General features: G+C 51.1%; 110 protein-coding genes, 1 tRNA gene and 1 other RNA gene (2 of these 112 cut by a window edge). 62 read left to right on the top strand and 50 right to left on the bottom strand.

Features of this window, described 5'->3' with window-relative positions; translation table 11 throughout:
• Positions 1-496: the 3' portion of a DUF5677 domain-containing protein gene (locus tag AC07N2_RS00805; RefSeq protein WP_494776582.1), read on the top strand. It extends 698 nt beyond the left edge of the window; the window shows 496 of its 1194 coding nt (coding positions 699-1194); its start codon lies beyond the left edge, outside the window; it ends in the stop codon at positions 494-496.
• 19 nt (positions 497-515) lie between these two features.
• On the opposite strand, the gene AC07N2_RS00800 is transcribed toward AC07N2_RS00805, so the two are convergent.
• Positions 516-1769 (bottom strand): conjugal transfer protein TraW family protein, encoded by a 1254-nt coding sequence (locus AC07N2_RS00800; protein WP_494776581.1) that lies wholly within the window; start codon positions 1767-1769, stop codon positions 516-518.
• The gene (locus AC07N2_RS00795; RefSeq protein WP_494776580.1) at positions 1766-2077 is read right to left on the bottom strand and encodes a mobilization protein; all 312 of its coding nucleotides are present in this window, start codon (positions 2075-2077) and stop codon (positions 1766-1768) included. Before AC07N2_RS00795 ends, AC07N2_RS00800 begins: the two co-directional genes overlap by 4 nt.
• Before the next feature lie 227 nt (positions 2078-2304).
• On the opposite strand from AC07N2_RS00795, the gene mobQ reads away from it, so the two are divergent.
• The 6 genes from mobQ (at position 2305) to AC07N2_RS00765 (ending at position 6735) form a co-directional block, all read left to right on the top strand.
• Entirely contained in the window at positions 2305-3258 is a 954-nt protein-coding gene (mobQ, locus tag AC07N2_RS00790) for a MobQ family relaxase (RefSeq protein ID WP_494776579.1), read from the top strand.
• Positions 3259-3272: 14 nt separating this feature from the next.
• The gene (locus AC07N2_RS00785; RefSeq protein ID WP_494776578.1) at positions 3273-3533 is read left to right on the top strand and encodes a hypothetical protein; all 261 of its coding nucleotides are present in this window, start codon (positions 3273-3275) and stop codon (positions 3531-3533) included.
• The gene (locus tag AC07N2_RS00780) at positions 3530-5767 is read left to right on the top strand and encodes a DotA/TraY family protein (RefSeq protein ID WP_494776577.1); all 2238 of its coding nucleotides are present in this window, start codon (positions 3530-3532) and stop codon (positions 5765-5767) included. Before AC07N2_RS00785 ends, AC07N2_RS00780 begins: the two co-directional genes overlap by 4 nt.
• A gap of 3 nt (positions 5768-5770) precedes the next feature.
• Positions 5771-6073 (top strand): hypothetical protein, encoded by a 303-nt coding sequence (locus AC07N2_RS00775; protein ID WP_494776576.1) that lies wholly within the window; start codon positions 5771-5773, stop codon positions 6071-6073.
• A 64-nt stretch (positions 6074-6137) separates the two neighbouring features.
• Entirely contained in the window at positions 6138-6365 is a 228-nt protein-coding gene (locus AC07N2_RS00770; protein ID WP_494776575.1) for a hypothetical protein, read from the top strand.
• Between the two features lie 79 nt (positions 6366-6444).
• Complete coding sequence (locus tag AC07N2_RS00765) at positions 6445-6735, top strand: hypothetical protein (protein ID WP_494776574.1); 291 nt, start codon at positions 6445-6447, stop codon at positions 6733-6735.
• Positions 6736-6743: 8 nt separating this feature from the next.
• Here the strand turns inward: AC07N2_RS00765 and AC07N2_RS00760 are convergent, their stop codons facing one another.
• Entirely contained in the window at positions 6744-7364 is a 621-nt protein-coding gene (locus tag AC07N2_RS00760; RefSeq protein ID WP_494776573.1) for a hypothetical protein, read from the bottom strand.
• Between the two features lie 124 nt (positions 7365-7488).
• Here AC07N2_RS00760 and AC07N2_RS00755 point away from each other — a divergent pair, with 124 nt between their 5' ends.
• Positions 7489-7983, top strand: coding sequence for a 3'-5' exonuclease (locus AC07N2_RS00755; protein ID WP_494776572.1), 495 nt, complete (start codon positions 7489-7491; stop codon positions 7981-7983).
• Positions 7984-8189: 206 nt separating this feature from the next.
• Here the strand turns inward: AC07N2_RS00755 and AC07N2_RS00750 are convergent, their stop codons facing one another.
• The 10 genes from AC07N2_RS00750 to AC07N2_RS00705 all read right to left on the bottom strand — a co-directional run bounded on the left by AC07N2_RS00750 (position 8190) and on the right by AC07N2_RS00705 (position 21411).
• Positions 8190-9407, bottom strand: coding sequence for an RES family NAD+ phosphorylase (locus AC07N2_RS00750; protein ID WP_494776571.1), 1218 nt, complete (start codon positions 9405-9407; stop codon positions 8190-8192).
• Positions 9408-9497: 90 nt separating this feature from the next.
• Entirely contained in the window at positions 9498-11075 is a 1578-nt protein-coding gene (locus tag AC07N2_RS00745) for a hypothetical protein (protein WP_494776570.1), read from the bottom strand.
• 455 nt (positions 11076-11530) lie between these two features.
• On the bottom strand, positions 11531-12349 hold the full coding sequence (locus AC07N2_RS00740) for a hypothetical protein (RefSeq protein WP_494776569.1): 819 nt from the start codon (positions 12347-12349) through the stop codon (positions 11531-11533).
• 332 nt (positions 12350-12681) lie between these two features.
• Positions 12682-14622 (bottom strand): UvrD-helicase domain-containing protein, encoded by a 1941-nt coding sequence (locus AC07N2_RS00735; RefSeq protein WP_494776568.1) that lies wholly within the window; start codon positions 14620-14622, stop codon positions 12682-12684.
• Positions 14619-16574 carry an ATP-dependent nuclease gene (locus tag AC07N2_RS00730; protein WP_494776567.1) on the bottom strand — a complete coding sequence of 652 codons (1956 nt, stop codon included), beginning with the start codon at positions 16572-16574 and terminating at the stop codon, positions 14619-14621. The genes AC07N2_RS00735 and AC07N2_RS00730 overlap by 4 nt, the downstream gene beginning before the upstream one ends.
• 621 nt (positions 16575-17195) lie before the next feature.
• On the bottom strand, positions 17196-18083 hold the full coding sequence (gene trfA / locus AC07N2_RS00725) for a plasmid replication initiator TrfA (RefSeq protein ID WP_494776566.1): 888 nt from the start codon (positions 18081-18083) through the stop codon (positions 17196-17198).
• Between the two features lie 6 nt (positions 18084-18089).
• Positions 18090-18470, bottom strand: coding sequence for a hypothetical protein (locus AC07N2_RS00720; RefSeq protein WP_494776565.1), 381 nt, complete (start codon positions 18468-18470; stop codon positions 18090-18092).
• Between the two features lie 528 nt (positions 18471-18998).
• Positions 18999-19083: transfer RNA gene (locus AC07N2_RS00715), tRNA-Leu, on the bottom strand.
• Between the two features lie 142 nt (positions 19084-19225).
• Positions 19226-20959, bottom strand: coding sequence for an ArnT family glycosyltransferase (locus AC07N2_RS00710; RefSeq protein WP_494776564.1), 1734 nt, complete (start codon positions 20957-20959; stop codon positions 19226-19228).
• A gap of 185 nt (positions 20960-21144) precedes the next feature.
• Positions 21145-21411 (bottom strand): type B 50S ribosomal protein L31, encoded by a 267-nt coding sequence (locus AC07N2_RS00705; protein WP_076592245.1) that lies wholly within the window; start codon positions 21409-21411, stop codon positions 21145-21147.
• A 218-nt stretch (positions 21412-21629) separates the two neighbouring features.
• Here AC07N2_RS00705 and AC07N2_RS00700 point away from each other — a divergent pair, with 218 nt between their 5' ends.
• Positions 21630-22238: a trimeric intracellular cation channel family protein gene (locus AC07N2_RS00700; RefSeq protein ID WP_494776563.1), complete on the top strand. Its 609-nt coding sequence runs from the start codon at positions 21630-21632 to the stop codon at positions 22236-22238.
• Positions 22239-22340: 102 nt separating this feature from the next.
• On the opposite strand, the gene rho is transcribed toward AC07N2_RS00700, so the two are convergent.
• Complete coding sequence (rho, locus tag AC07N2_RS00695; protein ID WP_076592243.1) at positions 22341-23606, bottom strand: transcription termination factor Rho; 1266 nt, start codon at positions 23604-23606, stop codon at positions 22341-22343.
• A 108-nt stretch (positions 23607-23714) separates the two neighbouring features.
• Positions 23715-24041, bottom strand: coding sequence for a thioredoxin TrxA (gene trxA / locus AC07N2_RS00690; protein ID WP_076592242.1), 327 nt, complete (start codon positions 24039-24041; stop codon positions 23715-23717).
• Between the two features lie 295 nt (positions 24042-24336).
• Here trxA and AC07N2_RS00685 point away from each other — a divergent pair, with 295 nt between their 5' ends.
• From AC07N2_RS00685 to AC07N2_RS00565, 25 genes are all read left to right on the top strand, one after another.
• Positions 24337-27018 (top strand): PD-(D/E)XK nuclease family protein, encoded by a 2682-nt coding sequence (locus AC07N2_RS00685; protein ID WP_494778088.1) that lies wholly within the window; start codon positions 24337-24339, stop codon positions 27016-27018.
• Positions 27018-30296, top strand: a complete 3279-nt coding sequence (locus tag AC07N2_RS00680; RefSeq protein WP_494776562.1) for a UvrD-helicase domain-containing protein — start codon at positions 27018-27020, stop codon at positions 30294-30296. Before AC07N2_RS00685 ends, AC07N2_RS00680 begins: the two co-directional genes overlap by 1 nt.
• Positions 30297-30452: 156 nt before the next feature.
• Positions 30453-30668, top strand: a complete 216-nt coding sequence (locus AC07N2_RS00675; protein WP_494776561.1) for a DUF904 domain-containing protein — start codon at positions 30453-30455, stop codon at positions 30666-30668.
• Positions 30665-30976 (top strand): cell division protein ZapA, encoded by a 312-nt coding sequence (locus tag AC07N2_RS00670; protein ID WP_494776560.1) that lies wholly within the window; start codon positions 30665-30667, stop codon positions 30974-30976. The genes AC07N2_RS00675 and AC07N2_RS00670 overlap by 4 nt, the downstream gene beginning before the upstream one ends.
• Positions 30977-31013: 37 nt before the next feature.
• Positions 31014-31192, top strand: a non-coding RNA gene (gene ssrS, locus AC07N2_RS00665) — 6S RNA.
• A gap of 137 nt (positions 31193-31329) precedes the next feature.
• Positions 31330-31788 carry an EVE domain-containing protein gene (locus AC07N2_RS00660; protein WP_494776559.1) on the top strand — a complete coding sequence of 153 codons (459 nt, stop codon included), beginning with the start codon at positions 31330-31332 and terminating at the stop codon, positions 31786-31788.
• Between the two features lie 722 nt (positions 31789-32510).
• Complete coding sequence (gene epsL / locus AC07N2_RS00655) at positions 32511-33734, top strand: XrtB/PEP-CTERM-associated polysaccharide biosynthesis outer membrane protein EpsL (RefSeq protein WP_494776558.1); 1224 nt, start codon at positions 32511-32513, stop codon at positions 33732-33734.
• Positions 33724-35127, top strand: coding sequence for an undecaprenyl-phosphate glucose phosphotransferase (locus tag AC07N2_RS00650; RefSeq protein WP_494776557.1), 1404 nt, complete (start codon positions 33724-33726; stop codon positions 35125-35127). Before epsL ends, AC07N2_RS00650 begins: the two co-directional genes overlap by 11 nt.
• Before the next feature lie 68 nt (positions 35128-35195).
• Entirely contained in the window at positions 35196-35984 is a 789-nt protein-coding gene (gene epsE / locus AC07N2_RS00645; protein WP_494776556.1) for a polysaccharide export protein EpsE, read from the top strand.
• A gap of 13 nt (positions 35985-35997) precedes the next feature.
• The gene (epsF, locus tag AC07N2_RS00640; RefSeq protein ID WP_494776555.1) at positions 35998-37395 is read left to right on the top strand and encodes a chain length determinant protein EpsF; all 1398 of its coding nucleotides are present in this window, start codon (positions 35998-36000) and stop codon (positions 37393-37395) included.
• Between the two features lie 54 nt (positions 37396-37449).
• On the top strand, positions 37450-38349 hold the full coding sequence (epsG, locus tag AC07N2_RS00635; RefSeq protein ID WP_494776554.1) for a chain length determinant protein tyrosine kinase EpsG: 900 nt from the start codon (positions 37450-37452) through the stop codon (positions 38347-38349).
• Positions 38350-38396: 47 nt separating this feature from the next.
• On the top strand, positions 38397-39365 hold the full coding sequence (locus AC07N2_RS00630; protein WP_494776553.1) for a polysaccharide pyruvyl transferase family protein: 969 nt from the start codon (positions 38397-38399) through the stop codon (positions 39363-39365).
• Positions 39366-39377: 12 nt separating this feature from the next.
• Positions 39378-40454, top strand: a complete 1077-nt coding sequence (locus tag AC07N2_RS00625) for a glycosyltransferase family A protein (protein ID WP_494776552.1) — start codon at positions 39378-39380, stop codon at positions 40452-40454.
• A 93-nt stretch (positions 40455-40547) separates the two neighbouring features.
• Complete coding sequence (locus tag AC07N2_RS00620) at positions 40548-41990, top strand: O-antigen ligase family protein (RefSeq protein ID WP_494776551.1); 1443 nt, start codon at positions 40548-40550, stop codon at positions 41988-41990.
• Positions 41987-42970 carry an acyltransferase family protein gene (locus AC07N2_RS00615; RefSeq protein WP_494776550.1) on the top strand — a complete coding sequence of 328 codons (984 nt, stop codon included), beginning with the start codon at positions 41987-41989 and terminating at the stop codon, positions 42968-42970. The genes AC07N2_RS00620 and AC07N2_RS00615 overlap by 4 nt, the downstream gene beginning before the upstream one ends.
• A gap of 28 nt (positions 42971-42998) precedes the next feature.
• Entirely contained in the window at positions 42999-44408 is a 1410-nt protein-coding gene (locus AC07N2_RS00610; protein WP_494776549.1) for an Atrophin-1 multi-domain protein, read from the top strand.
• Positions 44408-44977: a serine O-acetyltransferase gene (locus AC07N2_RS00605; protein ID WP_494776548.1), complete on the top strand. Its 570-nt coding sequence runs from the start codon at positions 44408-44410 to the stop codon at positions 44975-44977. Before AC07N2_RS00610 ends, AC07N2_RS00605 begins: the two co-directional genes overlap by 1 nt.
• Entirely contained in the window at positions 44974-46218 is a 1245-nt protein-coding gene (locus tag AC07N2_RS00600) for a glycosyltransferase family 4 protein (RefSeq protein ID WP_494776547.1), read from the top strand. The genes AC07N2_RS00605 and AC07N2_RS00600 overlap by 4 nt, the downstream gene beginning before the upstream one ends.
• Entirely contained in the window at positions 46215-47402 is a 1188-nt protein-coding gene (locus AC07N2_RS00595) for a glycosyltransferase family 2 protein (RefSeq protein WP_494776546.1), read from the top strand. Before AC07N2_RS00600 ends, AC07N2_RS00595 begins: the two co-directional genes overlap by 4 nt.
• Positions 47392-48576: a WecB/TagA/CpsF family glycosyltransferase gene (locus AC07N2_RS00590; protein WP_494776545.1), complete on the top strand. Its 1185-nt coding sequence runs from the start codon at positions 47392-47394 to the stop codon at positions 48574-48576. The genes AC07N2_RS00595 and AC07N2_RS00590 overlap by 11 nt, the downstream gene beginning before the upstream one ends.
• 227 nt (positions 48577-48803) lie before the next feature.
• On the top strand, positions 48804-49823 hold the full coding sequence (gene galE / locus AC07N2_RS00585) for a UDP-glucose 4-epimerase GalE (RefSeq protein WP_494776544.1): 1020 nt from the start codon (positions 48804-48806) through the stop codon (positions 49821-49823).
• Between the two features lie 56 nt (positions 49824-49879).
• On the top strand, positions 49880-51037 hold the full coding sequence (locus AC07N2_RS00580; RefSeq protein ID WP_494776543.1) for a nucleotidyltransferase family protein: 1158 nt from the start codon (positions 49880-49882) through the stop codon (positions 51035-51037).
• Positions 51034-52452: a mannose-1-phosphate guanylyltransferase/mannose-6-phosphate isomerase gene (locus tag AC07N2_RS00575; RefSeq protein ID WP_494776542.1), complete on the top strand. Its 1419-nt coding sequence runs from the start codon at positions 51034-51036 to the stop codon at positions 52450-52452. The genes AC07N2_RS00580 and AC07N2_RS00575 overlap by 4 nt, the downstream gene beginning before the upstream one ends.
• Positions 52453-52475: 23 nt before the next feature.
• Positions 52476-53663, top strand: coding sequence for a hypothetical protein (locus AC07N2_RS00570; RefSeq protein ID WP_494776541.1), 1188 nt, complete (start codon positions 52476-52478; stop codon positions 53661-53663).
• Positions 53660-55114: a lipopolysaccharide biosynthesis protein gene (locus AC07N2_RS00565; RefSeq protein WP_494776540.1), complete on the top strand. Its 1455-nt coding sequence runs from the start codon at positions 53660-53662 to the stop codon at positions 55112-55114. Before AC07N2_RS00570 ends, AC07N2_RS00565 begins: the two co-directional genes overlap by 4 nt.
• Before the next feature lie 32 nt (positions 55115-55146).
• On the opposite strand, the gene AC07N2_RS00560 is transcribed toward AC07N2_RS00565, so the two are convergent.
• The 3 genes from AC07N2_RS00560 to AC07N2_RS00550 are packed head-to-tail and all read right to left on the bottom strand — an operon-like array spanning position 55147 to position 57487.
• Positions 55147-55761 (bottom strand): phosphatase PAP2 family protein, encoded by a 615-nt coding sequence (locus AC07N2_RS00560; protein WP_494776539.1) that lies wholly within the window; start codon positions 55759-55761, stop codon positions 55147-55149.
• Between the two features lie 31 nt (positions 55762-55792).
• Complete coding sequence (lgt, locus tag AC07N2_RS00555) at positions 55793-56590, bottom strand: prolipoprotein diacylglyceryl transferase (RefSeq protein WP_076592226.1); 798 nt, start codon at positions 56588-56590, stop codon at positions 55793-55795.
• 3 nt (positions 56591-56593) lie between these two features.
• The gene (locus AC07N2_RS00550; protein WP_494776538.1) at positions 56594-57487 is read right to left on the bottom strand and encodes a LysR family transcriptional regulator; all 894 of its coding nucleotides are present in this window, start codon (positions 57485-57487) and stop codon (positions 56594-56596) included.
• Positions 57488-57669: 182 nt separating this feature from the next.
• On the opposite strand from AC07N2_RS00550, the gene ilvD reads away from it, so the two are divergent.
• Entirely contained in the window at positions 57670-59343 is a 1674-nt protein-coding gene (ilvD, locus tag AC07N2_RS00545) for a dihydroxy-acid dehydratase (RefSeq protein ID WP_494776537.1), read from the top strand.
• Between the two features lie 123 nt (positions 59344-59466).
• Here ilvD and AC07N2_RS00540 read toward each other — a convergent pair whose 3' ends face one another.
• The 7 genes from AC07N2_RS00540 to phnD form a co-directional block, all read right to left on the bottom strand.
• On the bottom strand, positions 59467-60618 hold the full coding sequence (locus AC07N2_RS00540; RefSeq protein WP_494776536.1) for an FAD-dependent oxidoreductase: 1152 nt from the start codon (positions 60616-60618) through the stop codon (positions 59467-59469).
• Positions 60619-60989: 371 nt separating this feature from the next.
• Positions 60990-62057 carry a porin gene (locus AC07N2_RS00535; RefSeq protein ID WP_494776535.1) on the bottom strand — a complete coding sequence of 356 codons (1068 nt, stop codon included), beginning with the start codon at positions 62055-62057 and terminating at the stop codon, positions 60990-60992.
• A gap of 219 nt (positions 62058-62276) precedes the next feature.
• Positions 62277-63104 (bottom strand): phosphonoacetaldehyde hydrolase, encoded by an 828-nt coding sequence (gene phnX, locus AC07N2_RS00530; protein ID WP_494776534.1) that lies wholly within the window; start codon positions 63102-63104, stop codon positions 62277-62279.
• Positions 63105-63141: 37 nt separating this feature from the next.
• A complete protein-coding gene (gene psrA, locus AC07N2_RS00525; protein ID WP_494776533.1) occupies positions 63142-64230 on the bottom strand; it encodes an iron-containing alcohol dehydrogenase PsrA in 1089 nt (362 codons plus the stop codon).
• 59 nt (positions 64231-64289) lie between these two features.
• Positions 64290-65141 (bottom strand): phosphonate ABC transporter, permease protein PhnE, encoded by an 852-nt coding sequence (gene phnE, locus AC07N2_RS00520; RefSeq protein WP_494776532.1) that lies wholly within the window; start codon positions 65139-65141, stop codon positions 64290-64292.
• Entirely contained in the window at positions 65138-65968 is an 831-nt protein-coding gene (phnC, locus tag AC07N2_RS00515) for a phosphonate ABC transporter ATP-binding protein (RefSeq protein WP_494776531.1), read from the bottom strand. The genes phnE and phnC overlap by 4 nt, the downstream gene beginning before the upstream one ends.
• Positions 65965-66831 (bottom strand): phosphonate ABC transporter substrate-binding protein, encoded by an 867-nt coding sequence (gene phnD, locus AC07N2_RS00510; protein ID WP_494776530.1) that lies wholly within the window; start codon positions 66829-66831, stop codon positions 65965-65967. Before phnD ends, phnC begins: the two co-directional genes overlap by 4 nt.
• A 167-nt stretch (positions 66832-66998) precedes the next feature.
• Between phnD and AC07N2_RS00505 the strand changes: the two genes are divergently transcribed.
• The 4 genes from AC07N2_RS00505 to AC07N2_RS00490 all read left to right on the top strand — a co-directional run bounded on the left by AC07N2_RS00505 (position 66999) and on the right by AC07N2_RS00490 (position 70385).
• On the top strand, positions 66999-67865 hold the full coding sequence (locus tag AC07N2_RS00505) for a LysR substrate-binding domain-containing protein (protein WP_494776529.1): 867 nt from the start codon (positions 66999-67001) through the stop codon (positions 67863-67865).
• 107 nt (positions 67866-67972) lie between these two features.
• A complete protein-coding gene (locus AC07N2_RS00500; protein WP_494776528.1) occupies positions 67973-68596 on the top strand; it encodes an FMN-binding negative transcriptional regulator in 624 nt (207 codons plus the stop codon).
• 227 nt (positions 68597-68823) lie between these two features.
• Positions 68824-69606, top strand: a complete 783-nt coding sequence (locus AC07N2_RS00495) for a TetR/AcrR family transcriptional regulator (RefSeq protein ID WP_494778087.1) — start codon at positions 68824-68826, stop codon at positions 69604-69606.
• An 80-nt stretch (positions 69607-69686) separates the two neighbouring features.
• The gene (locus AC07N2_RS00490) at positions 69687-70385 is read left to right on the top strand and encodes an alpha/beta hydrolase (RefSeq protein ID WP_494776527.1); all 699 of its coding nucleotides are present in this window, start codon (positions 69687-69689) and stop codon (positions 70383-70385) included.
• Positions 70386-70415: 30 nt separating this feature from the next.
• Here the strand turns inward: AC07N2_RS00490 and AC07N2_RS00485 are convergent, their stop codons facing one another.
• Together AC07N2_RS00485 and AC07N2_RS00480 are read right to left on the bottom strand one after the other, a co-directional pair.
• Positions 70416-71339: a DUF2145 domain-containing protein gene (locus AC07N2_RS00485; RefSeq protein ID WP_494776526.1), complete on the bottom strand. Its 924-nt coding sequence runs from the start codon at positions 71337-71339 to the stop codon at positions 70416-70418.
• On the bottom strand, positions 71336-71791 hold the full coding sequence (locus AC07N2_RS00480) for a hypothetical protein (RefSeq protein ID WP_494776525.1): 456 nt from the start codon (positions 71789-71791) through the stop codon (positions 71336-71338). The genes AC07N2_RS00485 and AC07N2_RS00480 overlap by 4 nt, the downstream gene beginning before the upstream one ends.
• A gap of 248 nt (positions 71792-72039) precedes the next feature.
• Here AC07N2_RS00480 and AC07N2_RS00475 point away from each other — a divergent pair, with 248 nt between their 5' ends.
• From AC07N2_RS00475 to AC07N2_RS00460, 4 genes are all read left to right on the top strand, one after another.
• On the top strand, positions 72040-72702 hold the full coding sequence (locus tag AC07N2_RS00475; protein WP_494778086.1) for a DUF3313 domain-containing protein: 663 nt from the start codon (positions 72040-72042) through the stop codon (positions 72700-72702).
• Between the two features lie 222 nt (positions 72703-72924).
• On the top strand, positions 72925-73152 hold the full coding sequence (locus tag AC07N2_RS00470) for a ParD-like family protein (RefSeq protein ID WP_494776524.1): 228 nt from the start codon (positions 72925-72927) through the stop codon (positions 73150-73152).
• On the top strand, positions 73152-73946 hold the full coding sequence (gene map, locus AC07N2_RS00465; RefSeq protein ID WP_494778085.1) for a type I methionyl aminopeptidase: 795 nt from the start codon (positions 73152-73154) through the stop codon (positions 73944-73946). The genes AC07N2_RS00470 and map overlap by 1 nt, the downstream gene beginning before the upstream one ends.
• A 164-nt stretch (positions 73947-74110) precedes the next feature.
• On the top strand, positions 74111-76315 hold the full coding sequence (locus AC07N2_RS00460; protein ID WP_494776523.1) for an OsmC domain/YcaO domain-containing protein: 2205 nt from the start codon (positions 74111-74113) through the stop codon (positions 76313-76315).
• An 86-nt stretch (positions 76316-76401) separates the two neighbouring features.
• Here the strand turns inward: AC07N2_RS00460 and AC07N2_RS00455 are convergent, their stop codons facing one another.
• From AC07N2_RS00455 to AC07N2_RS00445, 3 genes are read right to left on the bottom strand one after another with little or no spacing between them, the layout of a single operon-like run.
• Complete coding sequence (locus AC07N2_RS00455; RefSeq protein ID WP_494776522.1) at positions 76402-77766, bottom strand: sensor histidine kinase; 1365 nt, start codon at positions 77764-77766, stop codon at positions 76402-76404.
• Positions 77763-78428 carry a response regulator transcription factor gene (locus AC07N2_RS00450; RefSeq protein WP_076592217.1) on the bottom strand — a complete coding sequence of 222 codons (666 nt, stop codon included), beginning with the start codon at positions 78426-78428 and terminating at the stop codon, positions 77763-77765. Before AC07N2_RS00450 ends, AC07N2_RS00455 begins: the two co-directional genes overlap by 4 nt.
• Before the next feature lie 12 nt (positions 78429-78440).
• Positions 78441-78743: a PepSY domain-containing protein gene (locus AC07N2_RS00445; RefSeq protein ID WP_494776521.1), complete on the bottom strand. Its 303-nt coding sequence runs from the start codon at positions 78741-78743 to the stop codon at positions 78441-78443.
• Positions 78744-78865: 122 nt separating this feature from the next.
• Between AC07N2_RS00445 and AC07N2_RS00440 the strand changes: the two genes are divergently transcribed.
• The 3 genes from AC07N2_RS00440 to AC07N2_RS00430 all read left to right on the top strand — a co-directional run bounded on the left by AC07N2_RS00440 (position 78866) and on the right by AC07N2_RS00430 (position 80301).
• Complete coding sequence (locus AC07N2_RS00440; protein WP_494776520.1) at positions 78866-79195, top strand: PepSY domain-containing protein; 330 nt, start codon at positions 78866-78868, stop codon at positions 79193-79195.
• A 102-nt stretch (positions 79196-79297) separates the two neighbouring features.
• Positions 79298-79546 (top strand): DUF3297 family protein, encoded by a 249-nt coding sequence (locus tag AC07N2_RS00435; protein WP_076592214.1) that lies wholly within the window; start codon positions 79298-79300, stop codon positions 79544-79546.
• 206 nt (positions 79547-79752) lie between these two features.
• Entirely contained in the window at positions 79753-80301 is a 549-nt protein-coding gene (locus AC07N2_RS00430) for a phospholipase D family nuclease (protein WP_494776519.1), read from the top strand.
• Positions 80302-80371: 70 nt separating this feature from the next.
• Here the strand turns inward: AC07N2_RS00430 and AC07N2_RS00425 are convergent, their stop codons facing one another.
• Positions 80372-80740 carry a winged helix-turn-helix transcriptional regulator gene (locus AC07N2_RS00425; protein WP_494776518.1) on the bottom strand — a complete coding sequence of 123 codons (369 nt, stop codon included), beginning with the start codon at positions 80738-80740 and terminating at the stop codon, positions 80372-80374.
• 102 nt (positions 80741-80842) lie between these two features.
• Here AC07N2_RS00425 and AC07N2_RS00420 point away from each other — a divergent pair, with 102 nt between their 5' ends.
• The gene (locus AC07N2_RS00420) at positions 80843-81400 is read left to right on the top strand and encodes an NAD(P)H-dependent oxidoreductase (RefSeq protein WP_494776517.1); all 558 of its coding nucleotides are present in this window, start codon (positions 80843-80845) and stop codon (positions 81398-81400) included.
• Between the two features lie 135 nt (positions 81401-81535).
• Here AC07N2_RS00420 and AC07N2_RS00415 read toward each other — a convergent pair whose 3' ends face one another.
• On the bottom strand, positions 81536-82612 hold the full coding sequence (locus AC07N2_RS00415) for a tartrate dehydrogenase (RefSeq protein ID WP_494776516.1): 1077 nt from the start codon (positions 82610-82612) through the stop codon (positions 81536-81538).
• Positions 82613-82734: 122 nt separating this feature from the next.
• On the opposite strand from AC07N2_RS00415, the gene AC07N2_RS00410 reads away from it, so the two are divergent.
• A complete protein-coding gene (locus tag AC07N2_RS00410; protein WP_494778084.1) occupies positions 82735-83664 on the top strand; it encodes a LysR family transcriptional regulator in 930 nt (309 codons plus the stop codon).
• 69 nt (positions 83665-83733) lie between these two features.
• Here AC07N2_RS00410 and AC07N2_RS00405 read toward each other — a convergent pair whose 3' ends face one another.
• Positions 83734-84537, bottom strand: a complete 804-nt coding sequence (locus tag AC07N2_RS00405; RefSeq protein ID WP_494776515.1) for a ParB N-terminal domain-containing protein — start codon at positions 84535-84537, stop codon at positions 83734-83736.
• Between the two features lie 151 nt (positions 84538-84688).
• The gene (locus tag AC07N2_RS00400) at positions 84689-85180 is read right to left on the bottom strand and encodes a GNAT family N-acetyltransferase (RefSeq protein ID WP_494776514.1); all 492 of its coding nucleotides are present in this window, start codon (positions 85178-85180) and stop codon (positions 84689-84691) included.
• Positions 85181-85425: 245 nt separating this feature from the next.
• On the opposite strand from AC07N2_RS00400, the gene AC07N2_RS00395 reads away from it, so the two are divergent.
• The 3 genes from AC07N2_RS00395 (at position 85426) to AC07N2_RS00385 (ending at position 90228) form a co-directional block, all read left to right on the top strand.
• On the top strand, positions 85426-86706 hold the full coding sequence (locus tag AC07N2_RS00395; RefSeq protein WP_494776513.1) for an OmpP1/FadL family transporter: 1281 nt from the start codon (positions 85426-85428) through the stop codon (positions 86704-86706).
• 1026 nt (positions 86707-87732) lie between these two features.
• Positions 87733-88908 carry a formyltransferase family protein gene (locus AC07N2_RS00390; protein ID WP_494776512.1) on the top strand — a complete coding sequence of 392 codons (1176 nt, stop codon included), beginning with the start codon at positions 87733-87735 and terminating at the stop codon, positions 88906-88908.
• A gap of 192 nt (positions 88909-89100) precedes the next feature.
• The gene (locus tag AC07N2_RS00385) at positions 89101-90228 is read left to right on the top strand and encodes an aminotransferase class V-fold PLP-dependent enzyme (RefSeq protein ID WP_076592203.1); all 1128 of its coding nucleotides are present in this window, start codon (positions 89101-89103) and stop codon (positions 90226-90228) included.
• 147 nt (positions 90229-90375) lie between these two features.
• Here AC07N2_RS00385 and AC07N2_RS00380 read toward each other — a convergent pair whose 3' ends face one another.
• The 9 genes from AC07N2_RS00380 to AC07N2_RS00340 form a co-directional block, all read right to left on the bottom strand.
• A complete protein-coding gene (locus AC07N2_RS00380; protein ID WP_494776511.1) occupies positions 90376-90879 on the bottom strand; it encodes an AAA family ATPase in 504 nt (167 codons plus the stop codon).
• 81 nt (positions 90880-90960) lie between these two features.
• Positions 90961-91416, bottom strand: coding sequence for a GFA family protein (locus tag AC07N2_RS00375; protein ID WP_494776510.1), 456 nt, complete (start codon positions 91414-91416; stop codon positions 90961-90963).
• Between the two features lie 68 nt (positions 91417-91484).
• Positions 91485-91751 (bottom strand): hypothetical protein, encoded by a 267-nt coding sequence (locus tag AC07N2_RS00370; protein WP_494776509.1) that lies wholly within the window; start codon positions 91749-91751, stop codon positions 91485-91487.
• A gap of 224 nt (positions 91752-91975) precedes the next feature.
• Entirely contained in the window at positions 91976-92674 is a 699-nt protein-coding gene (locus AC07N2_RS00365) for an anti-sigma factor (protein WP_494776508.1), read from the bottom strand.
• The gene (locus AC07N2_RS00360; RefSeq protein WP_494776507.1) at positions 92671-93219 is read right to left on the bottom strand and encodes a sigma-70 family RNA polymerase sigma factor; all 549 of its coding nucleotides are present in this window, start codon (positions 93217-93219) and stop codon (positions 92671-92673) included. The genes AC07N2_RS00365 and AC07N2_RS00360 overlap by 4 nt, the downstream gene beginning before the upstream one ends.
• Before the next feature lie 106 nt (positions 93220-93325).
• On the bottom strand, positions 93326-93865 hold the full coding sequence (locus AC07N2_RS00355; RefSeq protein WP_494776506.1) for a DUF3455 domain-containing protein: 540 nt from the start codon (positions 93863-93865) through the stop codon (positions 93326-93328).
• A 182-nt stretch (positions 93866-94047) separates the two neighbouring features.
• On the bottom strand, positions 94048-94575 hold the full coding sequence (locus tag AC07N2_RS00350; RefSeq protein ID WP_494776505.1) for a hypothetical protein: 528 nt from the start codon (positions 94573-94575) through the stop codon (positions 94048-94050).
• A gap of 55 nt (positions 94576-94630) precedes the next feature.
• A complete protein-coding gene (locus AC07N2_RS00345; protein ID WP_494776504.1) occupies positions 94631-96301 on the bottom strand; it encodes a diguanylate cyclase domain-containing protein in 1671 nt (556 codons plus the stop codon).
• Positions 96302-96456: 155 nt separating this feature from the next.
• Positions 96457-96672 (bottom strand): TIGR04438 family Trp-rich protein, encoded by a 216-nt coding sequence (locus AC07N2_RS00340; protein WP_076592196.1) that lies wholly within the window; start codon positions 96670-96672, stop codon positions 96457-96459.
• A gap of 156 nt (positions 96673-96828) precedes the next feature.
• Here AC07N2_RS00340 and AC07N2_RS00335 point away from each other — a divergent pair, with 156 nt between their 5' ends.
• From AC07N2_RS00335 to AC07N2_RS00295, 9 genes are all read left to right on the top strand, one after another.
• Entirely contained in the window at positions 96829-97137 is a 309-nt protein-coding gene (locus AC07N2_RS00335) for a c-type cytochrome (RefSeq protein ID WP_076592195.1), read from the top strand.
• A gap of 401 nt (positions 97138-97538) precedes the next feature.
• Entirely contained in the window at positions 97539-98714 is a 1176-nt protein-coding gene (locus tag AC07N2_RS00330; RefSeq protein ID WP_494776503.1) for a branched-chain amino acid ABC transporter substrate-binding protein, read from the top strand.
• 94 nt (positions 98715-98808) lie between these two features.
• Positions 98809-99738 (top strand): branched-chain amino acid ABC transporter permease, encoded by a 930-nt coding sequence (locus AC07N2_RS00325; protein WP_076592194.1) that lies wholly within the window; start codon positions 98809-98811, stop codon positions 99736-99738.
• Position 99739: 1 nt separating this feature from the next.
• Positions 99740-100906, top strand: coding sequence for a branched-chain amino acid ABC transporter permease (locus AC07N2_RS00320; RefSeq protein WP_494776502.1), 1167 nt, complete (start codon positions 99740-99742; stop codon positions 100904-100906).
• Positions 100903-101730: an ABC transporter ATP-binding protein gene (locus AC07N2_RS00315; RefSeq protein WP_494776501.1), complete on the top strand. Its 828-nt coding sequence runs from the start codon at positions 100903-100905 to the stop codon at positions 101728-101730. Before AC07N2_RS00320 ends, AC07N2_RS00315 begins: the two co-directional genes overlap by 4 nt.
• Positions 101727-102434, top strand: a complete 708-nt coding sequence (locus AC07N2_RS00310; RefSeq protein ID WP_494776500.1) for an ABC transporter ATP-binding protein — start codon at positions 101727-101729, stop codon at positions 102432-102434. The genes AC07N2_RS00315 and AC07N2_RS00310 overlap by 4 nt, the downstream gene beginning before the upstream one ends.
• 14 nt (positions 102435-102448) lie before the next feature.
• Positions 102449-103747 carry an amidase gene (locus AC07N2_RS00305; RefSeq protein WP_494776499.1) on the top strand — a complete coding sequence of 433 codons (1299 nt, stop codon included), beginning with the start codon at positions 102449-102451 and terminating at the stop codon, positions 103745-103747.
• Between the two features lie 14 nt (positions 103748-103761).
• Positions 103762-105054, top strand: coding sequence for a M20 family metallo-hydrolase (locus AC07N2_RS00300; protein ID WP_494776498.1), 1293 nt, complete (start codon positions 103762-103764; stop codon positions 105052-105054).
• 57 nt (positions 105055-105111) lie between these two features.
• Positions 105112-105702, top strand: coding sequence for a helix-turn-helix domain-containing protein (locus tag AC07N2_RS00295; RefSeq protein ID WP_494776497.1), 591 nt, complete (start codon positions 105112-105114; stop codon positions 105700-105702).
• Positions 105703-105843: 141 nt separating this feature from the next.
• Here the strand turns inward: AC07N2_RS00295 and AC07N2_RS00290 are convergent, their stop codons facing one another.
• Positions 105844-106989: a branched-chain amino acid ABC transporter substrate-binding protein gene (locus tag AC07N2_RS00290; protein WP_494776496.1), complete on the bottom strand. Its 1146-nt coding sequence runs from the start codon at positions 106987-106989 to the stop codon at positions 105844-105846.
• Between the two features lie 140 nt (positions 106990-107129).
• Here AC07N2_RS00290 and AC07N2_RS00285 point away from each other — a divergent pair, with 140 nt between their 5' ends.
• Entirely contained in the window at positions 107130-107639 is a 510-nt protein-coding gene (locus AC07N2_RS00285) for an Lrp/AsnC family transcriptional regulator (RefSeq protein ID WP_076592187.1), read from the top strand.
• A gap of 72 nt (positions 107640-107711) precedes the next feature.
• Here the strand turns inward: AC07N2_RS00285 and AC07N2_RS00280 are convergent, their stop codons facing one another.
• The 6 genes from AC07N2_RS00280 to folD form a co-directional block, all read right to left on the bottom strand.
• Positions 107712-109025: a D-amino acid dehydrogenase gene (locus AC07N2_RS00280; RefSeq protein WP_076592186.1), complete on the bottom strand. Its 1314-nt coding sequence runs from the start codon at positions 109023-109025 to the stop codon at positions 107712-107714.
• A gap of 147 nt (positions 109026-109172) precedes the next feature.
• Positions 109173-109574 carry a DUF2486 family protein gene (locus AC07N2_RS00275; protein ID WP_494776495.1) on the bottom strand — a complete coding sequence of 134 codons (402 nt, stop codon included), beginning with the start codon at positions 109572-109574 and terminating at the stop codon, positions 109173-109175.
• On the bottom strand, positions 109571-109996 hold the full coding sequence (locus AC07N2_RS00270; protein ID WP_494776494.1) for a DNA polymerase III subunit chi: 426 nt from the start codon (positions 109994-109996) through the stop codon (positions 109571-109573). The genes AC07N2_RS00275 and AC07N2_RS00270 overlap by 4 nt, the downstream gene beginning before the upstream one ends.
• Positions 109997-110067: 71 nt before the next feature.
• Entirely contained in the window at positions 110068-110676 is a 609-nt protein-coding gene (locus AC07N2_RS00265) for a DUF4124 domain-containing protein (protein ID WP_494776493.1), read from the bottom strand.
• 45 nt (positions 110677-110721) lie between these two features.
• Positions 110722-112797 (bottom strand): M3 family metallopeptidase, encoded by a 2076-nt coding sequence (locus AC07N2_RS00260; protein WP_494776492.1) that lies wholly within the window; start codon positions 112795-112797, stop codon positions 110722-110724.
• Complete coding sequence (gene folD / locus AC07N2_RS00255; RefSeq protein WP_494776491.1) at positions 112797-113648, bottom strand: bifunctional methylenetetrahydrofolate dehydrogenase/methenyltetrahydrofolate cyclohydrolase FolD; 852 nt, start codon at positions 113646-113648, stop codon at positions 112797-112799. Before folD ends, AC07N2_RS00260 begins: the two co-directional genes overlap by 1 nt.
• Before the next feature lie 294 nt (positions 113649-113942).
• On the opposite strand from folD, the gene aceE reads away from it, so the two are divergent.
• Positions 113943-115343: the 5' portion of a pyruvate dehydrogenase (acetyl-transferring), homodimeric type gene (aceE, locus tag AC07N2_RS00250; protein WP_494776490.1), read on the top strand. Its footprint extends 1296 nt past the window's final position; the window shows 1401 of its 2697 coding nt (coding positions 1-1401); it begins with the start codon at positions 113943-113945; the stop codon falls past the right edge of the window.

Genomic DNA, 115343 nt, shown 5'->3' with positions numbered 1-115343 from the left:
ATTGATCGAAAAGAATCTGTGGTACCAGGCTTTGGCACTCCTGAGAGTTCTTTACGAAATTCATTTGAATTTTTATTTTGATTGGCTGCAGCCAGAAATAAATTATCGATATCTTGCCGCTGCGACTGTTTTCAACGCGAAAGAAATCGCACGGCAAAAGCTATCAATGAGCCGCGATCTAATATCCCAAGGAATTGCGCCGAAAGTTGCTGAAGCAAGATCTGCACGCGCGTGGCAGCCAGTATTTTTCGCTTCCAATGTGGCAGAGAAAGCGAAACTCCCAAAAATTGGTGTCCTTTATCACAAGGATATTTATGACTTTCTCTCTCAAATTTCACATCAAAATTTTGAGGTTGCGTCTCTTCATGCGAACCGCTTTGAGGATGAAAAATTTTTGGCAATTGATGATGATGTAAAAACTACATATTTACATTTTATGGATTTTATCGTTAGCGAGTTCGCGGTGTGTATAGATGAGGATATAGGCACTAGTTAATATAAATGGCGCTCTACAACTATCTTCCTATCATCGCCTTCCGATATTGAGCTAAAACTCCTGGCATAAGGTCCTGATTTAATGTTGCTTGATAGAGTGCGCCGCGTACGATATTCGACTGCTCTATTTCTCGTAACCTCCGAATCGTAAGGTCAATGTTTTGCGCAGTCATGATCAATCTTTCGCGTTGTAATGTCATGAGGTCATTCGCTATGGCGATTTCTTTGACCCAGTAGGAATTTTGATAACGTCTCGCCGTCTCGATCGACGTGAGCTGCTGCCGAGAGATGCCTTCTGTTTTCCAGTCCGGCGCCACGATCGGTAGCTGCGTAGTCAAGTACATTGAAGCCGCACCATTTCCATCAATCATCGCTTGAAGGATCGGGATGGTGGCTTTGTATTTGACCTTGTCACTCAACCATTGATTAGCGGGACGTATTGCAAGATCGAGACGTGCGGCATAGGCATCTCGCAAGGCAAAATATTTTCTGCCTGTTTCTGTTTTTGCCTCAGCGGGCATGAGCTCGCGCAATGTGATCGGATTCGAAATATTACGCAGATAGGCCTGTGCAGCCGCCATTTGCGCGGGGCCAAATGCATCGGAGATCTTGCCCGCGTCGGCAGAAGTTTGTGCGCCGACAAACAATGAATCGGCCTGTATATCAGCATTGGGGAGCACAACTGAACCGACCGGTGTGCCGGCCGCCTTGCATGACACGACGCGCTGGCCAGCCGCGTACGCATTGCAGGCACCCTCTTGGGCCAATAACGCCTGCGTTTCCGGTGATGGCGCATTCACCAAACCATTGGAAATTTTGATGGACTTATCCATGCTTGCAGATCCGGTCGACGGAATGTTTGCGGAAGAGTCACCTCCGAAGCGACGTTGCATGCCGCCGCCGGCATAGCCAGGTTGGACGCGATCAAAATTAGGATCCGAAATTCCGCGCGCGCCGTTCGCGCAAGGATCGATCGGCATCCTGACATTCCTACCGCTCTCCAAAGAACTGTTTTCCTTCTTTGCATCGATACGACGCTGAATGGCATTGTCGGATGCTTGTGAGATCGTTTTCGAAATTTTAGTGGCCGATGTTGATTGCTCACCAGTCAGTGTCCGCAGTTGCTTAAAGACTGAAGTCAGAATCACGTTCATTTGAATGGTTAATTGGCCCAATGTCTTCTGCAGTTGGTCATCAGTAACCGGATATGCCTGTGACGTTGCTGGTAAAACAAGCAGACCGCATAGCAGCCAGATTTTTTTTGACTTTCTCATCGGCTCACATTCTGCGCATCAGATTCTGACGGAAAGTCGAAAAGAAGCCGCTCGTCAGGCCGTGTAAGCCATTTATCAAGTCGTTTACGAACATCAATATTCAGTGATTCATCACGTTGAATCTGTTCAAGAAAGTAGGCACCCAACAAAATCTTTCGACGCGTATCAGCAACTCTTTTTTCCTTGTTTACCTTCGCTTTACTAGCATTTTCTATTCTTAATTTTTGAGCTTTCAATTGCGCCAACTTGTTCTGCTGAGCGGCAATTTTTTCTTCAATAGTCACGATGGCTTTGTCGGGAGCTTTCATAGCTTAGTAGGTTGGTTTCGATCTGCCGAACAGTAGCTTGGTTTTTTCGGAAACGGAATAGCACAGCTGAATTAGGTTACTGCGAATGACTTCTGATTTCTTGCAACCGTGGTTATTGTCGAGACCATAGATTCTTAACAAGCCAACACCGAAGGGCGCACTTAGGAGTTACTTCGTAACTCGTGCGGTCGCTACGCGACGAAAAGCGACAGCAGAAGCAAAAAGACATGGCAATTTTTCACCTAGCTATTAAGCCTATCACTCGTAGTGTTGGTCGCAGTGCGACAGCCGCTGCAGCTTATCGATCCGGTGAAAGAATTGTCGATCGCCGAACGGGCGAGGTGTATGACTACCGACGTAAGCACGGTGTTATTTCAGCTGACATTGTTTTGCCAAATAACTCGGCCAAGTGGGCTTTTGATCGGACAAAACTTTGGAATGCGGCCGAACTAGCGGAGCGGCGTAAGGATGCCTGCGTTGCGCGTGAATACGAAGTTGCATTACCTACTGAATTATCCGAGGAAGAGCGGCGACACCTTGTACTGAGGTTTGCTCAGGACATGGCAGATGTGGAGGGATGTGCGGTTGATGTGGCAATTCACGCACCAGGACGAGGAGGTGATAACCGTAATCATCACGCGCACATTCTCAGAACGACTAGGAAAATCGAGTTCGCTGCCTTAGGAGAAAAATTGGATACAGAAAAGGCGGGAAGAAAACGCAAAGAGGATTTGGAGGCGGTACGAAAACGTTGGGCCACCTTTACAAATGACGCACTCGCTCATGCCGGCCACACAGCCAGAATTGATCATCGCAGTTTAGTTGCTCAAGGTATCGACCGCGAGCCAAGTAAGCATTTGGGGCCCGTTCTGACTGCGATTTACCGACGTGGTGGCCAGTCTTATATTCAACAGAGACGTGCAACGGAAAGTCTTGCTATCGCTGCTTTATTTGGGCAATTAGAACGGACGGTAGCAGCTGTTGAAAAAGAAATTATTACTCTGGAAACGGATATTTCGGCCGCCCTTAAGCGACGCGACGCACAACAACGTGTTCCTCCTTCTTTGGAGGAACTACGGACACGATCACGTGCAGTCCAAAGAAAACCCTTCGAGTTCTCGCAGCCAGACAATTGGCAACATCAATTTTTGTATAACAGTTCAGAAATTTTTAAGCCATAACTGTCGAGGAAGAAATGACGAAAGATATTCGTTCAGATTGGCCACAAGTAGCAACCGATGCGCTCGAAAACGCGATGCAAAGAACTCCGCACGGGTGTGGTGGTTGCTGTCATAGCGATTGGATCTTCTTCGAAAAAAAATGGATGGTTGGAGTATGTCGTCAAGGAATGAAGTTGGAATTTACGCAGTTGATTGGGGAGGGAGAAAGCTTGGCCTTGGCAGGCTATGAACCGGTCTTGTTTTGCACAGCCAAAAATGCAGGGGTCGATTCATGAGAAATTTTCAAAGGATTACAGTTCTAAACCTACTCTTATTGCTTCTGCCGTTAACAGCATATGCTGAAGGAGGTCTGCTGAGCCAAGTAGCTCAAATTCTATCCGAGAATATTTCACAGACAGATGAATCGATGGCTATGTTGCGGTCTGTCCTAGGAGATTTCGTATTGAATCCCTTTAGCCAGACAGGGGCGAATAGCAGCGTGCTCATGGGTGAGATGTTCAAAACATTCAATATGTTTATTTTCATTGTTGCCATGCTCTGGTTTGCCTACACCGCATTTGCCGGCTTAGCGCAGACCATGCACGAAGGGGTAATTCTTGGTCGACGAATGTCGACGGTGTGGTTGCCGATCCGTATATCTTTTGGTGCAGCTAGCTTGATGCCAGTGTTTGGAGGATGGGCATTCTGCCAGGCGCTGATGGTTATTTCGGCCACACTTGGAATCGCCGGTGCCAACGCTGTTTCCAAAGCTGCCATCGATAGCGGCGCTGGATTCAAAGTAACGGTCAATCCGATGGGTTCGGTTAAACAGGCGAGTCAGTTACACGATCTTGAAACACATATTTTGCTCTATACGGCCTGCACTAGAGCCGCCAATGCCGCGAGTGCGGAATCAATCGAGTATGACGTTCCCTCTACAGATAGGGTGACTAACTACGCTCCTTCTCTCAAAACAACAAAAGACAGTATCTCCATGCAGTTCCCGAGTGCGAGAGGTTCTACCGGATGCGGGAAGATTCAAATGCAGTTTAGCCCTAGGATGAATAATTCTTTATCGAGCGGCAGTTTTTCGCTGGGTGCGACATTTGGATTCCGCATTAATGGTGTCAACTACGAAGGCATTAGATCTATTGCAATCGCGAGCCACGAACAAACACTGAAAGCTGTTTACAGCCAAGCAAATCAGATTGTCGACGGCGGACTTAGTAAGGTTGCAGAATCTGCAGAAATAAAAAATGCGCTTCAGATACTGAATAATGGGTATTTCGGTTCCTATTCAAAACTGTTCCAAGAACAGCTTGAGAAAATGACGACGGCTGCTAATGGAGCATCGAATGTATCTGCGATTAGTGACCAGTTGATCAATCACATGAAAGAAGGTGGTTGGGCAACGTTAGGTCTCTGGTACGGTGTTTTTGCAGAGGTGAACGAAGCAATGAATGAGATGCTGGATCCCATCGTGAAATTCGAGGATTCAAAAGTAGGGATGTCTTCTTTGGAAGATAGCCTTGTATCGGCACTAACTGGATTGATGTCCGCTGCGCAGTCAAACACAAATACTGGTGGAGTCACCACGGTCACGGGTGATGCTTCGGTTGGGCAATACATTCTTGGCAAAGTTCTTAGTGGGCTCGCCGGCTCAAGCTCTACTGGGGCAAGCAACACAATCAATCCGATTCTTGCATTTAAAAATGTTGGCGATAACGCGCTGGCATTGGCGCAAACCATTCTTGCTGCGGTTAAGGGATTGTCGCTTGTGGCTGAAGCATCGCCTACGGGGATCGTTGCAAATGCGGTTTCCACCGTGGGTTCCGCCGGCAAGTCCGGTGGAATTATTGGAACGGTAATGGGCCTGGTAAGTGAAGGAGGCGCATTGTTGAGCACGGTGGCCTGGATCATGTTTGCAGCTGCAGCAGCTATGGCTTTTTATCTGCCAATGCTGCCGTTCATTCAATGGTTTGCGGCGCTGATTCAATGGTTTACATCAATTTTGGAGTCATTGATCGGTTCTTCGCTATGGGCTTTGGCCCATTTCGATTCAGATGGAGAAGGAATGGGGCAGCGAACTAGTTATGGGTATCTGTACCTGTTCAATAATTTCGCACGTCCAATCGTCTTGACGTTCGCTTTCTTCTTTGCATCAGGAACTGTCATAGTGCTTGGTACGTTTCTCTTTAAATATTTTGGTTCTACCGTTGCGGCAAGTCAGGGCAATAGTCTGACCGGCCTTATGTCGATCGTTGCGTACCTGGTCATCTTTGCGATTATCGGCATGACCTTGGTGAATAGTTCGTTTTCAATTCTATTGAGCATGGCAGATCGCCTTATTGGCTGGATCGGTCAAAACACGAGTTCGCATATTGGTTCCGACATTGAGAACAAGATCAACGGAATCTTCATCCAGGCGGCGCGCTCAGGAGGGCAAGTCATATCACCCAACACAATCTCATCGTCGAACAGCGGTACCTTGCTGAACTCCGTAACAAACAAATCAAATAAGGGGAATTAATCTATGGCGCCTCACCCACAACATCTCGAGCCGGAAACGCAGAAAAGTATTTTTTATCTCATTATTTTGAACATGCTAGGCATTGTCATTGCCGGCGCGCTCTGGCTTAGTGCAACGAAACCAATCTATCAACTACTGGCTTTCGCAACGTGTCCGTCAAACCAGGAAGTATCGCAAGCTGCCTGGACGAGTTCCGCTGGCGAATTAGGAGGTATGACCATACTCGTAATCACATTCCTGATGCTCGGCTGTATTGCATTTATGATTCGCCCAAAATTGTCATTTTTCATTGAAAAACGGCGTTGAAACCTTGCGAGTATCTATCTCAGCTTGTTATTTTGTTTGTATGGGGCGATGACTAGGAGACGATATGAATTTTTACATACAACTTTTCAAGGTGATTTTTGTAAATCCCGTGGGATGGCTGTGGTTGGTTTTTGGACCTTATCTGTTCGCAGATGCAATCTTTGGTTTCTCCACTCACGGAAAGTCAGGTGATTTGCAGGCGTATTTAATTTTTGGTGGGATTACTTTTTTCGGTGGAATACTGGCGATTGCAATCAGTCGACATGCAGCAAAAACTGGTCAGTCCGTCTGATACGGTAATTTACGGTAAATGACGGTTTTTTACCGTGTGGACGGTAATTTTTAAATTCAATTAAAGATTGGACAAAAATATGAATGCTCTTTCCCTTGTAAAAATCAGTCAGTCAGCTTCGGCTTTTCCAATAGAAGAAACTTCTTTGCTACAGTTCTGCGAAGCAGAACTTGAAGCTGAAATGGAACGCTTGCCAGATGCTTTTATTGAATATCTTGAAGATAAAGATGAATACGTATGTAGTCGTGCAGAATTAATCGAGGCCATCCGGATGGCACCGAATACATTGGCGAGACAAGTTCTCTATAGCGAATATCGCTTTCGTGAGTATCTATCAATGGTTCACGGAGGCAAAGTATTTGTCGTTTAATAGAGTAATTAATTGAAGTGAACGATCACGCCCTTTTTGCGAAGGCTAATTAGGTAACGAAACTTTTCTCTCAGTCCCTTCAAACCTTGCCAGCGCGAATCGTAAGATAGTCCAGTAAACGGATACAAAAGGGCATCGAGCCAAGCAGGATCGTTGACATGACGAATGTCCGCTGGCGTTTGTAAGGAAATTTGAATTCTTTTGATCAACTTCGCAAGTCGGTCAGCCCCATTTTTGTTGTTAAGCAAAATGAGGTTTGGCGTAATCAGTCTGATTGACTTTAGTCCTTTTTTCTCTGCGAGCTGGCACCAAACAATAATTTGATTAACAATATCTCGATAATTTTCGGTGTTATCAATGCGGCGAGTAAGATGGATTCCTGCTATGCCTGGACGGCCGAGTGACCAAGTGAGATGAGTTCCAGGTATCCCTCCAATTCTCCAATTTAAAAAGCAAAACGCGGTTGCGGCATAGAAAATTATCAGACTGGTAAATGAATGTACCCAGTATTTTGGGACTATAAAAGCTAACGCCAAGAGTATGTATTGGCTCTTGCAGAAAAGTACGAAGGCAGGCCAACGGATATTCTCGGTAAAGAATGATTGCAAGGTTTGTATATTGAGATTCATTGCGAAAGATAGGAATTAGTTTTTAGTGTCATTCTAATAGGTTGAGGTTTTCATTACATATCCCATTTTAGTCATCGATCTGGAAGCAACATGCTCCGATGATGGAGCGATTTCACCAGAAAATATGGAGACAATTGAAGTCGGAGCATGTTGGATTAGCTCTGATGGAGCCATTATTGATCGCTTTCAATCGTTTGTACGACCGGTTGAAAATCCTCGATTAACAGCGTTTTGCATTACCTTAACTGGTATTCAGCAACAAGACGTTGACAGTGCTCCCTTGTTCCCAATTGTTAGTGAATCACTTCGGCAGTTCATTGCATTACATGTAACGACCGAATCAATCTGGACTAGTTGGGGAGCCTATGATCTCAAGCAACTTTCACGAGATAGCGCACGGCATGGCATCGCAGAACCAATCACGCTGGAGCATCAAAATGCGAAACGTTTATTCGCGAAAGTGCAGCGCATTGGTAAGGAAGTCGGAATGGCCAAAGCATGTGAGCTTACCCAGTTAGGCCTTGTAGGCGCTCATCATCGCGCGCTAGATGACGCCCTTAATGTTGCGCATTTGCTGCCTTGGGTGTTTGGTGAAAAATCACTGAAGACGCTTTACTGAGTATTCGCATCAAAGTAACCATTCAGCCGCACACCAAAGTAGCCATCAATTTTCTCTCCAAAGCCGCCGCCCATTCGCATAGTCAATGCACTACAACGTTCCATATATAAACGCGGTTATCAAATGTCCGCAATCGGCCAAAAACGGACATTCATAAATTTCGATGGAGTTGGCAATACATTGGGAAATGGCTTCATCTTGAGCATTCATAAATATGACTGCGAATCAAAATCAAAATCGTCTTCGTACGATTTGAAAGGATGGTCTCGGCTCACGTCGCTCATTGAATAAGTGACGCCTTCAACCCGATAGGCGCGAACTGTTCCGACCTTGAATCGAACTTTGAAGTGCTTGTCAAACTCATCTGCAAGGACTCCCTTAATAGGGAAAATTACGACGTTCACACCGTGGCTTCTTTGAGCTGACTGGAAGACTATCCCATCAAAGTGGGACTCATGAACATGGGCCAGATACTCCGCCATTGTTTGTGTAATCAAATAATCTGCTTCATGCCCTGGAACTACCGGCATTGAAATCAGATGGTGCAACTGTCGCAGTAGGACACGTCGTCCTTGAAGTTTGGGATAGTCAGGATGAAATACACCGTGGTCTTTTGTGAATGACGCAGTTTCCAATCTTCTGAAGTCTAGCAGCCTAAGTGTGCGAACGGTCTCGAACCCAGCGACCATAACCTGTTCACCGATGGCTGGACGCAGCTCTGCTCTACAAGTATCGCTATCGAGTGACGTGTACAGATAAGAGACATTCTCGGGACTCATCCTATTATTTCGAGCGAACTGAGGGGGCGCGGGGCCTATATGCTTCTCTGGATCCTCCTCAAATTCTTTGCCCTGCCAGCGCGTTTCAAATTTTCTCGCCCGATAGACGACTGTGCCAGCAGTCAAGTCTAGAACGACAGATTGATTGTTCTCATCAACCATCTGCTCAATATTATCGAAAAGTCCTGAAAATAGCTCACGGGCACGAGGGCTAAAAAATCGGGCTTCATATTTCAGTTCACGTAATACCTCATCCCACATCCAGATCTGTTCGCTAGCCCTAACCAGACCAATTCGTTCGTAGTTTGTGAACGATTCATAGAAAGCATCGCCGCCATCCTTGATATGGACAAACTCTGTTTCGCTTAGAGCGTTGATTATTTCCTCTTCAAACGGTAGATCTTTGCCAAATAATTCATGGAGACATGACAAAAGATCATCGCCTATGCAGGCGCGACTTGGATAGCCGCTGTATGGCGCGAACGTCTTTCTGAAAACAGGATCAATCAGTTCCGCTATCGTGTCCGTGTTAAAACCTTGGACATCAACGGCGTTGCAGATGTCGCATTCGCTGTTCAATAGGTTGTCCTGGGCGTAAGCGCAAAATTCCTCATGGTCGACACACTGCGTACAGACAAATGACATTGGCTTGTTCCCACTTAGATGGTTGAATATTTTAATCTTTTAGACTTCATCGTAGAGAAAACCAATCTGATAGAACTCATGCGCTCTAACTTAGTTGTTCTTTGACTGCTTTGCTAACGCTGGTTGTGTTTCTGTAGCTGATTGCACAGCTGTCAGATTGAGCATTGTCGAAACTTGTTTTTCGATCGGTTCTGGTGTCACTACCGCATCAAATAGTGTGGCAGTACTTGTTGCGACTGAGCTAGTTAGAACTTCGATAGAGTCTTCAGGCAGCGACTGCATTTCTGATTTTTGTTGGGGGGGGAAGTCTTTCTCAGGCCATCCTCTTTCTGAGTGATCGTTATATTTACCTACGTACCCTAACGATAGCAAGGCTAGTTTATTAAGAAGTGTCGCAGCCGAATACACTTTATCGAGAAGTTTTTGAAATCCGTTCGGATCCACATGAAGGCTTCCGTGAGCAGATGCGTTGCGCAGACCTTTCCACGCCTTGATCTCATCATCAGAAAGGAGTCCAGAAATTTTCAGATCATTCAATTTGTCATCGGCACGGCTGTTTTTCATGCCGCCAAGAGAACCCTTTGCGCGAGCTTTCGTTCTGTCCGAGACAGGCAACTTGCTAATCGATTCATTGATTAAATCAACTTCTTGAAGCACTTGATCTTCTGGCTGGCCTTTTTCCGAAAAATGCTCCTTCACCACGGCCTCCACCGTCACACTGATCAATAGAGCAATACTGTCGAGTGATACATTGCCAAGGCCATACAATGGATGAAACTTCGTCATTAGAGGAGAAAACCCTTCATCGTTTGATGATTTAACAGCTTGCTCCAAAAATACGTCGAAAAGCCTGTAGAAGTCTAGAACATGATCTGCCCGACTATATAAAGGTGGTGGAAAAAGGCCTTTTGTTGCACCTGGTGCTTTTGCCAGTTCCAGTGTGCAAACTTCGTTACGCACGGTTTCAGAAGCGCAAAAAGCAACTTTAGATGCAGAGAGAAAACGTACCGTTTCCATAAGTTTCGAATCGAAATTTTGAGGAAGTTGAGTATTTTCTTTTGCGAAAGCACAGAGTGTAAAAAAATCATCTTTTGCGTTCGCATTTTTATAGCGAATTGAAGCTCGCGTAGTATCGCCATTAGAACCAAAGAGTTCAGTTTTACTTGAGACTAATAAGTTGGCACTTGTTATGTTTATGTGGCGAAATTCGTTTAAAGGAAAATCGAGTGGCTCCAAAAACAGCATGTGAACAAAATCTTTACTCCCTGCCGCTGTGCTAGTTGTACGAATCCAATCGCAATGTATTTTAATAACAGTACAAGTTGAACAAGGTGTTTCTGTGACTTTGACACTTGGATTTGTCCACTCATGACCAGAAACATCAATGGCTGTTAAGCTAAAATAGTGACTATCTGGGATCAGTTCTCCTGATTGCACACTACTAGCCAGGGCTAGTTGGTGTAACGATGAAAGTACAGGGCGATTCTCGCCGGATGAAACCAGCCTTGCGGATATCCCTTCGTTGAAGTCAACAACCAGTGAGCCTGGAAGTCGCCAGCAACGATGATCCCCACCATTCTGCTCAAGACGAATTTCTGTGCAGTCAATTAAACATCCTTCAATTGTTAGTATTTTACTTTGGAGGAAGTGCGAGAGAAGTGTTGCCATTATTGTTTTCAAATGATTTAGGTTGAACTGCCAAGTAGTGTCCTCTTTGGGGCGAAAGCGGACACTGTGCCTTCTGCTTGTGTAATACAACTACACACACAGGCTTCTCAATTACTCATCAGGCGTTCGACACATTAATTTGATGTGTTAATAGGCCCGGGATTTCTAGGCTTGGTAAACACATTCGTGTGCAACGACGGTTAATCTGTCTTACACTCAATTTAATGTTGTGGTCAGTAACACCTGAATTTTTATGTTCAAGTGACTACAGTTGCAAATGGTAGCGATCGGCCAAGAACTGCCTGTCCACCTACAGATATTACCAACCGAGGCAGATTGGTCAAGCTGTGCAGGCCGACTGCCTGCTTGGGCTGATACGGTCGCCGAGCAGCCGCTATCGGGGGCGATAACACCACTAGCGTGGATCCAAGCCATGGGGCTGTGGTTGAATCTCGCTAGTTCTTGTCCTTGCTATCTCTCCGCCTCCGCACTGACTCAATGGTGAGTTTTTCCAAATTCATAAACTCCATATCCGTCTCCGTATTTATCACTTGGAACTCACCGGTGGCTCGTGGCGGGGCTCCCGTGTAGCGAATAGCGACGAATCGATCCCCATATCTTTTGATGACCGCAATGTCCGGTGTCGATTTGACGACGATAAAACCCTCTTGAAATCGTGCGTGCATCGTGCCGATTATCCAGGCGCTTAGCATTGCTAAATAAACGATCAGCACTGAACCAACAGCCGTCGCGCCGAAAATTCTCTTCGGGCCATCCCATCCGGATTTGGAGGTTTCGGTGTCCTTCTCTCCCTGCGAAATACGTTCGGAAAATGGCCCAGATCTCAAAATCAGCGCATAGATATAGTCAGACAGTAAGAGCAGCGTCCATACGCTCGTAAAGAGCCCCCTAGGCCAGTCGAATGGCATGCCCATTAACGCGGGTGTGCTCCACATGAGAGCAATTAATATTAAGCGTGTTCGTAGTCTTGGCCAAGGTATTGCTGCCAGCAATTCACGAGGCAAGAAGCTTACGTCGATGAGAAAGACACCGACTACCAAAATGAACATTGCAGCGAAGAGAATTGTTCCTGTCGAGGGTTCGATCAGGAAACCCGGTATTCCGAAATATGCGCAGTAGCCGTACTCGTAGGCGAACGTCAGAAGGTAGGCCGCAGCAGTGGCACCCGCAACGACCAAGCCGTCGCTAACTATCGATCTCGACTTTGGAGCCTCAGAAGCTCTTTGCATTTTTAGCCGATGGGAACGTGGCAAGACTCTCTCCTCTATGACATATCAACTTGGGATTGGATCATAGTTTCGCGGTTGGGGCGATTCACTATTCATCCTAGAAAAATGCGGTTACTTTCTGTGAAATTGGGTGGTTATTTTGATGGGCGAATAAGTGGCTAAATTGATGCGAATACTCACTTTACCGAATCTTATGACCTTTGAGCCTAATATTACGTCACGCCCTAGCTATGTTTTAGGGGCAGCAGCAAGCACGTTTGAAAACAACCGTACCGAACTCTATGACCTTTCGAAGAGTTGGAGTCGGTACTCAGTTATGTCTTAGGTAAAATTTTGGACGGGCCTCGTCTGCGGTACTAGAACGGAGCAATAATTCCCTCCTGCTCTTCAAGTTCGACAACCCGCCACCCCCTGTCTCGCAGAGCTTGTATATGTGGAGCTGGAGCACGTTCTCGATTCATTGCCATGCAAAACAAATGAGAAGGGCGTGATGCGGCCACATACAAATTTCGGTAGATACTGCGCATCGATGCGTTGGCTCTAGTACTTAGGGGTTCTCCACCTGCGATACTTGCAAGTGCTGCCTGTAAATCATGACTTCTTGCGGGGAAGCCGTGCGCTTCCATTACAAGAGTAGCAAGATGGGTCTCACCTTTTACGGACGCGATGGTTCCAATTTTCACTGGAACTGAACGATTTTCATGAGTGACGACGTACGTGTTAGCCACTTTGGATGTTGGCGTAGTGCCGATCATTTCAAAGGCTCTCAAGGCAACGAACGCTTCCCTTGTGAGTGTGGTTGGTAGCAAGGCGCGCAAAGCTCCATACATTAAGTTAAGAGTTGCGTCCCACTTTTCAGCCGAAGTGTTACCGGTGCTTGTCGCAAGCTGATGACATAGCATGCGGACTGGCCCCACATCGCATCCTACAATTTCTAGTCGCCGCAGAAGATGTGTCGCATCTCTTAAATCCTGTACAGATGGAGCTTCGGCCGCTCTCAATGCGAGCAAGATAGCTCGCTTAATATCTCGCACACGTTGGTCGAGGCCGAGCGGAATAATTCCTAACGTTTCTGGATCGGTCAGCAGACAATATATGCTCTCAGATCCACTTGGCGACACGTTTGATGGTGTGTAGTCTGACCAATAGTCCCCAATGTGTCGGCCGGCGGCGCTTGCTGAATCGCTTCGCTTTCTGGCGCAAATCGCCTTTACGGCGCCTTCGCCAAGTTCTGCATCTGAAAACGAAGATAGTACATGTTTGCCGAATGCTTCAATAACAGCCGTGACTCTGCTTGTGGCATACAGAAACAGCACTGGTGGCCGCGCACCGACTATGATCGGTGCTGCTACAGCTTCACCATGCTCTTGTACTGTGCGTACTATGGCAGCTATGGTTTCGGGAAAGCGCTTCGTAGAGGTCACACTTAGAGATTCAGGTCGAGGGAACGTTAACCTTTCTGTATTAGTACCGGACGATAGGATGCGCTGATTCCTGTCTCCGTATCGCTGAATCATCACGGTGTCATCAAAGAGTCTCGCTAATAAATCTTCTTGTTCCCAACTTGTATCCTGCATCTCATCGATAAGAACTATTGGGAATCGGTGTGATATTCGTTTCGGCATATCGGGAAACCTGACAAGCAACTTTTCCGCAAATGCGAACATGTCATCAAATCGAAAGACGCCTTTGCTACGCAGGCGCTGCTTTAGTTGGTTTGCTTCGGCCCATGAGGCGCTACCAGGTGCAGGAAGCCCACCCTCCGCATAACCCAAGGTCAGATTGGCACCTTGATACCGAAGCGTAGCAATTGCTGCAGGTCCTCGTTGTGGATTTTTCTGAACCCATGCGTGCAGCGTCCGTTTGGTACGTAATAAAGAAAGCGCCTGCGATGCAAAGATGTCGTTATCTACAACGTCTATCGTTTCACCATCACTTCGTAATAGAGGAAGTGCTAGGAATTGATTCACGAAAGCGTGAATCGTTCCTACATAGTGCGGGTATCCCAGAAGCTGTGCTCCGTTAGTGGATGTACCTAGGCGCTTGGAAATTTCATCCCTTGCTACATTCGTGTGGCTAAGAACACAGATTCCGCGATTGGAGTGCGTCCATTTATCGGCGAGAAGTTGTAGTTTGGCAGCAAGGAGCGTGGTTTTACCGCTTCCAGGTGCTGCTTGTATATCCCGTATTCCGGCCTCAAGAAGGACAGCTCTTCGTTCTGCATCGCTGAAATCGAGCGACGGAAAATCAACGATTAGTTTTTCAAGATCAAGGTCCGTAATAATGGGGAGACTCATGCTGCCGCCGTTGCTGTTGTCGCAGCAGGTATAGGATCTGATGTTCCCGTTACATGGCGTAGCGCCGCCTTCAAGTAGGGTGGTAGCGCATCAAGTAGGACTTGGTCAATGCCGAAGTCCTTTGACCGGAGTAACTTGGCAGCGTATTGCGCCGCAACGGCCTTGGAAGCATCTTTTTCATACAACGGTTGGTAGACCGCTATAGCGAGCGCTTCCGATGTTTTGTAGGTGGCTCTCTCTGTTGGCCAGGCAGCCCTCGCATCTGCAAGTGCGGTGGCTTCATCGGCATCGGTCAGCCGTTCGCCCTTGCTCTTTTCCTTTTTCGCCATCGCGATCGCGAGAAACATCAATTCTGCCAATCCAGCTGCTGCGAGGTCGTATTCAAGCGTCCAATAGTCCGAGACGAAGACTTTCACGGCAGGATCTTCTGAAGACTCCACTCTAGCAATCTTCCTAGCCACAGCGGAAGCAGCTTCACCTGCTGCGTAGTCTTTTTCAAACCTTTTGCCTGTCTTCGGTGGCGTTACGTAGCTTGCCGCATCGGGTACGATGTCTCGATCGGTAACACAAACCACTGGAATAGGGATTGCCTCGTCGGCAGCTGACCGCTGGAAGATCCTGGCGTAGTGATACAAACCAATATCACCTACGTTCACAACTGAAATTCCATACTTGGAAAATGAAAGACCTGCCACTTCAGCGATTGCCGGAAGTAGCAATGCTTCTGCGGGGCCTTCAACAATTGCGACTCCACGAGCAAAGAATAAGTTTGACTTTGTCGCATCTATGAATCGGTGGAGATACTCATAATCTGCCCGGGCGAGTTTGGTCTCTTCTGGCCGTAGTGGAAAGGTTTTACCCTTATGTACCAAAGTCATTGATTGAAGGCTTGCTCCTGCAGCCAGTGACGGACTGTGGGTAGTCATGATGACTTGAATAGGATGTTGGTCTGTCTTTGGCTGTTGTTGAATTAGATCCATAACCCGTTCTTGCAACTGCGGATGCAAATGGGCTTCCGGTTCTTCGACCAACAACAATCCTAACTCGTCGGTGCTGCGTAGTAGAACAAGTTCTGTAGCCATGAACAAAGCGTTGTTATATCCCAGGCCTCGCGGACAACGTTCGCCTGGGTGGATCGTGCCGGGGGGAAGAAGGCTGAGTTCAAATCGCTCAAGAATTTGGGTGAGACTTGCATCTCCGACGATACGAATTTGCGAAGCTAATGGCTCTCCAGAAAACGACATCGGATTCAAATAGTTATCGTTGATGTCCTTTTGAACAGAGCCTACGGCTGCATGGCCACCGATCTGATGCTGTGCCTGATTCATCATACCTACGAGCGTCGTTGCTGCCACTGTTGGATTCGCCGGGTCGAAGTCGCTCTCTGCTTGTTCGCCCATATCGACATGTGCACTTAGGATCTGAGATAAGCGAGATTGACGTCCCGGTCGCAACTCAGCTTCAGCATCACGCAAAGGACGTAGGTATGTGGCTCGTACCAGTTCACGGACCGCAGAACCAATCTCTGGGCCAGTCCCATTTCGACCCGCACGGGTGACAAGCTCAATGCGAGCGCGTCGGCCTGCCTGCGGGGGGCGTCTACGAGCTTGGAGATTAAGAATCAAGCTACGCGAACCATCGACTTCATATGTAAGCCATTCCAATACGCTGGCTTCTTGGGTCGCCGAAAGATCGCGGAGCGTACCCTCGATAATGAGAGAGTCAGTTCGATTGGCTGTGCGAACAAAGAAATCCTGTTCTTGCAGTCGAACTGTCTCAAAGCTTGTCGTCCAAAGTAGAAAACGAATCGCATCAATGATGCTGCTCTTGCCCGCGTCGTTTTCGCCTATAAGTATGTTCAGATCTGGATTTAGTTTCCAGTCTAGAGTCGGCGCGGTCGTGCCGTCGCCGAACGCTCGAAAATTTTGAGCGTGAATATGCTGCAAATACATGAGCCCTCCCGGCAGATACTTTGCGCTTGTTTAGTTGTGTGTCGCAGTATCTCAGTACCACTGAGAGTTGATTATAAGGGGTGGCTAGCATAAGTGGACGGCATTGTCGCTGGCCGGGACAGCCGGCCAAAACACTCCTACATGCCCGCCATGATGCTCTGGGGTCGGCCCTGCGGCCGATCCGACCATGCGGCAGTGTCTACGCGCTTCGCGCTCGCACTGTCCAGCACTATGTGCTGGATCGGACTCAAATCGCCCCAGCGTGATGATTTATAGGTCGTTGAGTGTCTATATTGAAGACATAGTGACGTTGCTCTTGCTCTGTACAATTTCCGCGCCATATTGTGCCGTAGCCGCCGTAGGCGGTGCAGTGGTAGGAGCCGGCCCGGTAGGGCTGCCGCGTAGCGGCACTCCGTATCCCGCTGCAGCACATGGCGTGGCCCTCATGCGTGTTTGTATGTGCTGATTAGATAAAGATTAAAAACAGATTAGCTAATTTTAGGGACTTAGGTTAAGCCTTATCAGTATTGGCTTTCCAGACTGTTTTGTTGGCTCGAGTTGGGGCGCTACGACGACTTTTAAGGGGCGCTGCGACATTATTTCAGGAGTGTCGCGACGTGCTTAAGGGGTGCTGCGACGCCTTTTTGTTTTAGCTAAATGGCGTCGTTGTGATTCACTTGCTTGTTTCATCACATGAACCAAATCTCCCCGGATTTCGTAATCGAATGGCTGGTCGTTTGCGTTGCTGGCATCGGCTAATGCGCTTAATGCGCGTAGCAAATCCTTTCTGAAATCATTAAGTGAAGCTGCTTCGCTGCCGCAATTTTTATGTAGGGTCGCAATCTTCATTGGAAATGGTTGCGCATGACTTGAATAGAAAGCGTGCAACCACTGCGATATAGGTTTTCCGTCAAGCGCCTGACGAACGCTCCAATTCACTTGCGTAAATTGATCATAAAAAAATAGATCTCTTAATTTAGCATTGAGAACAATAACGTATTCACGCGTTTTGTCATCCTTATATGCTTCGTCAATAAATCCACCAACATAAGTATAGCGGCCATGCTTGAGTTCGAAGGCGTTGGCGCGAAGTCGTAAAATTCGTTTGTGTAAGACGTTACGATTGCCTCCTGTATTTGTTTTATGCAAGCTGCTGAGAAGCTTGTGTATCTTGATGCGACATTCTGTTCCGAGTCCGAAGGAACGAGCTATGTGAAATAGAGTTACAACTAAACTGAGGTCGCCTTGGTCCAACTGCTGGCCCGTCTGATAAATCTCATAACCCTCAAGTGCTGATATCAATTCGCGCTCAAGAAATTTACGTGGCCCTTTTTTGATTGCTGCGAATATGGCAGATCGAAGCGCGATGTTTGGCACGCCTCGAGCTGATTCTGGCCACAGTGGAAGTTGAACTACATTGGCAAGGGCAGGGGGGCGAGAAGATACTCTTCTTTCAATCTGCTGAAGCCTAGCGACGGTCTCGTCGCCCCAGTTCTCGAGTTTCCGCATGATCGCTTACGCGGCAGTTGGATTTTCTGTTTTTACTGTTGTAAGAGCAGTTTTTTGACGCTCACGATTTGATTTTCGGCCAACACGTTTACGCGGATTTACTTCGCCACGTTCGTATGCTTCCAAGTAGGGGGCAAGAATAGACCTGAGCACATAACTTCGGTTTGAGACTTTAACTACGGGTAAAACGAACCGCCCCTTGGATATAGCATTTTTTATTGATTCGTAGCTAAAAGGCAAAACCTTGGGTAACAATACGACGGGGAAAAATTCATTCTCGCCGTTGATGGCGATAAGACGTTCGTCGATTGTTAAGCGAACATAAATTGATTGACTAGTGACGCCGTAAACTGAGGCGATGTAATTTGGTGTGTGCAATTGAGACATGACTTCCCCCTTGAAGCCAGGTACCACCTGGCCTTGCGCGCCACGGCACTCAAGGTGGAAAAGGAGGGGATTTTGTGGGCAGAAGGACTGGGTATTTGATGCGAATATCTGTGGGCCTCGACCGTGGTCTCGTGTCAGATATCCTGCTCTGTGGACAGAGCAGCAAACAAATACATTTACCCCAAATTGGATTGTTATATCTCGAAAACAGGGAGCCGACCCTCACCGGCTTTATTTTCTTGAACACCGTGGGTAAATCTGCGTTCCCCAACGATGCGGCCCTATACAGAGCGCAACAATGATTTAATTCTAGCTCGGCCATAATGAAACTGGCAACAGTAATTTTCAGCTTTGCTAGAATCGAATACTCGTCAGGACAAATCAGGACAAAACTTTTCTTGATTTGAGCCGCGAGGACAATATAGGACAAATGGGAGGGATACTAAGAGTGACTGCTGAAGGTAATTTTCAGTAACCTAAGAGCTTGATTTGAAATGAAAAACGCACCCGAAGGTGCGTATTCAATAATGGTGCCGAGAGCCGGAATCGAACCGGCACGCCTTGCGGCGCGGGATTTTGAGTCCCGTGCGTCTACCTATTCCGCCATCTCGGCAACGCAAGCTGAGCATTATGCTCGATTTGGGCGATTTGAGCAAGACTGATTGTGCTTGTTTGTAGAAGATAAATGCATATTTTTTGCATTTTTTACTACTAAAGCAGTATCCCCTTTGCGTGAGAGCGGTCGTGGATCGTTATTACTTCTGTTCGGTTTGCGTATTGTAGATACGTTGATAAAGACGGAAGCGTTCGTCGCGATCAGCTGGGCGGCGGCCGTGCCAGATCAATTGCCATTGCTGGTTGGAGCGTGTTATGAACTGTGGCGCATCGTTTCCGCGATGGCTATCTTGTAGCAACAAATAATCACAATTTTTCTCGCCACCTTGCGCAAACTCGACTTCTCCAAAGTAGGCAAACGATGCGCGTTGCGCAGGGCCGACGTTCGTTGCGACGCAACGTTTGACGGTTGGTAATGCGATCTCGATTTGTTTGGCAACGCTGACGTAGCTCTTGATGTAATTACCCCATGGCAGCCACAGCGTCATGAGCAGCAACCAGCACAAGATAATCCCACCCGAAGACAGTACGACTGCGCGCCACAAAACGGAAGGGCGGCGCGAGATACGCCAGTACACAATCCAGATCCAGGCTGCTGTTGCGGCAGCGGCAACGAGGAATGCGAATAGGCCGAATTCAGGTTTGAAGCCTGGAGCGATCTTGAATGCGTTCTTGGCAAGTTGTGCCGGCCAGCCGGTTTGCTTGGCGATCCAGCCCAGCCAGATGAAAGCGGCGCAAGTGGTCAGCATCATGACCGAGAACCAGTCGACTGCGTTGATGGCGCCACGCTTCATTGTTGGCAAACCGAATGCAGCGAGAATCGCCAGCATAGGCAGCAACGGCAACAGGCTGGCTTCTTCTGCGTGAGAGTTCAAGAAGGCGAGGACCAACAGCGCAGCAAAAAAGGTCAGTGGCAGAGTAATGTGCAGTGCTGCATGCTGTCTGCGCCATGCATACACGGCCCAGATAGCGAAGGGCCATGCCGGCCATGCAAACCAGACAGCGTTCTTAAAGAAGTATTGTGCGGTGGACCATGATGGTGCGCTGATCTGGCGGTAATTCCACGCCATCCATGCATCAGTTGATGCGCTACTGGCCTGCACCAATTGATTTGCCCATATCCATGAACCTGTAATGACAGTGGCCAATGGCAGCACGATGAGTATCAAGCGCAGCAACAATGCACGATCACGTACGGATGCGAGGGTAATGATGCCTAGCCACAATGCGAGTGGGACAACCCAGCCGCGCGTCAGCGCCAATGCAGCTAAGGCAAGAGCTAAAACGATGGTGCGACGTAAGGTGTTTTTTTCAAATAAACGTGTCGTGGCGTATAAAGCACAGGCAACCAGCGATACCTGTAATGCCTCAGAAGTCGTGCCGTGACTGTGCACCAGTAAACCAAGACAGCCCAGATAAATCAGCAAGGCACCATCGGCCAATGTGCGGCCGAAGTCTTTTGGTTCAGGTTGTCCGCCGAATGCGAGTTTGTGCGGTTGTGCCTCAGTACGACGGCCTAGCAGGTAAGTGGTGTACCAGACCGCAAGCGAGCCAAGCAGGAAGAAGCAGATCGGTGCAATGCGTGCGGCCATCGGATCGCCTAGCAGCCAGCCGAATAATTTGATGCAGATCGCACCCAACCAGAATGCCAGCGGGCCTTCTTCGAACATCGGCAAGCCGACGATATTGGGCGCCAGCCAATCAGCCAGCGAGCCGTGCGCCATCGTCCACATGATGCCGAAGCCGGTAGCGTCGTCCGGTTTCCACGGATCACGACCAAGCAGGCCGGGCAGGATATATAACAAACACAGTGCGAACAACGCCCCGCGCGGGAGTGCAAGCGTAGCGGAGGCGGGGAGGCGGACTGGCTTCATGAAAGGAGAAAGTTGTTTTTATTTGATCCGGCGTTATTGTGCCGTAAAAATTCTGCGTCAGTGCAGCGATTCTCTATTGATGGTGTGAAAAGACTGATTTTCAAGTCGCAACAGGAATAGACGTACAGTGAGCTTGCAACAAAAAAGGCAGCCGTGGCTGCCTTTTTTGAAACGCGGTGACGAAATTATTCTGCCACGGATGTTTTTGAACCGACGGTACCGAACTTCTTGCGGAATTTATCCACGCGACCTGCGGTATCAACGATTTTGTGTTTGCCGGTGTAGAACGGATGCGATTCCGAGGAAACCTCGATCTTTACCAGTGGGTATGTTGCGCCTTCAAATTCGATGGTTTCACGAGTTTGAATGGTCGAACGGGTAATGAATTTGAAATCGTTAGACATGTCTTGGAACACGACGTTACGATAATCTGGGTGGATGCCTTCTTTCATTTTTCTGCCTTAGATAGTTTGGTAGCCAATCGTCACTTCGTCGGTCGCACAGCTTCTTGACCCGATTGTCGATCACTTTCCTAGGTTGGAACGAGTCGCGAATTATACATGGAAAATTCAATAAAATCATGGATTTGCGACAAGCTTGCCGAGATGAATGCTACAGTCGCAACAGTTCATTTAAAGGAGTCTTTGTGACAATTGGTTTGCAGAATGGCATGAGTACGCTGCTGCAGGTAGTTGAGGCATGCGGCATAGTCGCATTTGCCTGCTCCGGCTTTGTCGAGGCACGGCGCAAAGAAATGGACTTGGTTGGTGTCTTTATTGTTGCTTTTATTACAGCATTTGGCGGTGGTACCTTGCGCGATATGTTGCTGGATCGACGCCCCTTGTTTTGGGTAGAGCATCAGGAATATGCCATTCTTGTCTTTATTCTGGCGCTGATTGCCGGGCCATTCCTGCCGCATTTGCGTTCGGCTGTGGCGGAAAAAACGATTGTTGTCGCTGATGCCTTCGGTTTGGGTTTGTTCAGTGCAGTCGGTACTTCCTTGGCGCTGGAAGCGCAGATGCCGGTTTTTATCTGCGTGATGATGGGCGTGACGACCGGGATTTTTGGAGGCATTTTGCGCGATGTATTGTGCAATCAAATCCCCATGGTGTTCCGGCGTGGGCAGCTTTATGCGACCTGTTCATTCATTGGGTGCTGGGTTTATATGGGGCTGGAGTGGCTGAATGTATCGTCAGCAGTGGCCTTGATTTCAAGCATTATCGTGACTTCGGCATTGCGCCTGTTGGCAGTTAGATGGGATTGGAAGTTGCCGGGTTGAGTGTTGCGCCTGCATAGTAAAAAAGCCCGTTTTCATTTGCAGCGTATGCAAGGAAAACGGGCTTTTTGCTTTCAGCCATATGCATGGCTGAATATTCAATGATCAGGAGTTGCCGCGGCGCATCATGTCGAAGAATTCTGCGTTGTTCTTGGTCGACTTCATCTTGTCGAGGATGAATTCCATCGCTTCGATTTCGTCCATGCCGTACAGCAATTTGCGCAGTACCCAGATTTTTTGCAGCTGATCTGGTTTGATCAGCAATTCTTCACGACGTGTGCCGGATTTGTTCAGATTGATCGCAGGGTAGACGCGCTTCTCGGCCAGACGGCGTTCGAGATGCACTTCCATATTGCCGGTACCTTTGAATTCTTCAAAGATCACGTCATCCATACGGCTGCCGGTTTCGATCAGTGCGGTAGCGATGATGGTCAGTGAGCCACCTTCTTCGACGTTACGCGCAGCACCGAAGAAACGTTTCGGGCGTTGCAATGCGTTGGCATCGACACCACCAGTCAATACTTTGCCGGATGCCGGGATCACGGTGTTGTAGGCGCGTGCCAGACGGGTGATCGAGTCGAGCAGAATCACGACGTCTTTTTTCATTTCGACCAGGCGCTTTGCTTTTTCCAGCACCATTTCGGCAACTTGCACGTGGCGTGTAGCTGGTTCGTCAAACGTGGAAGCAACGACTTCGCCGCGTACCGAACGCTGCATCTCGGTCACTTCTTCAGGACGTTCGTCGATCAGCAACACGATCATGACGACATCAGGATGATTGGTGGTAATCGCATGTGCGATGTGTTGCAGGATGACGGACTTACCTGACTTCGGCGAAGCGACCAGCAAGCCGCGCTGGCCTTTACCGATAGGCGCGATCAAATCGATGACGCGGCCGGTGATGTTTTCTTCGCCACGCATGTCACGTTCAAGCAGCAAAGGCTTGTTCGGATGCAGCGGTGTCAGATTTTCAAACAGAATGCGGTGTTTCGATGCTTCCGGCGGTTCGCCGTTGACCTTGTCGACCTTGACCAATGCAAAGTAACGTTCGCCATCTTTAGGCGTGCGGACTTCACCTTCGATCGAGTCACCTGTGTGCAGATTGAAGCGGCGGATCTGCGATGGGGAAATATAGATGTCGTCGGTGGACGCCATGTAGCTGGCGTCGGGCGAGCGCAGGAAGCCAAAGCCGTCAGGCAATACTTCGAGGGCGCCATCGCCAAAAATTTGTTCTCCTGATTTCGCGCGTTTCTTGAGAATCGCGAACATCAGTTCTTGTTTGCGCAAGCGCGCTGCGTTGTCGATGTCCAGGCCAATTGCCATTTCTAGCAGGGCGGAGACGTGTAACGCCTTTAATTCGGATAAATGCATATGTTTGAGTTTCCCAGGAAGGGAGATAAAAAGGTGGGGGAGGGAACGACGTGATGAAGTTGGTAATCAAGCAGCGATGCGGGCGCATCGCTGCAATTTTTATTTATATTAAATGTTGCTGTCGATGAAGGCGGTCAATTGACCTTTTGCCAGTGCGCCTACTTTTTGCGCTGCTGGTACGCCATTCTTGAACAAAATCAAGGTTGGAATGCCGCGAATACCGAATTTGGCCGGAATTGCTTGATTGGCATCGACGTCCATTTTTGTGATCTGGATCTTGCCTGCGTATTCCTTGGCAACATCTTCCAGAATCGGTGCAATCATTTTGCACGGACCGCACCACTCTGCCCAGAAGTCGACCAGAACTGGTTTGTCGGATTTCAGTACGTCTGTATCAAAAGACGCATCGGTAATATGTTTGATGTTTTCGCTCATGTTTGCCTCAATGTGAGGAGAAAAGGATAAATCAGCGCCTTGGCAATAACCACTCTTTATCGGTGCTTACCTGCAGCGTCTCCGCTTACTGGATAAAGATGGAGACATTGCGATGTAATTCAAGTTTTTTTGAAGGTGCAACCAGAGGTAATCAGGCGGGGTCTGGACAAATCATAACCTATTTTATAAAAAGTGGGGCATTGCTCATAAAATTTCACAAAGCCTCGCATAAAATGCAAAACTGACCAGCCCATCGCTGCACTTTTCCCGTTTCCATCTTTCACCTGAGCCCTTGATGCTGCATAGCGCCGTACTGATTCCACCTTCCGCTGCCTTTTGGGATGATGCCGCACGCGCATTGTTGCAAAGTGATTTGCTGGCGCGCGCCGAACATGCGTCGGTCAAGGATCTGTCGTCGGTGCGCGTGGTGGTGTCGACTTTCGCACATATACAGTTGTTGAAGACGGCATTGGGCAAGCAACTCGACGGCGCGTTCATTCCGCCAGTCATCACTTCGCTGTCTGAATATATACGGCTATTGCCACCGCAAACTGGTGCGACAGTCACCGCGCCTAGTGAACGCTTGATGTCTCTGTATGCCACTTTGCGTCAACATGCCTGGCTGAAAAAATTATTCAGCGCGCGACGCAATACGGATTTGCTGCCGCTGGCCGAGATATTGTTAACACTATCGGATGAATTGACGCAAGCTATGCTGCCGGAGCTGAAGGTCTCGCCGGATGTGGCCGATGCCCGCTGGCAGGCGGCGTTGGAGCAATTGTCGCCAGTGGCGCGTAATTTGTTGTCGGATGAAACGCAACTGGTGTGGACTATCTGGAAGAGTCAGCTCGATGCCAGCGATGCAATCGTGACGCGTTTCGCGCAGATGATGCGTATCGCCGCGCAGGCGCAATTGCCGCTGTTCTGGATTAGCCCGGTCGAGCCGGATGCGATGGAGCAAGCCTTCCTCGATGCATACAGCGAACAACATGCGGTCGTATCGATGACACTGGATTGGCAGGCTCATCATATAAATAGTACTTACGCTGCTGCATGGTCGGAGATGTTGACGGATGAAGCGGTAGCCGCTGCCTTGCCTACGGCGACGCCGGCAGGTTTGTATTTATATGCAGCACAGAATCTGGAAGCAGAAGCCAAGGCTGGTGCACAAACGATTATCGATTGGCTGCAGCAAGGCAAAGCCAATATCGCCATCGTTGCGCAGGATCGCGTAGTCGCACGTCGCATACGCGCCTTGCTCGAACGTGCACAAGTAATCGTTGCCGATGAAACCGGTTGGAAATTATCGACCACGCGCGCGGCAGCGGCGCTGGCATCCTGGCTTGAGCTGGTTGCGGCACGGGCCGAGACAGTAGGCTTGCTGGATTTTTTGAAATCGCCATTTGTATTTGCTAATGTAGAAGACAAAGCCGATCTGGTGATGGCGAGCGAAATCGCTTTGCGACGTGGAAATGTGCTCGGTGGTTGGGATGCAGTCAGTGATGCCTTGACCGCAATTCCTGCCGCGCAAAAGATGATGCGCTTGTTGGCACAACAATCCTCCGCATTTAGCAAAGCCAAAACTCTGCACGAATGGATAGTCGCAATTCAGCAGACTCTGGATGTACTGGGTATGCGTGCAGCCTTGCAAGCGGATGGCGCTGGCGCACAGGTGATTCAATTACTGCAGGATATCGCGCAGGATTGCGAGCAGGTTGGTCATACGTTTTCATTTGCGGAATGGCGTGCATTCATTAACCTGCAATTGGAAGCGACTGCCTTCGTACAGCTTAATCGCGACAAACGTGTCGTGATGTTGCCGCTGAACGGCGCACGTTTGCGCAACTTCGATGCAGTGTTGATGGTCGGTGCAGATGCTGAACATCTACCGTCGCAGCCAGCAGAAACCTTATTCTTCGCCAATGTCGTGCGTCGCGAGCTGGGGCTGGCGACGCGTGAAAGTCGTCAGCGCCAGCAATTGCGTGATGTGACAGAACTGTTGTCTGCCAACGATTGCGTTGTGTTGTCGTGGCAGGCGCACAAGAATGGCGAGCCGAATCCAGTCAGTCCATGGATAGAACGTTTGCAACTCAGCTTGGCGCGCGCTGGTTTGCCAGCATTGGCTGAGCATGACGTGCAGATTGCGCCGCGTCATTTGTTGCCGTCGCCAGCGTCGATGCCTGCACCAAGTGCATCTGCGTTGTCGCCAAAAAAACTTTCCGCTAGCGGTTACAACAGTCTGGTTGCTTGTCCTTATCAATTCTTCGCTACGCGTATGTTGGGTTTGTCAGGCATCGACGAGTTATCTGATATGCCGGAGAAACGCGACTACGGCGATTGGCTGCATCAAATTCTGGCCATGTTCCATACGCAATTGCATGAGCATGCTGTTGTAGATCGAGCGGCACTGCTGCGCGAGATTTCTGATCAGGTATTCGGGCAAGCGCTCGATAAAAGCGCTGCAGCACTCGGCTATTACGCGCGTTGGCAAAAAGCGATGCCAGCCTATCTGGAATGGCTGACCGAACGCGAAACGCAGGGATGGCATTTTGTCCTCGGTGAGGAAAAGTTCGAGAAGGTATTGCGCTGGGAAGATGGCGAAATCATCTTGCACGGTCGTGTCGATCGTATGGATGAAAACGCATCTGGCGAGCGTATCGTGCTGGATTACAAAAGCACGAATCAAACTGCATTGCGCGACAAGCTCAAGCAAGGCGAAGATCATCAATTGCCATTCTACGGTTTGCTCTCCGATATGCCGTTGGCCGCTGCCTTGTACATTCCACTGGAAGCAACGAAGGACAAGATCAAGGAAGTGGAATCCACCGAATATGAAACCTGGCAGCAGACCTTGAGCGCACAGATTGCAAACACGATGAGTGCGATAGCGCACGATGCTCCGTTGCCAGCTACCGGGCCGGAATCGGTTTGCCAATACTGCGATGTGCGTGGACTCTGCCGCAAGGGAGCTTGGTGATGGACGATCCTCGCATGACGCCACGCGCTTATGAAATCAATGGCACACATGCCGATGCCGCACACTTTGTTGCGCGCGCTTGCGATCCGTCGCGCTCGGTTGTGGTGGAAGCTTGCGCTGGTAGTGGCAAGACCTGGTTGCTTGTGGCGCGCGTATTGCGTCTGCTCTTGTCCGGTACTGAACCGGCAGCGATATTGGCGATTACGTTTACCCGCAAGGCCGCGCAGGAAATGCGCGAGCGCTTGATGCAACTGCTGCATGAGTTGACGTTGAAGTCGGATGCAGAAGTATTGGCCTTGTTAAGAGAACGTGGCGTTGCCGAGCATGAATTGCCGGCAATGTTGCCACTTGCACGTGGATTGTATGAGCGCGTCTTGCGCAGTCCGCAATCGCTGTCTATTGATACTTTTCATAGCTGGTTTGCGCGCTTGATTCAGATTGCGCCGCTGGCATCCGGTGTGCCGCATGGTTATACCTTGACGGAAGCAACCGGCGAATTATTGTCGGATGCGTACAGTCGTTTCATGCAAGCGGTTAACGAAAAAGACAATCAACACGTCAAGGAAGCACTGATAGATTTGTACTCGCAGGTCGGTGATTTCAGTACGCGTAATTTAATCAATTCCTTTGTTGCGAAGCGTGCGGAATGGTGGGCTTCGGTGCAGAGCGGTGATCCGATAGCGTGGTTGCAGAAATTGTGCGGTGCTGATGGTGAAGCCGATGCGCGCTTGTCCTTGTGGTCGGATGAAAAATTGGCCGCACGTATAGGACAAATTGCATGGCTGCTGGGACAAGGCACTGCCGTCAATCAGGAGCGTGCAACGTCTATAGAAAAGGCGATGTCCGATGGCGCGACGCTGGAAAATTTTGAGACACTAACGAATGAGTTTTTCGATGGCGGTGGAAAATTCCGCAAGAACCGCGCAACCAAGAATCTGACCAAGGCTTTGCTGGACAATCTGGGCGAAGATGGCGTCTATGCATTTGAAGTAGAGTTCGAAAGTGTGGGCGAAGCGCTGAAGAAAATTTTGCGCCGCAGTATGGAACCCAAGGTCATAGAACTCAATCGCGCCTTGTTTACTGTCGGTGCTGCTTATCTGGAAATTTATCAGGCAGTCAAAGCCGAGCAACGCGTCTTTGATTTTGCCGATCTGGAATGGCAAGCTTATCGTCTGCTGACGAATGAAGAACACGCAGCCTATTTGCAAAGCCGCCTTGATGCACGCTACAAACATGTATTGCTGGATGAGTTTCAGGATACCAATCCGCTGCAGTGGAGCATCGTGCAGGCGTGGCTGAATGCGTATGGCGACGATAGCGACAAGCCCAGCATGTTTGTCGTCGGCGATCCAAAACAATCCATCTATCGTTTCCGTCGAGCCGAGCCGCGCGTATTTTCTGCTGCGCGAGCGGTATTGGTGGCGCAAGGCGCAGATTTTCTGCGCACCAATCAGACGCGTCGCAATGCCATAGGCATAGTTGAAGTATTGAACGCTAGTTTTGTTGCCAATCCGATTTATACCGCGCAAACCACCTTGGCCAACGAGCAGGGTGCAGTGTGGCGTTTGCCGCTGGTACAACAGGAAAAGACCGAGAAAGTCGTTTGGTCGCCGTCGCATTTGCGTGATCCGCTCACTATGCCGCGCGAAGAAGAAGAGGATGCGCGTCGTCTGGAAGAAGGGCGCGCAGTCGCGCAAGCCATCTTGCATGCGCGCGCAAAATCCAAAGATGCGCGCTGGTCGGATGTGATGTTGCTAGTGAAGAAACGTACGCATCTGGGCGCTTATGAACGTGCTTTGCGTGAAGCCGGCATTCCGTTCGCATCTGACCGACGTGGTGGCTTGCTGGAATCGTTGGAAGTAGCGGACCTGATTGCCTTGCTGACTTTTCTCATCACGCCGCACGACAATCTCGCGCTGGCGCATGTACTTAAGTCGCCGATCATAGCCGCGACAGATGAAGACTTGATCGCGCTCGCGTTGCGCACAGAAAAAACATGGTGGAGCAGATTGCATCAAGCTGTGGAATCATCATCTCCCGTTTTGCAACGCGCTGTGACGCTGCTGGAAAAATGGCTGGAACTAGCCGCGCATTTGCCGGTACATGATTTACTCGACCGGATACTGCACGATGGCGATGTGGTGGCGCGCTATGCGCAATCTGCATCGCCACTGGTACGCGGACAAGTGCTGGGCAATATCGAAGCCTTTACTGAACTGGCCTTGAATCTGGATGCCGGTCGTTACCCGAGCTTGCCAAAATTTATCGATGCTTTACGTCGCCTGCAGAAATCAGCAGAAAGCGATGCGCCGGATGAAGCCGATATCGATGCCGCCATGGATGCGGTGCGTATCTTGACGATACACGGCGCAAAAGGTTTGGAAGCGGATATCGTGGTTTTACTGGATGCCAATCACAGCGATCCGGCACGCGACGATTACGGCGTGTTGTGCGAATGGAAGCAGGAAGCGGATGCTCCGAATCATTTCTCCGTCTTTGGCCGTCAAGCCGAGCGGGGTGCCGCACGTGATTATTTGTTCGCCGAAGAAGAGCAATTGAAAACGCAGGAAGACTGGAATCTCTTGTATGTAGCGACCACGCGTGCGAAGAAGCTATTGATCGTTAGTGGCGTAGCGGATGCGCGGAGTGCTTCTGTGAGTGGTGTGGCAGACGGTTGCTGGTATTCACGCTTCCAGGGCGCTTTGGACGTGGAATTAGGCGAGAGCTTGCTGGTATCTGATATAGAGCAAGAAGCTGAATTCTCTTTACCTATATTCAGTCCGCCAGCCTTGCCTGCACCGCAGATTGAAGTCGAAGCAACTTATTCCAACGCAGAGATCGAAGAGGGTATTGCGTTACACGCATTGATGGAGCGTCTGACGCAAACATCGACGTGGCCGCTGGAAATGTATGATCCGGCACAAATCGCTAAATGGCTGCCATGCTCACGCGAGATGGCGACGGTAGTGTGGGAGCAGGCCCATGCAATTCTGGCGCAGCCGGAACTTGAGCGTTTCTTCGATCCTGCGCAGCATCGCTTTGCACGCAATGAAATGGAAGTCATCACCAGTGCAGGCGTCGCACGCTTCGATCGTATCGTGATGTTTGACGATGAATTGTGGATACTTGATTACAAGCGTAATTTGTTTGATAGCGAACGCGCTGCCTATGCATTGCAATTGCAGCGATATCGCATCGCAGCACAGACGGTTTTTCCCGATGCGACGATACGGACCGGCTTGATTACGGCGGATGGGAAATTGACGGAAATGATGTAACACACAAGATTTGCGTATGATTTTGGCAATCTGCCAGGACTAATTGTCGCTATCAGTGTGCGGTGCACGATAAATTTGTACGCATGCGCTGGAAAAGCGGCGCTCTGTTCATGCAATCTATTGACGGTCATTCCTTTGCACATCTATAGTGGCGAGATGATTACAGACTTTCACAATCTTTCCGAAAAAATCGGCCAATTGGCTGATTTGACCCAATCGCTACGCAGCGAAAATGCAGATTTGCGTCTTAAAGCGGTTGCTTTGGCCGCTGAAAATGCTGAACTGACACGTCGTATGCAAGAAGCACATGACCGCGTTGCAGCATTGCTGGAACAAATCCCCGCACAAGAAAAAGATGAGGAGACAGCATGATTCAGCTCGACGTATCGATCATGGGCCAGCCTTACAAGCTGGCATGCAAGGAAGGCGAAGAGGGTGCTTTGCAGGAAGCGGTTGCCTATCTTGACGAGAAAATGTGTGCCATCCGCGACGCCGGCAAATTGAAGGGTAATGATCGTATTGCGGTCATGGCTGCGCTTGGTGTTACTGCAGAGTTGCTGGCAACCAAGTCGCCGGATGGCCCGCTGTCCGAGATGTCCATGTCCGAGGTCAAGCAGAAAATCACGTCTATGCACGAGACGCTCGATGCTGCACTTGCACCACAAGAAAATCTTTTCTGAGATTTCTTTTCCTTCCCGACTGATTGGAGTAAACTAAGCGCTCCTGCCGTGTTCGCCATTGCCATAATTCCTTGAACCATTTATGCGCAGCGGCTGCGGAATTTTGTTCGACGGGAGTGCGCGTCGCTAGTCCGATGAACCCGAAGTTGAACTAACTGTGGCCAACTTGAACCTCTTGGTTCAGGATGCCGGCAAAGCGGCACAGGCGGGGCTTAATGCTGAAACGGTTGCATGAAAATGCAACCGTTTTTTTATTTCCGCATCTTGTTTTGGACAATAGCGGGCGAGTGCTTCAAAATAAGCCTGTACTTGCTGTTTCCCCAAAAACCATCTTCCTGGCTTCTTCAAAAATTATGCGCTATTGGCTCATGAAATCCGAACCGGGTGAAGTCAGCATCGACGATGCACTGGCCGCACCGAATAAGACTGTTCCATGGACTGGTGTGCGTAATTATCAGGCGCGCAATTTCATGCGTGATGCGATGCAGGTCGGTGATGGCGTATTTTTCTATCACTCCAGTTGTGCGGAGCCGGGGATTGTCGGCCTGGCCGAGGTTGCGAGCACCGCCTACCCTGACGATACGCAATTTGATCCCAAGAGCCATTACTACGATCCCAAAGCGACGCTAGAAACGCCGCGTTGGATGATGGTCGATGTGCGCATACGTAAAAAAACGCGACTCATCCCTTTATCGGAATTGCGCACGATACCTGAACTGAGCAGTATGGTGCTTCTGCAGCGCGGTAGTCGTTTATCGATTACGCCGGTTACGCCGGACGAGTGGAAGTTCATCTGCGAGCGTCTGCTTTAATTTCTATTCCCTGATTTCTCCTTCTAGTCTTTCCTGTTTCTCTCACTTCATTTATTGCGTCAGCGGAATATCTGTTGCGCTATCTGCTGTTCATCTCGCCTTGATGTGTTGAAAATATTTTCTTCGCTGAAAAATTGTTACGCATTTATTTGATTCAATCCGAAAAATATTCAAAATATTTTTATGACTGTTTGATGAAATATGCGCGTGAATTTTTGCATGTCTTTATACGGTAAATAATTCAAATATAAGTAACTGCCTAATATTTGAGCAGTTATCTTCACCTCACACGCAATATATACACGCATTGCCGGTAACTTTTACAAAGCTGCACGTCTTATTTTCCTCTCGAAAACAAATCAATTTCCTTTCATTATTTTTCCTAAATCAAGAATGGAAATGACTCATATTTTTTATCGCGACCGGACTTTTTTGTCGCGGAACTAATTCATGTTGTCCTTCTCTTAACGTGCACTTCGCATCGACAAGCTTGTGAAGATGCGATGTTGCAAGGCAGATTGTTTTGTCTTGTCGCAATTTAAAAGTTTCTCAGAATTTTTTGCATGGGCGTATTACTACGATTGCCTTGTTCGTTGAAACAGCACGTTGGGGATGGTGAAAATAATGATGTCGTTGATTTCGAATGATTGCAAAACGCAAGGTATTGCACAGCATGTGGCGCTGAAATTTTTCCGCGACATGTATAGCGTCGCCACAGGTTGATGATGACTAAATTTTTCGTAATGAATTTGCGTCGTGAAATGTCAGGCGCAGGCGAATGTGCATTGGTGCCGCTTTTGTTTGTTGCTGGAGCGTTGGTTTGCGTTCCTGCGAGAGCAGTGGAGGGTGACACGTTTACACCTTACGCCACGTATGGCGTGAACTACGACGCCAATCTTTTGCGCCAGCCGGATTATGTGCGCGATAGCGGCACAGCGGTTTCCGATAGATGGACGCGTGCAGCAGTGGGCGTGCGCATGGATAAGGAAATTGGTCGACAGAAATTGACGGCCGATCTGTCTGCCAATCATTCCGAGTATGAGCGCTTCAATCAATTCAATAACGATGGACAAGAGCTGAAGGCGAATTGGAACTGGGTACTCGGTAATCAGTTTTCCGGAAATGTGGGTACCAGTTACTCGAAGGCGCTGACGCCGTTTGAAGACTTCCGCAGTCTTGAACCGAATATGCGGGTTCAACAGAAGAACTATGTGGATGCATCGTGGCGTCTTCATCCGAGCTGGCAAATCAATACCGGATTCAGCCGTTACGATTTGCGCTATGAATTAGAGTCGCAACAGCCGGCTGAACGTACGCTCAATGTTACCGATATCGGACTCGATTATCTGGCGAGCAGTGGCAACAAGGTCGGTATCGTCTTTCGCCATACTGAAGGCGAATATGCGTACGCACCTATCAATGAATACAGCCAGAATGAAGTCAAGGCCAAGGTCGATTGGCAAGTCACAGGCAAGACCTTTATTCAGTTCCTTGGCGGCGTGGCCAAACGCGAATACGTAACGAACCCGCAGCGCGATTCCAGTGTGCCGAGTGCACGATTGACTGCCTATTGGCAGGCAACAGCCAAAACTGCTGTCTCATTGGGTTTGTGGCGTGAGATTGGTGCGACCGATGATCTTTCCGCCAACTACGCCAGCAATCGAGGCGTCAGTCTGGCCTCGACCTGGGATGCCACCAGCAAGATACGTGTTGATGCCTTGTTGACTTCAGAGAAGCGTGATTACAACGGTGTGTCGGTGATCCAGGGATTGGCGCCGTTGGATAGATCGGATGATTATCGCAACGCCGTGCTCGGTGTCACTTACAAACCTACGCGGCATTTAGGTATTCGTGCTTCCGTTTATCGGACGCAACTGGATTCGAATATTACGTCGGCAACTTATCGTACCGACGGCGTCAAGTTGAGTACGCGCTATGAATTCTGACATTAGCCATATCAAATATCCGGCGGACATTCCTGCACGTCGATTTTATCGGCGCTTGTTCGATCCCTTGCTTGTGATCTGTCTGCTTTACCTGATTACGATACTCGCGGGTAAGGAATTCAGTGCCAATCATGTGGTGCTGGCTGTGCTCGCTTTCTTTATCAGTTCCACCGTGTTCGGTTGGGCTGATCCCTGGTGCGATGCGTCGCAGTCTAATTTCTGGGCTTTGGGTAAATCGATTTTTCTGGCGTGGTCGTTTGCTGTTGCCTTGCTGGTGTTCTTCGCTTACGTGGCGGGCTTGTTCTTGTTATTCACGCATACAGAAATATTGATCTGGCTGGTGGCAACGCCATTGACCTTGTTGAGTGGTCAGCTTCTATTGCAAAAGGCCGGTGCCAGTATGCGCAAGACAGGCGTGCGCTCGGTAGTGCTGGTGGGCGTGAACGAGTTGAGTGTGCAATTGGCGGGGCGCATCAATGAGAGTCCTGATCTACGCATGGAGGTCAGTGGCTTTTTCGATGACAGGGATGAGTCACGCCAACCCGATGACAAGAAGATGCCATTGCTGGGTGGCATGGCGGATATCCCGGCTTATGTACGTATGCACAACATCAATACGATATTCATCAGCCAGCCGATTTCTGCACAACCGCGCATACGCAAACTGTTGAATGAGCTGCAGGACACGACGGCATCGATTTATTTTCTGCCGGATATTTATGTTTTCGACTTGATACAGGCGCGCTTCGATAGCGTTGCTGGTTTGCCGGTGGTAGCTATTTGCGAATCGCCGTTTACCGGTATCAACAGCATGGTCAAACGCGCCAGCGATATTGTGCTGGCATCGATTATCCAGATCATGTTGCTGCCGGTGATGCTGGGCATTGCGATTGCGATCAAGATGAATTCACCCGGCCCGGTCATTTTCAAGCAGCGCCGTTACGGCCTGGATGGTGAAGAAATCATCGTCTACAAATTTCGCTCGATGACGGTATGCGAAGACGGCGCACGTGTAGTGCAGGCGACCAAGGGTGATCAGCGGATTACCAAAATAGGTGCTTTCCTGCGCAAGACTTCTCTCGATGAATTGCCGCAATTCTTCAACGTGCTGCAAGGGCGTATGAGCATCGTTGGTCCACGTCCGCATGCAGTCGCGCACAACGAGCTGTATCGCAAGCAGATCAAAGGCTACATGTTGCGCCACAAGGTCAGGCCCGGCATTACCGGTTGGGCGCAGGTGAATGGCTTCCGTGGCGAGACCAATACGCTGGACAAGATGGAGGCGCGTATTGCCTACGATCTGGACTATCTGAAGCGTTGGTCACTGGCGCTCGATCTATGGATTATTTTGCGCACCTTCAAGGTCGTTTTGATGCGTGACAACGCTTATTGATGACTAATCACGAACGAATTTCGAATGAATCGCGCAGCACCGAACAATTGATGCAAATGGAGTGAAGAATGAAAAAAATAAGACAGGCAATGTTAATGATCCTGATGGTCACGCTGGGTAGCTGGGCATCTGCTTCTGACGTACCGTTAGGGCCGGGCGATGTGCTGAAGATCACCGTCTTTGGTAATAACGATTTGACGCTGGAAACCAGAGTGAGCGAAGCCGGCAGTATTTCCTTTCCCTTGGTGGGGGAAGTGAAAGTTGGCGGCTTGTCGTCAGGTCAGGCCGAGAAGAAGATTGCCGATCTCTTGGATAAAGGCGGCTTCATACGCAACCCGCAAGTCAATCTGATGGTGACTGATATGCAGAGCCAGCAAGTTTCGGTGCTGGGACAAGTCAACAAACCGGGACGTTATCCGGTTGATGGCAAGCGCAGTTTGACCGACATCCTGGCGATGGCCGGTGGTGCCAATGAAGAAGCGGCCGATACCGTCATCCTCACTCATACACGCGACGGTAAAACCATCAAGGAAACGATAGACATGCTGGAACTCGTGCGATCCGGCGACCCGGCCAAGAATCGTGAACTGGTGGCAGGCGATTCAGTGTTTGTCGAACGCGCACCACGCTTTTATATCTACGGTGAAGTGCAGAAGCCAGGTTCCTACAAACTGGAACGCGACATGATGGTTCTGCAGGCGCTCTCGACCGGCGGTGGTTTGAGCCCACGCGGTACGGAACGCGGTGTACGTATCAAGCGGCGCGATGCCAATGGTGTACTGCAGATCATGAACGTCAAGCATGACGATCTGCTGAAGCCGGACGACATTGTCTATGTAAAAGAAAGCCTGTTCTGAGCGAGATCCAAAAATGACTTTGACCCAAATCCTGCGCACCTTGCGCGCGCGCTACAAGATTATTTTTCTATTGCTGGTGGTGACCTTGGCTGTCACCTTCGTCGTCAGTCTGGTCATGCCCAAGACATACAGGGCAACGACGGCAGTGGTATTGAACAACAAAGGTATCGATCCGGTAACCGGTATGAATGTGCCGGTGCAACTGACGCCAGGCTATATGCCGACGCAGGTTGATATCGTCAACAGCAAGGTCGTTGCATTAAAGGTGATCGCTGATCTGAAGCTGGCTGACGATCCCGCCGTCAAGGAACGTTTTGCAAAATTGGACCCGGGGCAGGGAACAATACAAGATTGGCTGGCAGATGGCTTGCGCAGCAATCTGACGGTGGAACCGGCGCGCGAAAGTAGCGTGTTGAATATCAGCTTCAAAGGCGACGATGCAGATTATGTCGCGAAGGTAGCGAATGCTTTTGCATTGGCATATCAGCAGGTGAGTGTGGATCTGAAGGTCGCACCGGCGCAAAAGGCGAGCGGCTACATCAACGATCAAATCAAGATCTTGCGTGAAAAATTTGAAAATGCGCAAAACAAGATGTCGGCCTATCAGAAGGAAAACAATATTTTCAGCAACGATAACAAGCTGGATGTCGAGACTGCGCGCCTGAATGAATTGTCCAGCCAGTTGGTGGTGGCACAAGGTCAATCGATAGAAGCTTCATCACGTCAACGACAAGTGCAAAGCAATGCAGGTGGATCGCCCGATGTGTTGGCCAATCCATTGATACAGACGCTCAAGTCCAGATTGTCGGAAGCAGAAGCTAAATTTGCCGACACCGCGCAAAAGCTCAACGTCAATCACCCGCAATACATCGCTGCCAAATCCGAAGTGGATCAGCTACGTACCAATCTTAATCAACAAATCGGTCTGGCATCAACCGGCATAGTGAGCAATGCACGCATTCTGCAGCAACGCGAGGCAGAAGTACGCGCCGCATTGAATGCGCAAAAAACAAAAGTTCTCGGACTTAATAGTGCACGCGATGAATTGAGTGTGCTGTCCAACGAAATGGAAAACGCCAAGCGTGCGTATGAAACGGCATCGCAACGACTGACGCAGACGAACCTGGAAGGCAAGTCCATGCAGTCGGATATTTCAGTATTGACGGCAGCGACAGCGCCGCGCAATCCTGCCAGCCCTCGTCTTTTCCTGAATCTATTGGTCGCATTAGTGGTTGGCACCATGCTCGGCATAGGCGCTGCGATTGCGATGGAATTGCTTGATCACCGTGTTCGCTCGGCGGAAGACCTGACGCAATTGTTTGGCTTGCCGCTGATAGGTGTGATCGAGAAAACCAAAAAGATCAGCAGCAGACATGCGCCTCCTCGTTTGGGGCGTGGTGTACCGGCATGACGAAACGGGCTTGAGATTGGAAGTCACTGTAGCAACAAGCAGATTGGAAAAATCATGATCAGAACAGCAACGCAGATTCAAGATGCTGCAACCCTGCAGTTTCGCGAAGAACCAAGCATTACGCACAGTCAGATCGGCAGCATTCTGGAAAAAAGCGGCCGTCTGAGCGTAGACGGTACGGAACGCATTTTGCAGGAGCAGCGTGTGCGCCGGCAGCGCTTCGGCGATGCCGGGATTGCGCTCGGTTTGTTGACAGAAGCTGATATCGAATTTGCCTTGTCGAGCCAGTTTGCTTATCCGTATCTGCTTAAAGGGCAGAGCACAGTCAGCGAAGAGTTGATTGCTGCTTACGATCCTTTCAGCAAGCAGGTCGAGGCCTTGCGCGCCTTGCGCAGTCAGCTGGTGATGCGTTGGTTCGGCACTGGTGCACAACGTTCGGCACTGGCGATTACCAGCGCTGAGCAAGGCGATGGTCGCAGCTATATTGCGGCGAATCTGGCCATTCTGTTTTCGCAGCTGGGGCAACGTACTTTGCTGATCGATGCCGATATGCGCAATCCGCGTCAGCATCAGCTATTCGGCATCGAGAATCGCAGCGGGCTCTCCGCAATTTTGGCCGGCCGCAAGGGTGTTGCCGATGTGCAGCGTATTCCTTCTCTGATGGATCTATCTGTGTTGCCAACGGGTGTGTTGCCACCGAATCCGCAAGAGTTACTGGGACGTGCTGCATTCCCGCAACTATTGCGTGATTTCGGCAATGAGTTCGATGTAGTCCTGATCGATACGCCGCCTGATTACGATTATGCCGATGGTCAGATGGCCGCTGCGCGTGCTGGTGCTGCATTGGTGGTCGCACGCAAAGACATCAGTCATACCGGTGCAATCGGCAATCTGGTTGATTCCATGAAGCAGAGTGGTGTGCTGGTGGTGGGCGCAGTGCTCAATGAATATTAATGTGACGAGACCGCATGCAGCCTGACAAGAGACACGAAGAACTGTGCATGGATCTGATGACCAAACACGATGTGCTGGTCGATCTGATAGGCGATGCACCATTTCATTACGTGGATATCCCGACGCACGGTAATGTCGGTGATCTGTTGATCATGCATGGCACTCTGGCTTTCTTCCACAAGAAAGGTTTGGTGCCCAAGCTGATCGCACCTTACTTTGCATACGACACGCGATGGATAGCGCGTGATGATGTGATCGTGTTTCACGGTGGCGGCAACTTCGGCGACCTCTATCCTTATTTTCAAAACCTGCGCGAAGACATCGTGCAGACACAAAAGCGCAACCGCATCATTGTTTTACCGCAGTCGCTACATTTCTCTTCGGAAGAAAAGATGGCGGCGTCGGCAAAACTGTTCCGCACGCATGGTGATGTGCATATCTGCGTACGTGACCATGTTTCCTTCAAGATGGCGCAGGAATTTACCGATCACGTTTATCTGTTGCCGGATATGGCGCATCAGCTTTATCCGATGAGCGCAGCCGTGAACCATCCATCTCAACAAACATTACGTATCAGTCGTGTCGATGATGAAGGTGGTGCTCAGGACGCATTGCCGGATATCGATGTGGCGACAGTAACTGACTGGCCTGAATTCGTTGGTGAACGCGAAGAGAACATTAATCTGTTCCGGCGTGCGATCGGTGCTTTCTTCCGCAGAGGCATGGGGCGTTACGCCAACAAGATGCTGGTGCGACTATGGATAGCGTATTCCGCACGTCTGGTGGCAGATGCTGCGCAGCTATTTGCACGTCACGATCTGATCGTCACTGACCGCTTGCATGGCCACATTCTGGCTTGCCTGCTGCGCCGGAAAAATATCGTGCTCGACAACAGCTATGGAAAAAATTCCCGTTACGTCGAGGCGTGGACGAGTGGCAGCGAGCAGGTCACTTTGCAGAAACCCGATAGAGAAATACACATTGCACGATCCGACGCGATGTCGGCAGTCATTTAAGGGAGCATTATTTTGGCGACGATAGACGTTTTACTGCCAGTCAAGAATGGCATCGATTATCTGGCGGCATCGCTGGATAGCATTTGCATGCAGACGTTCAAGGATTGGCGCGTGCTGGTGCTGGATCACGGTTCGACCGATGGCAGCCTGGAATTGGCCGAAGATTATCATCAGCGCGATCCGCGCATAGAGGTGTACAGCTTCCCCGACGCGGAAGGGCTGGCCGGCTTGCTTAACCGTGGTCTGGATATCAGCGATTGCAAATACGTGATGCGCCACGATGCCGACGATGTGTGTTTCCCGGACAGGATGGATGTTGTGCTGGCTGCATTCAAGCGGCAGCCGGAATGTATCGCCATCAGCGGGCAATCTGCCGTAATCGACGGCGCAGGTCTTGTGACCGGCAATATCAAGATGCCTATCGGTCGGTATCGCGTTGCTGCTGCCAGCTTCTTCCGTAATCCGATTACGCATCCGGCAGCGATGATGGATTTTTCTGCCGTCAAAAATCTGGGCGTGCGTTACGGCGTTGATTTCTTGAATGTGATGCCGGCTGATAAACGTCTTGAGGTCAATAGCCTGGCCGAGGATTACTTCATGTTCGGCCAACTGGCAATCCTGGGGAAATGCAGCAATGTACCGTCGCAACTGATTCAATACCGCTGGCACGGCAGCAACGTCAGTGCGACCCGCTTCCGCGAACAGGTTGAGGTGTCGCTGACGATCTCGCGTTATCTGACGCGTTCCTTTTGCACTATGCATGACTTGCCTTACTTCGATCCTGCGCCTTTCTGCAATCACGGCGGCATTCTGTTTGATGTTGCCGGACAAACTGATTTCTCCGATGAATTTGAGCAGATGGCTTATACGCTGCGACGCGGTCTGGGTGCATCCGAGGAATTGGAGCGTGAGCTGATATTCCGCAAGGCGGCATCGACGCGTCAGGATGCACGCTTGCTGTGGCGCTACTTTCAGTTCCAGTCGCGTAATGCACCGGAAACCGGCGAATGGAACGCGATCCGCTCGTGGTTGATCCGTCGCTTCCCTGGCAAAACCAGCATGAGCGTCGCGCAAGAGTTGGCGGCGTAACAAGCATGGATGCCACCATCTATCGCGATGCGCCCTGTATGCATGTACTGCTGATCCAGCGTCAGGAGTCGTCGCATGCTGAGTGAGCCGACCATGAATACAGACACTGTGCATACGCGCTGGCTTCCGGGAAGCAGTGATAAATATGCTGTGCTGGCAGTTGTGCTGCTTGCCTTGGTGGCCGGTATCGTCGTGCCTTTCTATGCGGATGTGATGGATTACAAGCTGGCGCGCTTGATGGCGCTGCCCGCGTTTCTGTTGTTCGGTTTTCTCCTGTTGTTCAATCGCATGCTGTTGCTGACGCTGATTATTGTTTTAAGATCCGCCGGCGATGTGATCCTCGATTCGACACGCTTTTCCATCGGTTCTTATACAACTGGTCTGGGCGGGGTCATCAATCTGTGCGTGATTCTGCTGGCTTGCATACTGGTCATAGAGAAGCCGTCTTACTTGCCGAAAAAAACGGCAATGGCATGGTTGCCATTCTTGCTGGTCGCATTCTTTGGCGTGGTGATCTCACCGGAAAAAGGCGATGCGATCCGTACTTATCTGACCTTGCTTTCTTATTTCGCTGTATTCGTCAGTGCCTTCTATTTCGTGCGATCGGCGAAAGACTTCAGACATTGCGTCAAGCTGGTGCTGTGGTCATCCGTCTTGCCGGCACTGTATGCCCTGGTCGATATTGCGTTGAATGGCAGAGCAGGCGGGCCAGAAGGATTCCGTCTGCAATCAACTTTTACACATCCGAATATCTTTGCGTTCTATCTGATGCTGGTCATTCCTTTGACCTTGTTCACGCTCAAGGATAAGTTGACACAACTTAGTAGTGGCGCGCGTGTTGTGCTGACGCTTTATTTTGTATATCTGTTGGCACTGCTGGTGTTGACGCAAACGCGTAGCGCGTGGATCGCCTGCCTGTTCGTATTTATCGGATATGCGCTGTTCTTCGAAAGACGCTATCTGCTGTATCTGATGCTGTTACCGGTCGTGGCCTTGCTGGTTCCGGAAATCCGCGACCGCTTGCTTGATCTTGGTAGTGGCACGGAAGCGGTGGGCTATGCCAAATTGAATTCGTTTGCGTGGCGACTTTCAATCTGGGAAAGCGGCTTGCAATGGATGCGACCTAGTCATTATCTGTTTGGCTATGGCCTGGAAGGATTCCGTCATTTCTCGCAAACCTTCTTCCCGGCTGCCAACAAGATTAGCTGGGGTGCGCACAATGTGTATGTGCAATGGTTCTTCGATGCGGGTGTGATCGGCCTGTGCGCTTATCTCTTCCTATATGCACGCATGGTGGTGATACTCAAATCACTGGCGCGTATCGACAAGCTGGCTGCATTCATCACGATTTCAATCGTGATCGTTTATCTGGTCGTCTCGTCTTCGGACAATATGTTCGGCTATCTGGTCTTCAACTGGTATTTCTGGTTTGTCGTAGGTGCTGGCTGCGCATTGGTTGCAATGACAGTGCCGTCTATCGCTAGCAAGCATGCGCGCAGTAATGAACGTCCTGTACAAGCGCCGAGGCCGATATGAGTAGCACTCAACGTCTGGAAGTATTGGATGGATGGCGCGGTATCAGCATTCTATGCGTGCTGGCGGCACACTTGCTGCCTATGGGGCCCAAGGTGTTGCAGCTGAATTCGATGTTCGGATTATTGGGGATGGCATTGTTTTTTACGCTGTCCGGCTTTCTGATTACATCCTTTTTATTGAAGGATCCACCGGTATCTGATTTTGTGGTGCGACGTTTCTTTCGCATCATTCCGCTCGCCTGGTTGTATCTGGCGATTGCATTGACGATAGCTGGTGCATCTTCAGGAACGTGGTTCGCCCATTACTTCTTCTACGCCAATCTGCCACCCAAGCATCTGGTCACGCTGACGGATCACATCTGGAGCTTGTGCATGGAGATGCAGTTCTATGTGGGCATCGCCTTGATGTTTGCCTTGTTCGGCGTACGTAGTCTGCTCGCTCTTCCTGTCATGGCCTTGATGTTCACCATGCTGCGTGTGGCAGACGGCGTGTATGCATCCAGCGTCAGCTATTACCGCATGGATGAAATTCTGGCGGGCTGCACGCTGGCACTGATAGTTCATCAACGCGTTGATTTGCGCCTGCTGGCATTTCTTAAAAAGATTCCGCAATGGCCACTGTTGCTGTTGTTGCTGGTTTCTTGCCATGAACAAGGCGCTGCGCTGAATTATCTGCGCCCTTATCTCGCGGCCTTGCTGGTCGGTACCACCATCGTGAATCAGGAAAGCACGATCGCCACTCTGCTGAATCATCGCGTGCTGGTTTATCTGGCGACCATTTCATACGCGCTGTATGTGATACATCCCTTGCTGGCTGGTACCTGGCTGGGCAGTGGTGATGTGGTGATCAAGTATTTGAAGCGTCCTTTGCTGTTCATTGTTTTGTTCATTCTTGCGCATATTTCCACCTTCTATTACGAGCATTGGTGGATCGCGAGTGGCAAGACGCTGGCAAAGAAACTGAGATTTAAAACAGCCTAGTGCTTGTTAACAAATAAGGAAATCAAACATGCATAGTCGTTACCCGAAAACCGCCATGGTCTCTGCCTTCGGTTTGTTCGCAACGATACTGGTTGCCAGCGCACCAGCGCAGGCGGCAGATGGCTGGGGTACTTATCGCAAACCATTTGCAGCAACGTCGCCATGGAATAGTCGTCCGGTTGCGCCGGTATTGGGCGATTTCGTGATTCCAAAATCGACTTACTTTCCAGGTGTGGCCGGTGGTGAGTGGTCGACGGGTGTTTTTCTCGCCAGCGCCAATGACAGCGCGGTTACGGTCAGTGGTTTGCCGAACACCAAAGGCTTGTGGGACCCGGATGCATCCACTTTTCATGACGTGACGATTCCGCGCTGGCCGGCAGATGTTGCTGCAGCGACAGCCAGCGATGGTCATGCCGATATCGTTGATCCGGTGACCGGCATCATGCATTCGTTCTGGCAACTCAAGAAGAAGGATGGCAAGTGGATAGCCGCGCAGTATGCGTGGACCAAATTGAACGGTCGTGGTTGGGGCAAGCCTGCGCATTATTTTCAGGGTTCGCGCGCGGCCGGTGTGCCGACTGCTGGCGGTTTGATACGCAAGCATGAAGTCAATGATGGCGACGTCATGTATCGCCATGCACTTGCCTTGTCGCTGACGTATAACGCGCTGTCGCCCAATCCTACTTATGTATTTCCGGCGACATCGGCGGATACCAATGCTGCGACGACCAATACCGGCAAGATTCCGGAAGGTGCTTTGTTGATGTTGCCGGCTTCTTACGATACGCAAAAAATCGTCAATCCGGATTTGCGCAAGGTGGCAGAAACCTTGAAGACCTATGGTGCTTACGTAGTGGATCGTAACTTCGGTACACCGTTCTTTATCTACGTTGAAAACGGTGCCGGCTTCGATTTGCACAAAGGTGGCTGGGATAAATCGGTGGCCGACGATCTGGAGCGCATGCGGGCTGCATTGCGGCCTGTGGTGTCTGCACAAGGTTGGCTGGACGGTAACGGCAAGCCTGTTGTATTGCAGAAAAAAATGAATTTGCTCTCCATGCGTGGTCCGTGGCAGCTGCAATCGGGCAGCCCACTCGCCAACTTCGATACCTGGAAGCAGGCAGTGATTTTCCCGGCCAGTGATACACCGGTGGTGCAAGTGAATTATTCATCGCGTGGTTTGCATCCGGTTTCCTGGGCCTTGCCGCAAGAAGGAAAGACATATCGAGTGAAGGCGATAACGACTGGCGGCGCCAAACTGCGTCTGCAAGTACGTGATCCATCCGGTACGCCTATGTATTTCGATAGTGGCGAACTGACGAATGGCGAAACAAAAAGTTTTGCATGGCCGAACAAGAACGCGATTGTGACGGTGTATGCGATCAGTGCTGTCGGTGTGCCTTCGACCGTGAGCGGTGAATTGCTGGTGCAGGACTAATGGGTAGCGCGTCACACGATGCTGATTGGACTGCGGATTTGCAACGTTATGGTTTGTCGCGTCCTTTTTTAAAGGAGCAGTCGATCTGGGCCGTGTGGACGTATCGCTTCGGGCGGCGCATCGATAAACGTCCTGCCGGCATCGTGCGACGTTTGCTGACATCGATTTACTGGCTGTGGTTTCGACTGGTGGAAACGGTAGTTGGTATCAGCCTGCCGAAATCGGCAGTGATAGGACCGGGTTTGCGGATATGGCACTTCGGTGGAATTTTTGTCCATCCGGCGGCGCAGATAGGTGCGAACTGCACGCTGCGACAAGGCGTGACGATAGGCAATCGCGTCGCTGATGGTGCCGTGCCCGTCATTGGTGACGATGTCGATTTTGGTGCTTATGCGCAGGTGTTGGGCGGTGTGCGTATCGGTAACGGTTGTCGAATAGGTGCGATGTCAGTGGTCTTGTGCGATGTGCCGGATGGCGCGACTGCGGTCGGTGTGCCGGCCAAAATCATCCGATTACAAGAAGTGAACGATGTGCAATTCGAGATGGATAGTCGAAAGGAAGTAGTTTGAATTCAATACGTGTTGCCTACCTGATCAATCAGTATCCCAAGGTGAGTCACAGCTTTATTCGCCGGGAAATTCTGGCGCTGGAACGTCAGGGCATGAATGTGCAAAGAATTGCCTTGCGCGGCTGGCATGGCGATCTGGTGGATGCAGAAGACTTCACCGAGCGTGCGCGTACTCGTTATGTTTTGCAAAAAGGCATGACGGGCTTGTTGCGTTCGACTCTGGAAATCGTGATGTCTACGCCTAGCCGTTTCTTCAAAGGTTTGTATCTGGCATGCAGGATGAGTCGACGTGCTGATCGTTCCTTGCCATATCACTTGATTTATCTGGCGGAAGCATGTCGCGTCGCATTGTGGCTCAAGCGCGAGGGAGCGACGCATTTGCATGCGCACTTCGGTACCAATTCAGCAGAAGTAGCAATGCTGGCGAGCGAACTGAGTGATGTGCCTTACAGCCTCACGATTCACGGCTCAGAAGAATTCGATAAGGCAGAGGCAATCGGCTTATCAGAAAAACTCAAGCGCGCCACCTTTGTGGCGGCAGTCAGTTCCTTTTGTCGCAGCCAGTTATATCGCAGCGTTGCGTATGTGCACTGGGCCAAGATGCACATCGTGCATTGCGGCGTCGATCCTGATTTTTACAGCATCGAGACAACAACAGCATCGGAGCGGCCGCGCTTTGTTTGCGTAGGTCGTTTATGCGAACAAAAGGGACAACAAATCCTGATCGAAGCAGCAGCACAGTTGGCACGCAAAGACATAGATTTTGAACTGGTACTGGCTGGCGATGGCGAGATGCGTCCCGAGGTGGAAGCATTGATAGCCAAGCATGAACTGGGCTCGCGTGTGCGTATTACTGGATGGATCAGTGGCGAACAGGTCAAGCAAGAACTGCTGGCAGCGCGTGCTCTGGTGATGGCAAGTTTTGCCGAAGGCTTGCCGGTCGTGATTATGGAAGCGATGTCTGTGCAGCGTCCGGTGCTGACGACCTGGATAGCTGGCATACCTGAATTGGTGATTGAGGGCGAGAACGGCTGGTTGTATCCGCCGGGTTCGGTGGATGAGCTGGCATCGGCAATGGAACGTTGCCTGAATACGCCCGCGGATGAACTTGCCCGTATGGGAGCGCGTGCGCGCGTACGCGTATTGGCGCGTCACGATATAGACCGCGAAGCTGCGAAGCTGATCGCATTGTTTTATCAAGTTGCGGACGGCGATCGCTGGCTGCTGGGAGTAAATCGATGATGACGCTATTACAGATGGTTTTGTTGTTATTGCTGGTCATGATGTTGATCCCGGTTGCCGTCTTGCTGGTACAGGCTATATACGCATACCAAGGCGTGCAGACTACGGCTATCGACATTGGTCGACGTCCCAGCGTGGCGGTTCTGGTACCTGCACATAACGAAGCGCAAGGTATTGCCGACACGATTGCATCCATCCGCGAGCAGTTGCGTGAAGACGACAGGATATTGGTCGTTGCCGATAACTGTTCCGACGAGACGGCAGCGCTGGCACTGGCGGCCGGTGCGCCGGTGCTGGAACGGCACAATATGGAAGAGCGTGGCAAAGGCTATGCACTGGATTTCGGTGTGCGTCAGTTGGCGCTCAGTCCACCGGAAGTAGTGATTGTCATCGATGCAGATTGCAAAATGACGCCGGGATCAATCACGCGTCTGGCATGCCTGGCTGTGTCTGCACAACGTCCGGTACAAGCGCTGGATCTGATGCGTGCACCGCAGCGTGCAGGATTGAAAACACGCATCGCCGAGTTTGCCTGGATCGTCAAGAACAAGGTGAGGCCGCTGGGCTTTCATCATCTGGGTTTGCCTTGTCAGTTGATGGGAACCGGCATGGCTTTCCCGTGGGCTTTGATTGCCAATGCCTCGCTGGCAAACGGCCATCTGGCGGAAGACATGAAGCTGGGTATAGAGATGGCGAGAGCCGGTGCCGCCCCCTTGTTTTGCCCCGAAGCATGTGTGATCAGTTATTTCCCTATAGGTGATGAAGCGACGCGCATGCAGCGTACGCGTTGGGAACATGGCCACATGGGCATGATCATCAGCGATGGATGGCGCATGTTGGTGCAAGGTATCGTCCAGCGTAATCGTGTACTACTCGCGATGGCACTGGATATGTGCGTGCCACCGCTGGCCTTGTTGACACTGCTTGCTCTCGCCGCATTTGTCATCACCTTGTTGAATTACGCTGTCTTCACATTCATGGCTCCGCTGTTGTTGAGTGCTGTGACTCTAGGTGCCTTGTCGTTGGCGATACTGTTGTCCTGGCAACGCTTTGGTCAGGATGTTTTGAGTTTGAGAGATTTGTTTTCTGCACTCGGCTATGCCTTCTGGAAAGTACCTTTGTACATGAAGTTCTTTGTGAATCGGCAGCTTGAGTGGGTGAGGGCGAAGCGCGATGCAGAGTAATCATTCCGCACAGATATCGTCGTTCGATGCAGATGCAATGACTGGCTACCCGATCAAGACTGATTTCCAGCGCAAGGTAGTGTGCATACTTGGCCTGCCGTTTGATGTAGTCAGCATGCAGCAGGCGGTAGATAAAGTTGTAGACGCTGCACAAAACGGTGAACGCTGCTTTCTATCGACACCAAATTTGAATTTCGCCGTTGCCAGTCTGGATGGCGGAAATTTTCGTGACTCGGTAATACGCAGCGATTTGTCTGTGGTAGATGGCATGCCGCTGGTATGGATTGCAAGACTGCTCGGCTTGCCGGTACGTGAACGTGTTGCCGGCTCCAGTCTGTTTGAAAAATTGCGCGAGCAAACCAGGGCGAAGCTGCGCGTGTATTTTTTCGGTGGACCGGATGGCGTGGCAGAAACAGCCGAAGAGAAATTGAATATGGTTCCATCCGGTCTGATCTGTGTAGGTCATGATGCGCCAGGATTCGGCAGCGTAGAGCAGATGAGTAGTAGTGTAATCATTAATCGTATCAATGCCAGCCAACCTGATTTTCTCGTGGTGGCACTGGGTGCAAAAAAAGGACAGGCGTGGATAGAACACAATCTGTCTGCTCTGCATGTACCTGTCATCAGCCATCTTGGTGCAGTGGTGAACTTCGTTGCAGGAACCGTCGTTCGCGCACCGATCTGGGTTAGACGTCTGGGATGCGAATGGTTGTGGCGTATCAAGGAAGAGCCTGCATTGTGGCGGCGTTATTTTCATGATGGCTTGACGCTGTTAAAACTGATGGCGCTGCACGTCATACCGTGTGCGATTACATTGCGTCTGCGCAAGTCAGACATGCTTGCAACATCAGGGGCGAAGATAGCGCTCATCAAACATGGCAGTCATTGCACGATCACTGCAAGTGGTGCATGGAGAGATGAAAATCTTTCTCCTATGCGACTAGCATTCTCTGAAGCAACAGCATCACGATGCGATATCCGTATCGATTTCTCTGAAGTGACACAGATAGATAGTGCATGCATTGCGCTATTGATGCTGCTGTATGGACATCAATCAAAAATAAATCGTGATTTTATTTTGAGTAATGTGCAGCCTGATGTCAGACGCTTGTTGCGCATGGTTTGTGCTGATTATCTTGTCGCTGTCGATCAAACAGTGTTGGCAACGTGTTGATCGTGTAAAAAATGCGCGCGCAGCTTGTATAAACCGTGCATATTTTTCAATATCAGCATGATATAAATTTCCGAGAAAAAATATTTCATTTGTGTGAATTTTCCCTATGAAAATGACGCGCAAAAAAATTTATCTTTATCGTTAAATCTTCGAAAGTAAAAGTGAACTTTGTAGTCATTCAACTATCTTTGTAAGAGTGCAAACTTGCCGCTTCCTGGATAAATGAAATGCAAATACTGGTAACAGGAGGAGCTGGTTACATCGGCTCACATACTTGTGTAGAACTGATCAAGGCAGGTTATCAAGTGGTCGTTGTCGATAACCTGTGCAACAGCAAAATATCGGTGCTGGATCGCGTCGCCACAATTACAGGTACATCACTGCCTTTCATACAAATTGATTTGCGTGACAGAGAATCTCTTGAGAAAGTATTTTCTGAATATCAATTTGATGCGGTGATACATTTTGCCGGACTGAAAGCTGTGGGTGAATCGGTGGCAGAGCCACTGCGCTATTACGACAACAATGTCGAAGGCAGCCTTGTCCTGTTTCAAGTGATGGCTGCGCATGGTGTGAAGAATCTGGTGTTCAGTTCTTCCGCGACTGTCTATGGCGACCCAGCGACGGTACCTATCCTCGAAGACTTCCCGTTAGCGGCCACGAATCCTTACGGTCGCAGCAAATTGATGATCGAAGAAATGTTGCGCGATGTAGCGACATCCGATCCTGCATGGCGCATTGCCCTGTTGCGTTACTTCAATCCGGCAGGTGCGCATGAGAGCGGCTTGATCGGTGAAGATCCGAACGACATCCCGAATAATTTATTTCCTTATGTAGCGCAGGTTGCCTCAGGCAGACGTGAGTTGCTGTCAGTGTATGGCGACGATTATCCGACGGTCGATGGTACCGGTGTGCGCGACTACATACATGTCGTCGATCTGGCGATAGGACATGTCAAGACGCTGGTCAGGTTATTGAGCAAGGATGCCGGCGTCATGGCTTACAACCTCGGTACCGGTTGCGGCAGCAGCGTGTTGCAAATGATCCAGGCGTTTGAACAGGCAAGCGGGCGACGTATTCCATATCGCATCGTTGCGCGTCGTCCCGGCGATATCGCTGTGTGTTACGCCGATGCTTCGCTTGCACAGCGTGAATTGAACTGGCGTGCGGAACGAAGCATAGAACAGATGTGTACGGATTCATGGCGCTGGCAGGCGATGTCGGAAGATCGTTTTGCCTACGCTTGAATTTTTAAGATTCTCATCAAGCCCATCAACATTCAATCAGTGAGTTCAAGGAAAACATGAAAGCAATGATTCTTGCCGCAGGCAAAGGGACACGCGTCCAACCTCTTACTTATGAATTACCCAAACCGATGATCCCGATACTGGGCAAGCCGGTGATGGAGTATCTGGTCGAGCATTTGGTCAAGTACGGCATACACGAGATCATGGTCAACGTCAGTTACTTGCATCAGAAGATAGAAGACTATTTCGGCGAAGGCCAGCGCTTTGGTGCGCAGATCGGTTATTCGTTTGAAGGTTATATGACCGATGATGGTGAAGTGATGCCCAAACCTATCGGCTCTGCCGGCGGTTTGAAGAAGATACAGGAGTTCGGCGGCTTCTTCGATGAAACGACCTTGGTCATTTGCGGCGATGCGCTCATCGATCTGGATATCAAATCCGCGCTGTTCGAGCATAGACAAAAAGGCGCGATGGTCAGCATTATCACCAAGGAAGTAGAGCGCTCCAAGGTATCTGATTACGGCATGGTGGTGACCGACGATGAAGGCCGTGTGCTTTCATTTCAGGAAAAACCGAAGCCGGAAGACGCACTGTCGAATCTAGCCAGCACTGGCATTTATATTTTCGAGCCGGAAGTGCTGGATCTGATTCCATCCGGTGTGGAGTTCGATATCGGCTCACAACTGTTTCCTTTGCTGGTGGAAAAAGGCGTGCCTTTCTTTGCGCAAAAGCGTTTCTTCAACTGGATAGATATCGGCAATGTAAAAGATTACTGGTCGGTATCGCAAAACGTGTTGAAGGGCGAACTGGCGCACATGACGATGCCGGGTACGCAGATCGCGGATGGTTTGTGGGTCGGTCTCAACACCAATATTGATTGGGAAGGAACGACAATAGAAGGGCCGGTTTATCTCGGCTCCGGCAGCACGATAGAAGCCGGCAGCACCATCATCGGCCCGACCTGGATAGGACACGGTAGTCAGATATGCAGCGGTTCGGAAGTGGTACGCAGCGTGCTGTTCGAGTACACACGCGTGTCGCCGCATTCCAAGATGTCGGAGCTGGTCGTTTGCAAGGATTACTGCGTCAGTCGTGAAGGCAAGATGCAGCATGTTTCTGAATGCGTGGAAGACTACTGGCGCGATGCACGCGATAGACGCGGTAAAACGCGCACGCCGGAAGTGAAGACACGCAAGCTCGCCGGTGTCGCGTGAAGATTTATCCAGTCATTCTTTCTGGTGGTTCCGGTAGTCGATTATGGCCGCTATCACGTGCGGCATTGCCCAAGCAATTACTGCCGCTGGTGTCGGAGCGCACGATGTTGCAGGACACCGTGTTACGCGTCGCCACTTGGAAAGGCATCGCGCCACCGTTGATCGTATGCGGCGATGATCATCGCTTCCTGGTGGCTGAGCAATTGCGCCAGATAGGTGTGACGCCGACGGCAATTTTGCTGGAAGCGCAAGGGCGTAATACGGCACCTGCGGTTGCAGCTGCGGCCAATTATTTGAAAGCTGTCGATCCTGAAGCCGTGATGCTGGTGCTGCCGGCCGATCACATGATCAGCGATCCAGATGCCTTCCATCTTGCAGTGATGCTGGCGGCAGACGCGATCGGCACTACCGCGCTGGCGACTTTCGGCATCGTGCCGACTTCAGCAGAAACCGGTTATGGCTATATACGTCGCGGTGCGGCGCTGGATGCGTCCGACACTTGTTTTGCGGTAGAGCGCTTCGTCGAGAAGCCTGATCGTGGCACTGCAGAGCAATTCGTCGCCGATAAAAGTTATTCATGGAATAGCGGTATGTTCATGTTCCGTGCTTCCGCTTATCTGGCCGAGCTGCAGCGCTTGCAGCCAGAGATGGCACAATGCTGCGCGCTGGCGGTACACGATGCGTATAGCGATTTATCCTTTTGCCGTCTGGATGAAACGGCTTATGCGGCTTGCCCGGCAGAGTCTATTGATTTCGCAGTGATGGAGCACACTACACATGCGTTGGTAATTCCGGTCGATATAGGCTGGAGTGATGTCGGCTCATGGTCAGCTTTGGCAGAAATACAGCCCGGTGATAAAAACGGAAATATTTTGCAAGGCGATGTGTATACGGATGGCGTGACAGATACGCTGATACGCTCCGAGAGCCGCTTCGTCGCAGCCATAGGCGTAGACAACCTGATCGTGGTCGAAACCAAGGATGCAGTCCTTATCGTGGCTAAGGATCAGGTGCAGCGCGTCAAGCATGTGGTCGATCATCTGAAGCTGGAACAACGCAGCGAACATCTGAACCATACCCGCGTATACCGACCGTGGGGTTCCTATGAAGGAATTGATGCCGGTGAACGCTTCCAGGTCAAACGCATCACGGTTGATCCGGGCGAAAAGTTGTCACTGCAGATGCATCATCACAGAGCAGAACATTGGGTCGTCGTGACCGGAACCGCGCGCATTACTTGCGGCGAGACGGTCAGGCTGCTGACCGAAAATGAATCCATCTATATTCCCATCGGCACGACACACAGACTTGAGAATCCGGGCAAGATGCCGCTCCACCTGATCGAAGTGCAATCAGGGGCTTATCTGGGAGAAGATGACATTGTGCGTTTCGACGATGTTTATCAACGCGCGTAATGAATCTGCAAGACCATCCCTTTATGCAAAATGCGACCCGTACCATGGTCGTATGTCTCACTGAAAAACGCAGCGAAGGCAGAGTAGTGCGTAGCGCCAGCTTCGGTAATCAGCAAGTCTGGTGGGATCTGGCCGGACCCGAGCATAGCTTGCCGGCGCCGCTGGTGACCCACGATATGGCAGCGACTGCATTAGTCTTCGTTGCCATGCATAGAGGCCAGGATTTGTATATCGATGGCCCTGTCACTTATTCGCTATTGAAGAATATGGAAGATCTGGTCGCATGCTGGGTTGCATGGCGACCTGACTTGTATCGATCTATACGCGTAGGCGCCTCGCAGGAATTACCGGATAGTGCCATTCCTGCGCCGTATGCACCACGCGCAGTGGCAGCATTTTCTGGTGGTCTCGATGCATCGTTTACTGCATGGCGTCATGTCACCGGTCGTGCTGGACGACGCAGCTATCCCTTGCATGCCGGCGTCTTGATCCAGGGTTTCGATATTGCACTGGATGCGAAGGCTGCTTTCGATACGACGATTGCATCAGTCGCCGATACTCTGCATTCGATCAGCGTGCCGCTGGTGACGCTGAAGACTAATTGGCGCACGGTTGCATGTGTGAATTGGGAAATGGAATTCGGCAATGGTGTCGCAACTTGCCTGCGCAATTGGCAGGGCAGTGCCAGCGCTGGCCTGGTTGGTTCCGATGAAGACTATGCACGCCTGGTGTTGCCATGGGGCGGCAATCCGATTACTTACACTATGTTGTCCAGTCGCGATTTCCAGATTGTGTATGACGGTGGTGAATTCGCTCGTACTGAAAAAGCTGAAGGCATACTCGATTGGGCGGTCGGTCTGCACAATCTGCGCGTATGTTGGGAAGGCCCAACCACAGGTCGTAATTGCGGTCGCTGCGAAAAATGTCTGCGTACCAAACTCAACTTCATGGCGGTAGGCGCAGTCTTGCCGGAATCTTTGGCAGGCCGTCCTAGCGATGCACAGATATTGCACCTGCGTGCGGCTAATCACGCACAACTGGTATTGCTGGAAGAGATCGTACAGATTGCGGAAAAGAATCAAATCAATGAAACGTGGTTACGCATGTTGAAGTTATCGATAGCGAAGAACCGCTTCCTGAATACCTTCTCCATTTTCGGCAAGTTCAGACGCATGCTGGGTGCTATTAAGCGCAGGCTGGTGGCAAGATGAAAAATATGCGCAAGGTGGTGCCATGGGCTATCGTCGATAGTCTGGGTGTAGGCCTGCTTGGTTTCCTGACACTGGCGATCATGACGCGCGTGCTGACGCCAGCCGATTTTGGTAGCGTTGCCTTTGCTCAGGCTATCGTCCTGATGACGCAACTGGTGATTGCACTTGGTATCAACGAGGCATTGATACAGCGGCGACCGATTAACATGCTGCATATAGACAGTGCATTCTGGGTCTCTGTTTTTCTCGGCATAGTTGGTTTTGTTTTTTGCCTCGGTGTTGGTCTGTACTTCATTTACTTCATGCAGCAATCTTTGGTCGGTACCATTTTGATCATCGAAGGTACTGCCTGCATGTTTACCGGCTTGAACTTGTTGCCGTCAGCAATGCTGGATCGCAAGCTGCGTACCAAGGCGATTGCGCGACGCACAGTGGTTGGACGCTTGAGTTATTGCCTGGTTGCGATCGGTTTGGCAGTGGCGCATTTCGGTGTGTGGAGCATAGTGATTGCCGGTGTTGTGCAGAATCTGATTTTGACCGCGATCTTTTGGCGCGGACAGAAACGCTGGCCGCAGCGAAGGTTTTCTATGCCGCATGCAAAACAGTTGGTTGCGTTTGGTTTTCCGGTCATGCTCGAAGGAGCGTTGTGGGCTTTCCTGACGCGCGGCTTTAATCTGCTGATCGGTGCCATTCATGGTTTGAATGTGCTGGGTCTGGTGAGTGTGGCTTTCAAGGCAAGCGATGCCTTGTCGAATGTCGTTGGTAGCGTAGCGGGGCGCATAGGCTTGCCGCTGTTCTCATCGATGCAGCAGGATAGAGCTCGCTTGCAAAGTGCCTTCATGCAGGTGACGCAGATCATGGCGTTTGTGGCTACCCCGATTTTTGTCGGACTGGCGCTGACGGCGCAGCAATGGGTGCCGCTGCTGTTAGGTGAAAAATGGTCGGAAGCGATTCCGATGATCGTCGTCTTGTGTCTGATTTGGGTGACGAGTTTCACGCGTATTTTTGTCAGTCCGTATCTGCGTGCGCTCGGTCATCCGCGTGCCTTGTTGATGCCGGGTGTGTTTGCGAGTATCTGTACGATAGCTGTAGTTTTTCTGACCGCGAATCATGCGCCTATCTACATCATCCTCGCATGGTCTTGCCGCGTTGCTGTGACGTATCCGCTGGGTCTTTATCTGCTGCGTAAATATGCGGACATACCAGTGCTGCAGCAATTGAAGCCGCTGGCTACACCGTTTTTCTGTACAGCGACGATGGCAGTGTGCGTAGTCGCGGTACAGCTTGCGCTTGCCGATCGCGGTTTGTCACTGTTGTCGGTATTGCTGGTGTCTATGCTGGTGGGAGCTGTCAGTTATGCGGCGATAGTACTTTTTATCTACCGCAGGATGTTGCCTGGCATGTTGGCGAACTGGCGCAGTGGTGAACTGCGCGGTGCCAGAAGTAGATAGCTTTAATCGTGTGCGGAATAGATCGGACTAAATCAATGTCCGCGCATGCGTTCAATGATGTCATTTGTATGCTCACTACCGGCGAGAGCAACTGCAACACGCTGTATCCAGCTTTCCGTCGGTGCTGGTTCCATACTCACGAGTGGTAACAGCAAGATCAAACCTGCGATCAGCAGGCGACGATCGAAGGTGCTCGCTGAACGCTGCGAACAAGTCCAAATAAAACAAAAACTGATGAGCAGGCCGAGCAGCAATCCGCTGACAGCCTCGGAGACTGAATGCGCGCCGAGCACCAAGCGTGAGATGCAGATGGCAATAGAGAATCCGATTGCGCATAACAGGCCAGCCACACGTATCTGTTGCGTCTGTCTTTGCAGAAGGATGTAGATCAGTGGTGGTGCAATCGTGGCAGCACGCATCGCATGCCCGCTAAAGCCTTTGAAATCGACAGATGCGATGCCTATACCCCAACCGACATAGGCAATCTTGGTTGCCGCCACGATCACTAGACCGAATCCAAACAGCAGGCACCACCAGAAGGCCGATTTCCATTCGCGTGCACAAGCCAGCCAGATGGCTAGCAGTGCAGCGAGAGGGAGAGTGAAGTTGGTATCAGCGAGTTTGGTAAATGCGAGCCAGGAAATCATAAGCCAGTCTGTAATCGATAAGAGAAGGTCATTAGGCAGCTTTCTTGCGATAAGCAATCAGCAGCATGACGATACCCAACACGATCAACGGTACTGATAACATCTGTCCGGCAGAGATAGTGATATTGGCGAAGTGCACTTCGTAATCCGGTATGCGGAAGTATTCGGTGAAGAAGCGTGCCGAGCCATACAACAAGCAGAACATGCCGCCGACTGCCATGCGTGGACGTTCCTTGCGGGCGAACAGCCAGAGCAGGATAAACATCAGTACGCCATCAACCAAAGCTTGGTACAGAGGCGATGGATGACGTGGCAAGTTATCGACATTCGGCCAGATCATTGCCCATGGTAACGATGCGTCGGCAACGCGGCCCGGCAATTCTGCATTGATGAAGTTACCGAGACGACCAAAGGCATAACCGAGCGGCACCATAGGCGCGATGAAATCCCACACGTCGAGTACATTGCGTTTTTGTTTGTGGGCCCAAATACTCATCGCAAACAGTACGCCGAGGAAGCCGCCGTGGAAGGACATGCCGCCTTTCCATACCTTGAAGATTTCCAGCGGATTCGAGAAGTAATAGCTAGGATCGTAAAACAGAACTTCGCCCAACCTGCCGCCTATCACCACGCCGAGTACACCGTAGAACAACATGTCCTCGATGTCTTCCTTGCGCCAGCCAGCGCGAGCAATATGCGGCTGCTTGATGCGTATGCGTGCCAGCCAGATGAACTGCGCAAAGGCAGCCAAATACATCAAACCGTACCAGCGGATGGCGAGTGGTCCGATTGAAATGGCAATCGGATCGGGCATAGGATGAATCCACATGTTCTATTTCTTTCGCAATAATTCAAGAAAAGCGTTCAGCACCGGCGACGTATTATCGCGTCGCCATGCCAAACCGGTTTCGACTAAAGGCGTTTTATTTGCCAGCGCTTTATAGTCGACACCAGGACGTTTTAGGTTTGAGACGGATTGTGGCACAAGCGCGATACCCATGCCGGCAGACACCAAACCGATGATGGTTTGCATCTGTATTGCTTCCTGCCCGATATGCGGCGTCAAACCGGCGTCGCGATAACAAGCCAGAATCGCGTCGTGAAAGGCAGGAGCAATCCGTCGGGGGAAAATAATCAGCGGCATCTCGGCTACAGCCTGCAATGCCACGGTCTGTTTTCCACGCAAAGCCTTCAATCCCTTAGGTGCGGCCAGAATCAAAGGTTCAGATAAAACAGGTAAATAATCCAGTTGCAGCTTGGCTTTGTCCGGCAAAGGCGGGATCAGCAGGCCGACATCAATGCGCCCTTGGGCCAGATCGTCCAGTTGAATGTCAGTGGTCGCTTCGCGCAGATCGATTTCCACATCGGGATACGCTTCGCGGAATTCGCGCAGGAAGGGTGGCAGCACGCTGTAATCGGCAGTCGAGACAAATGCCAGCGACAAGCGGCCGGATGCGCCGGATGCCGCGCGTCGCATCAAATCAGGCAAGGCTGCGGTTTGTTGCAGGATGCGGCGTGCTTCTGGCAGCAGAGCGATGCCAGCCGGCGTCAGTGCCACGCTGCGACTGGTGCGGCGGAATAGTTGCACACCCAGCATGGCTTCCAGCGCTTGTATCGACTGCGACAAAGGCGGCTGCGTCATGTGCAGACGTAGCGCAGCACGGCCAAAGTGCATTTCCTCGGCGACGGTGACGAAGTAGCGTAGTTGTCTTAATTCGATATTCATGGCGATAATTTACCTCATATCAATATATTTTACATATTGATCATGATGGAATCATATATTTGACACATGGCTCGACGCAAGGCAATCTAGGCGCTCTTTTCAAGGATTTGCCCTGTTACCGGGCAGGCAATCGTTGCAGCCTTTATTGCAACGTACCGATTTGCATTCTTTCTGGAGTCATCATGGCATTCAATCGCCGCTCGAAAAATATTACGCAGGGTATCTCCCGCAGCCCGAATCGCTCTATGTATTACGCAATGGGCTACGAAAAGGAAGATTTCGACAAACCTATGGTCGGTATCGCCAACGGTCATTCGACGATCACGCCATGTAACTCTGGTCTGCAAAAGCTGGCAGATATCGCTATCAAGACCATCAAGGATGAAGGCGGCAATCCACAAGTATTCGGCACACCGACGATCTCCGACGGTATGTCCATGGGTACGGAAGGCATGAAGTATTCGCTGATTTCGCGCGAAGTCATCGCCGACTGTATCGAAACTGCAGTCAACGGCCAATGGATGGACGGCGTGTTGGTCATTGGTGGTTGCGACAAAAATATGCCAGGCGGCATGATCGCGATGTTGCGCACCAACGTGCCTAGTATTTATGTCTACGGCGGCACCATCAAACCAGGTAACTGGAAAGGTAAAGACCTGACCATCGTTTCCGCATTTGAAGCGGTCGGTGAATTTACCGCTGGCCGTATGTCGCAAGAAGATTTCGACGGTATCGAACGCAATGCTTGCCCATCGGCTGGTTCCTGTGGCGGTATGTACACCGCGAACACCATGTCGTCTTCGTTTGAAGCGTTGGGTCTGGCATTGCCTTACTCATCGACCATGGCTAATCCTGACGATGAAAAAGTCGGCTCCGCAGCGGAATCCGCACGCGTACTGATCCAAGCGATCAAGAACGACTTGAAGCCACGCGATATCGTGACACGCAAAGCAATCGAAAACGCAGTTGCCGTCATCATGGCAACCGGCGGTTCGACCAATGCGGTCTTGCACTTCCTGGCAATTGCACACGCAGCAGAAATCGATTGGACCATCGACGACTTCGAACGCATGCGTAAAAAAGTCCCAGTCATCTGCGATCTGAAACCATCCGGTAAATACGTGGCAACCGATTTGCATAAAGCTGGCGGCATTCCACAAGTCATGAAAGTATTGCTCGACGCAGGTTTGCTGCATGGTGATTGCATGACGATTACCGGTCAAACCGTTGCTGAAGCGCTGACTAATATTCCGTCGGTTCCACGTGCTGATCAAGACGTGATCCACACCATCGACAAGGCTTTGTACGCGCAAGGTCACTTGGCGATTTTGAAAGGCAATCTGTCACCTGAAGGTTGTGTTGCCAAAATTACCGGTTTGAAAAATCCAGTCATCACTGGTCCTGCACGTGTGTTCGACGACGAATACACGGCAATGGACGCGATCATGGCGAAGAAGATTGTCGCTGGCGACGTACTCGTCATGCGCTATCTGGGACCTAAAGGCGGTCCAGGTATGCCTGAGATGTTGGCGCCAACTTCAGCACTGGTCGGCCAAGGTTTGGGTGAATCGGTAGGCTTGATTACCGATGGTCGTTTCTCTGGCGGTACCTGGGGCATGGTCGTTGGTCACGTATCGCCAGAAGCATTCGTTGGTGGTCTGATTGGCTTGGTCGAAGAGGGCGACTCTGTCACTATCGATGCACATCAATTGCTGATTCAATTGAATGTATCGGAAGAAGAAATCGCACGTCGTCGCGCCAACTGGAAACAACCTGCACCACGTTATACACGTGGTGTATTGGCAAAATATGCAGCCTTGGCATCGACTGCAAGTAAAGGCGCTGTTACAGGCTGATGCTTGTTTGATGCATGAAAAAAAGCCGGATTGTTATCCGGCTTTTTTTATTGGTGTGATCGTTTAATATCGCGTGGCGAACGTCTACTTTCGACCCAAAGCGGACATTGGAGGAAACTAGTGCTAAGAAAAGATTTCTACGACGCTTTGAGGCGCATCCGCTCCGAAAAAGCGCTGATGGTTCCTAAACGTCTGGTCTGCGGCAGCTTCGCTACGGGGAAACAATGCCCGTTCGTACTCTACTAATGCGGCCTCAATATCACTAGGATTTGCACAAATAGCCTTTCCCAATTCGGCTCCATCATATATTGCAAGGTTGGCTCCTTCGCCCGCAAACGGCGACATCAAGTGAGCGGCATCACCCAGTAAGGTCACGCCCGGTATTCGTTCCCATCTATGATTGATTGGAAGAGCATATATCGGCCTTACAACCGGCTTCGTCTCACCATCGGTAATTAGTGCCCTCAACTGAGGAGCCCAGTCATCGAATTCAGCAGCAATGCGTTTTAGTGCCGTTATTGGATTGTTGAAATCAATCTCACTAATCCATGCCTCTGACTTATTCAACGCAATGTAGGTGTGCAAAGTTCCACTCGCGTAACGGTGCGCCAAAATACCTTTCCCTGGTTCCACTGCCATCAGCGTGCCAGTGCCAATTGCGTCTGCGCTTGGCTTATGTCGAGTGTCGCCATTGAAAAGGTTGGTTTCTATGAAGGTGGTGCCTATGTACGTCGGATTTATAGAAGAAAGAAGCGGACGAACTCTTGACCATGCGCCGTCGGCGCCAACCAGCAGGTCGGCAGTTACGGAAGAGCCATCGGAGAATGTCAGTCGATGCCGACCATCATTCAAACGATTGGTTTTTGCGACTTTGTGGCCCCACTTGATGGCATCCACAGGCAATGATTCGATGAGAAGCTGGCGAAGCTCTCCTCTATCTACTTCCGGTTTGGCGAGACTACCCAAACCGGGCTTATCTAATAGAACATTCCCGTGCCTATCGACCACTCGTTTGGCATCCTCACTCGGAAGAATGAGACTAAGGAATTTTTCGTAGAGACCTGCGGCTTTTAATCCCAACTGACCGTTGTATTCGTGAATATCAAGCAACCCACCTTGGTCACGTGCACGCGACGATGTCTCTGCTTCATAAATGGTCGCCTGGATTCCATTGATGTACAGAACACGTGCGAGCGTCAATCCACCCAAGCCAGCACCTACAATTGCAATTTGAGAATTTAATGATGACTTCGACAAGCTGAGAGATTTTTTCATGGCGCGTTCCTATAAATACGGCGCGTCGCGCTAAAGCACAACCGTTCGTAATAAATCCGACAGATGTCGGGGGAAACGCTGGTCAACCCATAAGTGCCGGTTGACGTGTATGCGGTCGTCAGAACTGTGGCTCAGGAGCCAAATGCCGAAACCGTTTTTCGCGGAGTTTTGGAAGTATTACACATTCCTACATTTTGGCAAGCGCACATCGCTGTCACGCTGATGTCCGCTATTGGCCGAAAGCTGACGTATGCTTTCGACTCAAAGCAGACATTGCAAAATTGAGCGCAATGCCTACTTTGAAAGATGTTCACAAAGATTATTTAAAAGGAAGTGAAATTGATATTTCACTTCCTTAAAAATTCTGATTGCTAAAACCGATGCTGGATGCCGGCCATCATACCGGTCTGGTTGTTGGCGTAACCTTTGTCATCACGTGATACACCAATCAGTTGTCCGTTCTTTGCCTTGGCGTAAGCAGCAGTCAAGTACAGATCCGTACGCTTCGACAATGCATACTTCGCGCGTAGTGTGAGCATGTATGGATCTGCATCGGTGTTGGCCGCAACATTCTTGATGTCCTGATAGGAGAGCAGGGCGATCAGGGTCAGCGCCGGAGTAGTTCTGTATGTAAGGCCGCCCCAGTAAAAATTGCTGCGCAAGTCGGTCGCATTATTTGCAAAGGTCTTTTTGTAATTGCGATAGCCAAGATCCAATCCCCAAGTATCGTTGAATTGATAGTCGCCAGCCAGATGCATGATCGTAGCTTTATCGTATGCACCAAAGCCGTTGGCTGCGCCATTCGCGCGTTGCACGGTCGCGGCGAGGTGCAAAGGACCGCGGTCATAACCTGCACCCAGGTCGAATTGGGAGCCAGCTTGCGTGTTGCCGGCAACCTCACCAAAACCATAGTTTGCGCCGACTTTGAAGTCGCCGAATTTGCCCAAGTACTTAACCATATTTGGTGAGTTGGTCACCATGCCATCTTTGCGATCGCCGGTTGCACTGCCTGCAGTCACCCATGAATAAGCGGCCGAATAGCCGGTAGGATCAAATTGCCCGATGAAATCATAGGTGGTGGTGAAAGAACGACCGGCAATGATACGGCCCCAGCTACCTTCCAGTCCGACATTGGCCTGACGGCCGAAAAAATCAGGAGCATCTTGCGCGCCGGTGTCTACCTTGAGGCCACTTTCCAATTGGAATACTGCTTTCAAACCGCCACCCAGATCTTCAACGCCACGGAAGCCCAGACGCGAAGTATTCATCGTGCCGGAGTTCAGCCGGGCTAAACCATCTTTATTCGCATTGGCGTTGTTCACATACTCGACGCCGGTATCCATGATGCCGTAGATGGTGACGTTGGATTGCGCGTAAGCGCCGGTAGCCATCAGGCCGAATGCGGCGAACATTGCTGTCGCCAGTTTTTTCATTTTCATTTTTTAAATCCCTCAAGAATCGGATGTTTTCGTGTGTTGATGCTTGCTTGTGCTGGTTGATGCAATACGACTACGCGGTACAAATTTATTGCCTGCTGCGGATGCGCCCCCTTTCTGTGTTCCATGACTACAGTCTGTAAGGCCCATGACGCGTGTTGCGGCAAAGCTATCCATGCGCACCCATTGCTATAGCAGGTGGGCAGAACGATGCCGGTCGCGTCAGGGCCGCTCCCCCGCTTGCAAGCGAGCCGAGATTTGCTGCACCACGAGAGGCAGGTCGGCGACGCTATCAATCACATAGTGCGCACCAGCCTCACGCAGGCGCTGTTCCGCATTCGCTTTCAGAGTTGCGACCTGTTCCGGCGGCAGTTGCGCCAACTGTTCCTGCGTATGGCCGACTTCATTACCGGACAGGGAAACACCGACGCTCCACATGCCGGCGCGCAAACCTTCATGGATGCCAGGTACGGTGTCATCCACCTTGATGCAGCCGGCCACGTCGCCGATCTTGAGTGCCAGTACATTCGCGAGCGCCATATATGGACCAGGGCGACCACCGGCAGCCAGTTCATCACCGGCAATCACATGATCCGGCGCGATACCTTCTTGCGCCGCCAGTGGCAGCAACACGTCTAGTACCACGCGTGGATAACCGGAACAGGAGCCGACCTTTAAACCTTGCGCACGTAAAGTTTCCAAAGTAGCAGCAGCGCCGGTGATGGCTTGCGAGTATTCGCCGACCTTGGCGATTTGCATCGGCATGAAGCGCGCATAGAGCGCATCGACATCCTGGTCGGTCGGCGGCTTGCCCGTGCATTGCTGCCACTGTGCTGCGATAACGGCGTCATTCAGCAAGGTGCGGATGTGCTGCCATTTGGATAAGCCCATAGGACCGCGCGCCTGTTCCAGGCTGATGTCTATGCCAAAGCTTTTGAATGCATCGACAAAGATTTGGGTCGGTGCCAGTGAACCGTAGTCGACCAGCGTGCCGGCCCAATCGAAGATCACGGCTTCCAGTGGAATGGCCGGTTTGGCGGAGTTGAGCATGATGAATCCTTTGTATTCGTTGTATGAGGGAAGCGTTTTAATTTGCGATGTTGGAAATGAAGTTGCGCCCGCGCGGCCCTTGCAAGGCGAGCTGCACCAGGCCATCCATGCTGTCGACGATGCCGTAGCTGGCAGGATCGGTGCTGACGCCCAGGCCTTCGAGGAAAGCGATCAGGCGCGCGACTGCCGCCTCGGTATGCGTGGCGTCGAAGATACGCAGCAGCAAGGCATCGACTTGCGCATCCTTGCCGAAGGCAAGGCGCATGACGTGCGGTAACGAGAACGAACAGGCGATGCCGTGTACCACGCCGTGCGTCAAAGTAATGTCATATGAAAGTGAATGGGCGAGTGCGGTCTTGGTATTCGAAAAAGCCAAACCCGCCTGCAGCGCGGCACCAGCCATGCGTTCACGCAGGGACAAATTGCCAAGGTCCTGCATCAGCAAGGGCAGGCTTGCCAGGATCTCGCGCGCCGCGCCGAAAGCCAGGCTGGAAGAAACCGGATTGCGATTGACGTTCCAGATAGCTTCCAGGGAATGTGACAGTGCATCGAGTCCACTTGCCAGCGTCGTCGATGCCGGCACACTCAACATTAGCGTCGCATCTATCATTGCAGTCTGCGGCCAGGTCCATGCGCAATGCAGTGAATACTTATTGCCGGCTGCCGCATCCCATACCGTGGCCCATGGCGTCACTTCACTGCCGGTGCCAGCCGTGCTCGGGATGGCAATCAAGGCCTTGGCACCGACGCCGGACAACTGAGCGCCACCACGCAAATGTTCCAGCAGTTCGTCGAAGCGACCCGATGGTGTCGGCGTCAGCATGACCTTGGCACAGTCGATGACACTGCCACCGCCAAGCGCGATGATGCATTCCACATCTGCGTAGCGCTGCCAGATCCGTTCATACATCGCCGCCAGCCAGCTAATGTCAGGATTCGGTTGCACTGCGTTTTCAATGCCGACCAACTGCTTGCCCAGCAAGCTTGCGATCTGTCCTTCGATGCCGAGGGCGGCTGCTTCCGGAAAGGTAATCAGTAGTGCACGCCTGTCACCAAGCAAAGTTGCAAGGCGTGACAAGCCCTTGGTGTCGGTATGAACCGACACCGGATTGTGATAATTCCACATGGTTTGTTTTTTCTAGAGTGAAAGTTCAGATGAACTCCCAGGACTTACACCGCGCAATATCAGTGCGTGTGACCGTCCTGGATCATTTGCCGCAGGCGGCTCGATAGTGTGTCTGCGACCACTACCATCAGGGTCACCACGACGATGCAGGTCGCAGTTTCCTGGTACTTGAATAGCTTGAGGCTGTTGACCAGTTCAAAGCCGAGACCACCGGCGCCGACCATGCCCAATACAGTGGCTTGGCGCAGATTGACTTCGAAGCGATACAGCACGGTTGCAATCCACGCGGTGATGACTTGCGGCAGCACGCCGAAGGCAATGACTTGCAGCGGACCTGCGCCGGTAGCACGCAATGCTTCGAGTGGACCTTCGTCGATTTCTTCTATGCTTTCAGCAAAGAATTTGCCGACCATGCCGATGCCGTGCAATGCCAATGCCAGCACACCAGGGAAGGGACCAAGGCCGACAGCCGAAACGAAGATCAAGGCCAGGATCAATTCATTGATGCTGCGTGTGATGTTGAGGAACTGGCGCACGGTCTGGTAGACGAGGCGATTTTTATTCAGGTTACGTGCCGCGAGGAAGGACACCGGAATCGCGCCAAGTACGCCTAGCAATGTGCCCCACAATGCGATCTGCAAGGTCTCGATCGCAGGACCGACCAGCGAGCCGAGTATGCTCCAGTTCGGCGGAAAGGAACGACTGAGGAAGTCACCGATTTGCGGCAAGCCATTCGCCAGTTCCGTCCAGCTCAGTTGCGTGCCGCGCGCGCTCCATGCCAGCACGAAAGCAGTCAATACGACAGCGGCGATGCACAGCAACCAGGAACGTATGGTCAGTGGGCGTGGACCAGTCCAGATGTAGTTGTGATAGCTCGCGTCGTCGCGCGTTGCTCGTAGTGATGCACTCATGATAAAGCTCCTTGCAAAGACAGCTCTGCGGGATGCTGGATTTCACTATGTGTGGCGCCGTTGGTAGCTATTTGCGTTTCTTGCGCCTTATCGAAGCCGCCATAAATCAGGTTGATATGCGATTCCCTCAGCTCACTGCTGCGACCATCGAACACCAGCTTGCCGCCGGCGAGGCCGACTATGCGATCACCGAATTCCCGTGCGTATTCAACCTGATGCAAATTGCAGATCACGGTGATGCCCAGTTCGCGGCAAGCATCGCGCAAGTATTGCAATACCAGGTGCGCGGTTTTTGGATCAAGGCTGGCGATAGGTTCATCGGCCAATATGACTTTCGGCTGCTGTGCCAGTGCACGTGCAATACCGACGCGCTGACGCTGGCCGCCGGACAACGCATCGGTACGTTCGCCGGCCTTGTGTTCCAGTTCGACCCGGCGCAGGCAATCCATCGCCAGCGCCACATCCTGTTTCGAAAACAATTGCAGCAGGGAAGACAGTGTCGACACCTGACCGAGACGACCGGTCAATACATTCTTCAGCACTGATAAGCGCGGCACTACATTGTGATGCTGGAAGATCATTGCCACTTGCTGACGCAATCCGCGCAGATTGCGACGGCTGCCGGTGTTCGTCGCATCAAAGCCGGCGACGGACAATTCACCACCGCTCGGTGTAATCAAGCCATTGATACAACGCAGCAGAGTAGATTTGCCGGCACCCGACGGGCCGAGGATTACCAGGAATTCACCGGGTACGACATCAAGGTCGATACCGCGCAGCACGACATTCTTGCCGTATTGCTTGGTGAGGGAACGGATCTTGATCATTTCATCCCCTTGAGATCAAGGTTGAGTATCTTGGCCGCATCACGCACGACGTTGTAAGCGCTGTCATCGGTCGCGACAAAACCATTCAAGACACCCTGGTCGCCCCATTTGACGTCCTTGATATTGGCGAAAGCTGCGGCGATCTTTTTCTTCAGTGCCGGATCCAGATCCTTGCGCCAGACCATAGGCGACTCCGGGATATCAGGTGAAGCCCAGATAATATTGAAATCGGATTCCTTGACCACGCCCTTGGCAATCGCGGAAGCCAGGATACGATCCGCCACTGCGGCAGCGTCTACCTTCTTATTCGCCACTGCCAAAATACTGGCGTCATGTGAACCTGAGAAAATCACGCGGGAAAAGTATTTGTTTGGATCGATATTGTTTTTACGCAGGCCGGCGCTCGGGAAAAGATGGCCGGAAGCAGAAGTCGGATCAACGAAAGCCATGGTCTGGCCTTTCAGTTGTTCGATGTTTTGTATACCGCTGTCCTTGCGCACGATGATCAAGCTCTTGTAGAAGCTCTTGCCGTTCTTCTTGGTTTCGGCGACGGAGAAAGCTTCAACGTTAGCGACCGAGCTGGCGAGTACATAAGAGAAAGGGCCGAGATAGGCGACGTCCAGTTTCTTCGCACGCAAAGCTTCGATGATGCCGTTGTAGTCGGTTGCGATGAACGGCTTGACCGGCATGCCCAGTTGGTCCTGCAGGCTGCTGATGACTTGCTTGCTGTTTTCCAGCATGGCTTGCGCATCTTCTGCCGGAATCAGGCCGATGGTCAGTGTCGGTGCTGCCAATGCAGGTTGGGTCAAGAGCGAGACACTGAGAACGCTCATGCAGAGTGCTAAAAGAAAACGTCGTTTCATGATTGATCCTTAATCGTTGCCGTGTTGGTCGGTGTAAGCCGGAGTAACTGAAAACAAATACGGAATTGGATTTGTTTTGAACACGTGCAAGGTTAAGGACGTTTTATGACAGTCTTATTATCGAAATAATATAAAATGTGGCATCAAAGTATAGATAAAAGCTATAGATGACTTCTGCCCAACTCCGCGCCTTCCTTGCCGTCGCTCGCCACCGTGGCTTTTCCGCTGCTGCGCGTGCGCTCGGCTTGAGTCAGCCGACCTTAACTACTCAAGTGCAAGCGCTGGAGCGTGAGTACAACGTGGAATTATTTTTTCGGCGTGGACGCAGGATAGATCTCAGTGAAACCGCACAACGTTTGTTACCGATCGCACAAAATATTGCCGAGCTGGAAGTCGATGCGCTCAACCTATTGGTCAATTCGGGGACGCTGCATGCAGGAAGTTTGCGTATAGGTGCGGTGGGCCCATTCCATGTCATCGAAATGGTGGATGTTTATCGCGCGCGCTATCCCAAGGTGGAGTTGTCTATCAAGCTGGGCAACTCGGCACAATCGCTCAATGACCTGGAAAACTATGTCACCGACGTCGCGATACTGGCCAATTTTTCGAATGACGCACGCTTTATAAGCGTGCCTTATGCCAAACATCCGGTAGTACTGTTTGCGCACATCGATCACCCGTTCGCCAAACGCGACTCCGTGACGCTGAAGGAACTGGAGCACCAGCCGCTGCTCATGCGCGAACGAGGGTCTACCACGCGCCTGGCCTTGGAAGCGGCGCTAGAAAAAGTCGGTGTACAGCCGCAAGTGGTGATGGAAATCGGTAGTCGCGAAGCGCTGCGTGAAGCAGTAGCGCGTGGACTGGGTTTGGGTACTGTCTCGGATGCGGAATTCATTCCGGACCCGCGTTTTCGCAAAGTGTACATACAGGGAGATCCTGTCAGCACGCATACCTATGTGTATTGCCTGGCCGAACGGCGTGCAGGTCGCTTGGTCGGATCTTTTATGGATATCGCCGAACAGCGTGCTCTGTGATTCCTGCCTTCAGAACTGAACGCTTGTAAGCAGCGGTGCTGGATCCCGCTCGCAATATAAAGTCGCATCAGCAGTATAAAATCATGAATCCGACGATAGGAGGTTCCATGTACGTACCCAGCCATTTTGAAGAATCGCGCCAAGAAGTTTTGCATGACTTTATCGCGACTCATCCATTCGGTGCGCTTATTACGCATGGCGCCGACGGCTTGGATGCAAACCATATTCCTTTCGAGCTGGATGCCAAAGTAGGTGAACGAGGTTTGTTGCGTGCGCATGTGGCGCGTAACAACCCTGTCTGGCAGTCCATACAGAACGGGGATGATGTGCTGATTATCTTTCGCTCGGAAGATGCCTATGTCTCTCCCAATTGGTATCCCAGTAAACATGAAGCACACAAACAAGTTCCGACATGGAATTACCGTGTGGTTCATGCTCATGGTCGCATCACCGTTCATGACGATGAGAAATATGTACGTGGTGTCGTCGCGCGATTGACCAGAAATTTTGAGGCGAGCGAAGCCATACCTTGGAAGATGGGTGATGCACCTCAAGACTACATAGACATGATGCTAAAAGCCATCGTGGGTATTGAAATCGACATTACTCGATTGGTAGGAAAATTCAAACTAAGCCAGAATCGGGAAGACCGTGATCGACTGAATGCAGGCAAAGTATTAGTCGATAAGGGAAGCAGCATCTTGGGTAACGCAATGCTGAATGCCAAGTAATCATTGGAATGGTCGGCAACTTTTAGTCGTTCACTGAATATCCGCTTCTGGCCGATAACGGACATTTCAGTATTGAATGATATCCAAGTGATATCACATCAATCATTGCAAGTATCCTATTCACTTTGACAGACAGGATTGTCGCCTCAGCATAGGTTCGTTTCCTATGCAAATCATTGTCTATGCTGACGAGCAGCGGATGACTGCTGCCTGAATTCTATTGATTGATGATTACACGATGGTCTAAACTAATGACCAGTCGTTCATTTAAGTGTCGCTGTCGTTATCAGCGCAGCCGTGTCGATCTAGAAAAACAAATCACGAACAGAGCAATCAGCAATACAAAAACAGCTATGACATCAATTTCAAAAAAACAAGCCAGCGCAGAAAAATCCAGTGTGACAAAAACGCGCGTGCGTTTGTTGCCGGAAGTGCGCCGTCGGCAGATTCTGGATGCAGCACTGATCGAATTTGGTTCGCTGGGCTTTACTGCAGCGAGTATTTCAAAGATCGCCCAACGCGCGGGTACATCCAAGGCCAACCTCTACGTGCACTTTGCCAACAAGGATGAAATTTTCGAAACCTTGCTCAAAGATTTGCTCGCTCCATCACAAGGATTTTGGCAGCACGTGCAAGGAGATCTAAACCTCGATGAGCAGATTGATGCATTTATCGATAATACGTATGCGGGTCTCACACCTCAGACGATTGAAGTCATCCGACTTGTGATCTCAGAGAGTCACCGTGTGCCGGCATTGATCCAGCGATGGCACGAAGAAACCGTGATGCCGGCGCGGGCCGAACAGCAACGTCAGATTGATCAGTATGTGGCGAAGGGTGAGATGTTTGCGAATCCGCTCACTGACAACTTTAGTTTCGTCATGGCACCGGTGTTCTATGCGGCTGTCGCAAAAATGATCTTTGATCCGACTATGGCCGAGAGCGAGTATCAGAAGATCAAGGAAACACATCGCAAGGTGTTGCATATGCTGTTGAAGCCGCAAACGTAATGCTCATGGCATTGAGTATGTGAATACGTTGGGTCGCGGCAGTTGGTGAAATTTCTTTCATTGCAGATTGGAGATCGATCATGAACAACAAGCCTACGATTATTTTGGTACATGGTTTTTGGGGTGGTGCTGCACATTGGAGCAAGGTCATTCTTGAGCTGTCACGCAAGGGCTACACATCTATTTACGCGGTTGAATTACCACTCACATCGCTGGCAGATGATGCCGAACGCACGCGAAAAATGATCGCCCAACAACAAGGTCCAGTCTTGCTGGTCGGTCACTCGTATGGTGGTGCCGTCATTACGGAAGCGGGGGATCAGCCGAACGTCATTGGTCTGGTGTATATCGCAGCATTTGCTCCTGACGCTGGAGAAAGCGCCGGTGGCATTACCCAAGAACATCCGCCTGTTGCTGTACAAAATCTTGCGCCTGATAGCGATGGTTATTTATGGGCCAAGCAGAATAAATTCCACGAAAGCTTTTGTCAGGATCTGACGCCGGACGAAGGGCTGGTGATGGCGGTCACGCAAAAAGCTCCTCTTGCCAGCACCTTCGGCGACACGATCACTGCGCCTGCATGGAAAAAGAAACCATCGTGGTATCAAATTTCAAGTGAAGACAGAATGATCGCGCCAGTGAATCAGGAGCGGATGTCAGCACGGCTAGGTGCTAGAAAAATCATCACGTTGAAAGCAAGTCATGCTTCGCTGGCGTCGAAGCCGGTAGAAGTCACTGCATTGATCGATGAGGCTGCGACGGAAGCATTGAAAGGCTAACAGGCTCGCATCTATTTGCCTGGAAGCCAATCATCCATCTAGATCAACGATTCGGTCGCCTTCGCCGGGTATGCAGCCATCGGCGATAGGTGACCAGCCATGATGTACGACGACGCGCTTGCCATCGTGGCAAATTTCGACGCGTTCACTAGCGGGAAATTTTTCTTGGACGAATGTTTCGACGGTAGCCGGTAAACTGATCTTCAGTTTCATCGCGTAGCGGTCATCCTCGGGATGATCATCAAGATGCAATAGCGGCACAAAGCTTGATGCAAACATCAGCCAGTGCGAATTGACAGCGACCGGTTCCGGCGCATAACCAGCCTGACGCAGCCAAAGCTGCGCGCGCTCGCGCAGATCGTCACCATCGGATAAATTACCCCATGCTGCTGCAAGTATTTCCATCACCCACTGATTGCAATTCTGATAGCTCAAGCCGTATGCATAAGCGTTGGCACTATAGCTCGCTGCCAGCAATCGCAGTGCGCGCGTTTTATCGAGCGATGTGACTTTAAGCATCTGCGCTGGATCGGATGGCAGCTTCACGATCGAGATGTAGCCCAGCGCTGGATTGTCGATGCCCATCGCGAATCCGGCGACGCCCTGATCATAGATGCGTGGACGTTCTTCATCGCAAGCATAGTAGAGCTGGCGCGCAGTCCATGTCGCGTCATCATCGCGCCATGCGATGGCGGTATGTGAGTAACGGATATTAAAGCGCGACAAGTCCAGGCCGGAGCGACTGATTAATGCTGCGCCGCTATTCGTCGCAGCCAACTCATCACGGACGACAGCTGCAAAGCGCAGCACGCGATCTTGCTGACTCGCGGTGAGTTGTTGGGTTCGATCACAAAAGTTCGATAGGGCCGAGGAACCTGATGCAGCATTTGCTGTGCCGACCACCGCAACAGTCGCGGCGATCAGCAAGGATGCAAGTAGACGACGTACTCTCACAGACCAACTAAGCGCGGAGCAAGTTCGTCATGCCAATTGTCGGCGAGGACAAGGTAGAACGCTTCTCGCGTATCACCACGGGCGAACTCCAAACCGTATACGCGGTTTTGCGCATAGACGAGATCACCGCGACCTAGAGCTTGCTTGTCCATCACGGCTGCTGGCAGATCCAGCACGATGCGTTGCTGTGTATCGTCAGCCTGCATCGTGACCCGGCGGAAATCAGCTTTGCCAGGTGCCTCAGCCACGTCGGTGATGCGGTAATCACCATCGGCTCTCTTCTCATCTCTACTCGAACTGTTGCTTGAATCATGCAACGAGCCTGACACGCTGCCGCTGGAGGCAGAACCAGCACTCGAGGCTGACGATGCAAAACTCTCTGCCTGTGCGTGGAACGCGGAGCCTGTCATTACAAGAAAGCAGGCGAGGCGAAGGCTAGGTGGGAAGTTCATGGTGATGCTCCTTTTCTTATTACATAAAACCAATGTGAGTTGTCTGACTGTCAACGTGACTGCAGAGTTCTGACGCGGCATAGCGCCAGCATCTCACATTGCTGAGAAAAATACTAATGACCAATCGGTCATTAGTGATGATACACTATTTAATGATCGATCGGTCAGTAATGTATCTGGTGATGTCTTCCATCGCTTTTACGTCTTCAGCGCCGGTCTATCTCCCCTTTGACCCTATAGGAAATATCATGAATAAGTTCTCAACAATCGCTTTGCCCTTGGCCTGTATTTCGTTCATTACACTGGCTGGTTGCGCTAGTACAGCACCTGTTCCGTACGTCAAACTCAACTCCGCACCTCAACTGCAACCGAACTCGCAAAAGGACGCCGACAAAACGCCTTATGTCTATTCTTCGAATGTGAATTGGACGGACTATTCCACCATCGTCATGGAGCCGGTCACTATCTACAACGGACCTGATCATCAGTTTGGAGATTTGTCGGAAGCCGACAAACAGGAACTTGCCAACTATATGGACGCAAGGTTCAAAAAAGTATTGAGCGAACGGTTTCGGATCGCCACCAACACAGGACCCAATACTCTCAAGTTGCGATTGACCTTGACCGGTGCAGGCACCAACACCGCGGTGGCATCGACGGTTACGCGTTTTGACTTGGCCGGTATGCCTTACAACGTTGTTCAATCAGCGCGCGGGAAAGAAGGAATCTTTATGGGATCAGTCAGCTATTCGGTGGAAATTTATGATGCGACAAGCAACCAACTCTTGAAAGCATACGTGACGAAGCAGTATCCCAATGCGATGAATATTGCGGCGACTTTCGGCTCACTGAGCGCTGCCAAAACCGGTATAGAAAAAGGGGCGGATGCCTTGGTCGCTCAGTTGAAATAGTCATCTGGCCGTACAGACAATTCACATTCCTTATGCGCAAGGATGTATGTCATGTGAAGCTGAAGGAGGGGTGCGCCTTAGTGGAAATGGCGCACCTTTTTCATTTGATTCCTGCAAATGTTGCAATGTAGTCCACGAGCGTAGCTCTCTCGTCAAAAACGTAAGTCATGTTAATATACGTTTTATATACGGTTAACTACATTTCATATAAATAGGCATTACATGGGTATCGTCAAAATCACGGAGCAGATGCATACGAATCTGCGACTCACTAGCGGAGCAATGAGCCGCTCTATCAACTCGCAAGCCGAGCACTGGCTGCGCGTCGGGATGATGGCAGAGTTAAATCCCGGTCTTTGTTATAACGAGATCTGCCAAAAATTAAGAGAAGCCGAACCGCAAGCTGCGGAGTCGCCGCAAGAAATAACACTATCGCTTGAGAAGGCATGATGGCCGCTCAAGTCGAAATCAAAACGCCTTCCGATATTGCGATGCTAAGGAAGTCTGGGGCATTGGCGGCACAAGTCCTCAGCATGCTTGTTGAACACGTCAGACCCGGCGTCACGACCAATGAGTTGGACCAACTATGTCACGATTACATCGTTGATGTGCTTGATGCAGTGCCCATCAATATCGGCTATCACGGCTACCCTAAAACGATATGTGCATCGGTCAATCACGTCATCTGTCACGGCATACCTTCCGACAAGCCATTGAAGAACGGCGATATCGTCAACATCGACGTGGCATTGACGAAGGACGGATGGCATGGCGATACCAGTCGCATGTATTTTGTGGGGCAGCCCAGCATCCTGGCCAAACGTTTGGTAAATACAACCTACGAAGCGATGCGTGCGGGAATCCTCGCAGTAAAGCCGGGCGCAACTTTAGGCGATGTTGGTTATGCGATTCAATCAGTCGCGCACAAGGAAGGTTTCAGCGTGGTCCGCGAATATTGTGGTCACGGTATAGGCAAGATTTACCACGAGGACTTGCAGGTGCTGCACTACGGTCAGCCGGGCACAGGCCTGAAGCTGCAAACCGGGATGGTATTCACGATAGAACCCATGATTAACGCGGGCAAACGACATTCAAAAGAAATGCCCGATGGATGGACAGTCGTTACCAAGGATCACTCCCTCTCTGCGCAATGGGAGCACATGGTTGCCGTGACAGAAACAGGCTTTGAAGTTCTAACGCAGTGGCCTGATGGATACGGAGATTATTCTCCGCTCGTTCCCTGATTCGAATCCTGCCTATGTTGGCCATGTCCAACGCCATGGCCTTTCTCTAGCAATTTATCCGTATTCATCGCGTTTGTGGCAAGCATCGATGGATTACACGGCATCGGCGCGGTGACGGATAATAGCGCCTACCTCATTTTGAGCATCATTTTTGGAATTCCCCCATGGAAATTAAAGTCAACTTTCTCGACAAGCTGCGTCTTGAAGCCAAGTTCGATGACTTCACAGTAATCGCCGATCAGCCTATCCGCTATAAAGGCGATGGTTCGGCGCCCGGTCCCTTCGATTACTTTCTGGCTTCATCGGCCTTGTGTGCGGCTTACTTCGTGAAGTTGTACTGCAACACTCGCAATATCTCTACCGAAAATATCCGCCTGTCGCAGAACAATATTGTTGATCCAGAAAACCGTTACCAACAGATTTTCAAGATTCAAGTTGAATTACCGGCAGATATCTCGGAGTCAGACCGCCGAGGTATCTTGCGTTCCATCGAGCGTTGCACGGTGAAAAAAGTGGTGCAAGCCGGACCCGAGTTTGTGATTGAAGAAGTAGAGAGTCTGGATGCCGATGCACAGTCCTTGCTGACCTTGAAGCCGGACGCTGACGCTGCCACCTATATCCCGGGCAAGGATCTGCCGCTGGAACAAACCATCGCGAATATGTCGGGCGTGTTGGCGAATTTGGGTATCAAGATTGAAATTGCTTCATGGCGCAACATCATTCCGAATGTGTGGTCGCTGCATATCCGTGATGCGCATTCGCCTATGTGTTTTACCAACGGCAAGGGTGCGACCAAGGAAAGCGCGCTGGCATCGGCGCTGGGTGAGTATATCGAGCGACTCAATAACAACCATTTCTATGCCGGATCGTTTTGGGGCGAAGACATCGCCAACGCGGAGTTTGTACATTATCCAAACGAGCGCTGGTTCAAGCCTGGTCGCAAGGATGCGCTGCCGACTGAGATTCTGGATGAGTACTGCCTGCAAATTTACAATCCCGATGGCGAGTTGCGTGGTTCGCATCTGATCGACACTAACTCTGGCAATGCGCAGCGCGGTATCTGTTCGCTGCCATATGTGCGGCAGTCGGACGGCGAGGTGGTGTATTTCCCATCCAATCTGGTCGAAAATCTTTACGTCAGCAATGGCATGAGTGCCGGTAATACGCTGGTCGAAGCACAGGTGCAATGTCTGTCCGAAATTTTCGAACGTGCAGTCAAACGTGAAATTCTCGAAGGCGAAATTGCCTTGCCCGATGTACCGCAAGAAGTGCTGGCGAAATATCCAGGAATTCTGGCAGGGATCAAGGGTTTGGAAGAGCAGGGCTTTCCGGTGCTGGTGAAAGATGCATCGCTCGGTGGAACTTATCCCGTGATGTGCGTCACCTTGATGAACCCCCGCACAGGTGGCGTGTTTGCCTCGTTCGGCGCGCATCCAAGCTTGGAGGTCGCGCTGGAACGTAGTCTGACGGAATTGCTGCAAGGGCGCAGTTTTGAAGGCTTGAACGATTTGCCACGGCCTACCTTTACAAGTGAAGCCGTGACTGAGCCATATAACTTCGTTGAACACTTCATTGATTCCAGCGGCATCGTGTCGTGGCGTTTTTTCAGTGCCAAAGCCGATTACGATTTTGTCGAATGGGATTTTTCTGGTCACGGAGAAAATTCCAATGCCGACGAAGCCGCGACCTTGTTCGGCATACTCGAAGGTATGGGTAAAGAGGTGTACACGGCGGTGTATGACCAGCTGGGTGCTACTGCTTGCCGGATTTTGGTGCCGGGTTACTCAGAAATTTATCCGGTAGATGATTTGATCTGGGATAACACCAACAAAGCACTGTTGTTCCGCGCCGATATTTTGAACCTGCATCAGCTGGACGATGACAGTCTGGAAGCACTGCTTGATCGTTTAGAGAACAATGAGCTGGATGATTACGGCGACATCGCCACATTGATCGGTATTGAGTTTGACGAGAATACGGAATGGGGACAGCTGACAGTGCTCGAGTTGAAGTTGCTGATCAATCTCGCTTTGCAGCAATTTGAAGAGGCGCATGATTTGGTGGGCGCCTTCCTGCAATACAACGACAACTCAGCCGAGCGCGGATTGTTTTATCAGGTTTTGAATGTAGTGTTGGAAGTGCTGCTCGACGACGACATGGAACTGGACGACTACGTGGTCAATTTCCGCCGCATGTTTGGCGACGCTCGGATGGATGCAGTATTGGGTGCAGTGGACGGCAGCGTACGCTTCTTCGGCTTGACGCCAACGAGTATGAAACTCGAAGGGTTAGACAGACACCATCGCTTGATCGACAGCTACAAAAAATTGCACAAGGCTAGAGCAAACGCGGCGGCTATAGCCAGTTAGGATTGCGAGTCATGGCTGGTGTGTTGATGCCGGCTTACGACTCAAATTCCAACTGAGGATGACAGGGTTGGTTGGTCGGACTGATCTCAGGTTGAACGCACCGCCATTGGCCAAGTCAGCACTATCTTCAAGCCGCCCAAGGCGCTGTGTGTGAGCTGCATCTGGCCATTGGTTGCATCTACCAGTTCGCGCGCGATGATGAGGCCGAGTCCGTGATGACCGGGGCCAGCCTCGTCTAGTTTGCCGCGATGTTGCAGGGTGTGCAGTGTGCCTGCATCGACACCCTTGCCATCATCTTCTATTACCAACTCAACGTTGCCATCTGCAGTCATCTGCCCTTGCATGCAGACGCGGCGTCGGGCGAAGCGCGCAGCATTTTCCATCAAGGCACCCAGCAATTCCTTCAGATCATCGAGCGGCACTGGCACACTCAGCGATGCAGGAATATCGATATCAAACACCAGCGATTCACCAACCGCGGTATGTTCAATCACACCGACGATTTGTTCTGCAGCTTGTTGTGGTGACGATGCGCTGGCGTAGAGATTGTTGCGTACGCTATCCACACGCAAGCGGCTGAGCTCAGCATTGACCGCCATGGTCATCGCACTGATCGCATGTTCGATACCGTCAGCCGCCTCGCTTGCACCGGCTGCTCGGGCGCGATTGCTTTGTGCTTCCAGTGCCGCCAGTGGCGTCTTCAGCGAATGTGCCAGATCGGCAGCGCGACGTTTGGCGCGCGTCAGATCGGCTTCGCGTGCATCCGCCAGGCGGTTGATGGCGTCTATCAATGGCGCTATTTCCTGAGGATGCGCATTGGTAAGGCGCGATGCAGGATGGTTCTGCAAGCGCAGCAATTCATGTCGCAATCTACCTAAAGGTTTGAGCCCAACGCTTACCTGCAAGGCGGCTGCGGCAACCAGTACCGCGCCAAGTATGGCGAGAAACAAACCGAGGTCATGACCAAATTCCTTGCGCGCTACATATTGCTGGACCTTGTCTTGCGCTAGCTGCAGCAGTATTGGGGGTGTATCAGCTGATAGCAATATGCTGCGTTCCAACAAGAACAGTCGCTGCCCGAAAGGGCCGTCGATGGTGCGGGTACGCCAGTTGCTAAGCGGAGGTGCAGGAGTTGGTAGTGGCAGCGATTCATCCCACAGTGAACGTGAACGTTGCATGCCCTTGGAGTTGCTCACTTGCCAGTACAGTCCGCTGGACGGCAAGTTGAAGCGCGGATTGGCTGGTGCTTCATCCACTTGTGGTTCTTGATTGGGACTCAGCCTCAAATCAGATAACAGAATGATGGCTTCGTTTTCCAACTCCACTGCTACGCGTCGTTCGATGTGACGGGCAAACAGCCAGGTCATGACGAACCACGCAATCAGCATCGCAATCAGGACGGCGAAGGCCGCCGACAGCAACAGGCGTAAGCGAAGCGAGCGAGTGCTCAATCGCCTGATCCCGACAACATGTAGCCGAAGCCGCGACGGGTTTCAATCAGGTCGGCGCCGAACTTGCGCCGCATGCGCAACACCAGTGCCTCGATGGCATTGGTATCGCTACCTTCGTTGTCGCCGTACAAATGCTCGGCCAGTTCACCAGCTGATACTGGTCGTCCGGGTTGATGTGCGAGGTAAGAGAAAAATCGAAATTCCAGCGGTGACAAGCGTACCGGCTGATTATCCACGGTAGCCGTCATGCGTCGGGTATCCAGCGTCAATGCACCGCAAGTCAGGATAGGATCGGCGTGACCGGCCGCACGACGCACCAGTGCTCGCGTGCGTGCAATTAATTCGGCGACTTCAAAAGGCTTGGCCAGATAGTCATCGGCACCGGTTTCTATGCCCTCGACTTTTTCAGCCCAGTTGCTGCGCGCCGACAGGATCAAGACCGGGAAAGTACGCTTGGCCGCACGCCAGCGCTTGAGTACAGATAAGCCATCGAGCTGAGGCAGACCGAGATCGAGGATGGCGACATCGAATTCTTCGACATCGCCTTTGAACCAAGCGTCATTGCCATCGCGCGACCAGTCAACTACGAAGCCGGCTTCTTGCAGCGCCTGCAACACATGCTGACCGACGTCAGGATCATCTTCTACCAGCAATGCTCTCATCAGTGATTTCTTTCAATCATCGTCTTTGATGCTCAGCAGTGTACCGTTGCGGGCATCCACGCGCACCTTGCGGACCTGGCCATTGGCGCTCAACACTTTCAGCTTGTATTCCAGCCGCTTGCTATCGAGCTCTACCTTGATCACTTCACCAGAAACCTGTGTTGCGGTTCGCGACAGTATGGTCGACAACGGCAAGATCTGCCCGCGTTGCAAGGCTTCATAAGCGACGTCGTGATCCTTGTCTTTACCCGATACGAGCAATGGCAGCCCTATCGGGACGAGCAGGAGCAAGGAGATGAAAAGTTTTTTCAGCATGACGAACACTATACAGAAGGGCTGGCTGACATTTACCTGACGCTGCATGCGAGGCTGGTGTCAGCTTGCCTTGCGTATAACGGAAGTTGTCAATTCCGGCAGTCATACAAAGAGGTTTCCAAATGGACAAAAATGTCATCAAATTTACAGTCGTCTTAGCCATCATAGCGGTCCTCGCCTTTGCGGTACAAGCCGGGCCGGCTGTAGCACAACCCGCACCGATTGCTACACCAAGCACGCTGGCGCCGATTTCCACTGCTGGCACGCTTAGCTACGAAGAGCTGGAACGCCGCGTCACGGCGCAAGGATTGCAGATTAGAAAAGCGGAAGTACGTGGTCTGTTGCTCAAGGTAACTGCCTACGACAATCAGCATCGCAAGGTGAAAATGATGCTGGATCGCCGTACTGGCGAAGTCATGGCGCGTGAAATTTCATTCAAAAAAATGAAATAACGTTAAGAATAATGCTGAAATCGATCGATGGCGGTGACCGAGTGATGAGCAAAACAAAGCAAAAATTTGTTTTGCTTAATCATATAGTTGATAATTGTCGGCATGAACGATACTACACACCGCCCCTCGCTCCCTGATCGGCTTTCAGTCGATCCTCGTAGCCCATACTACAACGCCGCCATATTTGAGCACGATATAGGCATTAACTTTAACGATAAAGAGCGTACTCAAGTTGAAGAGTATTGCATCAGCGAAGGATGGATTAAAGTCCCGGCTGGTAAGGCACTCGATCGGAAGGGCAATCCCTTAATGATTAAAGTAAAAGGCAAGGTCGAACCTTTCTATAAGTAAGGACATGTCCGCTTTGGGTCATTAGTCGCCATTCAGCTTGATGACTATGCCCATTCCATATGAAAACGCCCGCATCTCATACAGAAGATGTGGGCGTTTTCGTTCTAAAATTTGGAAATGCTAGCGGGCTATATTGAATGGCAATCGCTTGCTGTGCATGCTGGATACTTGGCGGCTCATTTTCTATCAAAATAAATGCGAATCGCATGAACAATAAAGTCATCAAAGCAGTACTTCTAATCGCATTCATTGGATCATCAGCATTTTCAACTGCATCGAATATTTCAGCAGCTCCAGCGGTAGAGAACGCCTTCTCGCCGAAGCAAGGCGCAGAGCAACTAGTATTGCGGCAAATTGTATCGGCTGATCGCACGCTTCGCGTTGCCGCATATTCCTTCACATCGCCTGTCATAGCGAAGGCGCTATTGGCTGCCAAGAAGCGTGGGGTGGATGTCAAAGTCGTTGTCGATGAGCAAGGTAACAAAGGCAAGGCAAATATCGCTGCTTTAAATCTGCTGGTAAACGGCGGCATACCTACACGCACTGTCTCGGCCTACGCCATCCATCATGACAAGTACATTATTGCGGATAACCGGCATGTGCAAACCGGATCGTTCAATTACAGTCAAGCAGCAGCAAAGTCGAATAGTGAAAATGTGATTGTGGTTTGGAATAACCAAGAGCTCGCAACATCCTATTCAAAACACTGGTTGTCGAGATGGAACCAAGGCAAGAAATTTAAATCAAGCTATTGATAGATTCGGTAGGCGATGCTGTTCTGCAGTGTCGCCCAGAAAACCGAATGAAAGCATGACATAGCTCGCCTTAACTTAGCGAGTCGGTAGCAGAGATCAAACTGCGGCGCTTGCGCGCTTCCTGAATGACTTCAAGATTTGCCTCTCCCCAATTGCACATGGCAGTAATGATCGGCTCAAGAGATAAGCCGAACTCTGTCACTTTGTACTCAACGCGCGGTGGAATTTCCGGATAAACGATGCGTTCGATGATGCCGTCGCTTTCGAGTTCGCGTAATTGCTCGGTCAATACTTTTTGCGAAATGTCTGCGATCGAACGTCGCAACTCTCCGGTTCTATGGGGCTGTTCCAGTAGATAGCAAAGAATCGTACATTTCCATTTTCCGCCTATCAAATAAATCGTTGCATCGATGGGGAACTTGAAGCCGGTGGCTTTCATAAAAATCACCTGTTGGTTAGTAAGGAACAAAAAAGTACCTACTTTTCAGGTACGAAATGCATCGCTAGTATGCCTGTTCACTTTCTTTCTTGAGCATCCATTATGAAGAGCAACAAAACCCTGGTTATCGTGACACACCCTGATATACAGAATTCCATCGTTAACAAAAGATGGCTGGAGGAGTTGGAAAGAAATTCTGACTTCGTCACCGTTCATCAATTGCATGAGCAATATCCTGATCATCAGATTGACGTCGAAGCCGAACAGAAGCTATTGCTCAATCACGACCACATCATCTTGCAGTTTCCTTTTTACTGGTTTAGCACGCCGCCACTGCTGAAAAAATGGCTGGATGACGTACTGACGCAAGGCTTTGCCTATGGGCGCGAAAAGTCTGAGAGAAAACTGAGCGGAAAAAAGATAGGCCTTGCGATCTCTGCAGGTATCAAAGAGATGGATTACGATCAGAGCGGACGATATCTTTTTACTTTAGAAGAGCTGCTGCGACCGCTCAGACTTACTATTGAATATATCAGCGCAGAACCTTTGCCGGTTTTTGCAGCTTATGGCGCTGAATCAGGAATTCCTCAAGAGGATCTGGAGTCCAGTGCAAGCCAGTACATGCAATACATCAAACAAGTGTCGCAAGCGCTGGTTTAATAATTTACAGAGGAACGTGTTTCTCTACAGTGGAATCCTCGTACAAAGTGGCAGAGCCGATCGGAATGCATGTAGATGCATCTCGATAGGCTCTGCCATTTTTACAACGAGAGTGAAGAGTTGAAGTCCGGGCTGTCAGAGTGCAGCGGCGATCGCCTTGCCAACATCGGTCGTGTTACCGCTGCCGCCAAGGTCTGGCGTATTGGGTCCTTGCACCAACACCGTTTCAATTGCCTTCATGATGGCATCGTGTGCAGCCTTGTAGTTCGCGTCGCCATTGCCCAGGAAGTCGAGCATCATCGCGCCAGACCAGATCATGCCGATAGGGTTGGCGATGTTTTTGCCAAAAATGTCAGGTGCCGAGCCGTGTACTGGTTCAAATAGTGATGGGAATTTTCGTTCCGGATTCAGGTTGGCAGATGGTGCGATACCGATGGTGCCGGTACATGCCGGGCCAAGATCCGACAGGATGTCGCCGAACAAGTTGGACGCCACCACGACGTCGAAGCGCTCTGGCGACAGTACGAAACGGGCGCACAGAATATCGATGTGATATTTGTCCCAACGTACATCTGCATACGATGGTGCCATCGTTTCGACGCGGCTATCCCAGTAAGGCATGCTGATGGAAATACCGTTCGATTTGGTGGCAGATGTCAGATGCTTCTTCGGACGGCTTTGTGCCAACTCGAATGCGTACTTCAGAATGCGGTCAGTACCTTTGCGCGAGAAGATCGCATTCTGCGTCACGAATTCATACTCAGTGCCTTCAAACATTTTTCCGCCTACTGCCGAATATTCGCCTTCGGTATTTTCGCGGACTACATAGAAATCGATATCGCCAGGCTTGCGATTGGCCAAAGGGCAGGGTACGCCAGGCATCAGGCGTACCGGACGCAAGTTGACGTACTGGTCAAAGTCGCGGCGGAACTTGATGAGCGAACCCCACAGCGAGATATGGTCGGGAACCAGAGCCGGCATACCAGCCGCACCGAAATAGATGGCCTCAAAACCCTCCAATTGCTGTTGCCAGTTATCCGGCATCATTTTCCCATGCTTGAGGTAATACTCGCAGTTGGCCCATTCCATAGTCGTGAATTCGAGGGCGATGTTGAATTTGCGTGCGGTGGCTTCCAGTACGCGCAAACCTTCTGGCATCACTTCGTTGCCGATGCCGTCGCCGGCGATGACTGCAATTTTATGGGCTTTCATGGCGGTAACCTTTCGTGATTTTTATGGGGAGTTAAAGCACGGATTGATCTTACCGAATACAGATGAATATACAATCAGGCGATCTGTAATCTAAAAGAACACGTATCGTGAACAATGCCTCCATGAAAACTGCTCGTCTGCGCTCTGACCTTAAAGTAAGCCGGCCTCTTTTGGAAGACCTCAGTCTGTTCTGTGTTGTCGTGCGCAAGCAGAGTTTTGCTGCATCGGCACTGGAGCTTGGCGTCTCTAACGCGCTCGTGAGCAAGCGCATCGCCATACTGGAAAAAACCTTGCAGGTGCGATTGCTGCATAGGACGACTCGCAAGGTCTCGCTGACCGACCATGGCAGTGTTGTTCATCAGTGGGCTCAACGTATCTTGGAAGACGTTGATCAGCTGGAAGATGCGATATCGGACAAAGGAAGTTCGCCGCGCGGGCTTTTGCGCTTGTGTACCAGCTCAGGATTTGGGCGCAATCGGGTTTCACCAGCCATGTCTGCACTGGCTCGTGAATATCCTGAACTGGAAATACAGCTTGAATTGCTGGACCGGCCGGTCGATCTGATCGCTGAAGGATTTCACCTCGATATACGTGTAGGGCAGGTTGAAGAGTCGCATTTAATCGCGCGACGGATAGCGGAGAACTCACGCATCCTGTGCGCCTCCCCAGCATATTTAGAGCGCAACGGCACGCCGCAACAACTCACCGAATTGCTGCAACACGAATGCATAGTGATACGCGAGCGCGATCAGGATTTTGGCCGCTGGAAGCTGACTGGGCCGCAAGGCCCGGAAGCAGTGCGGGTCAGTGGTGCGCTGTCAACCAACAATGGTGAACTGGTTCATCAATGGGCTATCGATGATCACGGGATTATCTTGCGCTCGATCTGGGACGTCGGTCCGAGTCTTGCAGATGGACGTTTGGTCCGAGTATTACCAGAGTACAGTCAGGAAGCAGATGTGTGGGCAATTTATCCGACAAGGTTAGGCATGACGGCGAATGTGCGGGTGTGCGTGCAATTCCTAGAGAACTGGTTAGCGCTGCGCAAATAAGGAATGGCCTATGCCCACTTTTACTCTTTAAGCGGGCAAGCTACTTTCTCCGATAGAAGATGATGGCATTCAGTGAGCGCCGCGTGCCTCTGCGAGTGCAATGGTCAAATGCTGAACCTTCTTTTTCAACTGGTCGCGCTCTTCATTGAGTTCGGTAATCAACAAATTCAAGCGATGGATAGTGATCTGATCGGGCGTAGCGTCGTCAGGCGGTGGCGTTGGCTCCGGCTTAGGTGGCAGTTTGGCTTCACGTACCTGACGCGCGACTTGGCGTAATTCTTTTTTGCCACCGGCAACCGCTTCTTTTTGCTGTTCGCTGGGCAAGGACGAGATGGTAGCCGCGGCATTAATCGACACCATACCTGTCTTCACCGCATTGACCAATTCAGGCGTCGCCGTCTTTTGGATTTTTTCGATTTGACCTAGTGTCACACTGCTCACGCGTGCCGCACGAGCAATCACATCGCGCGTTAGTGCCGGCTCTTCCGAAGGCTGCGTGACAGCATCGGCAGTCTCAGGCGTTGTTGATGATTCTTTGGCTTGTGCCACACGTGTGGACAAGATTTCTTTCTTGCGTAGCGCAAGCACGCCACGCTGAAAATCCGACACGCTGCGTCGCCCCAGATGATTGTCGATCATCCATAAGTGCACGTCATCCATGGATTTGAACGCTTCGTTTTGCACGGTGTTGAAAGTGATGCCATGCTTCTTGCAAATGCCGTAACGATTGTGTCCATCGATCAAAAGATCGCCCCACAGCACAAGCGCATCGCGACAACCTTCAGCAAGCAGGCTGCGTTCAAGTGCAGCGTGTTCATCGCTAGTCAGTGGATCGATATAGGCTTGTAGTTCTTCGTTGATGGTGATGGACATGGTTCAGACAAAAAATAGTAAGGCGACAGTCTACACATAGGTATGGCTATGTCGCAAAATAAATCCGTATTTGCAAAACTGAATAGAGTTGATTTCGCTTATGGGCTTAAGAGGTGAGGGCCAAATGTTTGGAACCGACCCAAAGCAGGCATTAAATGTCGTCGAGGAATCGGTGCATTACATAGGCATCGACAAGTCCGAGTTCCTTGTGAGCAAACACTTTTGGAAGAGTACCTACAATTGAGAATCCAAGTTTCTGCCAGAGCGAAACAGCGGCAGTATTCGTGCTGACTACGAAATTGAACTGAATGGCTAGATATCCAGCTTTCTTTGCCTCTTGGAGACAGTGCGTTCCAAGCTTTCGACCTATCCCTTTGCCGCTACCGCTGGAGTGCACCATGAAGGATGCGTTCGATACGTGCCCACCCAAATCACGCTGATTCTGAACGAGCTTATACATCGCAATAATTCGTCCCTCATCTTCAGCGACATAGGATGTAACACCTGGACCAAACCAGTACGCGTATGCATCTTCGTAGCTTGTGTCAGCTGCGAACACATAAGTTGATTCAGAAGAAACCACTTCTTGGAATATTGGCCACATTGCAGAGAAGTCTGATTTAACGGCTTGGCGGATATTCATACTTTACTTTCGATATTGCAAAAGCAAAATCTTACCCGAATGCCTGCTTCTGGCCGATAGCAGACGCTTGCTTTCGATACAAATGGAGTGAATCAGCATATTGCATGTTTAATACAAAAGTGTACTTTCTTTCTATAGAATCCCCTTTCTATTTTGATACTGGTATTCGGTACTGACCATGAACAATACTTCATGGATTTATTCATCGCTTTTTCATCACAATGTGTGATGTGGTAACTCTAATAATGAAAAAAATTACGCTCCAAACCACGATTGCCATTACCGCTGCCATCGCATCCCCACAACTATTCGCCAATGGTTATGCACTTAACGAACAAAGTATTAGCGGCATGGGCACAGGCTTTGCTGGCCGCGCATCCTCTGCCGACGATGCCAGCACTGTGTTTGGCAACCCTGCAGGCATGTCGCGCCTCAAGCGCCAACAAGTCACCGGCGGTATTGCTGCTATCGATAGCAAGAGCGACATCAGCAACGCCAATGGCAATCGCGTAGGTACCAATAATGGCGACATGGTTCCTTTCACGACTGTGCCTATGGGCTTCTATGTCCAACCTCTCGATGATAAATGGGCGTTTGGCTTGGGCGTGTACTCCCCGTTTGGCCTGAACACTGAATACGAAAGCACCTTTCAGGGTCGTAACTTCGGTAGCAAGAGCAAAATCAAGGTTGTGACTTTCCAACCGACCGTCAGCTACGCATTCAACGACAAGGTCTCGATCGGTTTTGGGCCAACCATCAACCGCATATCAAGCACACTGGAATCGTCATTCAAGACTGCATTCTCGCCAAATGACGGTCAGGTCCGGATCAAGGGTGATGACATCGGCTATGGCTACAACTTCGGCTTGCTGGCCCAACCAAGCGAGACTACTCGCGTCGGCCTGACCTACCACTCGAAAGTTAATTACACGCTCAAAGGAAACACCAGCGTTACCCCTGGTGCCGGCACTCCGGCTCCCGTACTGCAACCTGGTCGTTACGAAGCCTCCTTGAAAATCCAAACACCTGAGTCGTGGGACCTTTCGCTTACACAACAGTTGAACCATGCCTGGACTCTGTACGTCGGTACAACCTGGACGCGCTGGAGCCGCATGAAAAACATTACCGTCAACAACTCCAACGTAACTGGGGGTGCCCTAGCTCCAGATGCATTCACCACCATCACGGAGGAGCAGAACTTGCGCGACACTTGGACCTACTCCATCGGAACGTCCTACCAACTGAACAAACAATGGATGCTGCGCACCGGTCTGACGTTTGACCAGTCACCGACAAATAACATAGACCGCTCACCGCGTATGCCGACGGGTGACCGAACCATCCTAAGTCTTGGTGCCGGCTGGAGTCCAACCGAGGACCTGACAATTGATGTGGCTTACTTTTATCGCAAAGAAGAACAAGTGAGTGTGAACAACTCCAACCAGTTTCCGTTTGGTCAAACCTATAGTGCCGATTACAAAAACAGCGCGAACGGCTTGGGTGTTGGTGCGACCTATCGCTTCTAATCTGCTCGGCGAGGCCAGTACATTGCTTCTCTGAAATAAAAAGGCGATGTACCCGTTGACGTTCTAACGTAGCTACTTAATCGCAGGACTGGTACCAACTATTGAATGTCCGTTTTCGATCCAAAACGGACGTAGTTGATTGTGAAAGGACGCGGCCCATGCCTACATTGTTCGGCGCTTACATTAATGCCAATTAATCGAATACTTTGGTTCAGCTAAAAAGAGCAATTAATCCAGCAAGCATAAGCATGCCCCAACTTAAATTTCTGGCGGAAGCTGCTTGTTCGGCTGTCGTTGGTTGTAGCTTAACTATGTGCCACAACAAGCCGTAACTCGTAATTGAGCCAACAAGACCCAGGATTGCCAAGGGCCAAGAGCTAATTGAAATTGCAAATACCGCCGTCATTAAAAGTAGCAATGTCCCGATAGAAAAAATGCCGTTAGATAGCGTGTCGGGAACATAACTAAGTTTGTTGCACCGAATGCATTTAGCTGGTTTCGTCGAGCAAGAGCTCCACTTTTTGAAGTAGGAGATTTCTGAATGATCACAATGAGTGCATCGGTACATAGGTTACCTGGCGATTAAGTTGAGCAGTGCACTGGCATTGAATATCGAGTTGAATCGCTCACAGAGTGAGTTTAAGGGATGTTCGCACTGCAAAGAGAACAAGGCAATGCTGTGTTTATGGGATGTGCCTACGTCATGTTGATAAGCAGGTCATACAGTTGGTGATCAAGCAATGGACGGCGAGCAGATGATAGTGCGTACTGACTTCCTGCTGTGCAATATGGTCGTGATAACAACTTTGCCAGCAGTCAGCACTACTCTGCATGCCGTATTGCTTAGCCCTTTCTGGTATCCTTGCGCGCTACGTGATGCGAAATCACGAAAAAATAAAAGCGTATCCTGATGGCCTCAAAAGCTCGTCATATGCCCAACAAGGTGAGTCTGTAAAGTCAGTCGCCTCGGCATCACCGAACAGGGTTCCGCACGCCGCTTGTGTATAAATATAGGAATAGATAAAAATGAAATGTGCATTGGTAGGATCGCGTTTCTTCGGCGCCTTGGTGTTCGAGACATTACGCAAGGAAGAAGGCATCGAATTTACAAGCGTCGTCGCTCCATCTGAAGACGACCGTCTGGCGCAAGCTGCACGCGCGGCTGGCGTTCCATTGCATGTACTCGAGAACCCGCGCTTTGTGCCGGGCGAGGCGATTGCAGAAGGCACGGATATCATCCTCGCGGCACACACACATGCTCGCGTCAGCGACGAAGCCTTGGCGCGCGCGCGTCTGGGCGGTATCGGTTATCACCCATCGTTGTTGCCTAGACATCGTGGCATTGCCGCGGTTGAATGGACCATTCTTGAAGGTGACCCTATCGCCGGCGGTTCTATCTATCACTTGGCCGATGGTTGGGATGCAGGCGCGATTGCTGCGCAGGATTGGTGTTTTGTCGAAAAAGGTGAAAGCGCACGCGAATTGTGGGAGCGCGCACTGGCACCGATGGGCTTGCAACTGTTGAGCAAAGTCATCCATCACGCTGCCGAACACGGCGCTTTGCCAGCCTTCCAGCAAGATGCACGCTTCGCAACTAAAGCCCCGATGATCCGCCGCTCGGTCGTGTTGGCAGAAGAAGTTGATTCGAACACCACATCACTGGTTGTCTCCATCGTCGGTACTGACCGTCACGGCATCGTTCGTTCGCTGGCTGAACGTGCGCAGCGTTACGGTGCCAACTGGGCCGCCAGCCGCATGACCAGACTGGCGGGAGAATTTGCCGGCATGGTGCACTTCGAGGTGCCACGTGAGAATGCAGATGCATTGACCAACGCGCTGCGCGGACTGGAGTCGAGCGGCTTGCAAGTCGTCGTCGCGAAGAGTGATGGCGCTAACGTATCCGATTCAATCAAGAGCGTCGAACTCGAACTGGTTGGCGACGATCAGGTCGGCATCGTCAGCAATCTGACCAAAATACTGGCAGAGCGCAATATCAGCATCGAAAGCATTCATACCGAAATCGTGCGTAGTGGCGTGTCCGGCAAGCAAACGTTCAAGGTTGGTGCGCACTTGCTGATTCCTGGCAAATTGTCGATTGAAGACTTGCGTCAGGAACTCGGCGCTCTGGCGCACGAGATGATCGTCGATATCGCCCTGGGCGAAAAAGCAGCGCCTGAAGCGCAAAGCCTCAAGTCGGCTTGATCGCAACAAAGCCCGTAGCAAGACACGTCCAAACGCACCAAAATGGGCATTCCAGCGGGCATTTATGGCGTAATCCAGAGTTGCTAACCCAACTCTGGTAAAATCTCGGGTTTTCGGCATTTCTATGCCTTCTGTGGCCTGCCCAAGCAAACCTTGGCCAGGCCGAATTTCTTTATTATTTCTGGAGCAAACGTGCCAGGTCTATTACCAAATGTCGATCCCGACGGTCTTCTTGAATACTCCGTCGTCTATACCGATCGCGCGATTAACCATATGTCTAAACGCTTTCAAGGCGTGATGAATGACATTTCCAAAACATTAAAACAGGTCTACAAGGCTCAGTCAGCCGTTGTCATGCCTGGTAGCGGTACTTTCGGCATGGAAGCAGTTGCGCGCCAGTTCGCGACCAACAATCCCTGCCTGATCCTCCGCAATGGCTGGTTTAGCTACCGCTGGACTCAGATTCTGGACGCCGGCAACATTCCTTCCTCGACCACCGTGCTGAAAGCACGTCAGTTGGAAGATGCCGCGCAGTCACCTTTTGCTCCTGCACCGATAGCTGAAGTCGTGGCTACGATCAAGGCGACCAAGCCTGCGGTGGTGTTTGCACCGCACGTAGAAACCGCTTCCGGCATCATGCTGCCAGATGACTACATGCGCCAAGTCTCCGACGCTGTGCATGAAGTGGGCGGCTTGTTCGTGCTGGACTGCATCGCCTCCGGCACCATGTGGGTTGATATGCAAGCTACCGGTGTTGACGTGTTGATCAGCGCACCGCAAAAAGGCTGGAGCGCTTCCGCAGGTTGTGCCTTCATCATGTTGAGCGCACGTGCACGCGAAAAAATCGACTCCACGCAAAGCACCAGCTTCGCTTGCGATTTACGCAAGTGGTTGCAGATCATGGAATCGTACGAGCAAGGCAACGTCGCTTACCACACCACCATGCCTACGGATGCACTGACGGTCCTGCGCGGTGTGATGGAAGAGACAGCTGCCTACGGCTTCGACAAAGTCCGTGCGGAGCAACAAGAGTTGGGCGACAAAGTGCGCGCGCTGTTGGTCTCCAAAGGATACAAGAGCGTTGCAGCAGAAGGTTTCCAAGCTCCAGGCGTAGTCGTGAGCTACACCAACGACGACGGCATACAGTCTTCCAAGAAATTTGTGGAAGCTGGTTTGCAAACTGCAGCCGGCGTGCCATTGCAATGCGATGAGCGTCCTGACTTCAAGACCTTCCGCGTCGGTCTGTTTGGCTTGGACAAGCTGCACAACATCGAACGTACAGTAGCAAATCTGTCCAAAGCTTTGGACACGATGGTTTAAAAAAGTCGTGCTTCAATGAAGAGACAATGCGTGATGACCTGAAAAGGCATCACGCATTTTATTTATATGGTCCGAATCGACCTAGACAGATTTCATACCTATTTAAATATGGCGCACGCGCGTCTATCTTTGCTCAGCTGCCGCTGATTAAGCGCACGCTGCAAGTATTCTCTGCAGTCGCTCTTCCGTAGAGATATCTTCTTCCAGATAAAGCACCGGGCACGTTCGACTTTTCAGCCATAGTCGATGTCGCTCAAGGCTGCGGCCTTCTGCTGTGCCTTCGTCATATTGCGCTGCCCACGCAAGGAACTCCGGATTGGCTTTGCCGAATCTCAGTTCTTCCCGCGCTTGGAGGCGAGCAAGTCGGATCGTGGCTGGAAGATAAAGAAAAACCACCAGATCGAAAGCGTTCTCAAGGTCTTGGCCCCAGCCGATTAATGAACCAGCGACAGCTGTACTCTGATTGGCACGCAAATCTTGCAGCAACGCCAAACTGCGTTCAACTTCATCGCGCTTGTGTTGATAAGGCGGTTCAGTCGGACGCCAGAAGTAATCATCTGTTTCAAGAAATTTTGCTTGGGTCGCATCGGCAAGCGCTGCTGCCAAGGTTGACGTGCCGGAGCCAGCGGCACCTGTGATCAGAATATGCATGAGCTGTAAAGATTTGGATGGAGCGTGTCGCGGATTAAGTGTCTGCTATTGGCTGAAAGCAGACATCTATTGTGTCAAAAATCATTTTTCATTTGTCGTCGGATTGACTTCATAACGAAGCCAACCGGCAATCAAAGGGCCGCCTTCAGCGCGATCTTTAGGGTGTGTTCTGCCTTCGTTGACAGGAACTTCGACAAAGTCAAAAGGGCTCATTCCGTCAATGCACGCAACATTGACGCCGTATTGATGCGGCGAAGAACGTCGTTGATGAAAGGTATAAATGCCGCAGCGTGAACAGAAGTAATGCTTGGCCTCGCCGGTATTGAATTGGTAAAGCGTCAGCGCTTCTTCGCCCTGCAACACTTTGATATCGTCCAAGTTGGCAGATACCGCCACCGCACCACGCATGCGGCAATAAGAGCAATTGCACCTACGGACGGTTCGCAAGCCATCGCTTAGTAGTACGGTAAAGCGGACAGTGCCACAGTGACAAGCAGCGTGGTAGAGAGGTCGGTTATCAAGATTGTTTTCAGTCATATGTGCGAGTTTAATCGATGTCTTCTTTTGGCGAATAACAGGCTATCGATTACTGACACTGATCAAGATCAAGCCTTGAGACCTTTGATCAAAACTTCTGCAGTCACTTCGTTGAGATCAGTGCCGCGTTCTTTTGCCAGTGCTTGCAACTGCTGAATTAAATCGCTATTGAGCTTGACTGCAAATGGCACCAGTCCCAATGCTTGATCGCGCTTGCGCTGTTCACGACGGTCTATCACGACAGCTACGTCGTTGCCAAAGCTTGCTCCACCGGGTGCTGCTATTTTTCCCATCAGTTTCTTGGCGTCGCTCTTTGCCATTCCGGTCTTTTTCATGATTTGTGTACTCGTTGAGTGAAACCACGCATTCTACGCAGTGTGTGCAATGTTACGGATACTTAAAACTGGTAAATGCGCTTTGGCGCGCATTGATAGCGTGTCCGTTATCGATTCAACACACTTATTTGTCACATACACAATGTAGAGAACAGATTCTGGGACACGTTGCGTGTGCAGCGAGTCAGGATCTGCTTCTTTAGCCGACATTAGTCGGTGTGTTGTTATGTCGTTTTGACGGCTCTGCCGATGAAGAGGATAGGGCCGGTTGGTTTGCCTGTAGGCGATCCTGTATCCGGTTCCAAGGTGATTTCAAACAATTGGTTCGCTTGTAGTGGCGGCAATTTATCCAAGGTGAGTTGGAGTGATTTTCCCGGTTGGACCAAGCCTAGTGATACCGGTTTGGTCCAGCCTTCGCCTTTGGTCCAGAATTGCAGGGCTTTTTGGCTCGGCACATCGACTGTGCGTAATGGCGTGAGCGTGATCTGATGATTAAGGCTGGCTTGTACGATCCAGCCAGGCGTCTGTTGTTTCGGTTCGACCAGCACTACCATGAACGTAGGTGCGGGTATCGGTGGGCGAATCGCAAGCATCGTACCGAGAATGACGGCAGCGGCGACACCACCCGCGGCCAGACCGCGCCAGAGACGCAGATCATTCCACCAGCGCGACCAATTGGCTTGTGTTGTTGCTGATGGATGGCGCAGATCTTTCAGAATACGGGGCCACAATTGTGGTGACGGTTCTTCGGCATCCGCTAGTGAGGTTAGTGGCAACAGGCGTTGTTCCCATGCGTCGACGGCGCTGCGTAGCACAGGCTCGTTAGGCAGACGCTGTTCAACTTCTTTGCGTTTTGCAACCGCCAATGTGCCCAGCACATATTCACCGGCCAGCTCTTGCAATTCGTCGAATGACTCGTTCATCCCATGCACTCCCGCAATGCGGCCAAACCACGTTTGACCCATGCTTTGACTGACCCTAGCGGCGCGTTCAGACGTTGCGCAATCTCGCTGTGGCTGCAACCATCAACGTACGCGCACAAGATGCTATTGCGCTTCGCACTGTCTAGGTGGGACAAGCAGTCATGTAACTGCCCCAGGCTGGAATTCAATTCAAATTGGTCGGCGACCAATTCGCCATTTTCGTATTGCAGTTTTCCTATCGTCTCTTCGTCTGCGTATGTTTCACGATCACGATCGCGCACCATGTTCAAGGCTTGATGACGCACTACGCTGTATATCCAACCACGACCTGTACCGCGCTTGGCATCGAAGCTGGCAGCTTTATTCCAGATATTGACGAATGCGTCGTGCACGACATCTTCTGCAAGATGACGTTGTCGGACGATGCGCAATGCAACGCCGAGCAGATGTCTGCTGTCTTGCAGATAAATGCTTTTCAGCGCTTGTTGATCGCCTAGTGCACAAGCACTGAGAGCAGCGTCATAGTCGAAGGTATCGGCAGGCAAAATTGTCAGCAGTCTTTAAGTAATTGGAATGGACCCGAGTCACTTATTGCCAATTGATTATACGGAGACTATCCGCCTGCCGATACCATCGTCTGACTTTACTTGCTTAGACGGCTTTCCAGAAAATATAGTCGGCCTGATATTTAACAATTACCTTGCTGTCGAGATTGGCTGCGCTGCAAGCTAATGCAGGTGCCACGCCACCTTTAGTCGCTACGCGTTGGATATATGTCACACCGCTCATGGCACCACTACCGACAGCTGGATTGGCTTTAACCAGTTGCAGTGGAATGTGTCCGGCACCGGCAGGTGCGACTGCAAGCTGAGTAGCGGTCACTTTTGAGCCGTCATTGCTTTCCCACGTTGCTGGAGGGCCGTAGTATTTACCGACTGCGTTGCCGCTACGATCGGAAAGAACAGCATCTGGTCCGACAAACACCCATTCAAACTGACCGGCCATATCTTTCTTGCCGCGGCATTGATAGGTGATATCGCCAGCACCAACGGTTTGCATCGCAACACGGTGGCCAGACGGGACTTGAACCGACGCTGGCAATGTGTCCTGCGAATACTTTGGAGTAGTCGAGCAGGCAGACAGTAATACAGCGGCAGAAGCGAGTGCGACGGCTGAAATGGAAGCGTTCATGATGGTTTCCTTAGTAGTAGTTAAAGGTGATCAGCTTGAAGTACCCAAGGAATGGATATCTATGCACTGATACTGGTACTACCCGCCGGATGCCAATTTGGATGCAGTGTGTTGAAAATAATTTTTAAATATGAAAATTCCTGCCTTATTGCCGCAGGGGAAACGCTAGCCGTGGCACATCGCTAGTCGGGTTTGATCTCTTTCAAGCTCAATCTATCCAGCAGATAGATCGCTTTGGCGGGTTTGCTGGGGCAGCAAAACGGTTCATTGTCACGATATTCCTTGGTGTCGAATTCGATGCGCCCATCCGTATAACGCAGATGATTAAAGTCGACTGAGCGCCATGCCTTGCCGCCGACCGGCACTGCAGCAATCAGTCTGTAGCGCGAGCGTTGCGTTTTGCCATCTGGCGTATCGCTTCGTTTGAAAGCAGCGAGATAGTGGAAGTATTCATTGCCACCGTCGAAATACGACAACGTGAACGAGACCAGTGCGTAGTCATCCGGTTTGCCATCATTCAAGCTGACGGTGCGTAACAGGCGAGGGCTGCTGGCAACCGTATAGTTATCCGACAGAATGGTGATCAAGGATTTGACTGCACTACCCAACGCGGGTGGCAAGTTTGACTTGGCCTGACCGGCGGCCAGCAAGGGCGAGGTCAGAAGTGCGAATGCGAGTAAGAGACGTCTGAAGGAATAGGATGTTGGCACTGGTTTGCCTTATTGTTTGTACCTGCTCCACAGTCTGCATAAGCAGCGTCTGTTATTAGGCGCTCATCTTTTTGTTGATGTCAGCTGACTCTGTGGAAGGAGTGCTATTTTCATCTTCGAAGAAGAGGAATTTTCCTTTCCCGCCGTGCTTGGCCTGATACATCGCAATATCGGCTTTTTCCATCAGAGCAGATGGCGCGATGGCTTTGCCTGCGTGTAGGGCGATGCCGATTGATATGCCCAGGGTGAATGATTTCCCATCAACCTCAAAGGGTGCGCTGATTTCGGTCAGACATTGTTGGGCAACATGACTGGCGGCAGTGCGCGCATCGCTGAGGCCACTCAGCAAGATGATAAATTCATCGCCGCCTAAACGGGCGACCGTATCAACGCGCCGTCGGTCGATGGACAAGCGTGTCGCGACCTGGCGCAATACATCATCTCCGACATCGTGCCCATGTTGATCGTTGATAATCTTGAAGCCATCCAGATCGCAAAACAACAAGGCGACTTGCACATCGTCGCGTTCTGCGCGTGCCAATGCCTGGTACACGTGATCTTCCAGCATGACGCGGTTGTACAGGCCGGTTAAAGAGTCGTGATGTGCCATGAACTTCAAGCGTGCTTCGCTGGCCTTGAGCGCCGCTTCTTCTCTTCTTAATTTAGCGACGAGAAAGTTGAAGCCGCGCACGAGTTTTCCTACTTCGTCATCGCACTCGACTGGTAAAGCGGTCAATCGGGCTTTGCCATCAGCCATATTGTGTATTGCACGTGATGCGTCAGTCAGTGGGCGCAAAATGCGCGACAGCATTACCAACAGCGCGACGAGTATGCTGATTGATAAAATCGCATTGGCTTTCAGAACGAATTCGCGCAGTGCAGTAACGGGTTGAAAAGCCTCTGCTGTCGGCATGCGTGCAACCACGAACCAGCCCGAACTTGGCACAGACGCCATGGCAGACAGTTCTTCGACTCCCTTGGCATTGATCGTTACGCCAGAACCACGATAGCCCAACATGGCACGGTCATGCAGCAGATTCACGCCGGTAGGTGGCGTCGGCTTCATGATCATGTTGGGATCACTTGCTGCGACAAATAATTTATCTGCAGGTGAAACCAGCAAGAAACCGCCGGTAGCGCCTAGCGTTGCCTTTTGCAGATGATCGAGAAAGCCAGGCGCATTGAGTGAGGCAATGCCAGCTAGTACAGCGATGATTTTTCCCTCTTCATCGTGAACAGGGGCTGAGAAAACGACAGCGGGGTTGTTGTGTTGGAACGATGGGCGACCCATGACCGCTTTGTTGTCGCGTATGGTGTTCTTGAACCAATCTGTTGCTGCAAAGTCCATGCGGTCATGGTCTGTTGAGGCAGGAGCAGCGGCTAAAAGACCGTAGCCATCAGGTTTGATGACCAGTAATCCACCATCGAAGATGGGGTTGATACGTTGTCGTTGATTAAGCCAGGCATTTAATTCATTCGGTTGGCTTGTCAATGCAGGGGGCAGGTCGGCAGCAAAGTTTTCTACCAGTGCCAAACGAGAAGTCAGGTTATGGTCTATATCTTGGGCGATATAGGATGCGACAGACATCTGCTGCGTTGCTGCCAAGGCTTGTACGCGTTCTTCAATCAGCGGAACTGCAAAAAAATGACGTACCAATATGCCGACAACGAGCAGCACAACACCGAGTGCAATAATTCGAAACTTTATGCTCTGGAGATTCAACATCAGGCAGTCACATCAGTTTTTTTGAAAACTATTATTGTGGATGAGAGAGCAGCAAATGATCTCGCACTGAATGGGCAGACGTTTTTTATAGATTACAGACGCTTGTATTTTCAGGCTGGTATTGGTTTTCAGCAAGCATTTAAAGGTGGTGCGGACTATTTGAACGTTTTTTTGATACGTTCCTTGCGTGCTTTTTCTAATTGTTCATGCGCTTTGCGTTTATCGAGCCCAAGCATGCGCTCGATAAATTCAAACCAGATAAAGGCAACGGCGATGAGGCCGACGATCCACCACCATGAGATATCGGCGAGCGGTCCAACTTCAAAATATTTCAAGACCGTTAGCAATACGATCACGATAATGAGCGGCATGTTTCCTCCTTGACGACGCAGCATATTGTGAAAAATAGTAACGGTCAATTACAGTTGTCAACCTGGGTGCTATGTATACGTTGTATCGGTACAGCCCAATGTCTCGTGTAGGTGAAACACGGTAGAATAGCGGCGATCAATCCTGTGGAGAAAAGCATGAAACGTTCCTTGTTGGTGTGTTTGTTTCTGGCTGCCGGCGTGTCAAATGTCGCGATGGCAAATGCCGATTTGGCGAAGGCAAAGAACTGCATGGCTTGCCATTCGGTGACGAATAAAGTGCTGGGTCCTTCCTTTAAAGATGTCGCAGCCAAGTACGCCGGTCAAAAAGGCGCGGAAGACAAGCTGGTACAGAAAGTATTGAAAGGCGGTAGTGGCGCATGGGGAACCGTGCCGATGCCAGCCAATGCACAAGTAAGCGAAGCGGAAGCACGTACGCTCGTCACATGGATCATGACGCTGAAATAATCAGCTTGTGATTGCAAGAAAAAAAGCGCCGATGGGCGCTTTTTTTTCGTCTATTTTCTGACTAGGCAGCGTGGTTACGTTGAGTTGTCAGACCGCGTTAATAAGACAGTGATCCGGTTTCGGCATTGTCTTGGTGCCTTTGGATGCTCCCGCATTCGGTGCAAGTTCTCGCCATTTCGGCGCATGAACTTGTGCCATTTTCATCTTTCTCCCGGCTGTTGTTACCTCTTTACCACAGTCCATTTCTCCTCTTCTCTATATAGAGACTCACTCTGCATTTTCCGATTGGCACGGTTGTTGCTGAATGTTATTCAAGGTACTTGAATATCTAGGTTTTTGTTGTTACTGTCATTCAAGCAACTTGAATTGTTCCCGTCGACCCATACTCCAAGGAGAAAAAAGTGAGCAAGACTAATACAGTATTAAAGGCTGCAGCATTATGTGCCGCCGTGGGCATGAGTTTGCTGAGCATGCAGGCATCAGCTAAAGATGTCGTGAAAATTGCATTTGTAGGTCCGTTGACTGGTGGTGTCTCCTCCATCGGCCTCGGTGGGCGCAATTCTGCTGATCTGGCGGTGCGTTTGCGCAACGCTGATCCTAAAGCCAAATATACCTATGAACTGGTTACTCAGGATGATGAATGTCGTCCTAACGTCGGTGTGCAGGTAGCGACCAAAATCGCTGCTGACAAAAGCATCATCGCTGGCGTAACGCATTTCTGCTCGGCGGTTGCGATGGGAACAGTCGGCGTCTATAACCGCTTCGGTTTGCCAGTCGTCGTGTGGGGTGCAGTACTGCCGGAAATCACTTACGGTAATAACTTCAAGGAAGTCCATCGCGTCAATGGCACGATGATTAACCAAAGTGAAGTCGCCGCCAAGTTCATGATTGCGCAAGGCTACAAGAAGTGGGCGATCATTCATGACACCACTGATTATGGCAAAGGCCACAACAAGTACTTCTCGGAATTCGTCAAAAAGAATGGCGGCACCGTGTTGGCAACATTCGGTGTGACTGCTGATCAGCAGGATTTCAGCACCGAGCTGACCAAAATCCGCGAACTGAAACCTGAAGTCGTCTACTTCGGCGGCCTGACACCACTGGGCGTGCGTATCCGTACCCAGATGGAAAAACTGGGCATCAAGGCACAGTTTGAAGGTACTTCTGGTATTAAATCTGATGCTTACATCCAAGGCGTAGGCGAGAAACTGGCTGAAGGATCACTGTCCTTCATCGAAGGCGCACCATGGGAAAAAATCCCTGGCGGTCTGTACTTCACAGCCAAGTATCAACAGCAAAAATACAGCGAACCACCTGAAGCCTACGGCCCATTCGCTTTCGCAGCTGCCAATCTGATCATGGATGCAGTTGAAAAAGTTGGCCCGGATCGCAAGAAGGTACGCGATGTGCTGAACCAAACCAAAGATGCTGACACGCTGATCGGTAAAGTGACTTTCGATGATCATCGTCAAAACATCGTGCCATTGGTAACCAAGTACGTGGTTCAAGATGGCAAATGGGTGATCTGGGAAGACAGCATCTACGCTACCGGTAAACGCAAATTGTCCGGTCTGTAATACAGATACGAAGCAAATGTAAAGCAGACACGATCTGTTGCAGGCTGGCTCATGGCCACGCCTGCAACACGATAGACATGAAGTGGAGAAAACGATGAGTGAAATCGGTCAATATATATTCAACGGACTGATGCTAGGCATGATTTACGCCATGGTTGCAGTTGGTTTTACCTTGTTTTTCGGCGTACTCGATGTCATCAAGTTTTCGCATGGCGATACTTTGATGGTCGGCGCTTTTGCAGGCCTGACGGCCTCGACCGGGGTCTTGATGCTGGACATCGGCTCACCCTGGATACGTTTGATAGCAGTGGTGCTGAGTGCGGTTTGTGTGACCGGACTGTTGGGCGCTGCGATTGCCAAATTCCTGATTTTGCCTTTACACAAGGCACCGCCGCTCAACACCTTGTTGGCGACGCTGATGCTGGGTACCGTGATGCGCGAGTCTGTGCGTCTGTTTTATCCAGATGGTTCGAACTCCAAACCATTCCCGTCTTTATTGCCTACAGGTTCAATTGATTTTGCCGGCTTTGCTTTGCGTGCAGATAACGTGATTCTGCTACTCAGCGGCCTGGCGATTATTGCTGGTGTTCACTTTCTGATTACACGTACGCGCCTCGGCATGGCGATACGTGCGGTAGCACAGGATGGCGAAACTGCACGTCTGATGGGTATCAATTTCGAAGCAGTTGTTTTGCTGACCTTTGCACTCGGTTCAGGCATGGCGGCATTGGCCGGTGTGATGAACGGTTTGTATTACAACGAGATCAATTTCAACGTCGGTTTGCTGTTGGGCGTGATTGGTTTCTCGGCTGCGATTCTCGGTGGCCTTGGCAATATTTATGGTGCGATTCTGGGTGGCTTCCTGTTCGCCGGATTGCAGGTGTTTGGTAGCGCGATGCTGCCGGCACTGATCCCTGATATTCCAAGTGCGTACAAAGACGTCTTTGCATTTGCCGTCGTCATCATTGTGATGGCCTGGAAACCAACCGGGCTGATTGCCGAAAAATCAAGCGAGCGAGTCTGATATGAGCGACAACAAATTGAAAACACATTCAGCCAAGCTGGTACTGGCTTTGGCGACTTTGCTGGTGACCGGTTACATGTGGTTGTTCCTGCATGCGGAATCACAAGTAGCGATCGGCGTATTGATCGTGGTTGCATTGGCCTTGGTCATGATAGGGAAAAAGCTGGGCACTACGCAGCAGATCGAACAGGCAGCGGCCAGCCGTCCCGGTTTGGCGCGTATCTGGACGGTGGTTGGTCTGTTGGCACTGGTGGCTGCGTTTTACGATAGTCACTTTGTGCTGATGATGATCTGCGCAGTCTTGTTGTATTCGACAGCTTGCATGGGTTTGACCTTGCAATTCGGTTTTGCCGGTGTGGCTAACTTTGCTGGTGCTGCTTTCTTCGGTATCGGTAGTTACACCACAGCGGTGCTGGCGACACACACCGGTTTGCCGCAGTTGGCGAATATTGCGATCTCTGGCGTGGTTGCTGCGATCATCGGTTCGGTGTTGATCCTGCCGGTGCTGCGTACACGTGGTCACTATGCGGCATTGGTCACAATTGCTTTCGGCATCCTGTTCAAGACTTTTATTGAAGTCAACGATGTACTGGGTGGACCACAAGGTTTGCAAGTGCCGGGCATGCAGTTGTTCGGTCATGCTTTCAATGAGGGCTTCTCGCTGTTTGGTATCGAGTTCTCGTTCTACGTCTCTTATGTTTTGTTGAGCTTGGTTATCTGCGCAGGTGCTTTTGTGTTGATCAAAGCGCTGGAACGTTCGTGGGTAGGTTTGAGCATGGACGTGGTGCGTACCGATGAAACAGCAGCGGCTACTTTCGGCCTGCATATCGCACGCTGGAAGGTCATCGCTTTCACCATGGGTAATTTGTTTGCCGGTATTGCCGGTAGCGTGTACGGCATGATGGTAGGTTTTATTGCGCCGAATAACTTTACCTTCTCCGATTCCTTGCTGATGTTGTCTATCGTGATTCTCGGTGGTCTCGGTAATCCGGTTGGTTTGATTCCTGCTGCAATCATCGTCTTGATGCTGCCGGAAAAATTGCAGTTCATTCAGGAATATCGCGTGTTGTTATACGCAGCATTGGTAATCGCCATTCTGCTGTTCCGTCCAGATGGTTTATTGCCACGCAAGACACGCTTGTTCTTTAGCAGAAAGGGTGCGCAATGAATGCAGAAAATACAACGCACATGAATCCTGAATCCAGCGCAGCCGTGAATACGAAATTAGTTGCAGTCTCCGATCTGACGATGCGCTTCGGCGGTCTGACGGCATTGGATAAACTCAATATGCATATCAATGAAGGTGAAGTGTTGGGTTTGCTGGGACCGAATGGTTCGGGCAAAACCACTTTCTTCAATGTCCTGACTGGTTTGTACAAGGCTAGCAGCGGCTCCATCATTTATAACGGGCAGGAAGTCATCGGCCAGACGCCGCAAGAAATTTATCGCAGCGGTGTAGCGCGTACTTTCCAACGTTCGCGTCTGTCATTGCCATTGACGGTGTTCGATAACATCGTCATCGGCGATTACCAGCACATGCAGCACGGACTGTTTTTCAATCTGTTCCGTCGCAAGGCTTTCCGTGCTGAATACGATGCCTATGTTGCCAAGGTCGAAGCCTTGCTCAATATTTTCAGCCCACCGTTGGTGGCGCGGATGTTCGAGCCGGTGGAAACCTTCACCATGATCGACCGACGTCGTATTGAAGTTTGTCGCGCCTTGTTGAGTGGCCCGCGTTTGTTATTGCTGGATGAACCTTCTGCCGGTATGACACACGATGAAACTGAAGCCTTGATGGACGATATCTTGCAGGTACGCAGCAAGTTGGCGAATCTGACTGTCGTACTGATCGAACATGAAATGAATGTCATCGAGCGGATTACCAATCGATGCATCGTGTTCAATTACGGCAAAAAAATTGCTGAAGGTACGTACGCAGAAATCACTGCCGACCCCAATGTGCAGACCGCTTATCTTGGAGAAGCAGAATGAGCAACTTGAGCGTCAAGGGACTCACCACCGGATACGACAAGGTGAATGTATTACACGACGTTTCCATCGAAGTAGCACCAGGCAAGATCACTTGCATACTCGGCGCCAACGGTGCCGGCAAGAGTACGCTGATCCGTTCGATATTGGGTTTGACACCACCGCGCCAGGGCGAAATCCTGTGGGGCGGGCGCAATCTTGCCGGTGAAAAAACGCACTCGATTATTGCCAGCGGTATCTCGTGCATACCGGAAGGCCGCAAGGTTTTTCCACGCATGACAGTGGCAGAAAATCTGGCGCTCGGCGCTTTCCTCGAAACCAACGGCGCAGTGGTACGCGAACGTTTGGCACGCGTATATGAAATCTTTCCACGACTGAAAGAACGCGCAGCGCAACTGGCCGGCACCATGTCGGGCGGTGAGCAGGCGATGGTGTCTATCGGTCGCGGTTTGATGGCTGAGCCGAAGTTGCTGGTGATTGATGAACCTTCGTTGGGTTTGTCACCGCTCTACGTCAAAGAAAACTTCAAGGTCATCAAGCAGATCAACGCGATGGGTATCACGGTGTTGCTGGTGGAACAGAACGCGCGTCAGACGCTGGCGATTTCTCACTATGGCTACGTGCTGTCGCAAGGTCGCGTGATGGCGCAAGGCACGGCAGAAGCGCTCTCTAGTAACGACGACGTACGCTCTGCTTACTTCGGTTAAATGGAAAAAGCTGCATGAAAGATTACGCAAGTTCGTCCCTGAAGGAACTCGCTGCTTGTATCGCGCGTCGTGAAGTGTCGGTGGAAACGGTGGCGCGTGCCGGTATCGCGCATATTGAAGAATATGAGCCGGCAGTACACGCATGGCAGCATTTCGATGCGGCACACGTGATTGAGCAGGCACGCAGCCTTGATGCGCAGCCGCATGCCGGTTTGTTGTACGGCTTGCCTATAGGCGTCAAGGATTTGATGGATACGGCAGATATGCCGACCACTTATGGCTCACCGATTTACAGCAACTATCGTCCATTGGTGGATGCAGCTTGTGTTGCCAGCACTCGCAGCGCAGGTGCGGTGGTGATGGGTAAAACGGTCACGACAGAGTTCGCTACTTTCCGTCCCGGGCCGACGCGTAATCCTCATGGAGCGGCCGATCACACGCCGGGCGGTTCATCCAGTGGTTCGGCGGCAGCGGTTGCATCCGGCATGGTGCCGGCAGCTTTTGGTACGCAAACGGCAGGATCTATCGTCCGGCCTGCTGCGTATTGTGGGGTGGTCGGCTACAAGCCGACCTTCGGCACTTTGTCATTGGCAGGTATCAAATCATTGGCACCTAGTCTGGATACGGTCGGGGTGTTGACGCGTAGCGTGGACGATGCGGCTTTCTTTATCGGTGCGTTGGCGCGTTTGCCTTTGTCATCAATGCTGTCGTCGGATGTTGCGGCACCACGTCTGCGTATCGGCATTTGTCGTACGGCACATTGGGATAAAGCCAGTGTCGGTGCGCGTGAAAAACTGGAGCAGGCGGCGCGCTTGCTGGAACGTGCTGGTGCCATCATCAGTGATGTCGATTTACCGGCACCTTGCGGTGGTTTGACCGATGCGCAAATTCGCATCATGGGTTATGAAGCAGCGGCTGCATTTGCATCTGAAGCGCGCACCAGTCCGGATGGTTTTAGTGCTGCCTTCGCGGCTTTGCTGGAAGCGGGCAGAGCCATCGATGGCACGGCGTATGTCGCAGCACAGACCTTGGCTGCGGCATCGCGTCAGATGGTCGCTGGCGTGTTTGAAACGGTAGATATTTTGCTCTCGCCAAGTACCGAAGGTGAAGCACCGGCAGGACTGGCCGCTACCGGCGATCCGATTTTCAATCGTATGTGGTCGCTGCTCGGTAATCCCTGCGTGCACGTGCCTTTAGGAAATGGCCCGGGCGGCATGCCGCTGGGCGTAACGCTGACTGGCCCGCGCTGGGGCGACGCGCGTGCGCTGGCGGCAGCACATTTACTCGAGCGCACTTTTGCCTCGATCAACTGAACAGGAACATCAACATGACTCAGAATCAAACGGCTACTTCATCTACTGCTGCAGAGAGTGCACAAGATCACGTTAATAGCGCACGCCTGCAAGATGCGATTACTGCGCTGGCAGCTTTCGGCGGACGTGATGATGGTGGTGTCGCACGCGAAACATTGACGGACATTGATCTGGCATCGCGTCGTCATCTGATCGATACCGCACGCGCCTTGGGCTGCGAAGTGGAAATCGACGATTGCGCCAATCTGTTTTTCCGTCGTCCCGGCACGACAGATTTACCGCCGGTGCTGACAGGTAGTCATGCCGATACACAACCGGTAGGTGGCAAGCTGGATGGGGCGTATGGCGTGCTGGCTGGACTGGAAGTGATCGCTGCCTTGAACGATGCCGGTATTTCTACACGTCGTGCGATTGAGGTTGTCGCATGGACCAATGAAGAAGGTAGTCGCTTCGGTCCCGGCGCGATGGGCTCGAGCGCGTTTGTTGATCCATCTCGTTTGCCAGCTTATCGCGCAGTGACAGATGGCGACAACATTACATTCGGTGCAGCAGTCGACAAAGCCTTGCAACAAGCAAAGGATGTCACGCATAGAGAACTCGCGCTGCCTATCGCTTCTTGTGTGGAATTGCATATCGAGCAAGGTCCGGTATTGGAACGTGCTAATGCAGCGCTGGGCGTTGTAACCGGCATCCAAAGCGTGCGCTGGTATCGTGTGTCATGCACTGGTATGGCAGCGCATGCAGGCACTACGCCTATGGATGAGCGTAGCGATGCGATGAAGGCAGCAGTAACGATAGCCCATCAGTTGTTTGCGCATGCCGCAGCCGAAGCAGCCAGCAATTTACGCCTCACTTTGGGGCGTTGGCAGGTCGGTCCGAATTCGGTCAATACGATTCCTGGTAATGTCGATTTCACGATCGACGTGCGTTGCGTCGATGCCGAGGTGCTGGAACGGTTTGAGAAGTTTTTACAACAAATTGTTGCTGCCTATACATGGCGCGGCAACATTGCTTTTGAATGTTTCTTCTCGCGTCCGCCTACGCATTTCCCGACAGATATGCTGGAGCTGATAGAGCGCGCTTGCGTACGTGCCGGTCATTTGGCCCAGCGTGGCGATCCGCAACATTTGACTTCAGGTGCCTTCCACGATGCGATGTATCTGGCCGAACATTGCCCGACCGCGATGATTTTTGTGCCAAGCAAGGGCGGAATCAGTCACAATGCCGCCGAGGAAACCGCGCCGGAAGATTTATATTTAGGCGTGCAGGCACTTGCTTATACGGTAGTGGAGTTGGCCAACCGTTAAGTTGCATCGACGCCTGATGTTCGAGAGTGCCATTTTTAACGGGTAGAGAAAGTGAAGATGAAACGCGATTCCGCTGCAAGCATCGAATCTGTCGACAAGAAGGCGTCGGTATCCAGTCTCGGCGTGCGACTGCGTCATACACGTCTGGTGGCAGGCTTGACGCTGATACAACTGGCGAAAAAGGCGGAATGTTCCGAGAGCTTGATTTCCAAAATCGAGCGTGGTTCGGCGACACCGTCGCTGGCGATGTTGCACAGATTGGCAATGGCGCTGGATACAAATATCTCGACGCTGATGTCGGAAGAAGCAGTAGTGGTTGGCCCGATCTTGCGTGAGGGTGAGCGGCCGGTGATTAAAACGGGTGGCATCTCGATGGAACGTCTGGTGTTGCCGACGCGTGGTGGATTGCTGCAGGCCAATATCCACATCGTGGAGCCGGGTGCAGCCAGCGATGGCCAGATCGAACACACAGGTGAAGAAGTCGGCTATGTGCTGGAAGGCATGCTGGAGTTGAACCTCGGAGACGAGAGCTACAAATTGGGGCCGGGCGACGCTTTCACTTTTTCGAGTAGCGTGCCACATGGCTACAAAAATATTGGAAAAGTCGTTGCAAAAGTGTTGTGGGTCAATTCACCTGCCACGTTTTAGTTTGCTCACTGTTGATGGTTGTAGCGAGAGTAAAAAAAGCACCTTCGTGGTGCTTTTTTATCGACCGTATTACATATCAGCAGTCATAAAAAAACCGCCCGGTTTTGACCTCGGGCGGTTTGTATTGGAAGCAAGTGCAACTTACTTCACGACGGCCAGTTCTTCACGTTTGCCACCGCGGTAGGTGTATAGCGTCAGCGTACCGTCCTTGATATCACCTTTGGCATCGAAAGCGATATTGCCGGTCACGCCAGGGTAATTGATCTTGGTCAGCTCAGGCAGATACTTGGCCGAGTCCCATGATTTGGCTTTTTGCATCGCATCGACGACGGCATACGTCGCATCGTAAGCATAGGCTGCGGTGTAGATCACATCGATGCCGTAACGCTTCTTGTAAGCAGCGCGGAATTTATCCATACCTGATTTCTTGGAATCTTCCACGCCACCGGCTTCCGCGCAGTAGACATTGTTTTCACCGAGGCCGGCACCTGCGAGGCCTGGCAGTGAACCAGTACAGATGCCGTCACCGCCCATGAACTTGGCATTGATGCCAAGTTGCTTCATCTGGCGCAGCATAGGGCCACCGACTGCATCCATACCACCAAAGAAAATGATGTCAGGTTTCTTCGCCTTGATCGAAGTCAGGATCGCGTTGAAGTCAGTTGCCTTGTTGTTCGTGTACTGACTGGCGACGACGGTGCCACCAGCAGATTTGACGCCTTTGGCAAATTCTTCTGCCACGCCTTGACCATAAGCGGTACGGTCATCGATCACGGCGACATTTTTACCGCCCAGGGTTTTGACTGCATATTGACCGAGTACGCGCCCCAGTTGCGCATCATTGGCTACAACGCGGAAAGCAGTTTTGAAGCCTTGCTGCGTGTACTTTGGACTGGTGGAAGAAGGCGAGATTTGCACGATGCCCGCGTCGGCATAGATTTTGGAAGCAGGGATGGTGGCACCGGAATTCAGGTGGCCGATCACGACGGCGACATTGGCATCGACCAGTTTAGTAGCAGCAGCAGTTGCTTGTTTAGGATCGGCAGCATCGTCTTCCGGCATGTATTGCAGTTTGACCTTCTTGCCGTTGATTACCACGCCTTTGGCATTGAGTTCTTCGACTGCCAAGCGTGCACCGTTTTCATTGTCTTTGCCCATGTGCGCGTCAGTACCAGTGATCGGACCGACGTGGCCGATCTTGACGATTTGTTCCTGCGCAAACGCACTGCTGGCGAACGCTAATACGATTGCGCCAGCCAATGGAATCATTTTGGTCCTGAACTGCATATATTTTCTCCTGAGGATTGTAAAAATACAGAGTAGCTGCAACACTGGGCACGCCCGTCTTTCAAGACAATGACCTTACAACATAAGAAAATGCGACGCAAAGCGTTTTTGTGTAATTTTCGAGGTTCACACGATTTTATATGAGCAAACTTCATACCCTGGACAAAGTTGACCGCAAGTTGTTGAACTTGCTGCAAAAGGATAACCAGACGCCGACGCGCACCTTGGCGGACAAGGTGCATATCTCGCAACCGACTTGTTTGCGCCGTATTCGCGATATGCGTGATGCCGGCATTATCAGCGCGGATGTGGCGATGATAGACCCGTTTGCGCTGGGTTACGGTATGTTGGCGTTTCTGGAAGTGTCTCTGGGGAATCAATCCGATGAACACATGCAGGAATTTGAAGTGCGCATGGGCAAGGAATCGGAAGTGATGCAGTGCTACTTCGTATCAGGCGATTACGATTACTTCCTGGTGGTGCACGTGGTCGATATGGATGCGTATTATCAATTCGTCCGTCGCGCGATTTCCGGCTCCGGCAATGTGCGCCATTTTCAATCGCGCTTCCCGATGAAGCGGGCGAAGTTCGATACGCGGATTGCCTTCGACGAAAAGTCGGCCGAGGTGCAGGTACGCATCAAGAAATAAGACAGAATTTTTCAGCCTATAAAAAACGCTGCGTGTTATTCACACGCAGCGTTTTTTTATGAGCAATGCTGTTTAAGCAGGAGAGAGCGTAGTTACTATCTGCTTGGAAGGGCGATACGGCATGCCGGTGAATTTGAAATCCAGATCCGGTTGACGTCCAGAAACAATATCAGCCAAGGCACGACCAGAACCACAACCCATGGTCCAACCGAGTGTGCCGTGACCGGTATTCAAGAACAGATTGCTGAACTTGGTTTTACCGATGTAAGGCACGTTCGATGGTGTGAGCGGGCGCAAGCCAGTCCAGTAAACCGGATTCTCATAATCGCAGGCACCTGGGAACAGTTCTTTGGTACGACGCGTGATGGCTTCGCAGCGTGCGGTATTGAGCTCACGCGTATAACCATTCAATTCGCAAGTACCGGCCACGCGCAAGCGATCACCGAGGCGCGATACCACTAATTTATAGCCGTCATCCGTCAGGGATACTGTCGGTGCGGCTGCTGGGTCGGTCACCTTGTAGGTGGCCGAATAACCTTTGCCTGGATAGATCATCAGGTCTATGCCCAGCGGTCTGACCAGTTCTGCCGAGAAGCTGCCCATCGCCATCACATAAGCGTCGGCATGCAACACTTGGTGGCGACCATCTGGGCCGATGACTTCAACGCCGGTGATCTTCGCATTCGCGCCGCTGCCTTCAGTCAGTAGGCGCGTGACGGAAGTGTTGTACTGGAAGTTGACGCCAGCTTCTGCTGCTTTGGCGGCCAGACCGCTGGTGAATTTGTAGACGTCGCCCGATTCATCGGTAGCAGTAAAGTCACCGCCGACGATTTTGTCGCGGATGCTGGCCAGTGCTGGTTCGATACGGACGACTTCATCGGCGCCGATAGAGTCACGTGGGCAACCAAGGTCGCGCATCAATTTGGCGGCAGGCAGGGAATCGTCGAATTCTTTTTGATCGGTATAGAAGTGCAGGATGCCGCTGGTTAACTGATCGTAGTTGATGCCGGTTTCTGCGCGTACTGCTTGCAGAGTCTGGCGGCTGTATTCGCAGATGGCAACGATTTGGCGGATATTGTCGGCGGTGCGGCCCGGTGTGCATTCACGCAGGAAGTTGAGCGCCCATTTCCATTGCAGCCATTCAGGACGGAAGCGATACAGCAGTGGCGCATCTTCCTTGCCCAGCCATTTCAGGACTTTCATAGGTGCGGCCGGATTGGCCCAAGGCTCTGCGTGCGAGACGGAAATCTGACAGCCGTTGGCAAAGCTGGTTTCTTGCGCAGCGCCGGGTTGGCGTTCGATCACGGTAACTTCGTGCCCCGACTTGTTCAAAAACCATGCGGACGAGGTACCGATAATGCCCGAACCCAATACAATTACTTTCATCACAATCTCCAGCCATTTAGTGTTGTTCAATGGCTAAATTGTAGAAAGTTATTTGTTTTTTAGGCGTTCATAATCGAAGTGATTTTTTTCTCATAAAAACAAATGAAATCTCACTTTGTTTAAAAAACAAAGAATTTAAAGATAAATTTATTTATTTGAAAAATGAAGTTTGTCGACTTCTTGTGCCACGGCATCACTAATGGCTTCGGCCAGAGTTTGATGTAAATCTTGCTTGATTCCCTCTGCGGCTAGCTGCATTACTTGCGCGAGGCTGTCCTTGATGCGTTGTTCCAGTACCGGTTCGATACGTTCCAGCAGTTGTGTGAGCACACGCTCACTGACCTTTTGTTCCAGACGTGACCACTCCTCGTCGAGCCAGCCGTCTATCGGTTGGTGCGCTGCCGGGCTAGTGCTGGTTTCGGTTGCATGCGCATGGATGGTGTCATCTGCTTCCTTGGCTTCTTCAGCGATGTGCGTAACGCGTGGCGGTGTCTGTATGACTTCCGTCAGTACGGGAATGCCGAAATCTTGCGAGGATGAGTTACTCATGTAGGTTCAGCCACAAAATGAGTGAGCGGATAACCGCGCTGTTTATAGAAGCTGTAGCGCTCACGTCCAGCCGACTTGTCCGCATCATCGGAGGAGATAACCTCAAACATACGCTCGAAACGCGCGAAGTGCGCTGGCGAGGTGTCCGATAGATTGATCAGGATTTGTGTATGAGGCGATTCCATTGTCTGATCTGCTGTGAGCAGGATAGGCGTTTGCGCTGCCAGTGCATCACCCAGCATTACATGCGGCAGGAAGTCCTGTTCGGAAAACGTCCAGAGCGCTTCATCCAGCTCCGCCAGTTGCGCTTTATCTTGCGCCAGGATCACGATCTGGAAATTGGCATTACGTGCCTTGCGTGCCAGACGGCATGCATAAGCGATTTTGTTCGGCACGTTGCTGTGAAAGTCGATACGGGTCATGGCAAATTTTCAAAAACGAACTATCAAGAGAGTCGCAGAGCTGTACAGCACGCAGATTCGTATTACAGAATTCAGAAACGGAAGCCCGGTGGCGCATTGCCGGCAGCCGGCAGGCTGTCGCTAGGCGTTTCATGGTTTGGCACGGTGCTGGCTTTTTGCTCGAGGGCTTTTTTCGGTGCTGCTGCCTGTGGTGCTGGATTACGATAGTTGCTCGGCAGTTGGCTGCTTTCCGGATAAGACGCGGCGCTTAGCATCGTATTCCATGATTCAGTTTCAAAGCCGGATTGCTTATTGCGTCCTACCGTTAAAAACGGCAATTGCTTGTCGCCGCCAACTTGCTGCAGGCGTGCGATGTCGTCATTGTTGTTCACGGTTTTTTCCGTGTAGGGAATGCCGCGTGTATTCAACAAGCTGCGTGCGCTATCGCAAGCGCTGCAATTGGCTGTGGTGTACAGCGTGACGGGATGGGCTTTGACGGCTGCGGCTAACTCAAATGGAAAGCCGGAACCGACGGGGCCGGATGAAGAAAGATTTTTCTCTTCCACTTTTTTGATGGAAGAGGGCGGTGGCGTATCGCTGTACGACACCTTGCCATCCGGGGCTACCCATTTATAGAGCTGCGCATGCGCGTTTGCTGAAACCAGCAAGGAGAGCAAGAGCCAGGACAACCCGTTTTTCATTTCATCGTCTCCGTCGTATAACGTTTTCGCCCTTGCGAAAGTTCGTCAGGCTGCCATGCCGCTGTGACGCAGCAATGCATCGATAGTTGGTTCACGACCGCGGAAGGCCTTGAATGAATCGATCGCAGGACGCGAACCACCCATCGCCAGAATCTCACGCAAGAAACGTGCGCCGGTATCGCTGGACAAGACATTGCCGCTGGCTTTGCCTGCTTCTTCGAATGCACCGTAGGCATCAGCAGACAAGACTTCTGCCCATTTGTAGCTATAGTAACCGGCTGCATAGCCGCCAGCAAAAATATGCGAGAACGAATGCTGGAAGCGATTGAAAGGTGGCGGCGTCATGACTGAAACTTGCGCACGCACTTCATTCAAGACGTCTTGCACGGTTTTGCTGCCGTCTGGATTGTAGTCGTAATGCAGGTGCATATCGAATAAGGAGAATTCCACCTGACGCAAGGTTTGCAGGCCGGATTGGAAGTTCTTGGCGGCGATCATCTTGTCGTACAACGCACGTGGCAAGGCAGCACCGGTGTCGGCGTGTGCCGTCATGTGCTCCAGCACATCCCATTCCCAGCAGAAGTTTTCCAGGAATTGTGATGGCAGTTCGACTGCATCCCATTCCACACCGGAGATGCCGGACACGCCCAGCTCTTCAACACGCGTCAGCATGTGATGCAAGCCGTGGCCGAATTCATGGAACAGCGTGATGACTTCATCATGCGTGAACAGCGACGGTTTGGTTTGACCGTTGACGACTGCCGGTTCAGTGAAGTTGCAGGTCAGGTAGGCAATCGGTGTTTGTATGCCGTCCTTGCCTTCAGCAATGCGGCGGCGACCGCGTGCATCATCCATCCATGCACCGCCGCGTTTGCCTTGGCGTGCGTACAGATCGAGATAGAACTGACCAACCAAAGCGCCGTCTTTTTCGATACGGAAAAACTTCACGTCCGGATGCCAGACTGGTGCGTCATCGGGTTTGATCGTGACCGAGAACAAGGTTTCTACAGTGCGGAACAAACCAGCGGTGACTTTCGGTTCTGGGAAGTATTGCTTCACTTCCTGTTCGGAAAACGCATAGCGTTGTTCGCGCAGTTTTTCTGAAGCGTAGGTGACGTCCCAGGCTTCCAGTTTGTCGATGCCGAGTTCTTTTTGCGCAAAGCTGCGCAGTTCTGCCAAATCTTTTTCAGCAAACGGACGTGCGCGCTTGGCCAGATCTTGCAGGAAGCTGATGACTTGATCCGGCGTCTGCGCCATTTTTGATACCAGTGAGACTTCGGCGAAGTTCTTGTAGCCGAGCATCTTGGCTTCTTCATTACGCAGTTTCAGAATGTCGATGATGTTCTGAGTATTGTCCCATTCCGGATGACCGCCGAGCTCGGAGGCTTTGGTCGCATTGGCGCGATAAATCGTTTCGCGCAGATTACGGTTGTCGGCATATTGCAGCACAGGGAAGTAGGACGGGAAATGCAGCGTGAACTTGTAGCCTGGCTTTTCATCCTTCTCGGCTGCGGCGCGTGCAGCTTGTTTTGCATCATCCGGCAGACCAGACAGTTCTGCTTCGTCTTCTATATACAAAGCGTAATCGTTGGTGGCGTCGAGAATGTTTTCGGAAAACTTGGTCGTCAATGCAGCGTGTTTTTCCTGGATTTCAGCGAAGCGCGGTTTATCTTCTTCTGCCAGTTCGGCACCGCCCAGGCGGAAATCGCGCACGGCGTTTTCGATGATTTTTTTGCGGGCAACCGAGAAGCTGGCGTAATCAGGTCCCAGTTGCAATGCTTTGTATTTAGTGAAGAGCGTCAGGTTTTGTGCCAAGCCAGTCCAGAACTCGGTGATCTTAGGCTGGTTCTCGTTATAGGCAGCGCGCAGTTCCGGCGTATCGACGACGGAATTCAGATGACTGACGATGCCCCAAGCCCGGCTGAGTTTTTCCGTTGCGTTCTCTAACGGTTCGACAAAATTTTCCCATGTGACTTGCGCGGTCGGTGCTTCGAGTTCAGTAACGACAGTGCGGCACTGGTCAAGCAGGCTGTCGATGGCAGAGCCGATGTACTCGGGCTTGATGGCATCGAATTGTGGGAGGTCGGAAAAATCCAGCAGTGGGTTCAGGGCAATATTCATCAGTTGGTTTCTCTCTCTGCTGCTTCTATGGTGTTAACCAGAAGCATGGTGATAGTCATAGGACCGACGCCGCCGGGGACTGGAGTAATGTGGCTGGCAACTTCCTTGATATTCGGAAAGTCGACATCGCCGCACAGCTTGCCGTTGTCGTCACGATTGATGCCGACGTCGATCACGATGGCACCGGGTTTGATCATGTCTGCAGTCAGGGTGTTGCGGCGGCCGGTGGCGGCTACGACTACATCGGCCTGACGTGTGTGATAAGCAAGATCCGCGGTTCCACTATGACAGATGGTGACGGTTGAGTTAGCTTGCAAGAGCAATAATGCCATCGGTTTGCCGACGGTATTGCTGCGGCCGATGACAACAGCGTGCTTGCCAGCCAGTTTGAAACCTGTGCTTTCGATCAACTTCATGCAGCCGTAAGGTGTACAAGGGCGGAAGCCGGGCAGGCCGGTCAACAACTCGCCTGCACTTAATACTGAGTAACCATCGACGTCCTTGCGTGGGGAAATCGCTTCAATCACTTTATTCGGATCTATATGCTTGGGCAAAGGCATTTGCACCAGTATGCCGTGGATCTTCGGATCAGCGTTCAGCGCAGCGATACGCGCCAGCAGGGCCGCTTCCGTCATGTCCGCCTCATATTTCTCCATCAGCGAATACAGGCCATTGTCTTCGCAAGCCTTGACCTTGTTACGTACATACACTTGGGATGCCGGATCGGCACCGACCAGGATCACGGCCAAGCCAGGTTGCTTGCCTTTGGCAGTCAGCGCGGCAGCGCGGACGGCGACGTCTTTGCGTAGTTGTTGAGAAAGCAAATTTCCATCGATGATTTGAGCGGTCATGAGTTAAAGGTAGGTGATTGAAGGAGTAAGTCCTAGATTATAAAGGCTTATCAGGGCATGTCTGAAAGGTGCTTTTGCGGCGAGTTTACATGCTCTTAAAATGCCGTTAAAAGTTCGCAAAAATGCTGCTATGCCGCATAATTTCGCATTATGAGAAATGATATCGCCATTTGAAAATAACAAAAACTGCTGTTAAACTCAGCGCAAACTACACGACTATACGTGTTATCAGTTTTAAAAATGACGGTTCGTTCTTACAAAGAACGGCACTAAAGACAAATCAGGAGACAAATTATGTCAGCCCAGCTCGACCAGGTATTGGCGCAAGCCGCCAACGATCCCGATGTAATGGAAACGCAAGAGTGGCTCGATGCCCTCGAGGCGGTTATCGAAAACGAGGGCCCTGACCGCGCTCACTACTTGGTGGAGCGCCTGATTGATCTGGCCCGCCGTCGTGGCGCGCAAGTTCCGTTCTCCAGCACGACTGCGTATGTAAATACCATCCCTGCCGACATGGGCGTCAACTCGCCAGGCAATCAAGAATATGAAGAGCGTCTGCGTTCGTGGATGCGTTGGAATGCGATGGCGATGGTTGTCAAAGCCAACCGTGTTGATGGCGATCTGGGTGGTCATATCTCCAGTTTTGCGTCGCTCGCTAATATGCTGGGCACCGGTTTCAATCACTTCTGGCACGCACCGACCGAAGATCACGGTGGCGATCTCTTGTATATCCAGGGTCACTCGTCGCCTGGCGTCTATGCTCGCGCTTTCCTCGAAGGCCGCTTGAGCGAAGAACAATTGATCAACTTCCGTCGTGAAGTTGACGGCAAAGGTTTGTCTTCCTATCCGCATCCGAAACTGATGTCGGATTTCTGGCAATTCCCGACTGTATCGATGGGCTTGGGTCCATTGATGGCTATCTATCAGGCACGCTTCCTGAAATATCTGCACGCACGTGATCTGGCTAAAACAGATAACCGTAAAGTCTGGGTATTCTGCGGCGATGGCGAGATGGATGAAGTCGAATCGATGGGCGCTATCGGTGTAGCCGGTCGCGAACAACTCGACAATCTGGTCATGGTCGTTAACTGTAACCTGCAGCGTCTGGACGGTCCGGTGCGCGGCAACGGCAAGATCATTCAGGAACTCGAAGGCGAATTCCGTGGTGCAGGCTGGAATGTCATCAAGATTATCTGGGGCTCCAACTGGGATCCACTGCTGGCCAAAGACAAAGAAGGTATTTTGCAGCGCGTAATGATGGAAACGCTGGACGGCGAATACCAGAATTACAAAGCCAAAGATGGCGCTTATGTACGCAAGCACTTCTTCGGCAAGCATCCAAAATTGCTGGAAATGGTTTCGCGCATGTCAGACGACGACATCTGGCATTTGCTGCGCGGCGGTCACGATCCACACAAGGTATACGCTGGCTTCAAGCAAGCACAAGAGCACAAGGGGCAACCTACCGTTCTGCTGGTCAAAACCGTCAAAGGTTATGGCATGGGCAAATCGGGTGAGGCGCGTAACACTGCGCATCAAACCAAAAAACTGGACGATGAAGCAGTCCGCGAAATGCGCGATCGTTTCAATCTGCCTATCGCTGACGAACACCTGCCCGACATTCCATTCTTCAAGCCGGCTGACGATGCGCCTGAGATGAAGTACCTGCACGAACGTCGTGCGGCGCTCGGCGGT

It is taken from the genome of Herminiimonas sp. GW821-FHT09C12, assembly GCF_059416385.1.
The sequence above is the reverse complement of the archived record's forward strand: the minus strand, read 5'-3'. Positions and strand labels throughout refer to the sequence as shown.

What these genes read in the sequence shown, in the direction of transcription:
- AC07N2_RS00800 (WP_494776581.1), bottom strand. Translation starts at nt 1,769, where the DNA reads ATGAGAAAGTCAAAAAAAATCTGGCTGCTATGCGGTCTGCTTGTTTTA.
- AC07N2_RS00795 (WP_494776580.1), bottom strand. Translation starts at nt 2,077, where the DNA reads ATGAAAGCTCCCGACAAAGCCATCGTGACTATTGAAGAAAAAATTGCC.
- mobQ (WP_494776579.1), top strand. Translation starts at nt 2,305, where the DNA reads ATGGCAATTTTTCACCTAGCTATTAAGCCTATCACTCGTAGTGTTGGT.
- AC07N2_RS00785 (WP_494776578.1), top strand. Translation starts at nt 3,273, where the DNA reads ATGACGAAAGATATTCGTTCAGATTGGCCACAAGTAGCAACCGATGCG.
- AC07N2_RS00780 (WP_494776577.1), top strand. Translation starts at nt 3,530, where the DNA reads ATGAGAAATTTTCAAAGGATTACAGTTCTAAACCTACTCTTATTGCTT.
- AC07N2_RS00775 (WP_494776576.1), top strand. Translation starts at nt 5,771, where the DNA reads ATGGCGCCTCACCCACAACATCTCGAGCCGGAAACGCAGAAAAGTATT.
- AC07N2_RS00770 (WP_494776575.1), top strand. Translation starts at nt 6,138, where the DNA reads ATGAATTTTTACATACAACTTTTCAAGGTGATTTTTGTAAATCCCGTG.
- AC07N2_RS00765 (WP_494776574.1), top strand. Translation starts at nt 6,445, where the DNA reads ATGAATGCTCTTTCCCTTGTAAAAATCAGTCAGTCAGCTTCGGCTTTT.
- AC07N2_RS00760 (WP_494776573.1), bottom strand. Translation starts at nt 7,364, where the DNA reads ATGAATCTCAATATACAAACCTTGCAATCATTCTTTACCGAGAATATC.
- AC07N2_RS00755 (WP_494776572.1), top strand. Translation starts at nt 7,489, where the DNA reads ATGGAGACAATTGAAGTCGGAGCATGTTGGATTAGCTCTGATGGAGCC.
- AC07N2_RS00750 (WP_494776571.1), bottom strand. Translation starts at nt 9,407, where the DNA reads ATGTCATTTGTCTGTACGCAGTGTGTCGACCATGAGGAATTTTGCGCT.
- AC07N2_RS00745 (WP_494776570.1), bottom strand. Translation starts at nt 11,075, where the DNA reads ATGGCAACACTTCTCTCGCACTTCCTCCAAAGTAAAATACTAACAATT.
- AC07N2_RS00735 (WP_494776568.1), bottom strand. Translation starts at nt 14,622, where the DNA reads ATGAGTCTCCCCATTATTACGGACCTTGATCTTGAAAAACTAATCGTT.
- AC07N2_RS00730 (WP_494776567.1), bottom strand. Translation starts at nt 16,574, where the DNA reads ATGTATTTGCAGCATATTCACGCTCAAAATTTTCGAGCGTTCGGCGAC.
- trfA (WP_494776566.1), bottom strand. Translation starts at nt 18,083, where the DNA reads ATGCGGAAACTCGAGAACTGGGGCGACGAGACCGTCGCTAGGCTTCAG.
- AC07N2_RS00720 (WP_494776565.1), bottom strand. Translation starts at nt 18,470, where the DNA reads ATGTCTCAATTGCACACACCAAATTACATCGCCTCAGTTTACGGCGTC.
- AC07N2_RS00710 (WP_494776564.1), bottom strand. Translation starts at nt 20,959, where the DNA reads ATGAAGCCAGTCCGCCTCCCCGCCTCCGCTACGCTTGCACTCCCGCGC.
- AC07N2_RS00705 (WP_076592245.1), bottom strand. Translation starts at nt 21,411, where the DNA reads ATGAAAGAAGGCATCCACCCAGATTATCGTAACGTCGTGTTCCAAGAC.
- AC07N2_RS00700 (WP_494776563.1), top strand. Translation starts at nt 21,630, where the DNA reads ATGAGTACGCTGCTGCAGGTAGTTGAGGCATGCGGCATAGTCGCATTT.
- rho (WP_076592243.1), bottom strand. Translation starts at nt 23,606, where the DNA reads ATGCATTTATCCGAATTAAAGGCGTTACACGTCTCCGCCCTGCTAGAA.
- trxA (WP_076592242.1), bottom strand. Translation starts at nt 24,041, where the DNA reads ATGAGCGAAAACATCAAACATATTACCGATGCGTCTTTTGATACAGAC.
- AC07N2_RS00685 (WP_494778088.1), top strand. Translation starts at nt 24,337, where the DNA reads ATGCTGCATAGCGCCGTACTGATTCCACCTTCCGCTGCCTTTTGGGAT.
- AC07N2_RS00680 (WP_494776562.1), top strand. Translation starts at nt 27,018, where the DNA reads ATGGACGATCCTCGCATGACGCCACGCGCTTATGAAATCAATGGCACA.
- AC07N2_RS00675 (WP_494776561.1), top strand. Translation starts at nt 30,453, where the DNA reads ATGATTACAGACTTTCACAATCTTTCCGAAAAAATCGGCCAATTGGCT.
- AC07N2_RS00670 (WP_494776560.1), top strand. Translation starts at nt 30,665, where the DNA reads ATGATTCAGCTCGACGTATCGATCATGGGCCAGCCTTACAAGCTGGCA.
- AC07N2_RS00660 (WP_494776559.1), top strand. Translation starts at nt 31,330, where the DNA reads ATGCGCTATTGGCTCATGAAATCCGAACCGGGTGAAGTCAGCATCGAC.
- epsL (WP_494776558.1), top strand. Translation starts at nt 32,511, where the DNA reads ATGATGACTAAATTTTTCGTAATGAATTTGCGTCGTGAAATGTCAGGC.
- AC07N2_RS00650 (WP_494776557.1), top strand. Translation starts at nt 33,724, where the DNA reads ATGAATTCTGACATTAGCCATATCAAATATCCGGCGGACATTCCTGCA.
- epsE (WP_494776556.1), top strand. Translation starts at nt 35,196, where the DNA reads ATGAAAAAAATAAGACAGGCAATGTTAATGATCCTGATGGTCACGCTG.
- epsF (WP_494776555.1), top strand. Translation starts at nt 35,998, where the DNA reads ATGACTTTGACCCAAATCCTGCGCACCTTGCGCGCGCGCTACAAGATT.
- epsG (WP_494776554.1), top strand. Translation starts at nt 37,450, where the DNA reads ATGATCAGAACAGCAACGCAGATTCAAGATGCTGCAACCCTGCAGTTT.
- AC07N2_RS00630 (WP_494776553.1), top strand. Translation starts at nt 38,397, where the DNA reads ATGGATCTGATGACCAAACACGATGTGCTGGTCGATCTGATAGGCGAT.
- AC07N2_RS00620 (WP_494776551.1), top strand. Translation starts at nt 40,548, where the DNA reads ATGAATACAGACACTGTGCATACGCGCTGGCTTCCGGGAAGCAGTGAT.
- AC07N2_RS00615 (WP_494776550.1), top strand. Translation starts at nt 41,987, where the DNA reads ATGAGTAGCACTCAACGTCTGGAAGTATTGGATGGATGGCGCGGTATC.
- AC07N2_RS00610 (WP_494776549.1), top strand. Translation starts at nt 42,999, where the DNA reads ATGCATAGTCGTTACCCGAAAACCGCCATGGTCTCTGCCTTCGGTTTG.
- AC07N2_RS00605 (WP_494776548.1), top strand. Translation starts at nt 44,408, where the DNA reads ATGGGTAGCGCGTCACACGATGCTGATTGGACTGCGGATTTGCAACGT.
- AC07N2_RS00595 (WP_494776546.1), top strand. Translation starts at nt 46,215, where the DNA reads ATGATGACGCTATTACAGATGGTTTTGTTGTTATTGCTGGTCATGATG.
- AC07N2_RS00590 (WP_494776545.1), top strand. Translation starts at nt 47,392, where the DNA reads ATGCAGAGTAATCATTCCGCACAGATATCGTCGTTCGATGCAGATGCA.
- galE (WP_494776544.1), top strand. Translation starts at nt 48,804, where the DNA reads ATGCAAATACTGGTAACAGGAGGAGCTGGTTACATCGGCTCACATACT.
- AC07N2_RS00580 (WP_494776543.1), top strand. Translation starts at nt 49,880, where the DNA reads ATGAAAGCAATGATTCTTGCCGCAGGCAAAGGGACACGCGTCCAACCT.
- AC07N2_RS00570 (WP_494776541.1), top strand. Translation starts at nt 52,476, where the DNA reads ATGCAAAATGCGACCCGTACCATGGTCGTATGTCTCACTGAAAAACGC.
- AC07N2_RS00565 (WP_494776540.1), top strand. Translation starts at nt 53,660, where the DNA reads ATGAAAAATATGCGCAAGGTGGTGCCATGGGCTATCGTCGATAGTCTG.
- AC07N2_RS00560 (WP_494776539.1), bottom strand. Translation starts at nt 55,761, where the DNA reads ATGATTTCCTGGCTCGCATTTACCAAACTCGCTGATACCAACTTCACT.
- lgt (WP_076592226.1), bottom strand. Translation starts at nt 56,590, where the DNA reads ATGTGGATTCATCCTATGCCCGATCCGATTGCCATTTCAATCGGACCA.
- AC07N2_RS00550 (WP_494776538.1), bottom strand. Translation starts at nt 57,487, where the DNA reads ATGAATATCGAATTAAGACAACTACGCTACTTCGTCACCGTCGCCGAG.
- ilvD (WP_494776537.1), top strand. Translation starts at nt 57,670, where the DNA reads ATGGCATTCAATCGCCGCTCGAAAAATATTACGCAGGGTATCTCCCGC.
- AC07N2_RS00540 (WP_494776536.1), bottom strand. Translation starts at nt 60,618, where the DNA reads ATGAAAAAATCTCTCAGCTTGTCGAAGTCATCATTAAATTCTCAAATT.
- AC07N2_RS00535 (WP_494776535.1), bottom strand. Translation starts at nt 62,057, where the DNA reads ATGAAAATGAAAAAACTGGCGACAGCAATGTTCGCCGCATTCGGCCTG.
- phnX (WP_494776534.1), bottom strand. Translation starts at nt 63,104, where the DNA reads ATGCTCAACTCCGCCAAACCGGCCATTCCACTGGAAGCCGTGATCTTC.
- psrA (WP_494776533.1), bottom strand. Translation starts at nt 64,230, where the DNA reads ATGTGGAATTATCACAATCCGGTGTCGGTTCATACCGACACCAAGGGC.
- phnE (WP_494776532.1), bottom strand. Translation starts at nt 65,141, where the DNA reads ATGAGTGCATCACTACGAGCAACGCGCGACGACGCGAGCTATCACAAC.
- phnC (WP_494776531.1), bottom strand. Translation starts at nt 65,968, where the DNA reads ATGATCAAGATCCGTTCCCTCACCAAGCAATACGGCAAGAATGTCGTG.
- phnD (WP_494776530.1), bottom strand. Translation starts at nt 66,831, where the DNA reads ATGAAACGACGTTTTCTTTTAGCACTCTGCATGAGCGTTCTCAGTGTC.
- AC07N2_RS00505 (WP_494776529.1), top strand. Translation starts at nt 66,999, where the DNA reads ATGACTTCTGCCCAACTCCGCGCCTTCCTTGCCGTCGCTCGCCACCGT.
- AC07N2_RS00500 (WP_494776528.1), top strand. Translation starts at nt 67,973, where the DNA reads ATGTACGTACCCAGCCATTTTGAAGAATCGCGCCAAGAAGTTTTGCAT.
- AC07N2_RS00495 (WP_494778087.1), top strand. Translation starts at nt 68,824, where the DNA reads ATGATTACACGATGGTCTAAACTAATGACCAGTCGTTCATTTAAGTGT.
- AC07N2_RS00490 (WP_494776527.1), top strand. Translation starts at nt 69,687, where the DNA reads ATGAACAACAAGCCTACGATTATTTTGGTACATGGTTTTTGGGGTGGT.
- AC07N2_RS00480 (WP_494776525.1), bottom strand. Translation starts at nt 71,791, where the DNA reads ATGAACTTCCCACCTAGCCTTCGCCTCGCCTGCTTTCTTGTAATGACA.
- AC07N2_RS00475 (WP_494778086.1), top strand. Translation starts at nt 72,040, where the DNA reads ATGAATAAGTTCTCAACAATCGCTTTGCCCTTGGCCTGTATTTCGTTC.
- AC07N2_RS00470 (WP_494776524.1), top strand. Translation starts at nt 72,925, where the DNA reads ATGGGTATCGTCAAAATCACGGAGCAGATGCATACGAATCTGCGACTC.
- map (WP_494778085.1), top strand. Translation starts at nt 73,152, where the DNA reads ATGGCCGCTCAAGTCGAAATCAAAACGCCTTCCGATATTGCGATGCTA.
- AC07N2_RS00460 (WP_494776523.1), top strand. Translation starts at nt 74,111, where the DNA reads ATGGAAATTAAAGTCAACTTTCTCGACAAGCTGCGTCTTGAAGCCAAG.
- AC07N2_RS00450 (WP_076592217.1), bottom strand. Translation starts at nt 78,428, where the DNA reads ATGAGAGCATTGCTGGTAGAAGATGATCCTGACGTCGGTCAGCATGTG.
- AC07N2_RS00445 (WP_494776521.1), bottom strand. Translation starts at nt 78,743, where the DNA reads ATGCTGAAAAAACTTTTCATCTCCTTGCTCCTGCTCGTCCCGATAGGG.
- AC07N2_RS00440 (WP_494776520.1), top strand. Translation starts at nt 78,866, where the DNA reads ATGGACAAAAATGTCATCAAATTTACAGTCGTCTTAGCCATCATAGCG.
- AC07N2_RS00435 (WP_076592214.1), top strand. Translation starts at nt 79,298, where the DNA reads ATGAACGATACTACACACCGCCCCTCGCTCCCTGATCGGCTTTCAGTC.
- AC07N2_RS00430 (WP_494776519.1), top strand. Translation starts at nt 79,753, where the DNA reads ATGAACAATAAAGTCATCAAAGCAGTACTTCTAATCGCATTCATTGGA.
- AC07N2_RS00425 (WP_494776518.1), bottom strand. Translation starts at nt 80,740, where the DNA reads ATGAAAGCCACCGGCTTCAAGTTCCCCATCGATGCAACGATTTATTTG.
- AC07N2_RS00420 (WP_494776517.1), top strand. Translation starts at nt 80,843, where the DNA reads ATGAAGAGCAACAAAACCCTGGTTATCGTGACACACCCTGATATACAG.
- AC07N2_RS00415 (WP_494776516.1), bottom strand. Translation starts at nt 82,612, where the DNA reads ATGAAAGCCCATAAAATTGCAGTCATCGCCGGCGACGGCATCGGCAAC.
- AC07N2_RS00410 (WP_494778084.1), top strand. Translation starts at nt 82,735, where the DNA reads ATGAAAACTGCTCGTCTGCGCTCTGACCTTAAAGTAAGCCGGCCTCTT.
- AC07N2_RS00405 (WP_494776515.1), bottom strand. Translation starts at nt 84,537, where the DNA reads ATGTCCATCACCATCAACGAAGAACTACAAGCCTATATCGATCCACTG.
- AC07N2_RS00400 (WP_494776514.1), bottom strand. Translation starts at nt 85,180, where the DNA reads ATGAATATCCGCCAAGCCGTTAAATCAGACTTCTCTGCAATGTGGCCA.
- AC07N2_RS00395 (WP_494776513.1), top strand. Translation starts at nt 85,426, where the DNA reads ATGAAAAAAATTACGCTCCAAACCACGATTGCCATTACCGCTGCCATC.
- AC07N2_RS00390 (WP_494776512.1), top strand. Translation starts at nt 87,733, where the DNA reads ATGAAATGTGCATTGGTAGGATCGCGTTTCTTCGGCGCCTTGGTGTTC.
- AC07N2_RS00380 (WP_494776511.1), bottom strand. Translation starts at nt 90,879, where the DNA reads ATGCATATTCTGATCACAGGTGCCGCTGGCTCCGGCACGTCAACCTTG.
- AC07N2_RS00375 (WP_494776510.1), bottom strand. Translation starts at nt 91,416, where the DNA reads ATGACTGAAAACAATCTTGATAACCGACCTCTCTACCACGCTGCTTGT.
- AC07N2_RS00370 (WP_494776509.1), bottom strand. Translation starts at nt 91,751, where the DNA reads ATGAAAAAGACCGGAATGGCAAAGAGCGACGCCAAGAAACTGATGGGA.
- AC07N2_RS00365 (WP_494776508.1), bottom strand. Translation starts at nt 92,674, where the DNA reads ATGAACGAGTCATTCGACGAATTGCAAGAGCTGGCCGGTGAATATGTG.
- AC07N2_RS00355 (WP_494776506.1), bottom strand. Translation starts at nt 93,865, where the DNA reads ATGAACGCTTCCATTTCAGCCGTCGCACTCGCTTCTGCCGCTGTATTA.
- AC07N2_RS00345 (WP_494776504.1), bottom strand. Translation starts at nt 96,301, where the DNA reads ATGTTGAATCTCCAGAGCATAAAGTTTCGAATTATTGCACTCGGTGTT.
- AC07N2_RS00340 (WP_076592196.1), bottom strand. Translation starts at nt 96,672, where the DNA reads ATGCCGCTCATTATCGTGATCGTATTGCTAACGGTCTTGAAATATTTT.
- AC07N2_RS00335 (WP_076592195.1), top strand. Translation starts at nt 96,829, where the DNA reads ATGAAACGTTCCTTGTTGGTGTGTTTGTTTCTGGCTGCCGGCGTGTCA.
- AC07N2_RS00325 (WP_076592194.1), top strand. Translation starts at nt 98,809, where the DNA reads ATGAGTGAAATCGGTCAATATATATTCAACGGACTGATGCTAGGCATG.
- AC07N2_RS00320 (WP_494776502.1), top strand. Translation starts at nt 99,740, where the DNA reads ATGAGCGACAACAAATTGAAAACACATTCAGCCAAGCTGGTACTGGCT.
- AC07N2_RS00315 (WP_494776501.1), top strand. Translation starts at nt 100,903, where the DNA reads ATGAATGCAGAAAATACAACGCACATGAATCCTGAATCCAGCGCAGCC.
- AC07N2_RS00310 (WP_494776500.1), top strand. Translation starts at nt 101,727, where the DNA reads ATGAGCAACTTGAGCGTCAAGGGACTCACCACCGGATACGACAAGGTG.
- AC07N2_RS00305 (WP_494776499.1), top strand. Translation starts at nt 102,449, where the DNA reads ATGAAAGATTACGCAAGTTCGTCCCTGAAGGAACTCGCTGCTTGTATC.
- AC07N2_RS00300 (WP_494776498.1), top strand. Translation starts at nt 103,762, where the DNA reads ATGACTCAGAATCAAACGGCTACTTCATCTACTGCTGCAGAGAGTGCA.
- AC07N2_RS00295 (WP_494776497.1), top strand. Translation starts at nt 105,112, where the DNA reads ATGAAACGCGATTCCGCTGCAAGCATCGAATCTGTCGACAAGAAGGCG.
- AC07N2_RS00290 (WP_494776496.1), bottom strand. Translation starts at nt 106,989, where the DNA reads ATGCAGTTCAGGACCAAAATGATTCCATTGGCTGGCGCAATCGTATTA.
- AC07N2_RS00285 (WP_076592187.1), top strand. Translation starts at nt 107,130, where the DNA reads ATGAGCAAACTTCATACCCTGGACAAAGTTGACCGCAAGTTGTTGAAC.
- AC07N2_RS00280 (WP_076592186.1), bottom strand. Translation starts at nt 109,025, where the DNA reads ATGAAAGTAATTGTATTGGGTTCGGGCATTATCGGTACCTCGTCCGCA.
- AC07N2_RS00275 (WP_494776495.1), bottom strand. Translation starts at nt 109,574, where the DNA reads ATGAGTAACTCATCCTCGCAAGATTTCGGCATTCCCGTACTGACGGAA.
- AC07N2_RS00270 (WP_494776494.1), bottom strand. Translation starts at nt 109,996, where the DNA reads ATGACCCGTATCGACTTTCACAGCAACGTGCCGAACAAAATCGCTTAT.
- AC07N2_RS00265 (WP_494776493.1), bottom strand. Translation starts at nt 110,676, where the DNA reads ATGAAAAACGGGTTGTCCTGGCTCTTGCTCTCCTTGCTGGTTTCAGCA.
- AC07N2_RS00260 (WP_494776492.1), bottom strand. Translation starts at nt 112,797, where the DNA reads ATGAATATTGCCCTGAACCCACTGCTGGATTTTTCCGACCTCCCACAA.
- folD (WP_494776491.1), bottom strand. Translation starts at nt 113,648, where the DNA reads ATGACCGCTCAAATCATCGATGGAAATTTGCTTTCTCAACAACTACGC.